Consider the following 113,936-nt stretch of genomic DNA (forward strand, 5'->3'; position numbering starts at 1 on the left):
AAGCGGCGGCGCTTCAAGGCTGGCGCGGGCGGAAAAAGTAAACTGTCCCCGGCACTTACCTCCTGGCTCGCCGTGAATTCGCGTCGGCAGAATCCGCTTTTCGCGGACCATTTTATCCCCTCCCCTTCCGCCTGCCGCATACTTGCGCCCGAAAGCCGCTCCCTGCGGGAATCTGGTGCGCACCGGGTATCAGGAGGGAGCGTCGGCGCCGGGTCGGTCGTGCAATCGGTAGCGCGGCTGGCGAGAGCTGGAGACCCGGGCCCCAGCCGCGACACCTGCGCGAATGCAGCGCTAGCGGACGGGCAAGAACGCCGGCGGGGCGCGGGTCACCGCGCCACGTATTAACTTAGAGAGGCTCGGCCCCGCGCCCCGCTTCCCGCACTTTCCTTTCAATGGCCAGACTGCGAAAGCAGGGCGTGGCGAGGATGAAGCTTGCCTGCGCCGTTCCGAACAAATCGCATTGTTGCATGGACCGGGATCGTTTTCCGGGATGACATCCGCTCCAAAGCGGATTAGGTCGGTTGCGGCTTACCTTGCCGGGAATGCCGCGCCCCCGCCACTCCAAAGCTCCGACCATGAAGCCCACCCTCGATATCGCCGACCTCAAGGAAATCGCGCGCCGCCGCGTGCCGAGAATGTTCTTCGACTATGCCGATTCCGGTGCCTGGACCGAAAGCACGTACCGGGCCAACGAGGAGGACTTCAAAAAGATAAAGTTCCGGCAGCGCGTGCTGGTCGACATGACCGGGCGCTCGCTGGAAAGCACCATGATCGGCGAGAAGGTGGCGATGCCCGTCGCACTGGCGCCCACGGGGCTGACCGGCATGCAGCATGCCGACGGCGAGATGCTGGCGGCGCAGGCGGCGGAGGAGTTCGGCGTGCCGTTCACCCTGTCGACCATGTCGATCTGCTCGATCGAGGACGTCGCCTCGGTGACCAAAAAGCCGTTCTGGTTCCAGCTCTACGTCATGCGCGACCGCGATTTCGTCATCAATCTGATCGACCGGGCCAAGGCGGCGAAATGCTCGGCGCTGGTGCTGACGCTCGACCTGCAGATTCTCGGCCAGCGCCACAAGGACCTGCGCAACGGACTGTCGGCGCCGCCCAGGATGACCCCGGCGAACATCGTCAACATGGCGTTCCGCCTGCCCTGGTGCGCGCGCATGCTGAAGACCCGGCGCCGCAGCTTCGGCAACATCGTCGGTCACGCCAAGGGCGTCGGCGACCTGTCCTCGCTCTCCTCCTGGACCAACGAGCAGTTCGATCCGCGCCTGTCGTGGAAGGACGTCGAATGGATTCGCGAGCGCTGGGGCGGCAAGCTGATCCTCAAGGGCATCCTCGATGCCGAGGACGCGAAGCTGGCGGCGGCGACCGGCGCCGACGCGATCATCGTCTCGAACCATGGCGGCCGCCAGCTCGACGGCGCGCCGTCTTCTATCTCGGTGCTGCCGGGGATCGTCGAGGCGGTCGCCGACCGCACCGAAATCCATCTCGACGGCGGCATCCGCTCCGGCCAGGACGTCTTGCGCGCACTCTGCCTCGGCGCACAGGGCACCTATATCGGCCGGCCCTTCCTCTACGGCCTCGGCGCCTTCGGCAAGCAGGGCGTGACGATGGCGCTGGAGATCATCCGCAAGGAGCTCGACGTCACGCTGGCGCTTTGCGGCAAGCGGCTGATCGGCGAGGCCGGCCCGGATCTGCTCTACAAGGAGTAGCAGTCCTTTGCGAGGTGACTGCGCCCGGCATCTGCCAGGCGCAGCCTCGGTTCCCGGTCAGCTTATCGAGGCACGCCGGCCGACCAGACGTCCCAGTCGGCGATGATCGTGTCGGTGAGCGCCGAGCCGACCCTGTAGGCGTTGGTCACCGAAGGCATGAAGCCGCCCGACTTGGCGCCGAGCGAATCGATGGCGGTCTGTCCCGGCGCCTCGCGGTCGAAGTTCGAGGCCGTCCGCAGCACCGCGATCCGGCTGAAATCCAGAAGCCCGGCATCGGCGCCGCGCTTCAGCGCCGTCAGCGTCGCATTGTCCTCCATCTGCGTGGTGCAGTAGTTCGCCTTGCCGTCGGACACCTGCGCCGTCCACCGCTCGACGGCATCGCCGATCTTCGAGCCGTGCCAGTAGGTGTCGAGCGAGACCGTGTCGCACAGCTTGACCGACGGCTTGCCGCGCGCGGCCTCCTCCTCATAACGGCTGCGATATTGGGCGGCATCGTCGCCATCAGCGAGCTCGACGGACTTCGTCAGCCCGAACGCCTTTTCGGCGAGAGCCGGGCTGAGAGCATAGACCTCGGTGCCCGCGCCCCAGCCGGCCTTCTCGCCCGGTCGCTTGGCGCCGAGCGCCACCATGCCGTCCGGCCAATCCTGCGGAATCTGCCGCGGATCGATGTCGTGGCGCAGCCCGCCGTCGACGACGTAACGCGCCCACAGCGCCGAGCCCAGCGTGCCGTCCTTGGGATCGACGCCGGCGATCCCGCCGATCAGGAAATAGGTCTGGCCGAGGTCGAACTGCTTGCCGAACACCAGCGCCGCCACCGAGCTTGCCGCATTGGAGAAGCCCATCGCCGTCGTCATCAGGCAGAGCCCCTCGGAATCGCAGGACACCTCCGGATATTCGCCGGACAGACCGGGCACCTTCACCTTGGTGTCGAGCTTCTTGCCGGCGAGCCACGGTTTTGCTTCCTCGCCGAACATGGTGATTACCAGCACCTTCGGCTTGATCGGCTCGCCGGCGCGTGCCTGAAGGCTCCAGGTGCCGGAAAGGGTGGCTGCCACGAGCCCGAAAAGGGCAGCCAACTTCAATCGTCCTTGCATCTATGTTCTCGCATGAATCGTTTCGACCTGACGCGATCACCATGCCGCCGGCGATCCGATCGGGGAAGGCGGAATCGTGCATGACAGAATTGTGAACCGACGCCCGGACTGCCGCCTTCGTCGGCGTGTCGATGCAAAGCGACGCGGCCGTTACGCATCCGGCTGTCGATTATGCGTCCGCTGATGCAGATCGCGGACGATGCGGCTGGCGGTGGTCTCGAACAGGAAGGGCAGGACGGCGTGGACCAGCGCCGCAAACGCCGCCGCGAACAGCCGCGCGGAGAATCCGGCGGCAAACGCCATGTGGCCGAAATAGGTCTCGCCGACGGAAGCGGGATGATCGTGAAACAGTCTTGCCAGCCGCGTTGTCATCTGCCGTCCTCCATTACTGCCGAACGGTGGCATGATAGGTCCGTTGCAGCGACTGCTTGTCCCAAATCGTCTCTTGAACTGGAGATTGTTTGGGACGATCATCCCAAGATGACGACTGAAATCGACATTATCGACCGCCGCATCCTGGCCGAGCTGCAGCGCGACGCCATGCTCTCGGTCGACGACGTCTCTGCGCGCGTGAACCTGTCGCGCAACGCCTGCTGGCGCCGCATACGCCGGCTGGAGGACGCCGGGGTCATCAAAGGCCGCGTCGCGCTGGTCGATCCGGAAAAGCTCGGCGTCGGCCTCTCGGTCTTCATCATGGTGCGGACCTCCAACCACGATCCCGACTGGCTGACCCGTTTCCGCGCCGCAGTCACCAGCCTGCCGGAGATCACCGGCGTCTACCGCATGTCGGGAGACCTCGACTATGTGCTGCGCGCCCGCGTCGCCGACGTGAAAGCCTATGACCGGCTCTACCAGCGGCTGATCGCCAAGGTGCCGCTGTCCGACGTCTCCGCCTCCTTCGTCATGGAGGAGATACGCGAGACGACGGTCGTACCGGTGGAGGTCAGATAGAAACTCCAGAGGTTGATTCGCTTCACGCGTTTCTGCTGGACGAGGAGGCGGCTCTTCTCGTAGTTGGGGATTCGTGAGCGGCCGCGTTGCATCGAAGAGCGCGACGGGCCAGACAGCGCCAGTTCACCACAAGGGCATCTCGATGAAACCGTCCCTCGGCGTCGTCCGCCTCCCGCATGCGCATGGCCTCGATTTGCCCGCCTATGAAAGCGTCGGCGCCGCCGGCCTGGACCTGCGCGCCGCCGTCGCCGACGACCGGCCGATCCTGATCCTGCCGGGAAGGCGCGCGCTGGTGCCGACCGGGCTCATCCTGGAAATCCCGGAAGGTTTCGAGGGGCAGGTGCGGCCGCGCTCCGGCCTTGCCCTCAAGCACGGCATCACCTGCCTCAACACGCCGGGCACGATCGACTGGGACTATCGCGGCGAGGTGAAGGTGCTGCTCGTCAATCTCGGCGACGACGATTTCACCGTCACCCGCGGCATGCGGGTGGCCCAGCTGGTGATCGCGCCGGTGGCGCGGGCCGTGATCGAGGAGCGCAGCCTGGCCGGTGGCACAGCGCGCGGCGCCGGCGGCTTCGGTTCCACCGGCACCGCCTGAGCGGGTCGCCAAGCGTCGGCCATCCCGGCGGCAGGAGCCTTCAGCAGGCGGACCTCCGCCGGCGAGAAATGGGTGCAGTTCCATCCGAGTTTTGACAAGATTGCTGCGGAGAATCCCGCGCAGCCCCGGCGACCGCGCCGGTGCAGGCAGGATCTGACGGTCACAACTCGGCTAAACAGGCAATGCCATGGACAAGGGCAGCACGTTCCGCAGCCTCCACGAGGCGCCGGGCATCTTCGTGATGCCCAATCCCTGGGATCCGGGCACGGCCAGGCTGCTGGCCTCGCTCGGCTTCAAGGCGCTCGCCACCACCAGCGCCGGTTTCGCCTTCTCGCGCGGGCTGGTCGACGGCGGCGTCGGCTTCGAGGCGATGGTCGCGCATTGCCGCGACATCGTCGCGGCCGTCGAGGTGCCGGTCTCCGCCGACCTGGAGAAGGGCAAGGGCGACAGCCCCGACAGCGCCGCCGAGACCATCTTCGCCGCCGAAGCGGCCGGCCTGGCAGGCTGCTCGATCGAGGACCACACCGGCGATCCAGACGATCCGATCTACGACTTCTCGCTCGCGGTCGAGCGGGTCGCGGCGGCGGCCGAGGCGGCCAGGGCGTTGAAGAAGGACTTCGTGTTCACGGCGCGCGCCGAGAATTTCCTGTGGGAGCGCCCCGATCTCGACGACACGATCAAGCGCCTGCAGGCATTCGCCGACGCCGGCGCCGACGTGCTCTATGCGCCGGGCATCTCCGATGTCGCCACCATCCGCGCCATCTGTTCGGCCGTGCCGCGTCCGGTCAACGTGCTGGCGGTGCCCGGCCTCAGCGTCGCCGCGTTGGCGGAGGCCGGCGCCAAGCGCATCTCGCTGGGCTCTAAGCTGACCGCCCACGCCTTCGGGGCGCTGCGGCGCGCCGCCAACGAGATGCTCGGCGCCGGCACCTTCGAATTCGCCCGCGACACCATGTCCTTCGGCGAACTCGAGGCGCTGTTTTCCGGCAAGGAGTGATGGACAGGCTTTCCCGCCCGCCAGAAAGACGATGCGGATTTCAGAGTGTCCGCACCAGCTCCTCCAACTGGTCGGTGACCTGGCTCCAGCCCTCGTGAAAACCCATCTTCTCGTGGGCGTCGCAATCTTCCTTCGACCAGTGGGTTACCCGTGCCGTGTAGCGGGTCTTGCCGCCTTCGTCGTCGAAGGTGAGGGTGAGCGTCATGAACGGCTTCTCCGACGGCTCCCAAGCCCTGACATAGGCATCGGTGACGACCAGGCGCCGGTTCTCGACGACATCGAGGTAGACGCCGTGATTCGGGAATTCGGTGCCGTCGGGACCGGCCATCACGATGAGGTTGCTGCCGCCGGGCCGCACGTCGAGCTCGGCGCGCGGCGTCGACCACGGCTTCGGCGCGAAGAATTTCGTGATGATCTCGGGATCCGTCCAGGCCCGGTAGAGCTTTTCGCGCGGTGCGTCGATGACGCGGGTGAGCAGGAGCTCGCGCTCGGAGGGGCGGGAGGTCTGGGCGGTGGGGTTCATATCCTGTCTCCACATGGCCTGTTTGTTCGGGGCCGTTGACGCGCGCCGAGCGCACGGTGCCGCTCTTATGACGTATGGCAGTATCGCATGCCGACACCACCGGGGCAAAATTCCTGCCCTTTCGATCTCGATGCCGCCGGGCTGCCTTGCGGGCGGATGCGTCGTACCAAATTTCGCCACGCTGCCGATTCATGCTTCGTTTACCAGCCGGCGTCAGGCTGGCGAGGGGGCCGGACCCCGGGGAAGACCGCATGACGTTTCTGATCGCACGGGCGGCGCGGGCCGCCGCCGTCCTTGCCGCGATGCTGGCCTTTGCCGTTCCGGCGGCGCAGCCGGCGCAGTCGGCCGAGCTCGCCAAGGATCTGTTCGGCAGTCAGCGGCTGCCGGCCGCGACCGCGGCGAAGTCCTACGGCTTCTATTCGAAGGGCTGCTTCTCCGGCGGCCTCGCCATCGCCACCGACGGACCGACCTGGCAGGCGATGCGGCTGTCGCGCAACCGCCGCTGGGGCCACCCTGTGATGATCAACCTGGTCGAGAAGCTGTCGCGCCAGGCGACCGCCGACGGCTGGCCGGGCCTGCTCGTCGGCGACATCTCGCAGCCGCGCGGCGGCCCGATGCTGACCGGCCACGCCTCGCACCAGATCGGCCTCGACGCCGACATCTGGCTGACGCCGATGCCGGACCGCCGCCTGACCGCGGAGGAGCGCGAGAACATGTCGGCGATCTCCATGATCCGCAAGGGCGGGCTCACCGTCGACGAGCGCATCTGGACCAAGGCGCATGCGCGGCTGCTGAAGCGTGCGGCGAGCTATCCGGAGGTCGAGCGCATCCTTGTCCATCCGGGCATCAAGAAGAAGCTGTGCGAGACGGTGACCGGCGACCGGTCATGGCTGCGCAAGGTTCGGCCGTTCTGGGGCCACGACTACCATTTCCACATCCGTATCGGTTGCCAGCCCGGTTCGACCGGCTGCAAGAAGCAGGCGGAGACGGTGCGCGGCGAGGGCTGCGACGAATCACTTGCCTGGTGGTTCACCGAAGAACCGTGGCGGCCCAACAAGAACCCGGACAGGCCGAAAGCGCGCGACATCATGACCATGGCGAGCCTGCCGAAGGAATGCCGTGCCGTCCTCAGCGCCCCGGAACCGGTCTCGGAAGCGGCGGTCACGGTCGGACCGGGCGCCGATGCCATGGCCGTCGCGGCGGCGGAAGCAGCGGCGCCGGCGGTGCTCGAGCCGGCGGGAAGCGCACCAGCGGTCGCCTCCACCGGCGCCATCCCGCTCAACGCGTTCGCGCCTACGCCGGAGATCGGCATTCCGCTGCCGCGTCCCAGGCCGGGGTCCTGATCCGGCGGCTTCCCCCGCGCACAGTTCCCGTCTATGAGCCTTCAATCGGTTTAACGGTGGAGGCCAGTCCATGGCATCCCGATTGCGGCTGGCGCTGATCGCGCATGACGAGAAGAAGGACGACCTGGTCGCCTTCGCGCGCGGCCATGTCGGCTTCCTCGAGATCTGCGACATCGTCGCCACGGGCACGACCGGTGCCCGCGTCCTCGACGCCTGCCCAGGCCTGCGGCTCAAGTGCCTGAAGAGCGGTCCGCTTGGCGGCGACCAGCAGATCGGCGCGCTGATCGCCGAGGGAAAGGTCGATGCCCTCATTTTCTTCGTTGATCCGCTGACGCCGATGCCGCATGACGTGGATGTGAAGGCCCTGATGCGGCTGGCGATCGTCTACGACATACCGATGGCGCTCAACCGGGCGACCGCTGAGATCATCCTTCGCGACCACGAGAACGGCGCAAGCCGCGCTTCCGCAAGGGAGGACGATGTGCATGGCTGAGGCCGAGGACGGTTTTCGCTTTCCCATCCTGATCGGCGACGTCGGCGGCACCAATGCCCGCTTCGCCGTCGTCGAATCGGCCGATGCCGAGGCTGGCGCGCCGCGCGTCGTGCGCACCGCCGATTTCCCGACGATCGACGAAGCCATCCAGGCCGCGGTCCTGGACGATGCCGCAATCCGCCCGAAATCCGCCGTCATCGCCGTGGCCGGTCCGGTGGACGGTGACGAGATTGCGCTGACCAACTGCCCCTGGGTGGTGCGGCCGAAGGGCATGTTCGGCAGCCTCGGCCTCTCCGACATCGTCGTGCTCAACGATTTCGAGGCGCAGGCGCTCGCCGTCGTGGCACTCGGCGAGGAGCATATGGAGAAGATCGGTGGCGGGGCGCCGGAGGCCGGCGCCGCCCGCGTCGTGCTCGGGCCGGGAACGGGCCTCGGCGTCGCCGGCCTCGTCCATTCGCGCGGCCTGTGGATACCGGTGCCGGGCGAGGGCGGCCACATGGACATCGGACCGCGCACGGACCGCGACCGCCAGATTTTTCCGCATCTCGAGCCGATCGAGGGGCGCATCTCCGGCGAGCAGATCCTGTGCGGCCGCGGCCTGGTCAACGCTTATCGCGCGACCGCGCTGGCCGACGGCGGAACGCCGCGCTTCACCACGCCGGCCGAGATCACCGCCGCCGCGCTCGAGCGTACCGATCCGGTGGCGGAGGAGGCCCTTGCCTTCTTCGTCACCTGCCTCGGCCGCACCGCCGGCGACCTGGCGCTGGTGTTCAAGAGCCAGGGCGGCGTGTTCCTGACCGGCGGGATTGCCCAGAAGATCGTGCCGGCGCTGCGCGAGCCGCGATTCCGGGCGGCCTTCGAGGACAAGGCGCCGCATACCGAGATGATGCGGGGCATGCCGGTCTACGTCATCACCCACACGCTGGCGGCACTCGCCGGGCTCGCCGCCTACGCCCGCGCGCCGCAGCGGTTCGGCGTCGAAACCCGCGGCCGGCGCTGGCGCAGCTGAACGGTATCTTCGACATTCAGGCAGCGGATTTTTGGGGCGAAGCACGCTTCCGTCTGGCCCGTTGCGACTTGTCGGTAGGCGTTGCCGACAGCGTCAGGCCAAGCGCGTTCAGCACGGACAGCACGGTCGCGAATTCGGGATTGCCGCTGTCGCCCAGCGCCTTGTACAGGCTTTTGGGGTTAAGCTTTGCGGCTGCAGCGATGTCGGCCATTCCTCGTGCACGAGCAACGAGTCCTATAGCGTCCCGCACTTCGGCCAGATCACCGGTTTCGAGCGCGGCTGTGATATAGGCCGCCTGAAGTTCCGGGGTATCGAGATATTCGGCCGCATCAAAGCGAGTCGTTTCCATCTCTCAGTCCTTCCAATTGTCAGCCATGTCCAAGGCTCGCTGTATGTCCGCCTGCTGCCTCCGCTTGTCCCCACCGCACAGAAGAACGACGAGAGCCGCGCCGCGCTGCATGTAGTAGACCCGATAGCCTGGCCCGTAGTCGACGCGCATCTCCATGACCGGCCCGCCGACCGGCTTGACGTCACCAGGATTGCCCCGCTCCATCCGACGGATGCGCTGCAGGATGCGGGCCGCTGCATTTGCGTCACGCAAGCCGCGCAGCCACTGCGCAAATGGCGGACTTTGGCGGACCTCGATCATGCGTCGGTAGCCTATAGGCGACCTGCGGACCGGGCAAATACTTTTCTCACGCCTTGCGGCGATGTGTCCTTCCTGGGCGGCGCGGACGTCACATGGCCGTTTGTTCGTGCGGAAGCCATAGGCAAGGCCGCCCGTTGCCGCTATGAGGAGCCGCCGGCCGCGTGCCGGCCAAAGAAACGCGAGCCGAACCGGAATTGAAAACCAAACACGACAAGAGGCGAGCCGACCCAGGTGAGGTCATCGCCATCATCCGGCGCATCCTCTCCGAGAACGGCCGTGACTATGTGCGCAGCTACGTGGCCGCTGGCCTATGCCTGCTGGCAACGGCGGCGACGACGGCCTTCGGCGCATGGATCATGCGCGACGTCATCGACCAGATTTTCTACAAGCAGCGCAGCGACCTGATCGTCCTGATCAGCGTGTCCATCTTCGCCGCCTTTCTGATCCGCGGCTTCGCCAGCTATGCCCAGTCGGTCATCCTCGCCAAGGTCGGCAACAACATGGTGGCGCGCTATCAGCAGCGCCTGTTCGACCATCTGATGCGGCTCGGCGTCGACTTCCACACGTCGATGCGCTCCGGCCAGCTGGCCGCCCAGATCAGCCAGAACGTCGGCGGCGTGCGCGACCTGCTCAGCACCACCCTGAGGGCCGTCGTTGGCGACGTCGTCACGCTGGTCGCCCTGGTCGCCGTCATGGTGATGCAGGATCCGATGCTGTCGATCTTCGCCTTCCTGATCGGACCTCCGCTCGTCTACGCCGTCAACAACCTGATGCGGCGCATGCGGCGCATCAGCCGCGAATCCGTCGAGGTCAATTCCCGCCTGCTCGGCGCCATGCAGGAATCGACCCAGGGGATCGCCGTGGTGAAGGCCTTCACCATGGAGGAGCAGCTGTCGCGGCGGATCGCCAAGCTGATCAAGGACGCGGAGTGGCGCAACAACAAGATCGCCCGCGTTTCCGAGCGCCTCACGCCGATATCGGAGATTCTCGCCGGCGCGGTCGTTGCCCTGGTGGTGGTCTATGCCGGCTACCGCTCGACGTTCAGCCAGCAGCCGCCCGGCGCGGTGTTCTCCTTCATCTCGGCGCTGCTGCTCGCCTATGACCCGGCGCGCCGGCTCGCCCGCGTCCAGGTCAGCCTCGAGCGGTCGCTGGTCAATGCGCGCATGATCTACGAGATCCTCGACCTGAAGCCCCGGCAGGGCGACGTCGCCGACGCCAGGCCTCTGGATGTGACGAAGGGCGAGGTGCGCTTCGACGACGTGCGCTTCGGCTACAACCAGGACCTGCCGGTGCTGCATGGCGTCAGCTTCGTTGCCGAGGCCGGCAAGATGACGGCGATCGTCGGGGCGTCGGGTGCCGGCAAGTCGACGCTGACGGCTCTGCTCGAGCGCTTCTATGATGTCGAAGGCGGCTCGATCCTGATCGACGGCCAGGACATCGCCAAGGTGACGAAGCGGTCGCTGCGCGAGCAGATCGCCTTCGTATCGCAGCAGCCTTATCTGTTCGAAGGCTCGATCGGCGACAACATCCGCTACGGGCGCGAGAGCGCGACGGAAGCCGAGGTGCAGCGGGCCGCGCAACTGGCGGCGGCGGACGAATTCATCCGCGAGCAGCCGCAGGGCTACGACACGCTGGTCGGCGAGAACGGCGTGACCCTGTCGGGCGGCCAGCGCCAGCGTGTCTCGATCGCCCGCGCCATCGTGCGCAATGCGCCGATCCTGCTGCTCGATGAGGCCACATCGTCGCTCGACACCGAATCGGAGGCGCGCGTTCAGGACGCGCTGGCCACCGTCATGCAGGGCCGGACCGTCATCGTGATCGCGCACCGCCTCTCGACGGTAGTGAATGCCGACAAGATCGTGGTTCTGGAGAACGGCCTCGTGGTCGAGGAAGGTACGCATCAATCGCTGCTCGCCGATCCGCACGGGGTCTATGCGCGCTTCCACCGCGTTCAGAGTTCCAAGGGCCTCGGGCTGGTGAACGACATCAAGCGCGCGGCGGATCCGGCAAAGCGCGCCAAGCGGACGGGAGCACCGGCATGAGCGAGATGGGACTCGTCGTCGTCGGCGCAGCCGGCCGCATGGGCCAGACGCTGATCCGCACGGTGCAGCAGGTTGCCGGGGTGCGCGTCGCCGGCGCCATCGAGCGCGCCGGCTCGCCGTTTCTTGGCCGCGATGCCGGGGAACTGGCCGGCGTCGGCCCGCTCGGGGTGCCGATCGTCGATGATCCGCTGCCGGTCTTCGCCAGAGCCGACGGCGTGCTCGATTTCAGCGTCCCGGCGGCGACCGTGGAGTTCGCCGGCTATGCCGCGCAGGCGCGCATCGTCCACGTCATAGGCACCACCGGCTGCTCGGCCGAGGACGACGCCAGGATCGCCGCGGCGGCTCGCCACGCCACCATCGTCAAGAGCGGCAATATGAGCCTCGGCGTGAACCTTCTCGCCGTGCTGGTGGAGCAGGCGGCCAGGGCGCTCGGCCCGGAGGATTTCGACATAGAGGTGGTGGAAATGCACCACCGCCACAAGGTGGATGCGCCGTCGGGCACCGCGCTGCTGCTCGGGCAGGCCGCGGCCGCGGGGCGGGAGATCGGGCTTGCCGACAACAGCGTGCGGGTGCGCGACGGACATACCGGCCCGCGGCCGGAGGGTGCCATCGGCTTCGCCACCTTGCGCGGCGGTTCGGTGGTCGGCGACCATTCGGTGATCCTCGCCGGTCCCGGCGAGCGCGTGGTGCTCAGCCACAACGCCGAGGACCGCGCCATCTTCGCGCGCGGCGCGGTCAGGGCGGCCCTGTGGGCGCACGGGCGCAAGCCCGGCCTCTATTCGATGCGCGACGTGCTCGGACTGGCATGAGCGCAGCAGTCAACCGCAACAAGGGGTAACGAATGTCCGGAACACTCGTGCTGGTCCGCCACGGACAGAGCGACTGGAACCTGAAGAACCTGTTCACCGGCTGGCGCGACGTCGACCTGACGGAGCAGGGCCATGCGGAGGCCAAGGCCGCCGGTGCCACGCTGGCGGCGCGCGGGCTCAAATTCGATCTCGCCTTCACCTCGGTGCTGCAACGGGCGCAGAAGACGTGCCAGCACATCCTCGACGCCGTCGGCCAGAGCGACCTCGAGACGATCCGCGACCAGGCGCTCAACGAGCGCGACTACGGCGAACTGTCCGGGCTGAACAAGGACGACGCACGCCAGAAGTGGGGCGAGGAGCAGGTGCATGTGTGGCGCCGCTCCTACGACATCGCGCCCCCCGGCGGCGAAAGCCTGAAGGACACCGGCGCCCGCGTCTGGCCCTATTACCTGCACGACATGCAGCCGCATGTGCTGCGCGGCGGCACCGTCCTGGTCGCCGCGCACGGCAATTCGCTGCGCGCCCTGATCATGGCGCTCGACGGCTTGTCGAAGGAAGAGGTGGTCAAGCTGGAACTCGGGACCGGCGTGCCGATCGTCTACCGCCTGAACGCCGATTCGACCGTGGCTTCGAAGGAGGTTCTGACGGCCTAGGGACGGAAAGGAATCCGGCCCATTGTCCGCCCGATTCGGCCGCGGCCGGTCGCGATGCGGTGGTTCGCCCGCTGGACCGACCGGATCGACTCCGGCGGAGCGGATGGCGTCTGCCGCTGGGATGGGTCATTCGGCCGCAAGAAAGTTGCGATCTGTGCTCAATTCGACACGGCGGCACCAAGCCTAACAAAAACAATGCGTTGAGAGCAGTTCGGCGACTCGCCGGAGGCTCTCGGTTAGCGAAGCGTTTACGCTGCAGTTTCAATGCTAATGATCCGACGGAGTTTGACATTGACGCTTTGGGTCCAGTCCGTCATGTCTTCGCGTGCTGCCGGACGGAGCCGCGGGGACAGAGTCGGCGAGGCAGAGGGAATTGGTTTGGCAAGTGACTGTCTGATAGAGCTTTCTTCCGCTCGCAGCGGACGCGCAGGTCTGACGGCTCGCAGGGTCGTCGTTGCCGCGTTGCTGCCGATGCTGGTCGCGGGTTGCAATGCTTTCTCCGGCGATGGCCCGATGGCCTCCTCGATCGTGTCGGCTTCCGACAACAAGGGCCAGAACCCGCGCCAGAACCCCAAGCAGCAATACGTCTTCGACGTGGTCGACATGACGCCGAATGTCGCCTCGGTCGTGGCCGCCTATCAGAGCCCGGCTTTCAACAAGACGTTCGGGCTCGGCAAGGGCGGCGTCAATCCGACGATCGGCGTCGGCGACGTGCTGCAGATCACCATCTTCGAGGCGGGGCCGGACGGCTTGTTCTCGACCCAGGACAACAAGGCGACGTCGGTCACCGTCACCGTGCAGCCCGACGGGCGGGCGCCGGTGCCCTATATCGGTGCCGTGCAGTTCGCTGGCAACACGCTGGAAGCGGCCCGCAACTCGATCGTCCAGTCGCTGAAGACGCGGGCCGTCGAGCCGGACGTGATCGTCGGGCTTGCCGAAAACGCATCGCGCACCATCGCCGTCAACGGCGTGGTGGGCAAGCCGTCGGTCGTCCCGCTCGGCCTGTCCAGCGAGCGGCTCACCGACGTCATCGCCAAGGCCGGCGGACCGACCAACCCGCCCTACGACACCTTCGTGACGCTGACGCGCGGCGGCAGGACCGGCAAGGCGCTGCTGCAGACGCTGATCGACCGGCCGTCGGAGAACATCTTTGCACGGCCGGGCGACCAGCTCTTCCTGACGCACGATCCGCAGACCTTCTCGGTCCTCGGGTCGACGGGCAAGACGGCGAAGATCCCGCTCGGCGCCGCCAGCATCAGCGTGATCGAGGCGGCCGCACTGGCCGGCGGCGCCAATGCGTCGCGGGCGAATCCGCGGGGCCTGTTCATCTTCCGCTACGAATATGCGCCGGTGCTGCGGTCGATCCTCGGCGAGCAGCGCTTCCAGGTGCTTGCCTCCAAGGGCATGCATCCGAACGCGGCGGACATGTATCCGATTGTCTACCGCATCGATCTGTCCAAGCCTGACGCCTATCTGGTCGGCCAGAACTTCCCGATGCGCAACAAGGACGTGCTCTATCTGGCGCAGCATCCGTCGGTGGAAATCTTCCGCTTCATGAGCGCCGTGGCGCAGACCTTCGTGATTGCCCGCGCCGTCAGCTCGTTCTGACGCGCGGCGCCGTCAACGTCACCCATGACCGACCGATCAGTGACGCGGCTATAGTCACGCCGCGACTATTGAGATGCCATGGCCGAGATCGTCTCGGCCGCATTCCGCTCTGCCGTTCATCTTGACCGTTTGCGCCGCCCCTCACCTGCCAGCCTAATGGTTGCGCTCTCCCCACTAGAACGGGAGGGGTCGCCTGCCGCGGCTTCTTCGCAAGTCTCCAGCGGTGCCGATTGGCGGGTTCGGCAGCCACAGCGTCCTTTCCGTCCTGAGCTAGTCGAAGGAATCCGGGGAGAAGTGCCTAATTTTAGCAGGGCGATGAGGGACGGCGCGAACGCTCAACACAAGCTGTGGGTACGAGCGGGCGCCGATCGATCCACAGCCATTCGATCCCGATCGGGCGACGCGCTCGCCTCGGGCATCACCTGGTGCAGATGCGCAGACGCGGTCGCGGAATGTCTCGGCCCCAGACATGCCGGAATGCCCTTCCCGGATAGTCCCTGACGACCGCGGGCTCCGGCATGGTCGAGGGCGCGCCAACGCCCGCCCCGAGGGGACCCGGGCCGCTACTGCTCCAGCATGCCCTTGGCGAAGGAATCGGTCAGCGGCTTCACCAGGTACTGGACGAGCGTGCGCTCGCCGCCGCTGACGATGATTTCCGCCGGCATGCCCGCCTGCAGGCGGCCGCGGATCGTGTCCGGGATGTCCTTCTCCGCCACACTGATGCGGGCGTTGTAGTAGGGCTCGATCTGCGGGTTCTCCGGCATGATGATGTCAGGCGACAGCACCTGCACCGATCCGAAGATCACCGGGGTCAGCCGGCTGGAGAAGCCGGGGAAACGCACCTCGGCCTTGCCGCCGATCATCACCTCGTCGACGTCCATCGGACGCACCCGCGCGTTGATGATGAATTCGTCGTTGATCGGGACGATCTCCATCATCGCTTCGGCCGGACGGACGACGCCCGTCTTGGTGTGGATCTTTATATCCTGCACCATCCCCCTGACCGGAGCGCGGATGACGGTGCGATCGAGGATGTCCTGCGCCTGCTTGACGCGCTCGGACACTTCGGCGACCTGGTCGCGGACCTCGCGCAGCTCCGTGCTGGCGCGTTCGACGAATTCCTGGTTGAGCTGCAGCGCCCGCAGCTTCGTCTCGGCGATCGCTTCGTTGGCCTTGGCCATGTCGGCGATGAGGCGGCCGAGATTGCCTTCCAGTTCCATGCGGCCGCGCATCAGCTGCGCCACATGGTTGGTCGACACATAGCCCTTGCGCTGGCCCTCCTCCATGCGCTCGATCTGCTCGACCAGCGAGCCGCGCTGGTCTTCGATCGACTTGCGCTGCGATGTCAGTCCGCGCGATTCCTCCTCCAGCTGCGTGGCGCGGGCATTGAGAATGCTCGTCTGTCCGTCCCTGGTCGCCTTGCGGTCGCGGAAGAGCGTGCGGTGCAGCTTGATGTAGGCGGGCTCTTCCGTGCTCTGGGGGTCGAAGATGTCCGGCGGGAAGGTGATGTCGTCCGCATTGATGCTCTCGGCCTCCAGCCGCGCTTCGGCGGCGCGCAAGAGGGCGAGGCGTTCGCTGAGCACGGTGAAATTGCCGACCGCCTGCGTCGGATCGAGGCGGACAAGCACGTCGCCGGCCTCGACGACGTCGCCGTCCTTGACGGTGATTTCGGAAACGATGCCGCCTTCCAGGTGCTGGATGACCTTGCGATTGGTAGAGACGACAACGACACCATGCGCCACCACGCCGCTGGACAGCGGCGCCGTCGCCGCCCAGGTTCCGAACACGCCGAAGGCGAGCGCGATCGTCGCATAGCCGGCGACCACGTAGGGGGCCGGAGAGAAGCTCTTCTCGGGCGTCTTCTTGGGCATCATCGTCCTATCCTGCCATCTCGCCGGCGCGATGCCGCCTGCCGCGCATTCGCGATCTCCGTTCGTGCCTCGTCAGTTGACGACCAGCCGGGTGCGGGAGCCCGGCTGCTCCTCGACCGCCGGCAGCGGCGCCACCGCCTTCGGCTGCAGCACGTCCTTCGTCGGCCCGAATGCGCGCATCCGGCCTTCCGCCAGGATCAGCGACTTGTCGCTGAGCGCCAGCAGCCCGATCTTGTGGCTGACGAAGATGACGGTGCGCTTGCGGTCGCGCAGATCCTTCAGCGCCCGCAGCAGGGCTTCTTCGCCCTCCATGTCGAGATTTGCGTTCGGCTCGTCGAGGATGACGACGGCCGGATCGTTGAACAGGGCACGCGCCAGGCCGATGCGCTGCCGCTGGCCGCCGGAAAGCTGCCGGCCGCCGACGCCGATCTGCGTCTCGTAGCCGTCGGGCAGGTTCTGGATCATCTCATGCACGCCGGCACGCTGCGCGGCGAGAATGACGTCCTCCGCCTCGGCATCCTTGAACCGCGCGATGTTCTCCGCGATCGTTCCGCCAAAGAGCTCAACCGTCTGCGGCAGATAGCCGAGATAGTCGCCGAGTTCGTCCTTGTTCCAGTGCGAAAGCTCCGACCCGTCCAGGCGCACCGCGCCTGCGAGCGGTGTCCAGACGCCCACCAGTGCCCTGGCAAGGCTGGACTTACCGGCGCCGCTCGGGCCGACCAGCGCCATGGTTTCTCCCGGCTGGAGCGAGAAGGTGACGCCGCTGACGATCGGCATGCGCGACCCCGGGGGCGCCACGATGATCTGCTCGGCGGCGAGGCCTCCCTGCGGCCGCGGCAGCTTGGTCCGTTCGGGTTCATCGGGAATGCGCGCGAACAGGTCCCGCAGCCGGCCATAGGCCTGCCTGGCGCCGATGAACTGCTTCCATTGACCGACCACCTGGTCGACCGGGGCGAGCGCCCGCCCCATCATGATCGAGGCGGCGATCATCATGCCGGGAGTGATCTTGTTTTCCAGCGCGAGATAGGCACCCAGGCCGAGGATCGCCACCTGAAGCGCCATCCGCACGAATTTCGACGTCGACAGCAGGACTCCGGCCCGATCGCTGGCGCCCGCCTGCAACTCGAGCATGCGCCGGTGCATACCTGACCACCGGTCGCGCAGGTTCTGCTCCATGCCCAGCGCTCGGATCACCTCGACGTTCTGCAGCGTCGTCGTGGCGAAATGCTGGGCGGTCTGCGAGCTTGTGCTCGCATCGTTGAGGGTCTTCTTCGTCAGCACCTCGTTGAGCAGCGTCAGCACGAAGATGAGGGCCGCGCCGCCGGTCGCCAGCCAGCCGATCCAGGGATGGAACATGAAGCAGACGACCAGGAAGACCGGTACCCACGGCACGTCGCAGATGGCGATCAGCCCCGTTCCGGTCAGGAATTCGCGCAACCGGTCGACGTCCATGAGCGCGAATTCGGACTTTGTACCCGGCTGCGTCAGGCTGGCCGAAACGACGCGGGAGAACAGCGGGCCTGAAACCGTGTTGTCGAAGCGCAGCCCCGCCCGCACCAGCACGCGCGAGCGTATCCATTCGAGCACGCCGTATAGCGCAAGCATGGCCACGGCGATGCCGGTCAGCACCAGTAGCGTCATCTCGCTGCGGCTCTGCAGCACCCTGTCGTAGACCTGCAGCATGTAGAGGGGGCCGACGAACATCAGAATGTTGATCGCCGCGCTGAACACCACCACCGACCCGAGGACGGATCGATAGGACCGCAGCCCATCGTTGAAGATATTCTTCGGCTTCATTGAAGGCCCGCAAGACGACAAAATTTTAACAAAGAGTTTCGCGCGGGCGGCTGTTTTGCCCCGAACGACACCCAAGCTCAGCTCCCGGTTATACTGCCGAACCGCTCACCCTACAATGCCGCCGGGCGCCAAGTGTGTAACCAATCGGCGATTTGGTAAAGCGCGAGCTATCCCTTCTCCCGCCGGCCAAAGGCTCGGGTAGCCATGAGTTGACGGCCCGTCGCTCGACTTGGCGGCTTGACTTGAGACATCACGGACAGCGGCGGCAAAGACTTTACCGCGGGCAGTGCGCTGCCCGCGGCTCATCCTCCCACTCGTGGGTGACGATCGCCATGAAATGCTCCTGGCCACCGCCGGAACTGGGGCGCGCCGCGACTAGACACCGCGCTTCCATCGGTTGTACTCATAGGTCATCATTGTTGACCAAATGATGTCACCAGCGATTGGCGAGCGGCATGGCCGCATGACGGGACGCTACGGGCTGCCTGAGCAGACCGGACGGGGAACGATCGACGTGCGCCTGCCTCTCCGTAAGGCAGTGCCGGTTTTGCAGAGTGCCCGCCCTCCGGCGGCTGATACGGAGTCTCGATAGCCGGACTGGACGGTTCCATCTGCAGGATTGAGTTTTCGACCCCGGCCGGGGTCGAACAGACATGGTGAAGCTCATGCGAAGAAGGGAACGGACTGTGATGGACGCTGACAAGGGTATCACGCACTACGCGCAGGAACCGAGCCTGCAATCCGTGCAGCCCCTCGCCTCCCGTTCGCTCTTCTGGAAGGCACGATATGTGCGCGCCTCCAGGCTCTTGCCCAACATTCCCGCCCTGTTCTGGCTGACCGAGGTCGTGCGGCCGACCGTCTTCCTGGCTCCCGAGATCGGCGACGGCGTCGCCTATTTCGCGGTGTGCCAGTCGGTCGAGCGGAACGGATTGGAAACCAGGTGCTTCGCCTCCGCTGTCGCGGGGATTGCCGAGGACCAGCGGCGCTACAACGACGAGAACTATTCGGACTTTTCATTCATCCTCCCCCGCAAGGGCTGGGAGGGCCGCAGCCGCATAGCGGGCATCGACCTGCTCTACGTATCGCAGGCGTTGCTGGACGAGGAGCAGCACAGCCTCCTCCGGGCGCTGAAGTCGCAGTTGTCCGAGCGGTGCGTGGTCATCTTCGAGGGCCTGGATCATGTGGACGAGCAGGTCGGCAAAGACTGCATAGACGCTCTCGCCCTGGAATCCGCGACCAGGATCGGGTTCGAGCAGGGCCCTGGGCTGACGGTTTTCTTCCGCGAGGCACTGCAGAACGAACGGCTGCAGCAACTGGCCAAGCTGACGCTGGGCGGCCACGGCTACGGGGCCGTCCAGACCATCTTCACGCGGCTCGGGCAGGCGCATGCGGCCGAGCAGGCGATGCATGCGCTCGAAGCAAGGCAGGCGGATTCGAGCGCGGCGCTGGCCATGCATGTCGAGCAGGCGGAAAGGCTGCAGTCGGAGGTCACCGAACTGCGCGGAAAGCTCGAGGAGAGCGGGCGCGCCTACGACGCCCGCAGCCGCCAGATCGCATCGTTCCAGTCCACGATCTTCGATCTCACCTCCAGACTGGATACCGGCGAAGCGCAAAGGTCGGCGGAATTGGCCGAGGCGAAAGGGCGCATCGCCCGGTTGCAGGACGCATGGGCCGAATCGGAGAGCGCAAGGGCCGCCAATCAAGCGACTTTTGACGAGATGGCGGCCCGGCTTGCCGCGCGCGACGAGGAACTGGCCGCAGTCCGGGTCGGGGCGGAGCAACTTGCCGGCGAAATCGGTCGGCGGGAGACGGTCGAGCGCGATCTGAACGCGGCACTGGCCGCCCAGGAAGAAGCGCTGAGGGAACTGGTCTGGGAGCGTGACGAGGCGAGAGCCGCGCAGGCGGAAGCGGCTGCCGGTTACCGGCGCGCCGAGGAGGAGTTGGCACGGCGAGGCACGCTGGAGGACGAACTCCGGGCGCAGCTTGCCGAACGGGCCGGTCTGGAGCAGGGCCTGAACGCCAAGGACGCCGAAATCGCATCGCTGGCCGGAGAGCTCGAACGGCAGAGGGCGGCGGAGGCCGAGCGGAGCCTGCAAGCCGCCGCCCGAGACGACGAACTGGCGCGTCTGCGCGGGCTGCTGACCAAGCTGGAGACGGAGCACGGCGCCGAGCGGGAAGCGTGGCACGACGAAATCGGCCGGCGCGACGCCGAGCTGTCGCAACTGCGCGCCGAACGCCAGGAAGAGGAAGCGCGGCATGAACGCGACCGCCAGCGGCTGGAGGGCGAGGCCGCGCAGCACCGGTCCGACGCCGTGGCGCTGCGCGACGAGATCGAGGAGCTGAAGCAGGCCCGGTCGGCCACTGAAAGCGAGGTGCAGCACCTCAACCGGGAGCTCGCGAAGAACAAAGTCGTGGAGGCGGACGTCAGGGTAGAGCTGCATCAGGCGCAGTCCGCTCTTGCGCTCCGTTTCGACGAGCTTGCGCGCATGACCGAGCTTTGCGAGCAGCGCGGCGCCGAACTGGCGGCCGTTAGCGCCTCGCTGACGCGGTTGCAGTCCGAGCACGATCTGCTCGTTGCAAACCATGGCGAGGCCGTCGAAGCGCTCAAGGAGGCGCGCCAGGAGTCCGGCACGGAAGCACGCCGCCTGCAGCGCGAACTGAAGGCCAGCCGCGCCGCAGAAGAGACTTTGAAGGCGGAACTGGCAAGCGCCAACGCCGCGCTGTCGAAGCTGCGAGCCGACCGGGACCGGATGGAGAAGAGTCGCGACGAGGCCTCTCAGGCGCTCGATGAGGCCAGGAAGGAAGCTGCGGCGGAAGCGCGCCGCCTGCAGCGTGAGCTGGAGGCCAGCAGCGTCGCGGAAGAGACTTTGAAGGCCGAGTTCGAGGAGGCGCGCAGCAATCTAGCACGGAGATTCGAGGAGATTGCCCGCATCACCAGCATCGCTGATGAGCGCGATGCCGCCCGCAACGCGCTGGAGCGCGAAATTTCTGCACTTCGTGATGCCAATGAGCAGCTGCTCACTGAGAAGCAAATTCAAAACGAGATCAGGGCATCTGCACTAAAAAGCGGCAAGATAAGCCTTAATCGTGGGCTGACAAGTAGATTCCTCACCAAGCAAAGTCGTGAGGCTCTGGACGTTATACGTGCATCTGAGTTCTTCGACAGCAGATGGTACTTGGAGACTTATAGCGATATTGCCGAAGTGGGTCTTGACGCAGCGCAGCATTATCTTTTTTATGGTGCATACGAAGGACGAAACCCAGGTCCTCGCTTCGATACCATGGCTTATTACGGAGCCAACCGGGACGTGTCCAGGTCCGGGGAGAATGCGCTCGTCCATTATGAACTTCACGGTAGGGCCAAGAGCAGGCCGTTGACGGAGAAGCAGAGACGAAAGGCTTGAGGATGGAGCTTCAGGAGCAACTGCGGCATCTAAGGAACTCCGGTCAGCTTCATTCGAAGTGGTATCGCGACCAGTATCCCGACGTAGGCATCCTCGGGATGGACCCCGCAGAGCACTATCTGAAGTACGGCGCGCGCCTCGGCCGCAACCCCGGCAAGAACTTCGACACCAGATATTACGTGGAGCGCTATCCCGACGTCGAGGATTCCGGCCTGAATCCCGTCGTGCATTATGTGCTGCACGGGCAGACGCAAGGGCGGGCCTACAGGGTCGATACGAGCGACGTGGACGTTGTGCGCCGGCTGTACCGCAAGCTGTGGGCGGGCCTGGGTGAGAGTGCTGCCGTGGAGCTCGAGGAAATCGCCCAGGCGGAAGGCTATTCCAACAAGGCTAGACGGGTCGCGGCCGTGACGGTCGCTACCTGGCTGGACTATAGGGGCGATTCCTTCAAGGCGCTCGGTATATTGCTCAAGGCCGCATATTCGTCGTCGCACGCCGGTTCGTCGAAGGATGTGCAGATGCGGCTTGGCTTTCTCCGCCTTAATTTCGGAGATGCTAAGGGCGCCGGTGCTTCGTTCGCAAAGATCCGCCAGCAGCAGGTCGATTCCGACGTCTATCTGGCGCTGGCCAATGTGCAGGACGACGACGAAGCGCGTCTGGCACAGATAAACAAGACGTTCCACAGAAATGACCTGGCCGAAATCCGGCTGCGAAAGACCGGCGAGCCGCTTGCCCTGTCCAACATAGAAGGAGTGCCGACGCCCTGCGCGCAGGCCGATGTAGGCAAGGTGTCCGTGATCATGCCGGCCTATAGCGCAGCGCGCTTCATCGATGTCGCTCTCCGCTCGCTTTGTAAGCAAACGTACCAGAACCTCGAAATCATCGTGGTCGACGATTGCAGCCCCGACGACACCTATGACGTCGTGTGCCGGCTGGCCGCTTCGGACAGCCGGATCGTGCCGGTACGGCAGGAGCGCAACCAGGGCGCCTACCCCGCCCGCAATCGTGGGCTGGAGGTGGCTTCAGGCGATTTCATCACAACTCACGATGCGGATGACTGGTCGCATCCGCAAAAGATCGAGCGGCAGATCGGGGCTCTCGTCCAGAATCCGGATCTCATGGGGGTCCTGACCCACTGGGCGCGGGTCCATCACGATCTGCGCTTCACCACCAACTGGCGGCTCTCCGATCAGGTCATTCACTGGAGCCACTCGTCTTTCCTGTTTCGACGCGCGGTGCTCGATCGGCTCGGCGGCTGGGACAATGTGCGCGTGTCCGCCGACACAGAATATATCTGGCGGGTGGAGAATGCTTTCGGCGAGGCGGCGGTGAAAAAGCTGCTGCGCGAAACCCCGATGGCCTTCGCTCTGGACGATGAAAGCTCCCTCACACGCACCAAGCTTACGCACGTAAGCACGACATATTACGGGCTGCGGCATTATTACCGAGAAATTTGCAGGTACTGGCATGAAAGCGTGGGCGGGCGCCTGACACCGGAACAGGAAGAGATGAAGCGGCGAATGATACCGCGTCAGATGTTCACCCGGGACGAGTCCGCGATCGTGGTCGACGAGCATCTGCTGGGCGATTGTTCCGACCCGGCGGTTGTGCGCCAGATGACGGCGGCGGCCCGGGACGGCACGATGCGCTACGGGATCACGCACGTGATGGACCCGAAGAACGATATCGAGTGGCCCATGTATGCCCAGCGCTTCTGCGACGAATTCTTCGAACTCCTGGCAAAGGAGAACACAGCCGTCATCGTTCCTGGGGCTGCCTGCGAAGCCGCTAAGACGAGCAACTTCACCTAAGCAGTTGACGATCCGACGGCGCTCCTGCCGTGTTATCCAACAACGGGATTTCAGATCAGGCGAATTGGAGAAAGAAGTGGACGCAATAGTTTTAAGCCCTTCGCAAATCAAGATGAAGTGCCCGATCTGCGCGGGAAGCACATTTTATGACTTCAGAGGTCGCCTGAATAGCCGTTGCTCGACCTGTCATTCGGTCGAGCGGACGCGCGTCGCAAAGCTGTTTATCGACAAGATCGTCAAATTGAAGCCTGGCGCAAGAATTCTCCACTTTGCTCCGGAGCCGGGATTGTCGAAGTTTTTCCAGTCGCTGTCACTCTCGGCATATGAGCCCTGCGACCTGGATCCCGAGCGTTACGACATCGGGATGCCGATCAGGAAGTTTGACCTTTGCAGTGACCTGGGTTCGCTGAAAGAAAGCCACTACGATCTGATCGTGCACAATCATGTGCTCGAGCATCTTCCATGCAATTACGCGGTGGTCCTCCAGAAGCTGCAACAAGCGGTCAAGCCTGGCGGCTACCAGCTTTTTTCAATCCCGATGCAGGTAGGCGGCTACTATCGCGAAGACCTGGATCGCAAGCTGAGCAGCAAGGAAAGGGCTGAGAAGTTCAAGCAATTCGACCATTTCCGCATGTTCGGAAGCCTTGATTTCGACCGAACCGTCGGCATGGTGCTGGGCATCGACAAGGACTACGACCTTCGGGACTATTTTTCGGAAAATGATCTCCTCGCCGCCAATATTCCTAAGCGGTGGTGGCGTCTGTGCGGCGCTTCCGTTTTCCCGGTCAAACGGATCTAGTGGATGGTCTCCTTGAAGGCATTCGGCGCCAGCCGGCCATGCCGGCATATCCCGGACGTGCCGGATCTCGCGGATGTCGCGGTCGGCGCGTGCGGAAAACGTGATCATCTGTTTTTCCGCAACAACCCGGACCATTCTCGCATCTTCGTGTTTTTCAACGGAGAGATTCCGGCTCATCTCCTGGGCCAGGGACCGACGTTTCAGCGATGGACTTGGGCTAGCGATTTTTCCAATCCCGTCCTGTGCGTCAGCGATGCATCGGTAGACGGCCGCGATGACCTGCAAATCGGCTGGTATGTCGCGGACCGGGATGGCGGGACCTTCGACGACTTGATGGATCTGGTCGAGGACGTCTGCACCAGGACAGTCGGGAAAAATGCCGAGATCGTGTGCGTTGGGTCATCGGCAGGCGGTTTCGCCGCCCTTATGGCGGCCTGCCGGAACCGGTGCGACGGCGCGGTCGTTTTCAACCCTCAGGTCGACATCATGCGTTACCGCGAGCGGGCCATCTCGCGTTTCATGGCGCGCTTTTGTCCGGATATGGGCGATTCTTCGGGCCAATGGGGAGATCGAACATCGCTTATAGAGAGTATCCCACGCTATAGCGCACGCGCGAAGATCGTCTACTGGCAGAATACCGACGATCACTTTCACTTCCGAAATCATTGTAAGAATTTTAGGGATGCAGTGGCGCGCCTGCCGGCGGAGATCCAAAAGAATGTCTCTTTTAATTTTTACACCGATCCAGTCGCCGGGCACAATCCGCCTACGAAAGAGCGTTTTTTGGCGGCGATAGAACGCGCTTATCCAGGCGCGACGAACGGAAGGCCACAGACATCGGTTGGAGTTCGGTTCGCCAGGCTCGTTCGGCAACTCCTTCGATCGCCTGTTGCCGACCGGCTTTCCGCCGAGCGCGCAATGCTGTCCCCCAGCGATCTCGAGATATCCTGAGGATCTCCAATGGATCATATAGGAACTCCGGCTCTCAGGGAGTCGCCCTACAGCACCCAGGATTACTGGCGTAAACGCAGCGACATGCTTTATTACCGGTACATCGACTATATGGTGCGCACGGTCGGCGTCTCGGCGAAAAGCATGCTCGACGTCGGCTCCGGCAACTGTCCTTATCTCGATTGGTTCGACTGGATTCCCGAGCGCGTTTCCGTCGACATCCGTGTGCCCTATCAATCGGCCAATGTGAGGCCGGTCAAAGGGGACATCTTCAAGCTCGACTTCGGCAAGAAGTTCGATCTTTGTTCCTGCCTGCAAGTTCTCGAGCACGTGCCCGACGCGAAGCGCTTCGCCCGAAGACTTCTGGAACTAAGCGATCTCGTGATCATCTCCGTGCCCTACAATTGGAGCGGTCGCCCTACCCGCGGCCACGTGCACGATCCCGTCGACTACGAAAAGGTGTCGGACTGGATGGGGCGGCAAGCCAACTACAAGATTGTGGTCGAGGAGCCGTTTCAGGGTTCGAAGCACAAGCGACTGATCTGCGTCTACGACGTCGATCCGGACCGCAAATTCGGTCGCGAGATGGCCGAGAAGAGAATCGCCCGCTCGTGACAAGGGAAGATGCACGACGTGCTTGATTTTCGTAGAAGAGGCGGAGAAATGAGTAAGAATTTCCCCGGATCGGATAAGGCAATTCGGCTGCAAGAACTTGATTTCGATCAGCTGAAAGAAATGAAGAAGGTAGACGATGACGCGAAGGCGCTCGCCTTCTACTACTTTCATCTGGCGATGATCTACGAAGCTCGCGCCCGCAAGCTGCGAGGGTCGGCCCAGTGGCGGGCCAGGATCGCGCTGAGCCGGCTGGCCGGCGGCATGTTCCCGCGCTGGCTGCATCCGCTGTACAGCGCCGAGGAATACATCAAGACCGCCCGCCAGCGCGCCGGGAAGCTGGCGCGCAAGGACAGGAACGCCGAGATCGACGCGATCCCGGCTCCACCCGTCTTCGACGAGATCGAATATGCGCTGGTCAACGGCTCGGTGGCCGGCGGGGGCGATTCCACGATCTTCCGCGATCTGTGCGGGAAATCCATGTCCGACATATTCCGGACGGTCAAAAGCTACGTCACCCGCGACGACATCGTCTTTGTCACCCGCTTCCGACGATGGTTGCGCGCCAATCCGGAAGCGGCTGGCGACAAGGTCGTTTCGGTGCTGGATCTGGCCGATATCATCGTCGACAACCGCAACGGCCTGTACTCCCTGCAGACGCGGAAATGCGCCGCCTTCCTCGAAAAATACGGGGCGCAGCCATTCGTCCTGGCCTCGATGTGGCAGGAATTCTTCGACATCTATGCCAATGCGTTAGCCCGTGTGGGAAAGGCGGGCGAGGCGATCGACGTCCTGAATCGCGGATCGAGCCGGCTGGGTGAGCCGCCCGCCCTGCTGCGCAAGAAGGCGTCGATCCATGCCTGGGCGGGCGATGCGAAATCGGCTCTCAAGGAGTTGGGCCGGCTGGAGGCAGACCTGCTGACCTTCTCGCCGCGCGATCAGATACTCAAGGCCTTCCTGCTCGAGACGCAGGGCGACCACGAGCTCGCCCGCTTCGAACTGGAGCGGGCGCTGCGGCGTCCCAACTGCCCGTCGGACGCGCATCTGATGATCTCCAACATCGCGTTGAAGCAGGGCGATCTGGCGTTGAGCAAGATGTCGATCGACAAGTGTTTTGCCTCCTACGCGCTGCGCGGCATCGCTTTCGCAAATGCGGACAGGCCGCTCGCCCTTCCCAACATCGTCAACATCCGCCCACCCCGCAACAATTGGGGGCCGCTGGTCACGGTGATCATGACGGCATACCAAGCGGAAGCGACCATAGGCTTCGCCGTCGAGAGCGTTCTCGCGCAATCCCATTCCAACCTGCAGCTCGTCGTGGTCGAGGACTGCGGCGACGACTCCACCCTGAATATCCTGAAGAAACTGGCCAGGGCGGACGACCGTATGACCGTGGTCGCCAACAAGGCGAATGTCGGTACCTACCGGTCTAAGAATAGCGTCCTGGCCAGCGCCAGGGGAAGCTACGTGACGTTCCATGATTCCGACGACTGGTGGCACCCGGATCATATCCAGGAACACCTGAAGTTCATGTCCTTGCGGACGGAACTGGTCGCGTCGACGTCGCGATGGGCGCGGATCGACGAGGAGGGACGCTTTCTTCTCAGCCGCTCCGGACTCATCCTCCACCACAACCCGGCGTCGATGTTCGTGCAGAAGAGCGTCTTCGACGAAATCGGCGGCTTCGATGCGAACACGACCGGCGCCGACAGCGAGTTCCTGCAGCGGATGCGGACCGTTTTCGGGCCGAATGCGGTCGGCGTGCTTCACAAGCCGCTGGCCTTCGGCCTGCACCGTGCCGATTCCCTTACCCAGTCGGGCACCGCGGCCTATGACGAGAACCGCTATTCGCCGGTCCGGGAGGCATACAGGGCGCAATGGCTCGAATGGCAGCGTCAAAGCGCCGGCGGTCGCAAGAAACTCCATATCTCGTTCGAGGAGCATGTCTCCCGGTTTTCCGAAGCGGAGACGGCATGATCTCGGGCTGCGGGTTGCATCGCATCGGGCAATCCCGCCAAGATTCCGGCTCGCGGCAGCCGCGCCTTATCGGGCGGCCTGCGTTGACCGACAGGGCGAACGGGCTCAGATCCCTCTCTGGCGTTGTTTGTGAGGCTTCATGGACGAGAAATACACGCTGACCATGCCCGAGGCGGAGGCCGACTGCGTGCGGGCGGCCTACGAAGCGGCACGGGTCATCCTTGAATACGGGTCGGGCGGCTCGACCGTCATGGCCTCCAAAAGGCCGGGCAAGCTCATCTTCAGCGTCGAAAGCGATCGCGACTGGGCGATGGGGCTCCAACTCCATATCGACGAGGCGGACCTCCCCTCGCCGGCCATGCTCTATCATGTGGACATCGGCCCGACAGGCACGTGGGGCCGCCCTCGGGACAGCCGCTCATGGCAACTGTTCCATCGCTATCCGCTGGCGATATGGGACGAGCCGTTCTTCCGCCAACCGGACGTCGTGTTGATCGACGGCCGTTTCCGTCCCGCCTGCCTGGCAGCCGTCTGCATGATGGTCGATCGTCCGGTCACTGTCCTGTTCGACGACTATGTCGACAGGGAAGCGTATCATCAGGTCGAGGAGTTCGTGAAGCCGACCAGGACCATCGGCCGCATGGCGGAGTTCCATGTCGAGCCGGGATTGGTGGAGCGGAACAATGTTGCCCGGCTCATCGCCGCATATGCGGAGGTCACCTATGCAAAGGGAAAAAGATACCAAGTATACAATGAGTAGCGTCTCTTTCCTTGTGTCAAGTTTGTGCTGGCCTTTTCTTTGCGAAACGGACATAATGAATGGTTTCGCTCAATTACACCTTCCTAGACAGCACAAAATTCGTAAATATAGCGAATATCCGCAAAAGTTCTTGACTAATAGACAAACCAAGACCCTAATGCCTTCAGGGAGGGTCTTCCGTGGCATAACCACAAAAGGGGACCTGTTGTGAGAATCGCGGTAATCGGCGCCGGCTATGTCGGCCTTGTCTCTGGAGCCTGCTTCTCGGATTTCGGCTTTGAAGTCGTCATCGTAGACAAGGACAAGAGCCGCATCGCCCGGCTGGAAGCCGGGAAAATTCCGATCTATGAACCGGGCCTGGAAGATCTGGTGGCGCGCAATCGCGATGCGGGCCGTCTGTCGTTCACGGCGAGCCTGCCCGCCGCCATGAAGCGTGCGGATGCCGTGTTCATCGCCGTCGGCACGCCGACCCGCCGCGGCGACGGCTTTGCCGACCTGACCTATGTCTATGCGGCCGCCGACGAGATCGCGCGCTGCCTCGCGGGCCCTTGCGTCGTCGTCTGCAAGTCGACCGTGCCGATCGGCACCAACCGCGAGGTGTTGCGCCGCATCAAGGCGATCCGCCCGGATGCCGCCGTGGACGTCGCCTCCAACCCGGAGTTCCTGCGCGAAGGCTCGGCGATCGAGGACTTCAAGCGCCCGGACCGCGTGGTGGTCGGGGCTGAGTCCGAGCAGGCCCGCGCCGTCATGCAGAGCCTCTACCGGCCGCTCTCTCTCAACGAGACGCCGATCCTGTTCACGGGCCTGGAAACGGCGGAGCTCATCAAATACGCGGCGAACGCCTTCCTGGCCACGAAGATCACCTTCATCAACGAGGTCGCCGACCTGTGCGAGCGCGTCGGCGCCAATGTGCAGGAGGTGGCGCGCGGCATCGGCCTCGACCGGCGCATCGGCCCGAAATTCCTGCATGCCGGTCCGGGCTATGGCGGATCGTGCTTTCCCAAGGACACGCTTGCCCTGGTCAGCACCGCCCGCTCCGCCGGCGCGCCGATCCGCATCGTCGAGGCCGTCGTCGACGTGAACGAGGCGCGCAAGCGGGCAATGGCCGAACGCGTGCTGGCCGCCCTGGACGGCGATCTCAGCGGCAAGACCGTCGCCGTGCTCGGCCTGACCTTCAAGCCGAACACCGACGACATGCGCGAGGCGCCGTCGCTGGTGATCGTGCCTGCCCTGCAGGCCGCCGGCGCGCGCATCCGCGCGCATGATCCCGAAGGCATGGCCGAGGCTGCCAAGCTGCTCGACGATGTCGAATGGTGCGACGGCCCCTACCATGCGGCGGAGGGCTCGGACGCCATCGTCGTCATAACCGAATGGGACGCCTATCGCGCGCTGGATGTGGTTCGGCTGAAGCGGCTGATGAAGGGCGACGCCTTCTTCGACCTGCGCAACATCTACAAGACGGCCGAGATGGCAGACCGGGGTTTTCGGCATTTCGGCATCGGCATCGGCCAGCCTGGCATCGCCGAAAAGGTTGCCGAGCCGCTGAAGAGCGTCGCCGTCTGACCGTTGCCGGCCGGCGACGTGCCGCGCGGTCCTCCGTCTTGCCTCGATTGGCGCTTCGGCAACCGGCCAGCCCGGCGCTCGAACCGCTTTCCAAGACAGCAGCCCCGCAATCGTTGCAGTGCAGCAAAGTTGTTGCAACGCAACGAAAACGCCGTACTATCGGCTGACTGTCCGACGCAAGCGTGAAGGAAAAATAGCAGCTGCGGCTTCAAGCAAAGATGCGTGACGCGATCCAGCGGGAAATCTATAGACCATATATCTACATCCGCTCTGCAATCGCGGATGGCATGTATGCTCAAAAAATAATCGGATTGTCCAAGAATCTTCCTGACAATGGGCGAAAAACCGCCGTTCTTGTCGGGTTTTCGAAGTGGAAGTCGTTCATGGTCGATTTTCTTCCCGACCATAACGTCATCTTCCTCGGTCACAGCCCCCGCGTCGGTCCGCGCACGCTGGAGACGATCTTCACGATGCCGCGACCGGAGATCTTTGCCTGGAGCTACAAGTTTCCGAGCGGATTGCGCGGCCTGTGCGAGCGCGAGGGGATTCCGCTGGTCGTGGTCGAGGACGGCTTCCTTCGCTCCCTCGGACTGGGTGTGAACAGGACAAAGCCGCTCAGCCTGGTGTTCGACCGCAAAGCCATGCATTTCGACTACAGGAATCCGTCGGAACTCGAGACCATCCTCGCATCCCATGATTTCGCCGCCGATGCGCGGCTGATGCGCCGGGCCGACGCTCTCCTCGACACCCTGACCAATTCGGGTCTCACCAAATACAACTTCTGGAGCGATCACGGCCGGATCGGGGATCTCGGCCTGCGCCGGAACAGCCGGAAGATCCTCGTCATCGGACAGGTGGAGGCCGACCTTTCCATCCGCTACGGCGCGGCGAAGCCGATGACCAATGACGAACTTCTGCAGATCGCGCTCGACGAGAACCCCAACGACGAGGTTCTCTTCCGGCCCCATCCCGAGAGCGTGGCGATGCAGCGCCGCGGCGCCACGCCGGCGCTGGCCGGCAACGGCAGCAGGTATAACGTGCTCGGCCCCCACTATTCCCTCGCCGAATGCCTGGAGGCGGCGGACCGCGTCTATTGCATCACCTCGCTGGCCGGCTTCGAGGCCGCCTTGCGCGGCAAGAGCGTGACGCTTTTCGGCGCGCCCTTCTATTCCGGCTGGGGGTTCACCGACGACCGGCATCCGGTGGCGCGCCGCAAGCGCCGGCTATCGCCACGCGAGGTGCTGGCCGCGGCGTATTGTCTTTACCCGCGCTACTTCCATCCTCTGTCGAACGCGCCGATCTCCTGCGAGGACGCGGTCTCCTGGCTCAAATCCGAGCAGCGCGTGCGGCGGCAGGTCGCGCGCTACGCATGAAGGCAACCGCTTGCGCGACCGCGCCGGCGCAACAAGTCCGGCGCGGAGGGCGCCGACACCAACAATCGGGAAAAACTGCGTTGACACGCGCGCCGCGCCCGCTTACATCGGCGGCGCTGCCCAGATGGCGGAATTGGTAGACGCGCACGGTTCAGGTCCGTGTTCCGCAAGGAGTGGAGGTTCGAGTCCTCTTCTGGGCACCATTCCATTGTTTTTGCTCATGTTTCTGGCTTTTCGACCCCAACTGGTACACAGGGCTGGGTCACATGGGCTTTGCGAATGCCGTCGCCGACGAGGTGGGGCGGTACCGGGCAATTCTGGTTCCGGCGACGCGTTCCTGCGGACATTCCGTTATCAGCGTGTGGATGTCGGCGGTTATCGGGCGTCCAGCAGTCTGCGCACGACAGAGATGCCGCCACCGTCAAAATGAACGGTGAGATCAAATTCCCGCTGCGTACCCGCGATCCAGCCGTCGCGACCGATCTCGTGCCGACAAAAGATCAAATAGGTCCGCTTGGACGGCGCGTTCTCGGCATAGTTCCGGCGTCGCCGAACAGGCTTTGGAACAGTGGTTGATGCCAAAGCTTACCTGAAACCGGGTCTTATCCGCGGAAAACCGCAGTTCTTGTGATAAATTCGCCCGTTTGCGCTTGTGAACGGGCACCAGGCTACGCAAAAACCATCCGCTCCCGCTCAAACAGCAGCACCGTCTCCTCTCCGAGACGCGCCTCCACCGGATCGCGGAACCCGCACTTCTGCGCGACCCGGAGCGAGGCATGGTTCTTCGGATCGATGATGCAGACCTGCCGCCGGCCGCGCAGCTCGCGGTCGCCCCAGGCCACCACCGCGCCGACGACTTCCGTCGCAATGCCGCGTCCATGCGCTTCCGGGACCAGCGACCATCCGGCCTCGGCAAACCCTTCGATCGAAGGCGTCAGGTCGCGCCTGAGTTCGTGAAAACCGGCTTCGCCGAGAAGGCGCCCGCTTTCCTTCTCCTCGATCGCCCAGAAGCCGAAGCCCGTCATCGCCCACATGCCGGCATGGCGCAGGAAGCGGATCCAGCTCTCCTCGCGGCTCCGTGCCCTCCCGCCGATGAAGCGCGTCACCGCCGGCACGGTCCACATCCTTGCATAGGCGTCGAAATCGCCAGGCTGGTGTGCCCGCAGGACCGTCCGCGCGGTCTCGAGCGAGGGAATGCGGACGAGCGTGGCTTCCGGCATGGGTCGCGGTTCCTGCACAAGGTCCGGCACGATAGACGGAGCGGACGGGAGCCGATGGAGCCAACATTGCGGTGGCCGGCAGGCCAGCAGGAACCTGTCGATCCGCGAGTGGTTGGCGCAACGTCTTCGCCAAACGAAAACCCCCGGCGGTGCCGGGGGTTTGCAGGCAGGATTTCGATGTCGGGTGGTCAGGCGACGGCGCCGTTGATCCAGTGCGACAGCGCCGTCTTGGGCAGCGCCCCGACCTTCATGTCCGCCACTTCGCCATCCTTGAAGATCATCAGCGTCGGGATCGAGCGCACGCCGAACTGCGCGGCAAGCTCCGGGTTCTCATCGATGTTGAGCTTGGCGATCTTCACCTTGCCGGCGAGTTCGGTCGCGATCTCTTCGAGCGACGGGCCGATCATCTTGCAGGGACCGCACCACTCGGCCCAGAAATCGACGACGACCGGCGCCTCGGCGTCGAGGACGTCGGCCTTGAAATTGTTCTTGTCGACCTTGACGGTGGCCATGCGGGAAATCCTTTCCGGTTCGAATTCGTACAAGATGTAGTGGCGCGGGCAATCGCCTTCAAGCAGTTGTTGTTTCACGCCATGGTGAGTCGGACAAGGGCCTCGTCCATCGCCGCGGCCGGCAGCACGATCAGCCGCGGCGCCTCGGTGAACAGCAGCGCGGCCGACACGGTGCGGCCGGGATAGATCGGCCGCAGCAGCGATCGGTAGAGCGCCAGCTGCGTGACATAGGCCGGCGGCACCTGTTCGAGCCCGGACGGCGCCGGGCGGTTGGTCTTGTAGTCGACGATCCGCACCTCGCGCGCCGTCACCGCCAGCCGGTCGATCTTGCCGGAGATGGCGCGCTCCTCGCCGCGCACGGCGACGCGACCCATCACCGCCACCTCGGCGCGCGAGCCATGGGCAAACAGCGGCCGGAAGTCTTCCGCCCGCAGGATGCCGAAGACGGAGGCCAGCGCCCGCTCGCGCTCGTGCTCCGGCCAGTGCGCGGCGGCGCGGCCGAGATAGCGGCGGGCCGCCGGCTCGCGGTCCTCCTCCGCCAGATCGGGCAGTACCTGCAGCAGCTTGTGCAGCACGGTACCGCGCTCGATGGCGAAGGCCGGCTCGGCCTCCGGGTCGAGCACCGGCGAGCGGCCGGACACCACCGCCTCGCCCGGCTCGACCACCAGGGACGCCGCGCCGGAGGGTGCGAGCGGCCGCGGCAGCGCGCGCGACGGCGGCAGGGGCCGCAGCAGGCTTTCCGGCAGGGATTGCGCTGCTGCCGGCGCCTCATCGGATTCGGCAACCGCCGCCGCTGGGCTGACCGCACCGTTGACGCGAAAGCGATGGACGGCTCCCGCCACGGGGTGATCGATCTCGATGCAGCGCGGATCGCCGGTCAGGGCCGCCCGGACCAGCGAATGCCACGTGGTAGAGGCCGGCGGCCGGCGGCCGTGGAAGCCGCAGACGATCAGCCGGTCCTCGGCGCGCGTCATGCCGACATAGAGCAGGCGGCGGTATTCGTCGTCGGCGCGCTGGCCGATCTCGGCCTCGAGCTGCCGCATAAAACCGTTGGACGTCTCGCCGGGCGCGCGCCACAGATACCCCTTCGCTCCCGCCAGCCCACCCTTCGGCGCGAACGGCACCAGCCGCGGCAGGTGCTGCGCGCTGAACGGCTGCGAGCCGCCGTCGGCCAGGAACACCACCGGCGCCTCCAGGCCCTTGGCGGCATGCGCCGTCATGATGCGGACCTCGTTGCGTGTCTGGTCCATCTCGCGCTTGATCTCGGGCGCGGCCTGCTCCAGCGTCGCCAAAAAGGTTTCCAGGCCGGGCTGCCCGGCGCGCTCCTGCGCCAGCGCGAAATTCAGGAATTCGTCGAGGATGTCGCCCGCCTCCTGGCCGAGCCGCGCGATCATCCTGGCGCGCACGCCATCCCGGCCCAGTACCCCGGCATAGAACTCGAACGGCCTGCGGAACGCCGCCTCGTTGGCCCAGCGCTCCAGCCGCCCGGCCGCCTCGGCGCAGTCCGGGTCGGACGCGGCGCGAGCCCGCAGCGCCTCGCCGAGCGAGCCCGGCCGGCTTGCCGCCAGCCTGAACAGCGCCTCCTCGTCGAAACCGAAGACGGGGCTCTTCAGCAACGCCGCCAGCGACAAATCGTCCTCCGGCTGCAGCAGATAGCGGCCGAGCGCGATCATGTCCTTGACGGCGATGTGGGCGGGCAGGCTCAGCCGGTCGGCGCCGGCGACCGGGATGTGCCTGTCCTTCAGCGCCTTGGCGAGCGCATTGACGAAGCTGCCGCGCTTGCGCACCAGCACCAGCACGTCGCCGGGCGTCAGCCGCTTGCCGGTGCCCTCGATCACCTCGCCGGATTTCAGCCAGTGCGCGACGGTGCGGGCGATGGTCTCGGCCAGCCGCACCGCCGGCGCGGTCGCATGGTCGATGGCGATCGTCCAATCGTCCGGTTCCTCGACCGTATCGGCCCCGACCGACGGCCAGACCTCGACATAGCCCGGCGCGCCGGCACGGATGGCGTTGTGCTCGACCGGATCGCCGGCGAAGGTGAGGCCGCGGCGAGCCTGCTCGGCCGAAAACACGCGGTCGACGGCACCGAGCACGTCGTCGGTAGAGCGGAAGGAGAGCGTCAGCCTCACATTCTCGAAGTTGCCGGAGACGCCGCGCACCTTCTGCGAAAAAGCATGGCCGCTGGCGGCGAAGGCTTCGGGCGCCGCGCCCTGGAAGGAATAGATCGACTGCTTCTCGTCGCCCACGGCGAACACGGTGCGCTGCACATCGTCGCGTGCGCCCTTGCCGGCGAAGAATTCCTCGGCGATGCGGCCGACCACGCTCCACTGGTCCGGGCTGGTGTCCTGGGCCTCGTCGATCAGGATGTGGTCGATGCCCTTGTCGAGCTTGTAGAGCACCCACGGGCCGGCGTCCTGGCGCGAGAGCAGCCGGACGGTGCGGGTTATCAGGTCGTTGAAGTCGAGGAAGCCGCGGCCGGTCTTCAGCCGCTCGTAGCGGCCGATCAGCCAGTCGGCGATAGTCAGCGCGGCGCGGGTGTTCTCCAGCATGGCAAGCAGCGCCAGCCGGTCGCCGGTGCGGATGATGGCCTGACAGGCCGCCTCGTACCGCTCCGGCAGGTCTGGCAGGCGGCCCAGCAACGCCTTGCTGAACAGCCAGGTGGGTTTGTACGGCTCGCCCTTGGCGCTGAGAAATGCCTCGGCGAGCAGCGGCAGCCGCCTTTCCGGATCGGACTCGGCAAGCGCGCGCGCGGCTGCCGGCAGGACGATGTCAAGCACGCGGCCGGCGCCGGTCTGCTGCGCCGCCGCGGCGAAGGCGTTGAAGAAGGCGGGCGGGAAGCCGGGTAGCGGCCAGGCCGCCGCTGAGACCTGCGCCCGGGTCACGTCCGACGCGAAGCCGAACTCCTCGAGCAGGGCGGCATAAGGTGGATCGTCGCCGGCGACCGTGTCGATGAAGGCGCGCAGGCCGTCGCGGTTCCTTAGGATTTCGGCGAGCAGCGCGTCGAGCCCGGCCTCGCCGCCGCGCTCCAGCACCGCGGCGAAGGCGGCGGCAAGATCCGGCGCGTCGGCGCCCACCGCGCCGGTCAGCAGCTCGCGACGTGCCTCGGCATAGAGCGCCTCCTCCATCAGCGGGTCGAGCATCTCGAAATGCGCGGCGATGTTGGCCTCCAGCGGGAACTGGTGCAGCACCGCTTCGCAGAAGGCGTGGATGGTCTGTATCTTCAATCCGCCCGGTGTCTCCAGCGCGCGGGCGAAGAGCTGGCGGGCGCGCTTCAGCTTGGTGCGGCCCGGCCTCCTGCCCTCCATCGCCTCGATGCGCTCGGCCAGCGCCTCGTCGGACAGCATCGTCCACTCCGACAAGGTGGTGAAGACGCGGTTCGACATGTTGGCGGCCGCCGCCCGCGTATAGGTCAGGCAGAGGATGCGCGCCGGGTCGGTGTCCTCCAGCAGCAGGCGGATGACGCGCTGCGACAGGACATGCGTCTTGCCGGATCCGGCATTGGCCGACACCCAGGCGGAATTGGCCGGGTCCGACGCCCTGGCCTGGGCGTCGCGGGTGGCTTCGGGGACTGGGTAGGTGCGCTTCATGACGGCACGACCCCGGAGGTCCCGCCTTCGCGCGTCATCGTACCCCCACCCCTAACCCCTCCCCTCAAGGGGGAGGGGGACTTTGCGGCCGCTATGCCATGCGAAATCGTTGGCAATTGGCGCCTGGCGGAGACGCAAGCCAGTTCCCCTCCCCCTTGAGGGGAGGGGTTAGGGGTGGGGGTAAGGCCGCATGCGACATCTCCTGCCTTGTGGGGGAGATGTCCGGCCCATCCGACAGGCTCAGGACGGAAGGGGCGGGCGTCGGGCGTCAGGATGTCAGACATCGCCGCCCTCCGTCTCGTCCCCGCCGGCGGACCATTCCAGCACGCGGGCGAGGTGGTCGTAGTCGCCGTCGACGTCGCCCTCGCGGAAGGGCAGCGCCCGCGACAGGTAGCCGGTCGAGGGCAGCGCGTAGTGGTCGAGCAGCTTTTCCAGCCGCGCCCAGGCCTCCTCGCCGAGGTCGCCGGCCGTGCGGATGCTGCCTTTGATCTCCAGAATGGATTCCGGCACCACCTCGCCATTGGCCTTCAGCCGGACGTGGGCGAGGTCGGCGGGCTCGCAGTGGCCGATGTCGGCAAAGGCGCCGCGCCTCAGGAGCGCGGCCTCCAGCGCCAGTTGCGGCGCGATCAGCCGGTGCGCCTGCACCTTGGACGGCGACGAGCCGGTCTTGTAGTCGAGGATGTCGGCCATCTCCGCCGGCAGCAGATCAATCCGGTCGGCGCGGCCGGAGAGCGTCACGCCGCTGCGGCCGACCGGCGTCTTCGCGGCACTCGCCTCCGGCACGCGTGCCCGCACGACGCGGCCCGCTTCCCAGGCGATGACGTTCGCCGCCAGCTTGGCGAAGCGCGGCCACCAGACCGCATGGACGTCCGCCGGCAGGGCGAAGGCGGCAAAGCACGCGCGGCCGGCCTCGAGCAGCACCTCGAGCGCCTGCGGCGCGGCGGGGTCGACGCCGGATGCGGAGAAATCGTGCAGAATCTCGTGAAACAGCGTGCCGCGCTCGGCAGCACCCGGATCGCGCACCAGCGCTTCGAGCGGCATGAGCTCCAGGATGCGCCGGGCGTAGATCGCATAGGGGTCGCGGCGCAGCGTCTCGATCTCGGTGACGGAGAAATGCCGCGGCCGCATCTCCAGCGGCGGCTTGGGATTGGGTCGCGGAGCCAGCATCTCCTCGCCGCGCACATCCAGCGCCCGCGCCCAGGCGAGGTAGTCGGCGCCGCGCCGGCGCATCCGCCCGGCCTCTTCCGGTCCGACGAAGGTGAGGATGCGCTGCAGCCAACGCGAGGCGACGGCGGGGGATTCGCCCGATCGCGCGGCACGCGTCAGCAAGAGCTGCTCGACCCCCATCGCCATCTCGAAATCATGGGCGGACTGGCCGATGCGGCGCTCCGGCGGCTCCAGGTCGATGCCGATCTTCATCACCCGCGACAGGAACCGGTCCGACACCGCCTTGCGCGGCCACACGCCTTCGTTCAGGCCTCCGACGACCAGCGTATGCGGCGACAGCAGCCGCGCCTCCAGCGCGCCCCAGATGGCGACGCGGCTGTCGGAACCCTGTGCCGGCTTCACCACCTCCGGAGCTATCAGCGCGTCGAACACGTCCGGCCATTCGCGCGGCGCGAAGTCGTACGCGGCTTCCGCAGCCACCAGCCCGCGCAGGAAGGAGGCGAGCTTGTCGCCGGCGTCGCCGGCATAGAGTGCGTCGAGCCCGCCATCCTCGCCGCGCCCCAGCGCCTCCAGCGTCACGACCGAGACGCGGGCAATCTCGGCAAGCTGCACCTCGCCGGCCGTTGCGATGGCGGTAAGCGGCGCCAGCGCTTCGTCGAGCGCCGCGAGCACGGTTCGCGCCTCGCGGAGATCGTCCATGGATAGACTGGTCAGCCAGAACGGCCTGCGAGGCGCGCCGGCGAGCGCCTCCAGGCGCTGCTCGAACAGCTTTGCCAGCGCCGAAACGTCGGGCCTGCCATAGCCGCCGCGCAGCGCGACGAGCTCGATCGCCTCCACGGCGCGGCGCACGGTGGTGCGTCCGAGGCCGAGCGACAGCAGTGGATGCTTCAGCAGCGCCAGCACCGGAACCGGATCGCCGGGCTGGAAGACGGCACGCAGCATCAGCGTGAGCAGTGCCGCCGGCGGCGTGCCGGAAAGCGGCGTGCCGCCCGAATCGTCGGCGCGGATGCCGAAGCGCAGCAGCTCGGCCGAAACGCGGCGGGCGAGGCCGCGGTCGCCGGTAACCAGTGCCGCGGTGCGGCCTGGCGTCTCCACGGCGCGCCTGAGCGCAATGGCGATCGCCGCCGCCTCGTCGCGCTCGTTGGCTGCATCCACCAGCGCCACGCCGGAGAAGGCGGCGGCCACGTCTTCCGCGCTGAAGTCGGCGCGACGTGCGACCCAGGTGTCGGTAGTGCCCGCCGGACGAAACGCCTCGCCCACCAGCCGGCCCCGCCTCGCCAGCGCGGGCGCAGGCGACGCGATCTCGTCCACCTCCTCTCGCGGCACGCCGATGCGCCGCAGCAGCTTCGCCAGGCCGAACTGCGGATGGCCGAGGATGGCCGGCTCCGGCTCGAGGTCGTTCAATGCTGCCCAAGATATTTCGTCCATATCGGCGTCAAGGCCGGGCAGCACCAGCGCGCCGCGTGGCAACCGGGCGATGACGGCGAGCAACTCCGCGGTGGCGGGAATGGAGCCGGTCGAGCCGGCGGCGATCACCGGGCCGGCCGGCGGGCGCGCCTTCAGCCGTGCGGCTTCCGCCAGGATCAGCGCGTTGCGATGCGCCGCCGGATTGGAGCGCCGGCGGGCCGCCAGGAGCTCTGGCCAGTGTTTTGTGACGATGGCGAGGAAATCGAGCGTCACCTGCCACCAGCCGGCGAGGTCGCCGGCCACCAGCTCGCCGAGCTTCGTCCAGCCGGTGCCTTCCGTCTCGACCTCGTCGATCAGCGCGGCCAGATCGCGGGCGAGCCAGACGGCGTCGGCGGCGGAGGCCGGAACAACCACCTCCTCGGCGAATTTTGCCGCCACATGGGCGGGCAGCCGCTGCTTCCACAACCGCACCATCGGTGCCAGGAGCAGCAGCCGGTCGATCGCGGCGAGCGGCGGATCCAGTTCCAGCGCAGCCTCGCTCCCGGCCTCAAAGGCAGCTCCGTCCTCGTCGAATTCGCCGAGCGGGCGGATCGTCGGCAGGATCACCGGCCGGCCGGCCGCGCGCTCGACGAATTCGCTGCGCAGCTCGCGCGCGGCGCGGCGCGTCGGCACGTAGACGGTGACCTCGGCCAGCGCCAGCGGATCGCCGTCCGCCCGGAAGTCCGGCACCAGCCGGCCGTCGGCCAGCGCCTGCGCCAGCGTCGGCAGGAAGGGCAGGCCGGACGGGATGGTCAGCACGCGCGGCTGCGGCCGGGTCGTCATGTGGATGATTTCGAACCTCGCTCGCGGAAACCTGCCCTATCTGCACGCAGACGGCAGATTCGGACAAGGGCCGCGTCACGCGAACGCGGACGCACGGTTTCGCGACAAGCAACACGGAGTCTCGACGGTCGGGCCTGTGCTCAGGCCTCGGTGCGCCGGGTGAACTGTCCGGCCGGGCGGTAGCGCCAGAGATAGGAGGGCAGGATCGTGGCGATGGTCTGCGGCTGCAGGCCGATGGTCGCGAAGGTGCGGCCTTCCCGCTCCGCCGCCTCCGACACCACGTTGTCGGTCCTGAGCAATGTCACCTGGTCGGAGGTCAGCAGCGGCTTGGGCAGCATCCCCAGGATCGCGCCCTGCAGCGAGGCGATCGACCACGGCACCGACACCAGCAGCCGCTTGCGCTCGATGATATCCAGCATCTCCTCCATGCACTGCCGGAAGGTGAGAACCTGCGGGCCGCCGAGTTCGTAGATTTTCCCGCCCTCGACCTTGGCGTCGACCGAGCGGGCGATGGCTTCGGCGACGTCGCCGACGAAAACCGGCTGGAATTTCGTGGTACCGCCGCCGATCAGCGGCAGCACCGGCGAGAAGCGGGCCATGTTGGCGAAACGGTTGAAGAACTGGTCCTCGGGCCCGAACACGATCGACGGACGGTATATGACGGCGTTCGGCACCGTCTCCAGCACGGCCTCCTCGCCCTTGGCCTTGGTGCGGGCATAGACAGACTGCGAGCGGGCGTCGGCGCCGAGCGCCGAGCCATGGGTGAGGCCGGCGCCGACCGCACGCGCGGCTTCCGCCACCGCGCGGGCGCCGACTTCCTGCACGGCGGCGAAGCGCTGCTTGCCGCCCTCGTAGAGGATGCCGACGAGGTTGATGACGTGGTCGGCGTCCTGCACGGCGCGGTCGACCGACCAGCGCACGCGCAGATTGGCCTGCACTGCCTGGATCTGGCCGACATTGCCGAGCGGCTGCAAATGGCCGGCGAGGTCGGGCCGGCGGGTGGCGACGCGCACCTGGTAGCCGCGCTTGGCCAGCGCCCGCACGACATGCCGGCCGACGAAGCCGGACCCGCCAAAGACCGTCACGAGTTTCGGGGTCTGGAGAATCTCGGTCATCTGTTGGCTCCGGGCAGGCCTTTGGCTGTCGCCCGTCTCATAATCGGTTTCGCCGAAAAGGCAAAGCGCCCGCGGATGCGGCGGAAATCACGTAAAACGCCGGCGGCAGACGCGCGCGTTCCCTGAAAAGAACGCGCTCCGCCTTGCGCATCCGCGCCTTGGCCCCAGCCGGCCACCGTTCAGGGCCTTGCGCGAATCCGGTTGGGAAGACTAATCCAGTTGGGTCAGGAGGAATGCGAATGGACAAGGGCAAGGTTCTGCTGTCGGTCAGCGGGTTCAACCCGCAGCGTTGGCACGAGCTTCTGGCTGCCGGCCGCGAGGTGGTGACGAAGCCGGACGGGCCGGGCGACCCGTCGATCGCTTATGCGGTGGTGTGGAAGCAGCCGCCCAGCATCCTCGCCGGGCTGCCCAATCTCAAGGCGATCTTCTCGATCGGCGCCGGCGTCGATCATATCCTGGCCGACCCGACGGTGCCCGACGTGCCGATCGTGCGCGTGGTGGCCGACAACCTCGCCCGGCACATGACCGAATATGTGGTGTGGCGGGTGCTCGACCATCACCGCTTCGGCCCGTCCTACCAGGCCCAGCAGAAGCGCAAGATCTGGCGCGAGCTGCCGCAGCGCACGGCGAGCGACGTCTCCGTCGGCGTCATGGGACTGGGCAGCCTCGGCCGCGACGCCGCCCGCGCCCTGCTGTCGCTCGGCTTCCGCGTCAATGGCTGGAGCCGCTCCGAGCGCCGGGTCGAAGGCGTGACCACCTTCGCCGGCGACGCCGGCCTGCGGCCCTTCCTCAACGCCACCGACATTCTGGTCGTGCTGCTGCCGCTGACGGAGGCGACGCGCGGCATCGTCGACTACGGCCTGCTCAAGGAACTCCGGAAGCGCAACGGCCTCGGCGGCGCGGTGCTGATCAATGCAGGCCGCGGCCGGCTGCAGAAGGACGACGACATTTTGCGGGCGCTGGACGACGGCACGCTGAAGGAGGCGAGCCTCGACGTGTTCGAGGTCGAGCCGCTGCCGAAGACCAGCCCGCTATGGACCCATCCGCGCGTCTTCGTCACGCCGCACGCCGCCGCCACCTCCGACCCTGACCATCTGGTCGCGCCGATGCTGGCGCAGATGGAGGCGCATGACCGCGGCGAGCCGCTGCGCGACCTCGTCGACCGGCAGGCGGGGTATTGAGGCGGCGCGTCCGCGGCTCATGCCAGCATGCGCAAGCGCGACGCGCCCCGGCGCATGGCTGCCGGACCAAAGTTTACGCCCCCTTAAATCGCCGCATTTAGTCTCCAACCGGTTGCCGCTCGGCAAAAACGGGGACAGCGACGCAGGCAATGGCAAGACGCAACGGCACGCGCATCGAGCCGACATTCGACGGGCCGTCCCGGCGTCCGGCGTCCGACGACTTCGCGCTCGACGAGGACGACCGCGTGCTGCCGTCGCAGCGCAAGCGCGCGCCAGCCGCACGCAAGGCCGGCAAGGCGCGGCGGGAGCAGCGCCGCGCCGCGCCGCGGCGCCGCCGCCTCGGCCTGGGGCGGCTGTTCTACTGGTGCTGCGTGCTCATGCTGTGGGCCGGCATCGGGCTTGCCGGCATCGTCGCCTGGTATGGCGCGCAACTGCCCAGCGTCGCCAACTGGTCGATCCCCGACCGGCCGCCCAACGTCAAGATCGTCGCCGTCGACGGCGCCCAGATCGCCAATCGCGGCATGACCGGCGGCGAGGCGATCGGCCTGCACGAGATGTCGCCCTACATCCCCCAGGCGGTGATGGCGATCGAGGACCGCCGCTTCTATTCGCATTTCGGCGTCGACCCGATCGGCCTCGCCCGCGCCATGCTGCATAACGTCCTCGACGGCAGCTTCAGCCAGGGCGGCTCGACGCTCACCCAGCAGCTCGCCAAGAACCTGTTCCTGCAGCCGGACCGCACCATCGAGCGCAAGGTGCAGGAGGTGCTGCTGGCGCTGTGGCTGGAGCACGAGCACAGCAAGGACCAGATCCTGGAAATGTACCTGAACCGGGTCTATTTCGGCTCGGGCGCCTACGGCGTGGAGGCGGCGTCGCGCCGCTATTTCGGCAAGTCCGCGCGCGATGTGACGCTCTCCGAGGCTGCGCTGCTCGCCGGTCTGCTCAAGGCGCCGTCGCGGCTGTCGCCGGCGCGCGACCCGCAGGCGGCGGAGCGGCGGGCGCAGCTCGTGCTCGCCGCCATGCGCGACGAGGGCCTGATCGGCGAGAACGAGCTGACGACGGCGATGAGCGCGCCCGCCACCCGCGCCGCCGCCTTCTGGACCGGCTCGGAGAACTATGTCGCCGACCGGGTGATGGGCGAGCTGCCGGCGCTCATCGGCGACGTGCGCGCCGACATCGTCGTCGACACCACCATCGACCTCGACCTGCAGCAATTCGCCGAAAAGTCGATCCGCCGGCTGATCGACGAGAACCGCGACAAGCTCGACGTCAGCCAGGGCGCGCTGGTGTCGATCGACAGTTCCGGCGCGGTGCGCGCCATGGTCGGCGGCTACGACTACGCCAACAGCCAGTTCGACCGCGCCTCCGAGGCGCGCCGGCAGCCAGGCTCGGCGTTCAAGCCCTTCGTCTTCCTGGCCGCAATGGAGCAGGGCGTGCGGCCGGACAGCATGCGCAACGACGCGCCGATCCGCATCGGCAAATGGTCGCCGCAGAACTACAACGGCAAATATTACGGCCAGGTCACGCTGGCCACCGCGCTCGCAAAATCGCTGAACTCGGTGGCTGCGCAGCTGGTGATGGAGGTCGGCGCCGGCTCGGTGGTGGAGGCCGCCCAGCGCATGGGCATCCAGTCCGAGCTGCAGGCCAACAACGCGATCGCGCTCGGCACGTCGGAGGTGACGCCGCTGGAGCTCACCGCCGCCTACGTGCCGTTCGCCAATGGCGGCTATCGGCCCGACCTGCATTTCGTGCGCCGCGTCACCACCGCCGAAGGCAAGGTGCTGTACGAGCACCCGTCCGGCGCGTCGCCGCGCGTCATCAGCCCCGAGATCGTCGGCATGATGAACGCCATGATGAAGGAGACGCTGTCCGACGGCACGGCGCGCAAGGCCCGCTTCGGCTGGCCGGCAGCGGGCAAGACCGGCACCAGCCAGAAGTCGCGAGACGCCTGGTTCGTCGGCTACACCGCCAATCTCACCACCGGCGTGTGGTTCGGCAACGACGACGGCCGGCCCATGAAGAAGGTGACCGGCGGCGCCCTGCCGACGCTCGCCTGGCACGAGTTCATGGCCGCCGCGCACCAGGGCGTGCCGGTGGCCGAGCTGCCCGGCCGCTGGGAGCCGGTGCCGGACCTGATCGACGAGAGCGTGCCGGACGCGGCCGTCGCCGGCGATGTCGGCGGCCAGACGGCCGAACCGGTCGCCGGACTGCCGCAAGACCCGGCCGTGGATCCCGTAGCCTACCCGACGGCCGACGACCCCACCGCCTCGATCCGTCACCCGGTGCCCAGCGCCGACGTCGGGGGCCCGGCGGTGCGGCGGCAGAACTCCATCCTCGACATTATTCTTGGCAACGGCGGGTGATGTGGATTGTCTCAGGACCGCGCTGCAGGCGGCCCTCTCCCCGTTCTTCACGGCTGTCGGATTCTAACATCTTCCATCGTTGGCGCATCATGTTGATATGCGCTGCTTTATGAGTGCTTCATTCTGCTCTGTCGGGCGTGTCGCTGCCGCCACGGCATGGATCCTATGGTCTCCGCGACGGCCTTCGGCCTGCTCCGCCATAGGATGACGAACGGCGGAATGGTTCGGCTACTCGCCAGCGGCCCGTGAGCGTTTGACGTGATTAGCCAGCAACATCAAGGGTTTCGTCATCCTAGGGCGGAGCCGGAGCGCAGCGGAGGCGAAGACCCTAGGATCCATGCCGTACCGGTTGTGAAGTGCTCCGGCGCCGACGGCATCCTATCAGATGTGTGAACGCGGTAGCCGTTCTTCACGGGGAGAGGATGCCGGCAGGTGAGGGGCTGCACCGACCGGTCAAATAAACAACCGCTGATATTATTATCCGACGAAGGCCCGCTCGACGACAAAGTCGCCGGGATGGCTGACGGAGCCTTCCTTGAAGCCGAGGCTCTCGGCAAGCTCCTTGACGTCCTTCAGCATGTGCATGGAGCCGCAGATCATGATGCGGTCGACCGCCGGATCGAGTTTTTCGATGCCTACATCGCTGTAGAACTTGCCGGATTCGATCAGTGCGGTGATGCGGCCCATGAAGGGCGACTCCTCGCGCGTCGTCGTCGAATAGAGCGTGACGCGGCCGTTGGTGAACTCGCCGATCAGCGGATCGTCGGCGAGGCCGGCGACCAGCTCCTGGCCGTAGACCAGCTCGGCCCTGTCGCGGCAGGTGTGGGTAACGATCACCTGCTCGAACTTCTCATAAGTGTCGGGGTCGCGCAGCAGGCTGGCGAAGGGGGCAATGCCCGTGCCGGTCGAGACCATCAGCAGGCGTCTGGCCGGCGTCAGCGCGTCGACCACCAGCGTGCCGGTCGCCTTATGGCGCATCAGGATCGGATCGCCCGGCTGGATCTTCTGCAGCTCCGAGGTGAGCGGCCCGTCCGGCACCTTGATGGAGAAGAATTCGAGCTCCTCGTCCCAGGCCGGGCTCGCCACCGAATAGGCGCGGAACACCGGCTTCTCCGCATTGGGCAGGCCGATCATGACGAACTCGCCAGAACGGAAGCGCAGCGACTGCGGCCGGGTGACGCGGAAGGCGAACAGCCGGTCGGTGTAGTGCTTGACCGACACCACCGTCTCGACATGCACGTTGGCCGGAATGGGGAATGGCAGCGGGCGCGCGTCGCGCGTCTCAAGCAGCAAGGGAGAATTCATCGGCGCCGCGCCTTTTCGTCTTTATTTTCGCGCACAGACGCCCTTAGCGCGGCGGGCGCTTCGGCCCCGCCGTCGAGTGACGCATGCCCGGAAGCTAAGCTCTTGTGTCGTGAGTTTATTAGTATACAAACAAGTTTTAGGTCAAGCTGCGGGCGGAAAACAGCTTTCCAAACTGTCTGCGCCCGGTAGTCCGGGCGTTTCGGATAGGTCGAATGCGAGAGAATATTTCCGCGAAGGCCGGAAGCGTCGTCGCCGGCATAGACGTCGGCGGAACCTTCACCGATCTCATCCTGATCGACGGCCGCGGCGGTCAGGTGCGCATCGCCAAGACGCCGACCACGGTGCGGAACCAGGCCTTCGGCGTCGTCTCGGCACTGTCCGAGGCGGATTTCCCGGTCAGCGGCATCGACCTCATCGTCCACGGCACGACCACAACGACCAATGCCGTGCTGGAACGCCGGCTCGCCCGCACCGGGATGATCACGACGCGCGGTTTCCGCGACGTGATCGAGCTCGGCCGGCGCACGCGGCCACAGCCCTATGGCATGACCGGCAGCTTCGTGCCCGTCATCCCCCGCGATCTCCGGCTGGACGTGTCCGAGCGGGTAGAGGCCTCGGGCGCGGTGCGGGTGCCGCTCGACGAGCAGGAGGTGCGCGAGGCGGTCCGAAATCTGCTCGCCGCCGGCTGCGAGTCGCTCGTCATCCATTTCCTGCACGCCTATGCCAATCCGGCGCATGAGCGGCGCGCCGCCGAGATCGCCGCGGAGCTCTGGCCGAACGGCTACATCACCACCGGGCATTCGCTGCTGTCGGAGGCACGCGAGTTCGAGCGCGGCGTCACCGCGGCGGTCAACGCCAGCGTCCAGCCGATCCTCGAGCGCTACGTGGCGCGGCTGCGCGCCGAGCTGGAGGCGCGCGGCTATGCCCGCGACTTCCTGATCATGAACGGCAATGGCGGCATGATCTCGGCCCGCAACGTCACCCGCGAGGCGGCCAAGACGGTGATGTCCGGTCCGGCTTCCGGCGTCATCGCCGCCGCCTATACCGGCCGGCGCGCCGGCTTCGCCTCGCTCGTCACCTACGACATGGGCGGCACCTCGACCGACGTCGCGCTGATCCGCGACGCCCAGCCTGCCGTCTCCAACGAGATCGAGATCGAATATGCGATGCCGATCCACGTGCCGATGGTGGCCGTGCACACGGTCGGCGCCGGCGGCGGCTCGATTGCCCGCGTCGACGCCTCGGGCCTCATCCAGGTCGGGCCGCAGAGCGCCGGCGCCGACCCCGGCCCGATCTGCTACGGCCGCGGTGGCACCGAGCCGACCATCACCGACGCCAATCTCGTGCTGGGCCGGCTCAACCCGAAGAAGCTGCTCGCCGTCGAGCACCCCGTCACCGTCGAGGACGTGACGAAAGTCTTCGAGAACAGGATCGGCCGACCGACCGGCCTCGACGGTTTCGCCGCCGCCGGCGCGGTGCTGCGGCTGGGCAACATCAAGATGGCCGGCGCCGTCCGCATGGTCTCGGTGGCGCGCGGCCACGACCCGCGCGACTTCGCCCTGTTTGCCTTCGGCGGCGCCGGCCCGCTGCACGCGTCGGCGCTGGCGCGCGAACTCGGCCTGCCGCGCGTGCTGGTGCCGGCCCGGCCGGGCATCACCAACGCGCTGGGCTGCGTGGTGGCCGACATGCGCCACGACTTCGTCAACACCGTCAACCGGCCGGTCGCCACCCTCGATGAGGCGGAGATGCGCTTGATCCTGGAGCGCCAGCGCGCGCAGGGCGTGGCGCTGATCGAAGAAGAGGCGGTGAAACCGGAGACGATCCGCTTCAGCCATTCCGCCGACATGCAGTTCGTCGGCCAGACCCACATCATCACCGTGCCGCTACCCTCTGCCGCGGTGTCGCGGGCCGAATTGCAGGCGCTGTTCGAAAAAGCCTATTTCGCGCGCTTCCGCGTCGAGCTGCCGGAAATCCGCGCCAATCTGGTCAATCTCAATACCTCCGTCACCGGCATGCGGCCGCCGCTCGACCTGTCGCGGCTGATCGATCCGGCCGGCCGCGCCGCGACTCTTGCCGAGGCGCTGACCGAGACGCGCCCCGTCTGGTTCGACGGCGTATGGCACGACACGCCGGTCTATGCGCGCGAAAAACTGCCGCTCGACGCGGAAACAGCCGGCCCGGCGATCCTCGAGCAGATGGACTGCACCACCGTACTGGAGCCAGGCGACCGCGCACGCTCCGACGCGGACGGCAACCTGATCGTGGAGGTGGGCGGATGAACACGGCGCCGACGTCCCCCTCTAGGGCAGGGCGACCGCATATGGAAGTTCTAGAGGTGTCGCCTGGCCGGTTACCCCCACCCCTAACCCCTCCCCTCAAGGGGGAGGGGGACTTTGCGGCCGCAATGCCGCACGAAACGGTCCACTATTGGTGCCTGGCGAAGACGCCAGCCGGTCCCCCTCCCCCCTGTGGGGAGGGGTTAGGGGTGGGGGTAACTCCATATGCGGCCGCCCTGCTCCTCTCACGGGGAGGGGGGAGTGCAGAGCCATGACCCTCGACGCCATCACCCTCTCCGTCATCCAGGCAGCGCTCCAGCAGGCCTGCGACGAGATGGACCTCGCCTTCTCCCGCGCCGCCTTCTCGCCGGTGATCGCCGAGGCGAACGATCGTTCCGACGGCATCTACTCGGCAGTGGACGGCTCGCTGATCGCCCAGGGCAGCGAGGGCCTGCCGGTCTTCGTCGGCGTCATGCAGCATTCGACCAGGACCATCATCGAGATGATCGCCGCCGGCCGCTGCCTACCGCCGCAGGAAGGCGACATCTACATCGTCAACGACCCCTATCTCGGCGGCACGCATCTGATGGACGTGCGCTTCGCCATGCCGGTCTATCGGGGCGGGAAAATCTTCTGCTGGCTCTCCAACACCGGCCACTGGCCGGACATCGGCGGCGCGGTGCCCGGCGGCTTTTCGGCCTCGGCCACCGCGGTCGAGCAGGAGGGGCTGCGGCTGCCGCCGGTAAAGCTGTTCAAGAAGGGCGCGCTCGACCCAGAGATCTATGCCATCATTACCTCCAACATCCGCGTCGCCGACCAGCGCATCGGCGACATCAAGGCGCAGGCGGCAGCACTGCATGTCGGCCGCGAGCGGCTCTTCCAGATTCTCGATCGCTACGGCGACGACACCGTCGGCGAGGCGATCGCCGAGCTGCGCCGCCGCGCCGCCGAGCAGATGCGGGCGCATATCGCCAAGATTGCCGACGGCACCTATCGCTCCACCGCCTATGTCGATTCCGACGGCGTGGTCGACCAGCCGCTCACCATCGCCCTTGCTGTCGAGAAGGCTGGCGACACGCTCATCTTCGACTTTGCCGGGTCAAGCGCGCCCTGCGCCGGGCCGATGAACAGCGTGCTGGCGACGACGCTGTCGGCGGTCTACCTCGCCATGCGCCACATCTTCCCCGACGTGCCGATCAGCGCCGGTGCTTTCGAGCCGCTGGTGGTGAAGCGGCCGGAAGGCACCTTCCTCGATGCGAAGTATCCGCGCCCAGTCTCCGGCTGCGCGGCGGAGGTGTCGCAGCGCATCGCCGAGGCCGTGTTCGCCGCGATGGTGCAGGCGCTGCCCGACAAGGTGACCGCCGCGCCCGCCGGCTCCAGCGGCAATTTCGCGCTGGGCGGCTCCGATCCGGCACGCGGCCGCGACTATGTCATGTACCAGATCTCCGGCGGCGGTTATGGCGGCCATGCCGGCGGCGACGGGCTGACCAATGGCTGCTCGACCATCGGCATCTCCAAATCGCCGCCGGTCGAGATCATGGAACAGGCCTTTCCGGTGCTCTACCGCCACTACAGGCTGCGCGAAGGCTCCGGCGGCGCCGGCAAGCAGCGCGGCGGCTTCGGGCTGGCCTATGAGGTCGAGCTGCTGCGCGGCGAGGCACGCGCCTCCTTCGTCATGGACCACGGCCGCGTCGGCCCGCAAGGCGTGCTCGGCGGCAGCGACGGCGCGGTCAACAAGGTCACGGTTTGGCGCGACGGCGTCGCCCATGTGCCGCCGCATCTGTCGAAGGAGCAGGACATCCCGCTCCAGGCCGGCGACCGCGTCAGCGTGGAAACCCCCGGCGGCGGCGGCTTCGGCGACCCGCGCCAGCGCGACCCGGAGCTGGTGCGGCGCGACGTGGCGATGGGGTACTATACGCCGGAGCAGGCGGCGGAGATGTTCGGGGTGAGGGTTGCCTCGGAGAGGCCTCCACGGCAACCGTTGAAAACCAACTGAATTGATGGCATAAAGTGCCATCATGGCGGCAAGGTTGATCGTCCGGGAACGCGTGGTCTATCCCGACGGCGACATTGTCGAGATGGTTGTCTGGATGCTGCCGGAGCCGGTGCCTCCGACGACGCATGGCTTCAAGTACCGGCTCGTCTATATCCGCGAGGGCCAGCGCGTCCTGGCCTGCGACAACGAGCGCGGCAAAGGCGATCATCGCCATTTTCGCGGCGAAGAATCGGCCATCCGGTTCCTTTCGATCGAGGCCTTGCTCGAAGCGTTCGTCGCGGAAGTCGAACAGATGAGAGGCGACAGATGAGAAAACAGATCATCGTCGGCGGCAATCTGGCAGATGCAGCGAAGCGGGTGGCCGACGCGTGGCATCGGGCCGAGCGGGGCGAGGTTTTCGAGCCCGAGGACAACGTCACCTTCGTCTCCTGGGCTGGCTTGTCCGCCGCACTGACGGAAAAGCGCTATGAGTTGCTCAAGGCGCTGCATCGCAGGCCTGCCGCCAGCATCAGGGAGCTGTCGCGCACTCTCGGCCGGGACTTCAAGCGCGTGCATGAGGACGTGTCGGCGCTGAGAGAGATCGGGCTGATCGAAGTCGGCCCGGACGGAACGCTGACGGCCAGCTATTCCGAGATCCGGGCGGTGATCACCATGGGAGACGCAGCGTAGCCGCTCTGCACAAGGTCGAGTCTCCTCGGCAGGAGCGTCCATTGAAAGCGACCGTTTTGCGCACCCAACTACGCTTTCTCGATCTTGCCGGAGGTGATCAGGAGTTGGGCTTGTTTTCCGGCGACATCGCTTGCCTCATCGTGTCCCGATCCACGGACGAGTTCCCCGCGATGCATTCGCTGATCCGCAGGCTATTGGTATCCGGCTGCAAGTATTTCCTGTCGTGGGGAGAGATCGCCAATTGGGTTGAAGACGAGGTGGATGCCTTTGTCGAATCGGACCAGCGGTATCTCGACGTGCTGACGACATCCCATCAAGAGGAGCCTGCCGACGACGTAGCTTCCTTCTTCGTCCATGCGACTTTTCCCACGTCGCTGGAAAAGACACTGTACGTCATCCACTGCGGAGACTTTCCAGCTATGGCTCAGTTGAAGCGCGAGCTTCTTGCCCTCACGCGATCTTCGCCAGCAGCCTGACCAGCGTATCCACTTCCCTGGACGTCAGCGGCGACAGCGTCTCGGCGGTGATCTTCTCGGCCAGCGGGACCAGCTCTTCCACCGCGCGGCGGCCGGCGTCGGTGAGCCGCACCATGATCAGGCGCTTGTCGCCGTCGTTGCGGCCGAGCTCGACCATGCCGCGCGCCTTGAGCCGGTCGATCACGCCCTTGATGGTGGCCGCGTCCATGGCGACGAGCTGGCCGAGCTGGTTCTGCGACGTCTCGCCGATGTCGCGCAGCTTGGCGAGCGCGGCGAACTGCGGCGGCGTCAGGTCGGCGATGTGGGCGGCGAACAGCGCGACATGGCGCTGGTGGGCGCGCCGCAGGATGAAGCCGATCTGGTCGTCGAGCCGATACTCCCCGGCGGCCGGCTCGCCGGCCTCGACCAGCTTCAAGATATTCTCCTCGCCGCTCACCTCAGCCCGTCCCACAGCTTGATGTCGGCGGCCGCCAGTCCGCCCATGCGGTCGTGGACCCTTCCGCCGACCGCCATGGCCAGCAGGAAGACGATTTCGTCCGGCCGGGGGCCGTCGGCAGCGCCCACCTCCATCGCGTCGAAATGACTGCGCACATAGGCGGCGTTGATGTGCCCGAGCGGCACGTCGAGCTTCGCGCCGAAGCCGCCGACCTTCATCGCCGACGGCACGATCGCCTTGGCGCCGCCGAGCCGCTCTCGCATGGCGTAGCCGCCCGGCACGTGCCACAGCGCCCCATGCTCGACTTCGCCATCCGTGCCGACGATGGCGCCCTTGCCGTAGCCGTCGATCGCGTTCGGGTCGCCGCCCAGCGCGGCGATCAGCCGGTCCGTCAGCATCAGGCCGAGCGGCTTCAGGTCCTCCATCGCCGGCTGCAGATCCTCGACATAGCGGCCGACGAAGGGGTTCTTCACCACCGCGAGGGCGGCCGCGCGCCGCCGCGGGTTTTTGGCTGACGGCCCGCCGTCGTGAAAGATTTCTTCGGTGATGACCGCAACCTTGCGGATGGGGAATTCAGGCATGCGTGCAGTCCTTGGATTGTCTTGGCCGTTGGTTCGGAAATGCGGCTGCTAAGCCCCTGGGCAGGATTCGCTCCACGTCGCTCGCTCTGTCCTCCCGCAAGGCGGGCGGCGATGCGGCAGGCTTAGCTCCGGCAGGGAGGGCAAGAGCGCCGCAAACCCTCGCCTCTGCGGCCAGGAACAGGGCCGCCGCGTCGATCAGGCCGCTCAAGCGCAAGGCCTCGGCAACCGCCAGCCCGCGCGCCAGCGCCTCGTCGATCTCGGCAGCCGTCAGCGCGCCCACGCCGACCGTCACCGGCCGCGCCCCCAGGTCGCTGTCGGGCGCAAGCTCCACTGCCGGCCGGCGCGAAACGGCCGGATGTTTTGGCAGGTCGACGGCATTGGCGATCACCGTCGCGGCGGCGTCGGCCTCGGCGCCGGTGCGCGCCAGAACGGTGACCGCATCGGCGATGCCGAGCGAGAAGCTGCGGCCGCGCCAGCCCGAGGTGGCGATGCCACGCACCGGCTCGGCGGCGCGGATCGTGATCCTGTCATCAAAGCCGTGGCCGGTGCCGGCGATCGCCAGCGAAATTTCCTGTCCCGGCGCAAGGTGCAGGGCGATGTCGCCGCCATTGTTCACATAGGCCCGCTCCAGCGTCCGGCCTGCCAGCATGGCAGCCAGCATCTCGTCTGCCACCGAGCCGGCCACCGCCGCCATCGGCGTGATGAATTCTTCCGCCAGCGGCTCGACCGCGGCTTCCATGCGCCGCGCCGTGGAGGCTATGAAGGCACGCGGCGCACCGAGACGCGCCACCCGCCTCAACTCCGGCAGCTCCGCCACCAGCTCGGCCAGCACCGAGCGGAAACGCGCCGCCGCCTGCGCATAGGCCGCATGCACCTCCTCCGCCGTCCCGAACGCCTCGACGATCAGGTCGATCGGCCCGTGGTTGAGGTGCAGCCGCCTTCCGTCCGGCAGCCAGCTGGCCCGCGGCTCGTGCATCATCTCGTCCGCCGGAGCTGCTGCAGCGGCGGCCACGGATTTTCGCGGGCGGCGATCGCGGCGCGACGCTCGTTCAGATATTCGCCGCCCTTGGCCAAGACGTCGTCGACCGTCCGGATCTCGGCCTCGTAGCCGCCCAGCCGCACATAGTCGTCGCGCCGCAGCGTGAACTCGATCGGCGCCACCAGCGCCGGCGTCGGCACAGAGCCGAAGGCGCCTTCCGGCACGCGGGTGACGTCGACCATCAGCGTAATGCCGCCGCCCGGCCACACATAGACCGGAGCGCCACCGACCGTGACATAGGTCTCAAAACCCTGCACCGAGCGGGTGAGATTGACCGGGTTCTCCGTGACCCCGGCGCGCAGGCTTCCGCCGGCGCCGCCGACGAACAGCACGGTGCACAGCGCCGGCTCGCAATTCTCCTCGATCAGCCGCACCGATTTCCTGAGCCGCTCCGGAAACGGCTTTTCCACCGGCTTCAGATCCTCGTCGAGCTCGTAATAGGCGAACTGCTCGCCGGTGGTCGACACCATCAAGAGCGACAGGCCGGGCCGCGCGCCCTTCCTGGCGTTCCACTCGCCGAGGATCGACAGCGGGTCGGAGATGGTCGTGCCGCCCCAGCCCAGTCCCGGCTCGGACACCTTGAAGTAGCGCCCCGGCGTCGAGCGCCGCCCGACGATTTTTATCCCCGTATCCTCCCAGCCCAAGACCTTGCCGGCCTGGTGCTCCGAGATCACGCCGGTGATGTGGTCGTCGACCACCACCACCTCATCGACAAGCCCGCGCCACTGGGTGGCAAACATGCCGATGGTGGCCGAGCCGCAGCCGACGCGCATGCGGTGCTCGACCTTGCCGTCGATCACCGGCGCCTTGCCGGCCTCGACCACCACTGTCGCGCCGCCGTCGATGGCGAGTTCCACCGGCTTGCGGTTGCATAGGTCGAGCATCGCATCGCAGGTGGCGCGGCCTTCCTGCTTGGAGCCGCCGGTGAGATGGTGCACGCCGCCCAGCGACAGCATCTGCGAGCCGTATTCGCCGGTGGTCACATGGCCGACCGCCTCACCCTGGGCCCGCACGATCGCCGTCTCAGATCCGATATGGCGGTCGGTATCGATCTTTATCTTGACCCCGCAATAGGAGAAGATGCCTTCCGTCACCACGGTGACGAGGTCGACACCCTCAACCTCCTGACTGACGATGAAGGGCGCCGGCTTGTAGTCGGGATAGGTGGTGCCGGCGCCGATCGCGGTTACGAAGCGCCGCCCCGTATTGACCAGTTCGCCGTTCCACGCCTCGCCCTCCGCCCCGAAGGGCACCATCGCGCCGCCGCCTCCGACCGCATGCTCGAGGATAGTGAGCGGATCGCAGCGCACGATTTTCCCCCCGGCATTGCCGTAGCGGTCGCATGCGCCGGTGCGGCCCTCGGCGATGTAGCACATCACCGGGCAGGCATCGCAGCGGATCTTCTCCGCCACCTGCTTCGCGCCGGGGTCGTGCGTGTCGAAGCGTTCGGCGAGCTCGCTCATGGGTGCCGCTCGACCGCTGAAACCGCCGCGACGATTTTCTGATACCCCGTGCAGCGGCACGGGAAGGGGCGCGCGCCGGGAGCCGCGCAAAAATCCGTTCGGCCCGCGAGGATCCGCCACCGCCGCTCGCTCAGGAGAGCGAGGGCTTCGCCGACCGTTTTCGGTTTCGCGTAGCGGATCACGCAATGCCTTTCCGACGGAAGAAACCGGCGAAATTCATTCGTATGCAAATGATATCAGCGGCCGGCAGATTGTCAAAGCCGCACGCCGTGGCCGCCGCGCGGAAATCCGGTCGGGGAGGGGTGCCGGAATCCTCGTATGCGGGGTTGACGCCGACCCCGCTTGCGTTGACTTTCGCAAGCCGCTGCAGCGCGGCGGTTTTCGAAATGGGAGAGCATATGAGCGAGGAAGCGCTCGTCGTCATCGACGTCCAGAACGATTTCTGCCCTGGCGGCGCGCTCGCTGTCGCAGACGGCGATGCGATCGTGCCGGTGATCAACGGCCTGATCGCCGACTACGACCACGTCGTGCTGACTCAGGACTGGCACCCCGATCTGCATTCAAGCTTCGCTTCCTTCCATGCCGGCCGGCAGCCCTTCGAGACCATCACCATGCCCTATGGCGAGCAGACGCTGTGGCCGGATCACTGCATCCAGGGCTCGCCGGGCGCCGCCTTCCATCCCGGCCTGCAATGGGCCAAGGCCGAGCTGATCGTGCGAAAAGGCTTTCGCCCGGCGATCGACAGCTACTCCGCCTTCTTCGAGAACGACCACACCACGCCGACCGGTCTCGCCGGCTACCTGCGCGAGCGCGGCATCGGCCAGCTCACGCTGGTCGGGCTGGCGACCGACTTCTGCGTCGCCTTTTCCGCCCTCGACGCGGCGCGGCTGGGCTTCGATGTGACGGTGCGGCTCGACGCCTGCCGCGGCATTGATCTCGGCGGCTCGCTGGAGGCGAGACTGGGCGAGATGCGCGACGCCGGCGTCGTGCTGGCGTGAGGAGGGTGCGTCCTTCGATGCTCGCCCGCCAACGGTCGGACTCGGTTCGCCCGCACCGCATCGACGATTGAGGCAAACTGGTCAGCGGGCGTGCCTCGAAGGACGTACCGCCATTCGATGAAGGACTTCATGCGTTCGGTTTTTTGCGCGGCCCTGCTGCCGGCTCTGCTTCTGTGTCCCACGACCGCCTTTGCCGCCGAGGGCCATGGACTGCCTGGCGACTCCATGTCGCTTTTCTGGGCGCTGCCCTTCGTCGGCCTGCTGCTGTCGATCGCCACCGGGCCGCTGCTCTATCCGCATGTCTGGGAGCACCATTACGGCAAGATCACCGCCGCCTGGGCGGCGCTGGTGGTGCTGCCGATGCTGGTCCTGCACGGCTGGGCGGTCTCGGCCGAGGCGCTGCTGCATACGCTGCTGCTGGAATACATGTCCTTCATCATCCTACTGTTCGCTCTGTTCACCATCGCCGGCGGCATATTGGTGGCGGGCAACATCCACGGCACGCCGCTGACCAATGCCGCGCTTCTGTTGATCGGTGCGCTGCTCGCCTCGGTCGTCGGCACCACAGGCGCCTCGATGATCATGATCCGGCCGGTCATCCGCGCCAACGACAACCGCCCGTTCAACGCGCATGTCGTGGTCTTCTTCATCTTCCTCGTGTCCAACATCGGCGGCGCGCTTACGCCGCTCGGCGACCCGCCGCTGTTCGTCGGTTTCCTGCGCGGCGTCGACTTCTTCTGGACGGCCGCGCATCTGTGGAAGGAGACGCTGTTCGTCGGCGTCGTCGTGCTCGCCGTCTTCCTCGCCCTGGATTACTGGTTCCACCACCGCGAGGCCGGTCTGCCTAAGATCAAGGACCCGACGCCGGACAGCAGGGTGCGGGTGCGCGGCCTCGCCAACCTGCCGCTGCTTGCCGGCGTCATCGCCGCCATCCTGCTGTCGGCCAGCTGGAAGCCGGGCATCGCCTTTACCATTGCCGGCGTGGCGCTGGAGCTGCAGAACATCGTGCGCGACCTGATCATCCTGGCGCTCGCCCTGACCTCGTTGAAGGTGACGCGGGCGGAATACCGCCGGGCGAACGGTTTCGCCTGGGGGCCGATCGCCGAGGTGGCAAAGCTGTTCGCCGGCATCTTCATCTGCATCGTGCCGGTTATCGCCATCCTGAGGGCCGGCGCAGCCGGCGCGCTCGCCCCGCTGGTCGCGCTGGTGTCGACCGAGAGCGGCCTGCCCAACGACCTCGCCTATTTCTGGCTGACCGGCGGGCTCTCCTCCTTCCTCGACAACGCGCCGACCTATCTCGTCTTCTTCGAGCTCGCCGGCGGCGATCCGCAGATGCTGATGACGACGCTCGCCACGACGCTCGCGGCGATTTCCACCGGCGCGGTGTTCATGGGCGCCAACACCTATATCGGCAATGCGCCCAACTTCATGGTCTACGCGATCGCCCGGCACCGCGGGGTGAAGATGCCGAGCTTCTTCGGCTACATGCTTTGGTCGGGCGCGGTGCTGATCCCGATCTTCCTGGTCGCGGGCTGGGTGTTTTTCGGATGAGCGTCTCTTCCGCCGCCTGCCGGCGAAGTGTCCCATGGAGGATGGCGCAGGATCGCCACGCTGCCTTGTCGCAGGGCGGCGCGGCCTTTTCAGGCTCGATCTGATCGCTCGCCCAGGACCTGCATGCCACGGCCGTGACGCGATCGGTCAGGCGGCCGCCTTGGCGCAATTGGCGCAGGTGCCGCGGAACTCGATGACGGCCCTGTTGGCCGCAAAGCCGTTGGCGCCGACCCAGGCGTCGAGGCGGCGGCCGATCTCCTCGTCGGAGAACTCGGCGACGTGACCGCACTTGTCGCAGATGGCGAAGGCGATCATGCGGTGGTTGTGGTCGTGCGGCTCGCAGCAGGCGACGAAAGCGTTCATGCTTTCCAGCCGGTGCACGAAGCCGGCGTCGATCAGGCCGTCGAGCGCCCGGTAGACCTGCAGCGGGGCACGAAAACCGTCGGGGCGCAACTGGTCGAGCAGCGTATAGGCGCTGAGCGGCGCCGAAGCCGCTTCGAGCCGGTCCAGCACCTTGGCCTGGTTCTTCGTCAGGGATGCCCGCGTCGCCATCTTGCCTTCGCTACCGCTAGCCTGGCCGCAACGGCGCGACCAGTCCGTCATAGGTAGCGGTTCGCGGCGTATTTTTCCACTCCCGCGCGCTGGGGAAGGCGGCCGAAGGCCGAAAGGGTGTGAAGCGGTCAGCCATGCCGGCCTACAAGGTCGCGCCGAGATGCCAGGGCACGAACTCGTTGTCGCCGTAGCCGAACAGCTCGCTCTTGGTCTTCTTGCCCGATGCCGTGTCGACGATCAGCTCGAACAGCTCGCGGCCCATCTGCGGGATCGTTTTCTCGCCCGTGGCGATGACCCCGCAATTGACGTCCATGTCCTCTTCCATGGAATTGTAGAGCGCGTTGTTGGTGGCGACCTTGATCGACGGCGTCGGATGGCTGCCGAAACAGGAGCCGCGGCCAGTGGTGAAGACGATGACGTTGGCGCCGCCCGCTACCTGGCCCGTGGCCGAGACGGGATCGTAGCCGGGCGTGTCCATGAAGACGAGGCCGCTGCCGGCGACCTTCTCGGCATAACCGAACACGCCGTTGAGCGGCGTCTGCCCGCCCTTGGCGACCGCACCGAGCGACTTTTCCAGGATCGTGGTGAGGCCGCCGCGCTTGTTGCCGGGCGACGGGTTGTTGTCGATCGAGGCGCCGTGCTTGGCGGTATGATCCTCCCACCATTTGATGTAGCCGTCGAGCTTCTGGGCGATCTCCGGTGAGGCGGCGCGGTAGGCGAGCAGGTGCTCGGCGCCGTAGATCTCGGTGGTTTCGGACAGAATGCCGATGCCGCCGACGCCGGCCAGGATGTCGACCGCCGCCCCCAAGGCGGGATTGGCGGTGATGCCCGACATGCCGTCCGAGCCGCCGCATTGCAGGCCGACGACGATCTCCGAGACGGGGATCGGCTCGCGCTGGAGATTGCCGACCTCCTCGCAGATCTCGGCCAGCACGCCCATCGCCTTCTCGACCGATTTGCGCGAGCCTCCGGCGTCCTGGATGTTGAAATGGCGTTTTCCCGCCGCCACGCCCTTCTGGCCGTAGAGGGTGAGCTGGTTGACCTCGCAGCCGAGCCCGACCATCAGCACGCCGCCGAAATTCGGGTGGCGAGCATAGCCGGCGAGCGTGCGGTGCAGCACCATCATGCCGTCGCCGGTGGCGCTCATGCCGCAGCCCTGGCCGTGAACGATCGGCACGAAGCCGTCGATGCCGGGATAGAGCGGCAGCAACCGCCGGTTGGCCTCGTCGGCAATGGCGTGGCAGACGGTCGCCGAGCAGTTCACGCTGGCGACGATGCCGACGAAGTTGCGCGTGCCGGCGCGCCCGTCGGCGCGGCGGTAGCCCATGAAGGTGCGCGCCTTGTCCGCCTCGGTCGCCTCGACTGGCGCCGACGGCGGTACGACCGGCATGCGGCCGGATTCGAAGATGAGGTTGTGCGAATGCACATGCGCGCCGGCGGCTATGTCCTCTGTCGCCCGGCCGATGGCCTGCGCGTATTTGATCACCGCCTCGCCTTTCGCGATCGGCCGAATCGCCACCTTGTGGCCGGGTTCGATGACCGTCAGCGCCACCGCGCCGCCCGGAAGCGCCTCACCCGCCTCGATGCGGCCGTTGGCGACCACCACGTTGTCGGCTTCGGACAGAAGAATGCATTTCGCGACGGTCACGGCAGTGGTTCCTGGCTGGGGTCGACATTGGCTAGGGGCGGTGGATCGAGCGCCGGCGGGATCGATTGGGCAAGGTCGGATTATCCGCAGTTGACAGTGGCGGATAGCATTGTCTTTTATGTTAAAAAAACATTTTGACGTCAATTGCTTTTTAGCCTCGCTGTCGCGAGGATCCGGGTAAGCGGGCGGGCCGGATGTCCAAGACCAGCATCGTATTCAAGCAGACCTACAACCGCTGTTTGCACCTTCTCGAGGGCTGCGAGAGTCTGCCTTCCGAGCCGGAGCTCGGCCTGACGCTCGGCGTCAGCCGCACCACCGTCCGCGCCGTGCTGACGCAGTTGGAGGGGACGAGGCTGATCTCCTGGAACAAGCGCAGCAAGGTGCGGCTGCGTGAGCCTTGCATTGCCGATTTCTATCCGGCGGAGGAAACGGATTCTCCCGCCGATATCGTCGAGCGCGGCTTCATGCGGCGCCTGCTGGCGCAGGGCGTGGAGCCGGGAACGCAGCTCACCGAGGCGGAGTTGGCGCGCGACATGGGCGTCGGCGCCAGCAGCGTGCGCGAATTCCTTATCCGCTTCAGCCGCTTCGGACTGATCGAGAAACGGCCGAAGAGCCGCTGGAGGTTCAAGGGCTTCACCCGCGACTTCGCGCTCGAGCTCATCGAGATCCGCGAGATGTTCGAGCTGCGCTCGGCTTTTGCCTTCACGACGCTGGCCGAGGAAAATCCGGCCTGGGCGGCGTTGGACCGCATCGAGGCCGAGCACCACGCGCTGGCGGCGTCGATGGCGACGCGCTACGGCGACTTCTCGGAACTCGACGAGCGCTTCCACCGGCTCATCCACAACGCGTCGCGCAACCGCTTCATCATCGATTTCTACGACGTCATCGCGATGATCTTCCACTACCACTACCAGTGGAACAAGGTCGGCGAGCGGGAGCGCAACGCCTCGGCCGTCGCCGAGCACCTCGCCTATGCGGAGGCGCTGCGTTCACGCGACCGCGGCCGCGTGCAGGCTGCCTGCGGCGCGCATCTGACATCGGCGCGCAACACGCTTCTCGATTCCGTGCCGAGCCGCGTCTGAGCGGTCGTCGGGCACCTCCCGGCGCGTCAATTTTTTCTGATGGCCGATGGAACCATTTAGCATGGGGCGCGTTGATGCCTGCTTACCCCAAATCCGTGGGAGGAGATGGAATGGACACCAAGCCTTTCCGCGCGCCTGTGTGGCTGCGTGTCGAGGACTCCGTGACTGAAATAGAGACCCTGCACGAGGCCGTCGCCTTTCTCGCCGACTGGCCGCGTGGCCGCCAGGGACCCGTCTATGCCTGCGCCAAAAGGAGCTGCGAAGCGGCGCTTGCCGGAACCATGAAGGTGGACGATGCACGCAAGGCCTTCGAGAGCTTTGCAAGGATCACCGGCATTCTGGCGCGGCGCCAGTTCAAGCCGGATCCGACAGCCAAACCGCGGCCGCCCATCGTCTCGGGAATGCATCGCTGACATGCGCGCCGGATCAGCCCGGCGCGCCGGCGACCGACCCGCGTACCACCAGATCGACCGGCCAGACCTCGCCGCGCGCCCCGTCCTCGACACCGGAGATGCGGGCGGCGAGGCGTTCGGCGAGGCGCGCGCCGGCCGCCCGGATTGAGGACCGCGTCGTCGACAGCGGAACCGGAAAATTCTCCGGCCTGAGCCAGGGAAAGACGTCGTCATGGGCGACCAGCGAGACGTCCTGCGGAACCGCCAGGTTCCGTTCGCGCAACGCGCGGACCACCCCCAGGGCCATGATCAGGCTGGAGCAGACGATCGCCGTGGGCGCCCCCGCCTGGTCGAGCAGGCTGAGCGTCGCCCGATAGCCGTTCTCCTCCGTCATCTGCACCGAGCGGACCATCGCTGGCGCGAGATCGAACCCGCCCGCCGCCAGCGCCCGCCGCAGGCCGCGCTCGCGGAAGATGGCGAAGGTCTGCGTGTCGTCGCCATTGATCAGCGCGATGCGGCGATGACCGAGCTGCACGAGCAGCCGCCCCGCCTCGTGAAAGGCGCCTTCATTGTCGATGTCGACATGCGCATAGGGGAAGTCGAGCCCCTCGGAGCGGCCATGCACGAGATAGGGCAGGCCGAGCTGCTGCAGCAGCATGATGCGGCGGTCGCGGGGACGCGGTGCCGAGACGTAGACGGCGTCGACCTGCTTGTTGGCGGCAACGCGGCGATAGGTGGTCTCCTCGTCGCCGGCCTCCGCCGGACTGAGCACGAGATCGAGATCGTGCGAGCGCGCATAGTCGCCGAGGCCGGAGAGGAACTCGACGAAATGCGGGTCGATGTCGACGCTGGCGCCGGTCGGCAGCACGTGGCCGATCATGCCGGCCTTGCCGGTGGCGAGCCGCCTGGCGCTCGGGTTGGGCCGGTAGCCGTGCCGCTTGGCGGCATCCATGACCCGCCGGCGCGTCTCCTCGCTGACTTCGGGATAGCCGTTCAGCGCACGGCTGACCGTCGTCTGCGAAAGGTCCAGCATCGTTGCGAGCTGCTTGAGGTTCATCAGCGCGCCGCCATCCCAAAGCGCTTTCAAATTTCAAACGACCGGCGGGGCTCGAGAAGCGCCTGCCGAGTGACCAAATTAGGCCGCTTGGCCACCGCTTTGAAGCAAAATTTGTAATGCAACGCCGAAAAGGCATGCTGCACTGCAATGATGCCGGCAACCTAAATCGATTTATTATTGTCTGCTCTTGACATTCCGGATGCGCCGGAGTGAAGATGAAAATCAGCCAAAGCGCTTTGGAACTCGCCGGAAAGCCGCGCGCCACGGGAACATCTGTGGACATGCCGGCGGGACGGGTTCAGGGTAGCGCCGGCCGGACGGAAGGGAGGTTCCGTCCGCTACCAAATCGGCAGGGAGGAAATCCGATGAGGAAAAGCTTGTTTGTTGGCGTCGCGCTGGCGGCGCTGGCGCTCGGCGGTCCGGCTTCGGCGGAGTTGAAGTTCGCACCGGGCGAGGATGCGCGCTTCACCTGGTCGAACTACGATGACCTGAAGAAGGTCGATCTCAAGGGCGAGACGTTGTCGATCTTCGGGCCGTGGCGCGGCGAGGACGAAGCGCTGGTGCGCAGCGTGCTCAACTATTTCTCCGAGGCCACGGGCGCGGCCATCAACTATTCATCGTCCGAGAATTACGAGCAGCAGATCGTCATCGACACGCAGGCCGGCAGCCCGCCCAACATCGCCATCCTGCCGCAGCCCGGCCTGCTGCAGGATCTGGCGTCCAAGGGCCTGCTGGTGCCGCTCGGCGAGGACGTCGCCACCTTCGTCAAGGACAATTACGGCGCCGGCCAGTCCTGGGTCGACCTCGGCACCTACAAGGACAAGGACGGCACGGCGAAGTTCTTCGCCTTCCCCTACAAGGCCGACCTGAAGTCGCTCGTCTGGTACGTACCGGAGAATTTCGAGGAAGCCGGCTACGAGGTACCCAAGACCTGGGAGGAGCTGCAGGCGCTGACCGACCAGATCGTCGAGGACGGCGGCGTGCCGTGGTGCATCGGGCTGGGCTCGGGCGGCGCCACGGGTTGGCCGGCGACCGACTGGGTCGAGGACATCATGCTGCGCACCGCCTCCCCGGACGTCTACGACAAGTGGACGAGGAACGAGATCCCGTTCAACGACCCGGCCGTGGTCAACGCGCTGCAGATCTTCGCCGACATCGCCACCAACGACAAATATGTCGACGGCGGCAAGGCGGCGGTTGCCGCCACCGACTTCCGCGACAGCCCAAAAGGCCTCTTCGGCATCCCGCCGAAGTGCTATCTGCATCGGCAGGCCTCGTTCATCTCCTCCTTCTTCCCCGAGGGCACCAAGCTCGGCGAGGATGCGGATTTCTTCTACCTGCCGCCGATGGCCTCCAAGCCGGACCTCGGCAACCCGGTGCTCGGCGCCGGCACGCTGGTCGCCATCACCAAGGATTCCAAGGCGGCGCGCGAGTTCATCAAGTTCCTCGAAATGCCGCTCGCGCATGAGATCTGGATGGCGCAGTCCGGCCTGCTGACGGCGCTGAAGACCGCCAACACCGAGGCTTATGCCAACGACCAGCTGAAGAAGCAGGGCGAAATCCTGGTCAACGCCTCGACCTTCCGCTTCGACGGTTCCGACCTGATGCCCGGCAAGATCGGCGCCGGCGCCTTCTGGACCGGCATGATCGACCTGGTCGGCGGCAAGCCGGCGGCGGATGTGGCGGGCGACATCCAGAAGAGCTGGGACGCGATCAAGTAAGGGCTCTCGGATTGAAGGGGTCAGCTTCGCCCGAGGTGTAAGGCGCTGCCCTTCCGGCATCCTCTCCCCGCAAGCAGGGAGAGGGACGAAGCTGGGCCGGTTTCGCCACCCCGTGACGTCGGAGGTTGGCGAAAGGGCCGATGAGGCGTCCCTCTCCTCGCCTGCGGGGAGAGGATGGCGGCAGCCAGGTGAGGGCCGGCGCCAACCAGTATCGGTAGTTCCAGCGTTTGAACGGTCTCTTGAACACGCGAGCAGAGCAAAGACATCGGTCCTCATAGAGGGGAGGAACCCATGGCTGGTCAGATATTCTCGGCCATTCTCGTCATCATCGTCGGCGTTGGCGGCTGCGTTGCCTATTTCTGGGGCGCCAACAAGACGCTCGACCTGGTCTTCCCGTCGCGCGGGGTGAGCGGCGGCACGGCGGTCGACAATCTGCGCCGGCAGGCGATGATCCGGCCCTGGCTGTTCATCGGCCCGGCCATGATCATCCTGATCGTCTACCTGATCTATCCGGTCGTGCAGACGCTCTATCTCTCCTTCCACGACCGGGCGGGGGAGAGCTTCGTCGGCCTCGGCAACTATGCCTGGGCTTTCGGTGATCGCGAGTTCCGCAATTCGATCCTCAACAACCTCTTGTGGCTGCTGGTGGTGCCGGCGGCCTGCACCTTCCTCGGCCTGATCATCGCGGTGCTGACCGACCGCATCTGGTGGGGCACCATCGCCAAGAGCCTGATCTTCCTGCCGCTCGCCATCTCCTTCGTCGGCGCCAGCGTCATCTGGAAGTTCATCTACGAGTTCCGTGGCGCGGACCAGGTGCAGATCGGCCTGCTCAACGCCGTCGTGCGGTTCTTCGGCGGCGATCCGCAGGTGTGGATATCGCTGCCCTTCTGGAACAACTTCTTCCTGATGGCCATCCTGATCTGGATTCAGACCGGCTTCGCCATGGTGATCCTGTCGGCGGCATTGCGCGGCATTCCCGACGAGACCATCGAGGCGGCGGTGATCGACGGCGCCTCGCCGTTCCAGATATTCTGGAAGATCATGGTGCCGCAGATCTGGGGCACGATCGCGGTGGTGTGGACCACCATCACCATCCTGGTGCTTAAGGTGTTCGACATCGTGCTGACCATGACCAACGGCCAGTGGAACAGCCAGGTGCTGGCCAATCTCATGTTCGACTGGATGTTCCGCGGCGGCGGCGATTTCGGCCGTGGCGCCACGATCGCCATCATCATCATGCTGGCGGTGCTGCCGATCATGGTCTGGAACATCCGCCAGGCCAACAAGGAAACGGGAGGACACTGAGATGGCGAAGGCCAGCGGAAAGTCCTTCCTCGGCCGCTTCGGCGTCCATATCGCGGTGCTGTTCTTCGTCGTGCTGTGGACGATCCCGACGCTCGGCATCCTGGTGTCGTCCCTGCGCGACAAGGACCAGATCATCGCCTCGGGATGGTGGAACTCGTTTGCCGGCTCGGTGCAGACGGAGAACGGCCGCCTGCCGCCGGCCTCGGCCCAGCAGGAGAAGGACGGCAAGTTCGTCATCGAGGGCAATCTGTTCGAGCAGCCCGGCGCCCGCGAGATCCGCGCCTTCGGAACGCGCGCCGTGGCTCCGACCGAATTCGAGGCCGGCACCGTCGCGGAGCTGAAGGACGGCGCGACGCTGCAGATCAATGCCGATGGCAGCTTCGTGCTCGCCTCGCCCACCGCCTTCGAGGGCGAGCGCGGCCAGCGCGTCTACTTCGCCGCCTCGGCGCCGGCACGCTTCACCACCGAGAATTACGAGGCGGTGCTGTTTTCGGAAGGCATTGGCCGCTCCTTCATCAACTCGTTGACGGTGACGATCCCGGCGACCGTCATCCCGATCATGATCGCCGCCTTCGCCGCCTATGCGCTCGCCTGGATGCGCTTCCCCGGCCGGGCGCTGATCATCGCCACCATCATCGGCCTGCTGGTGGTGCCGCTGCAGATGGCGCTGATCCCGCTGCTGCAGCTCTACAACGGCGTCGCCCTGTTCTTCGGCGTGCCGTCGAAAACCTATCTCGGCATTTGGCTGGCGCATACGGGCTTCGGCCTGCCCTTCGCCATCTACCTGCTCAGGAGCTACATGGCCGGCCTGCCCCGCGAGCTGATGGAATCGGCGCGTATCGACGGCGCCAGCGATTTCGAGATATTCGTCAAGATCGTGCTGCCGCTGTCCTTCCCGGTGCTCGCGTCCTTCGCCATCTTCCAGTTCCTGTGGGTATGGAACGATCTGCTGGTGGCGATGGTTTTCCTCGGCTCGGGCGCCGACCAGCTGGTGCTCACCGGCAAGCTCAATGCGCTGCTCGGCTCACGTGGCGGCGACTGGGAGATCCTCACGACCTCGGCCTTCGTCACAATCATCGTGCCGCTGATCGTGTTCTTCTCGCTGCAGCGCTACTTCGTCCGCGGCCTGCTCGCGGGCTCCGTCAAAGGAGGTTGATCTGATGCAATCGGCGGCACGCAGGATGGCAGTTCCGGAACCGGCGCCCGATCGCGACTGGTGGCGCGGCGCGGTAATCTACCAGATCTATCCGCGCAGCTACCAGGATTCGAACGGCGACGGCATTGGCGACCTCAAGGGTATCATCAAGCGCCTGCCCTACATCGCCGGGCTCGGCGCCGACGCGATCTGGATCTCGCCCTTCTGCAAGTCGCCGATGAAGGATTTCGGCTACGACGTCTCCGACTACCGGGACGTCGACCCGATGTTCGGCACGCTTGCGGATTTCGATGCGCTGGTCGCCGAGGCGCACCGGCTCGGCCTCAAGGTGATGATGGACGAGGTGATCTCGCACACCTCCGACGAGCATCCCTGGTTCAAGGAGAGCCGGTCGAGCCGCACCAATCCCAAGGCCGACTGGTATGTCTGGGCCGACGCAAAACCGGACGGCACGCCGCCCACCAACTGGCTGTCGATCTTCGGCGGCTCGGCCTGGCAGTGGGACACCCGCCGCCAGCAGTATTTCCTGCACAACTTCCTGGCCGAGCAGCCGGATCTCAACTTCCACAACCGGGCGGTCCAGGACGAGCTGCTCGACATCACCCGCTTCTGGCTGGAGCGGGGGGTCGACGGGTTCCGCCTCGACACCATCAATTTCTACTTCCACAGCCAGGGGCTGGAGGACAACCCGCCGCTGGCGCCGGAGCTGCGCAACGACCAGACCGCGCCGGCCGTCAACCCCTACAACTATCAGGACCACATCTACGACAAGAGCCGGCCGGAGAATGTCGAGTTCCTGCGCCGCTTCCGCGCCCTGCTCGACGAGTATCCGGCGGCCGCCGCGGTCGGGGAGGTCGGCGATTCGCAGCGCGGCCTGCAGGTGGTGGCCGACTACACCGGCGGCGGCGATCGCGTGCAGATGTGCTACGCCTTCGATTTCCTGGCGCCGGAGAAGATCAGTGCCGCCAAGGTGAAGACCGTGCTGGAGGATTTCGGCCGGGTCGCCACCGACGGCTGGTCCTGCTGGGCGTTCTCCAACCACGACGTGAAGCGCCATGCCTCGCGCTGGGGCGAGGGCGAGGCCGACCGCGCCGCCTATCTCAAGGTGATCTCGGCGCTGCTGATGTCGCTGCGCGGCTCGGTGTGCATCTACCAGGGAGAGGAGCTGGGGCTGACCGAGGCGGATCTTGCCTTCGAGGACCTGCAGGATCCCTACGGCATCCGCTTCTGGCCGGAATTCAAGGGCCGCGACGGCTGCCGCACGCCGATGGTGTGGGAATCGAAGGCCGCCAGTGGCGGGTTCTCGACCGCAAAACCCTGGCTGCCGGTGCCGGCCGAGCATCTTAGGCTCGCCGTCGACAGCCAGGAAGGCGATGCCTCGTCGCTGCTCGAGCACTACCGCCGATTCCTCGCCTTCCGCAAGAACCATGCGGCCTTCGCCAAGGGCGAGATCGCCTTCCTCGCCGCCGAGGGCGACGCGGTCGCCTTCACCCGCCGCTACGGCAACGAGGAGATCGTCTGCGCCTTCAATCTCGGATCGAAGCCGGCGACGATCGAGCTCGGGCAACGCGCGGCGCATGCGCTGACGGGACACGGTTTTTCGGGAACGCTCGACGGCGGCACGATCCGCCTCGGCAGCTATCAAGCATGGTTCGGCCGCATGGCCTGACACGCTGCGACAAAGGGAGGACAACAATGGCCGATCTCACCCTCAGGAACGTCAAGAAGGCGTATGGCAGCCTGTACACGCTGCACGGCATCGACCTCGACATCCAGTCGGGCGAGTTCATCGTCTTCGTCGGGCCTTCGGGCTGCGGAAAATCGACGCTGCTGCGCACCATCGCCGGTCTGGAGGAGATCACCTCCGGTGAACTGCAGATCGCCGGCGAGGTGGTCAACGACGTGCCGCCGTCCAAGCGCGGCATCGCCATGGTGTTCCAGTCCTATGCGCTCTATCCGCATATGACGGTCTACGACAACATGGCCTTCTCCATGCGCATCGCCCGCGAGAGCAAGGAGGAGATCGACAAGCGCGTGAAGAACGCCGCCGAGATCCTGCAGCTGACCAAGCTGCTAGACCGCCTGCCCAAGGCGATGTCGGGCGGCCAGCGCCAGCGCGTCGCCATCGGCCGCGCCATCGTGCGCAATCCGAAGGTGTTTTTGTTCGACGAGCCGCTATCGAACCTCGACGCCGCCCTGCGTGTCGCCACCCGCATCGAGATCGCCAAGCTCAAGGAATCGATGCCCAACACCACCATGATCTACGTCACCCACGACCAGGTCGAGGCGATGACGCTGGCCGACCGTATCGTCGTGCTCAAGGACGGCCGCATCGAGCAGGTCGGCACGCCAATGGAGCTCTACAAGCATCCAGGCAATCTGTTCGTCGCCCAGTTCATCGGCTCGCCGGCCATGAACATCCTGCCGGGCACGATCGACAGGCCGGGCATGCGGACCGAGGTCGACGTGTCCGGCCGCAAGATCGCGGTGCCGGTCTCCACGTCGGGTGCCTCCGCCGGCAGCGCCATCAGCTTCGGCGTGCGGCCGGAAGACCTCTCCGTCGCGACCGGCGACAACGTCCTGTTCGAGGGTGCGGTCGACTATGTCGAGCAGCTCGGCGAGGTGCAGCTGGTCTATGTCGACGTCGGCCGCTCGAACCAGCCGGTCGTGGCGAAGCTGCCGGGCAACGCCGGCATCCAGCGCGGCTCGACGATCCGGCTTGCCGCCGATCCGGGCGACCTGCATATCTTCGACGACAACGGCCTTTCGTTCGCGCGACCGCGCGAGGAGGCGAAGGCAGCCTGACCCCTCCTCCCGTCTGGCGCCTTTGTGCGGCGGGCTCCCGAGAGGGGGCCCGCCTGCTTTATGCGGCGCTCGCCTCGGCCTGCATGGCGGAGGCGGAGATCCCGTCGACCAGGAAGACCTCGGTAGCGCCGCCCCGTCCACGCAGCTTGTGCCTGCCGGCGGGGACCGTCTCGAAACGTTCGTCGAGGCGGGCGGCGGTTTCCGCGGAAATGAGGATGGCGGTGGCGGCGTCGGGAGCGAGCGTCTTGCCCAGCTCCTGCAGCCTCTGGCTGACATTCACCGTGTCGCCGACGATCGTGTAGTTGACGCGGTCGGACGCGCCGATGTTGCCGACGATGACAGGCCCGCTGTGGATGCCGATGCGCACCCGGAGCGTCGGCCGGCCGGCATCGGCGGCGGCCAGGTTGTCGGCGTCCAGCTCCTCGCGGATCCTGACGGCCGCGCGAACCGCGGCGGCGGCATGGCCCTTCAGGTGATCCGGCGCGCCGAAGAAGGCCATCATGCCGTCGCCGAGGAACTTGTCGACCGTGCCGCCCTCGGCATCGACCACGCGGCACAGGATGGCGAAGTGATGGTTGAGCAGCCGCGCGGCGTCGGCCGCTCCCATCTGCTCCGACAGGGCGGTGAAGCCGGATATGTCGGTGAACATGACCGTGACGATCGCCTCGCGCGATTCGGCGACGCCGATCTCGCCGGTGCGCACCAGCTTCGCCACCAGCGAGCGCGGGATATAGGTCGAAAAGGCGCGCAGCCCGATCAGCATGGCGTTGAAGGCGGAAGCCTGGTCGTCGAGCTCGAGCACGCGGCTGCGCGGCAGCGGGGTCACGCCGTCGAGCTCGAAGTCGGCGACGCGCTGCGCCTGGCTGGCGATCGCCTGGACCGGGCGGGACAGGCGCCTGCCGAGCAGGATGGCGACGATGACCGCGGCGGCCATCGCCGCGAGGCCGAGCAGGGCCGACATGAAGACGCGTTCGATCTCGTCGGCGATGTCGCCGCTGGCGAAATAGGCGCCGATCGTCCAGGGCCGGTCGCCGTAGCCGGCGATCTTGCGGGTGATGGTGATGTAGGTCGCCTGGTCCTCCCACCAGTGCGACGAGCCGCTTGCGCCGCCGATATTGACCTCGGCAAGCTCGACGTCGCGGGTGCGCCGGGCATCGAACTGATCCTCCACCTTGCGCGTGGCATAGGCGGCGAGCACCGGATCGCCGAAGGCGGCAAGCGGCGTGAGCGGGGCGATGCCGCTCTTCAGCGCATCGGGATCGGCAAGGCGCTCGTCGGCAAGCACGCGGTCGTCGCCGTCGAGAATGAAGGCGTGGGTGCCGAAGCGCGTCGAGAGCTGCCGCGTGATCTCGGACAGCTTGTGCAGTTCCACCGCCGCGATCGCCCAGCCTTGCGTCGCCCCGCCCCGCTTCAACGGGGCCGAGACCTGGGCGAACAGGCCGTGCTCGTTGGTCACGAACGCGCCCCATCGGCGGCCATCGACCCGGCGCCGCTGTTCCAGGACCGCCATGGTCTGCGGCAGCTTTTCCGCCTCGACGGGCAGCCGGCGAATCGCGTGGGAGCCCTCGTCCCGGGTGCGCGCGACGCCGCGGCAGACCATGTCGGGCGTGCAGATGAGCATGGCGGTCGCTTCGCTGGTGGCCGAAAGAGCCCCGGCCAGTGCCGACGACATGGCGTCGGCGTCGTCGATCTGGAATTCGCCCTGCGCATACAGCCCGGCGATGCCGTCGACCGCGCGCTCGGCCTGCTGCATCTGCGCACGCAGCGAATCCTCCATCGCGTCGACCAGCAGCGTCGACTGCGCGCCCAGCAGATCGAAGGTGTTGCGGAAGTTGGCGCCTACGGACAGCGCCAGCACGCCGCCGACCGACAGCAAAACCAGCGTTCCGAAGCTGAGCGCCATGATGACGGCGATCGGAACGCGCCGCCGCTTCTCGACGGGGCGCGGCAGGCGCGCCGGCTCTCTCGACGAATCCATGCCCGTCAATGTGGCCAACGGCCGGTAAAATGCAAGCGGGGCGCGTCGCCGCTCAGGCGGGAGGCTCGGCGGCAAGCCGCCGCTCGGCGCGTGCGATGCGCAGGCGCGACCACAGGAACGCCGCCAGGAAGCCGATGGACATCAACAGCACGATGGTGGGCGCCGGCGCGGAGTTGAGGAAGAAGCTGAGATAGACGCCGAAGAACGAGGCCACCACCCCGACCGCCACCGACACAGCCAGCATGCGCTCGAAGCGGGTCGTCAGCAGGAAGGCGATGGCACCCGGTGCGATCAGCATGGCGATGGCGAGGATGATGCCCACCGCCTTGAGCGCGCCGACGATGGTGAGCGACAGCACCGACAGCAGCCCGTAATGCAGCAGCCGCACCGGCAGGCCGATGGCGCGCGCATGCTGCGGGTCGAAGGCGTTGAGCAGGAGATCGCGGCGGAATACCAGCACCAGCCCGGCCGACACCGCGGCGATCACGCCGCTTTCCAGCACGTCGCCCCAGGACACGCCGAGCATGTCGCCGAACAGGATGTGGTCGAGATGCACGGACGACTGGATCTTGGTGTAGAGCACGATGCCCAGCCCGAACATGCCGGAGAACACGATGCCCATGACCGTGTCCTCCTTGACCCGGCTGTTCTCCTTGAGGAAGCCGGTGGCGAGCGCGCAGACCATGCCGGCGGCGAAAGCGCCGATGGCGAGCGGGATACCGGCGATGTAGGCGAGCACGACGCCGGGCAGTACCGCGTGGCTGATGGCGTCGCCCATCAGCGACCAGCCCTTGAGCACGAGGAAGCAGGACAGCAGCGCCATGGGTATGGCGACCAGCAGGGCGATGATGAAAGCCTGCTGCATGAAGCCGAAGGCGAAAGGCTGGAGGAGGAGATCGGTCATGCCGCGTCCTCCTTCAGCGCTTCCCGTGCCCGCCGGCGGGCCGCCAGCATGCCGTGCTTGGGTGCGAGGAAGAAGGCGGCGAGGAAGATCAGCGTCTGCGCCACCACGATGATGCCGCCGGTGGCGCCGTCGAGGAAATAGCTGGCATAGGCGCCGAAGAAGCTGGTGCCGGCGCCGATGGCGACGCTGAGCGCGATGAGCCGCGGAAAGCGGTCGGTCAAGAGATAGGCGGTGGCGCCGGGCGTCACCACCATGGCGATCACCAGGAAGGCGCCGACCGTCTGCAGGGCGGCGACCGTGCAGGCCGACAGCAGCGTGAAGAACACGATCTTCAGCAGGTCGGGGTTGAGACCGACCGAGCGCGCATGGTTCTCGTCGAAGAAAACGACCATGAGATCCTTCCATTTGGCGAGCAGCACGGCGAGCGAGATGCCGCCGATCAGCACGAGCTGCAGCGTGTCGGCCGGCGTCACGGCGAGGATGTTGCCGAGCACGATGGTCTGGATGTTCACCGAGGTCGGCGACAGCGACACCATGAACAGGCCGAGGCCGAAGAAGGAGGTGAAGATCAGGCCGATGATGGCGTCTTCCTTGAGCTTTGTGCGCTGGTTGAGGAAGAGCATCGCCCCCGCCGCAAGCCCGCCCGACAGGAAGGCGCCGAGCGAGAACGGCAGGCCGAGCATGTAGGCGCCGGCCACTCCCGGCACGATCGAATGCGAGAGCGCGTCGCCGATCAGCGACCAGCCCTTCAGCATCAGATAGGCGGAGAGAAAGGCGCAGACGCCGCCGACCAGAGCCGACACCCACATGGCGTTGACCATGTAGCCATAGGCGAACGGCTCCAGGAGCGTGGCGATCACCGGCCGGACTCCCCGGCGTCCGGCTCGTCACGCGGATCGGCGCCGCGGTCGTAGATGACGAAGGGACGCTCGTCGTCGGTGAGCACGGTGACCGTGCGCGGGTCGGCGTCGTCGTGCAGTTCGGCGCCGCCCAGCGTGAACTGCCGCAGCACGCCGCCGAAGGCCTTTTCGAGGTTGGCGTGGGTGAACACCTCCGCGGTCGGCCCGTAGCATAGCACGGTGCGGTTGATCAGCACGGCGCGGTCGCAGAAGCGCGGTACGCTGCCGAGATTGTGGGTAGAGACCAGCATCACCCGGCCCTCGTCGCGAAGCGACTGCAGGAGCGCGATGATCGCCTCCTCGGTGCGCACGTCGACGCCGGTGAACGGCTCGTCGAGCAGGATGATCTTTCCGTCCTGCGCCAGGGCGCGGGCGAGGAAGACGCGCTTCTTCTGGCCGCCGGACAGCTCACCGATCTGCCGCTTGCGGAAATCCGCCATGCCGACGCGCTTCAGGGCGGCGTCCACCGCCTCATGGTCGGCGGGGCGCGGCATGCGCAGGAAATTCATGTGGCCGTAGCGGCCCATCATGACGACGTCCTCGACAAGAACCGGGAAGTTCCAGTCGACGTCCTCGCTCTGCGGCACATAGGCGACGGCGTTCTTGCGCAATGCCTCGGCCGCCGGCTCGCCGAGGATCGTCACCCGTCCCGCCGCCAGCGGAACGAACCCCATGATCGACTTGAACAGCGTCGACTTGCCGCTGCCGTTGATTCCGACCATGGCGGTGATGGTTCCGCGCGGTATCGCGAAACTCGCATTGCGTATCGCGGTGTGGCCGTTGCGGTAGGTGACGGTGACGTTCTCGACCGAGAGGCCGTCGGCGTCGGTGGCTGGCGCGCGCCGCGCGCTGGCTAGGGGAGCATTCATTGCGACAAGGCTTTGGCGATGGTTTCCGTGGTGACGCGCATCATGTCGAGATAGGTCGGCACCGGCCCGTCGGCCTCGCTCAGGGAATCGACATAGAGCACGCCGCCATATTTTGCACCGGTCTCGCGCGCCACCTGCTCGGCCGGGTCGGGCGACACGGTGCTTTCGGAGAACACCGCCGGGATGTGGTTTGCCCTGACCGCGTCGATGACCTTGCGCACCTGCTGCGGCGTGCCCTGCTGGTCGGCGTTGATCGGCCAGAGGTATAGCTCCTTCAGGCCGAAGTCGCGCGCCAGATAGGAGAAGGCGCCCTCGCTGGTGACCAGCCAGCGCCGCTCCTCGGGCACCGCGGCCAGTGCCGTGCGGGCCGGCTCGACCGTCGCCCTGATCTTATCGACATAGGCCTTGGCGTTGGCCGCATAGACGTCGGCGTTTTCCGGATCGCGCTCGGCGAAGGCCTTCCGTATGTTCTCGACATAGATCACCGCGCCTTCCGGCGACATCCAGGCATGCGGGTTGGGCTTGCCCGTGTACGGCCCCTCGGCGATGCTCATAGGTTCGATGCCCTCGGTCAGCACCGCGCTCGGCACGTCGTCCAGATTGCCGAAGAACTTTTCGAACCAGAGTTCGAGGTTGAGGCCGTTCCACAGGATAAGGTCGGCCTTCTGCGCGGCGATGAGGTCGCCAGGGGTCGGCTGATAGTTGTGGATCTCGGCGCCCGGCTTGGTGATCGAGACGACCTCGGCGGCATCGCCCGCGACGTTGCGCGCGATGTCGGCGATGACGGTGAACGTCGTGGCCACCAGCATCTTCTCGCCGCGGCTCTCCGCCTTGCCCTCGTCGGCTGGGGAGCAGGCGGCGAGCGCCGGCAAGGCGAGGAAAGCGGCAAGCAGCGTACGGCGGCGCATGGAATCTCCTTCGGTGACGCGGCCTGTGCCGCCCTCCCTGCATAGCTAGCGACCCGCTGGCGCCATGTCAATGCAATTGCAAATCGTTTGCAAAAGGAGAGATAGGAAAGCGGGCGGGCGGGGTTGCAGCGACATGCCAAGCTTGACAATCCCGAGCCGCTTTTGTCTTCTTTCGGGGCGCTGCGGCAGGGCGCATCGGCTTCAGCCGGCTGGGCAATGCCCGCCTCCGAGTGACCGGAGGATTTCATGCCGAATCTCGAGAATCTCAGAAAACAGGCCAAGCAGTATGTGCGCTGGCATCGGGACCGCTATTTTCCCGTCGCCGCGACAATCAGCCATTGGCTGCCGCGTTTCGCCGGGCTGGGCGACCGCGCGGTGCTCGATGCCGAGTTCAAGCTCGCCGACGCGCAGGAACTGGTGGCGCGCAAGCAAGGCTTCGAGAGCTGGGCGGCACTGAAAGAAGGAGCCGCCATCACGGACGCGCGGGCAATGGAGCCAGGATCGCGGCCGGTGCTGCTGGCCGCCGAGCCGCAGCTTTTCACGTCGGATATGGAAGCTGCCATCGGCTTCTACGTCCAGAAACTCGGCTTCGAGGTCGCTTTCTCCTACGGCAACCCGCCCTTCTATGCGCAGGTGTTCCGCGATGGGGCGCGGCTCAACCTGCGGCGTGTTCGAGGGCGGGTGTTCGACGAGAGCCTTCGCGACCGCGAGGCCGACGCCCTGTCCGCGACCATCGCGGTGGATGACGCCAAGGCGCTGTTCCTCGAATACCAGGACGCCGGCGTCCGCCTCCACCAGGCGCTCCGGAAGGAGCCGTGGGGAGCTTCGACGTTCATCGTCGCCGACCTGGACGGAAACCTCGTCTGCTTCGCGGGGTAGCGCGGCGCGGCACCCTGTTCGCCGCTTGCGAAAATCGCCCATGGCGACGCCGGCGACCTGTGGCTTTCGGACCGTTTTCTTTGCAACTGGTTGTCATCTGGCGCATAGTCGCGGCATGGTGAAGCACAAGACGATCAAGCCGGACTACGAGAAGGCGCTGCGCAAGGCGGGCGTGCGGATCACACGGCCGCGCAAGGTGATTCTCGGCATCCTGTCGGCGACGGACGACCACCCCGACGCGCTGGAGATCTTTCGGCGCTCCGTCGCGATCGACCCGGGCATCTCGCTGTCGACGGTCTACCGGACGATGAAGCTGCTGGAGGAGATGGGAGCGATCCATCGCCACGCCTTCGAGGGCGGCCCGTCGCGCTTCGAGCGGGCCGGCGGCGAGCATCACGACCATCTCATCGACATCGAGACCGGCGACGTCATCGAGTTCACGTCCGACCGCATCGAGCAATTGCAGGACGAGATCGCCAAGAAGCTCGGCTACGACATCGTCCATCATCGCTTCGAGCTGTACGGCCGCAAGCGGCGGGCGTGACGCGGCCGACATCTGCGAACCGCCGACTCAGCGACTCGACCCGCCGCTGAAGGCCATGCGGAGCCCGAGCAGGATGACGAAACCGCCGGCGATCCGCTGCTGCCACAGTCCCACGCGGGGCCGCCGCATGATCCATGCGCCGAGCGTGCCGGCGGCAATGGCGTAGCTTCCAAGAACCAGCAGGCCGGTGACCTTCTGGGTGACGCCGAGCAGCAGCAATTGCAGCGTGACGGAGCCGCGGGCGGGATCGACGAACTGGGGGAGAAAGGCGATCATGAAGGTGATCGGCCACGGGTTCACCAGATTGGCGATCATGCCTTCACGGGCGGCGGCAAGCGGCTTTGCGACAGGGCGTGCCGGCGCTGCGTCCGGAGGCGGCGACAGCAGCAGCCGCGTGCCGAGCCAGACGAGATAGAGCGCTCCGGCCGATTGCAGCAGGCCCAGCATCCATGGATACGCCCGCACCAGCGACGCCACGCCGAGCGCGACAAGCGGCAACTGGACCATGCCGGCGCCCACGGTCATCCCGAGCACCGTGAACAAGGCGATCCTGCGTCCCTGCCCGATGCCCCGCGCCATGACCAGCATGCTGTCGGGACCGGGCGGCAATTGCAGCAGAATGACGGTTCCGCAAAACGCCGCCCACAAAGCCGGATTCATGGAACGCTCCTTTCGGAACAGCGCTCCAGGTGACGGTGCGCCCGGATACGTCAGGTAGAATTCGGGCCTGACATGTCAACGCCGGGCGCCGCCGCTCGCCTCGAATACGTTCGCCGGTTGACGAAGCCGCCGCCCGGCGCCAAAACAGCGCCGCGGCGAGAGGCCGATGGATGAAGCAGCGGGAAAGACGATGGAAAAAGCCGAAATCGGCCTGATCGGCCTTGGCGTGATGGGATCGAACCTGGCGCTGAACATCGCCGAGAAGGGCCACCGCATCGCCGTCTTCAACCGCACCACCGCGCGCCCCCATGAATTCGCCGCCGAGGCCGGCCCGCTGTCGGACATGATCGTGCCCTGCGACAGCATAGAGGCGCTGGCCGAGGCGATCCAGCCGCCGCGCCCGGTGATCATCATGACGCAGGCCGGCAAGCCGGTCGACGAGCAGATCGCGCTGCTGCGCGGCGTCCTGTCGGAGAACGACATCGTCATCGACGCCGGCAACGCCAATTTCCACGATACGATGCGCCGCTTCCACGAGCTGGAGGGCACCGGCCTGACCTTCATCGGCATGGGCGTCTCCGGCGGCGAGGAGGGCGCACGCCACGGCCCGTCGATCATGGTCGGCGGCACCGAGGACTCCTACAAGCGCATCGAGAAGGTGCTGCTCGACATCTCGGCGAAGTATCAGGACGAGCCCTGCGCCGCCTGGCTCGGTCCGAACGGCGCCGGGCATTTCGTCAAGACCGTCCATAACGGCATCGAATATGCCGACATGCAGATGATCGCCGAGATCTACGGCGCGCTGCGCGACGGCCTCGGCATGGCGCCGAAGGAGATCGGCAAGATTTTTGCCGGATGGAATGAAGGCCGGCTGAACTCCTACCTGATCGAGATCACCGCGGCGGTGCTCGCCGCCGACGACGAGAAGACCGGCAAGCCGATCGTCGAGGTGATCCTCGACCGCGCCGGCCAGAAGGGCACCGGAAAATGGTCGGTGATCGAGGCGCAGACGCTCGGCGTGCCGGCCACCGCCATCGAGGCCGCGGTGGCGGCGCGTGTGCTCTCCTCCTTGAAGGACGAGCGGCTGGCGGCGGAGGACGTCTACGGCGCCCGGCCGGCCGGGGGGTTCGGCGGCGACCGGGAGAAATTGCTCGCCGACCTGGAGCTGGCGCTGTTTGCCGGCAAGATCGCCGCCTATGCGCAGGGATTTGCGGTGATGGACGCCGCCTCGCGCGAATTCTCCTGGAACATCCCGCTGCCGATGGTGGCAAAGATCTGGCGGGCCGGCTGCATCATCCGCTCGCAGTTCCTGGGCACGCTGGCCGAGGCGTTTTCGGCCGGCAAGGTCGCCAACCTGCTGATGGCGCCGGCCTTCGTGACGATGATGCGGGAGGCGCATCCCGCGCTGCGCCGCATCGTCGCCCAGGCGGCGGAAGCCGGCCTGCCGGTCCCGGCCCTGTCGTCCGCGCTTGCCTATTTCGACAGCTACCGGCAGGGCCGCGGCACCTCCAACCTGATCCAGGCGCAGCGCGACTTCTTCGGCGCGCACGGCTTCGAGCGGATCGACGAGCCCGGTGCGCATCACGGCCCGTGGGGGCTGTGAAGCCTTTCTCGTTCCAGGCTCGATATACGGCACCCAGCCCTGGGGAGGCGGGCGGCATGCATCGGAACCGGAAATTCCCTGGTACGGTCCGCGGCGATGGCGCTGCTTCAGCGGGAGGCACCCGCGATCCGCTCGTAGATCGGCCGGGACACGGTCATGCCGTCGCGCTCCGCGGCCTGCCGCGCCCGCGCCTTGGCCGGACCGGGGATGTGGACGCCGTAGTCGGCGGACAGACGGTCGAGCTGCGCGGCAAGCCGCCGGGAAAAATCCGGATCGAGCAAGGCCGGAGCGATCGCCAGCACGAACAAGCCGCTTCCGGGATTTTCGCTGCCCTCCGAGATCGAGTGCGCATCGAGCGACCAGTTTGCGCCCGACAGGCCGGCCGCCAGCACCTCCACCATCAGCGCGATGTTGGCGCCGCGCACCCCGCCGAAGGCGAGCAGCGCGCCCTTCATCGCCTCGTTCGGGTCGGTCGTCGGACTGCCCTCGGCGTCCACGGCCCAGCCCTCGGGAATCGGGCGCCCTTCGCGTGCGGCCTGGCGGATGTTGACGAAGGCGGTGGCGCTGGAGGACTGGTCGATCAGCAGCGGCGGGCCGTCCTCGACCGGCGCGGCGAAGGCCAGCGGATTGGTGCAATAGACCGGCTTCGTGCCGCCGGAGCCGGCGATCAGCGCCGGGCCGTTGGTGGCGGCAAGGCCGACGAGGCCGGCTTCCGCCAGACGCGCCGCGAACTGGCCGAGCGCGCCGCAGGTGTAGGCGTTTTTCTGCACGAACAGCGCCAACCCGAAATTGCGGGCGGTGGCGACGAGGTCGTCGAAGGCGCGGTCGAAGCCGGGATGCGCCGCGCCGCCTCGGGCGTCGGACAGGATGAGTGCCGGGGCCGGCCGGGTGATCGCGGGTTCCGCCCGGCCGTCGATGCGGCCGTCGCGCAGTGAATCGAGATAATCGATGTAATGCGCGAGACCGACCGCCGGCTGCCCCTCCGCCTCGGCGCGCACCGCGGCTTCGGCGATCGAGCGGGCCAACTCGGCACTTGCGCCGAGACGCGTGGCTGCCGTCTCGCACAGTGAGAGGGCGTCGCCGAGGGGGAGGGTAACAGTGTCGCTCATGGTGTCGTTATCCCGGGCGCGCCGGAATCCGCGCCTCCAGTTTTCGGAACAGGAAGACCAGAATGGCCGTGATCGTCATGTAGACCAGCGCCAGCAGCAGCAGGGGCTCGTAGACGATGAAGGTTTCCTGCCGCACCCGCGAACTGACCGAAAAGATGTCGACCATCGTGATGGTCGCGACCAGCGGCGTGGCCTTCAGTTGCAGCACGGTCTCGCCGGCGAGCGTCGGCAGCGCGCGATAGGTAGCCTGCGGCAGCCAAACGCGGCGCAGAATCTTCCAGCGGCTCATGCCGAAGGCGCGCGCCGCCTCGAGCTGTCCACGCGGCACGCCGGCGAAGGCACCGCGCATCACCTCGCCCTCGTAGCCGGCATAGGACAGCGTGAGAGCGAGAACGCCGTATGGCCATGCCTGGCGCAGATACGGCCAGAGGAAGGATTCGCGGATCCAGGGAAATTGCGGGAACAGCGCACCGAGGCCGAAATAAAGCAGCCAGAGCTGCAGCAGCAACGGCGTGCCGCGGATGATCGTGCAGAAGGTTCTTGCCGGCACCGCCAGCCAGATCGGGCCGGTGACCTGCACCAGCCCCAGCGGCACCGCGAGCATGAAGCCGAGAACGACGCTGACGACCAGCAGCCAGATCGTGCGCCATATGCCCTGGACGGCGAGCCAGGCATAGTTCGGTATCCAGTCCCAGCGCATGAAGACGGCCGCGCAGACGACGATCGCCAGGGCGATGGCGATCAGCACGATGCGGTGCGGCTGCAGCCAGCCGAGCACCCGCTGGCGGGTGGTGACGTTGACGACGAGCGCGCTCACCGGCCGCTCCCCGCGAAGGACGGCATGCCGCGGCGCGTCCGGCGTTCGGCGCGGGCGAGGATGACCTGGGAAAGCAGGGTCACGACCAGGTAGATGCCGCCGGCGGCCAGGAAGAAGGTGAAATAGGCTTTCGTGGCGCCCGCCGCCTGCCGCGTCGCCTGGGTCAGCTCGCTAAAACCGACGATGGCGAGCAGCGCCGTGTCCTTAGTGGCGATCAGCCAGAGATTGGCCAGGCCGGGGATGGCGAAGGGCACCATGGCGGGCAGGGTGATGCGCCTCATCAGCGTCCAGGGCGACATGCCGTAGGCGCGCCCGGCCTCAATCTGGCCCTGCGGAATGGCAAGGATGGCGCCGCGCAGCACCTCGGTCGAATAGGCTCCCTGCACGATGGCGAGCACGCCGATGCCGGCGGCCAGGCCGCTTATGTCGACCGGCGGATAGCCAAGCATGTCCATCAGCCGGTTGATCAGGTCGGTGCCGGCGTAATAGAGCAGCAGGATCAGCACCAGTTCCGGCACGGCGCGCACCAGCGTGGTGTAGACCTCGAGCAGGTCGCGCGTGACCGGGCCGCCATATAGCTTGCCGAAGGCGCCGGCGATGCCGATCAGCAGGCCGATGCCGAAGGCGCCTGCGGCGATGATCAGCGAGTTGACGAGGCCGCGCAGCAGCACCGCGCCCCAGCCGGGCGGACTGTACGACAGCAGCTCGAGGGAACTCGCTCCGAAAAGGTGCAGCAGGTCTATGGGCCCGTCCCCCGCATGACACTGTCAAAAACGGCGAGCCGGCTCGCCGCCCAGGCACTCCGCCCTGCCCATAAGGGATGGGCAGGGCGGAGTTCGATCAGTTCGTCTGGCCTTCGGCGCCGTAGACGTCGAAGTCGAAATACTTCTTGGTGATCTCGGCATATTTGCCGTTGTCGCGGATCGCCTTGATGCCGGCGTTGAGCTTGTCCTTGAGTGCGGCATCGTCCTTGCGCACGCCGGCGCCGACGCCGGGGCCGAGCACCTCGTCGTCCGGCGCGACATAGCCCTTCATGTCGCAGCAGGCCTTGCCGGCATCCGACTTGAGAAACGCGTCGAGGGCGATCGAATCGGCCTGGGTCGCGTCGATGCGGCCGGCGGTGAGATCCTGGTTGGCCTCGTCCTGGGTCTGGTATTCCTTGATCTCGGCGGCCTCGGTGAAGTGCTTCTTGGCGTAGGCGGCGTGAACGGTGGACACCTGCACGCCGATGATCTTGCCCTTGAGGCCTTCCGGCGTCGCATCGAACTTCGCGTCCTTCGAGCCGATGACGGCCGTCGGCGTGTTGTAGTACTTGTCCGAGAAGTCGATCGTCTTCTTGCGCTCGTCGGTGATCGACATCGAGTTCATGATCGCGTCGATCTTCTTGGTGCCGAGCGCCGGGATGAGGCCGTCCCACGGGATCGGCGTCAGCACGCAGTCGAGCTTCTGCTCGGCGCAGATGGCGTTGATGATCTCGACCTCCCAGCCGCCCCAGCTGCCGGAGGCATCCTGCGACCAGAACGGCGGATAGGCTTCGGGCGAGAAGCCGATCTTGACCTGCTCGGCCTGGGCGGCACCTGCGCCGAGCGCGAGGCCGACGGCCACGGCAAGACCTGCCAACAGTTTCTTCATGACGATATCTCCCATTCTTGTTTTCTCTGACCCCCTTCTCCGCGGCTCAATGGATGTTGCGGAGAAACTGCTTCAGGCGCTCGGACTTCGGCGCGCCGAAAATCTGCTCGGGCGGACCTTCCTCCTCGACCAGCCCGTTATAGAGATAGACCACGTGGGTCGCCACGCGACGCGCGAACTTCATCTCGTGGGTGACCAGCACCATGGTGCGGCCCTCCTGCGCCAGGTCGGCGATGACCTTCAGGACCTCGCCGACGAGCTCGGGATCGAGCGCCGAGGTCGGCTCGTCGAACAGCATGACGCGCGGCTGGATGGCGAGCGCGCGGGCGATGGCGCCACGCTGCTGCTGGCCACCCGACATGAAGGCCGGATAGACGTTGCGTTTGTCCGCCAGACCGACGCGTTCCAGCAGCTTTTCGGCAACCGCGACCGCTTCGTCGCGCCCGACGCCGAGAACGTGGATCGGCACTTCGATCACGTTCTCCAGCAGGGTCATATGGCTCCACAGGTTGAAGCTCTGGAACACCATGCCGAGGCGCGAGCGGATTCTTTCGATCTGCCGCCGGTCGGCGGGCACCGAGCCGCCATGGCCGTCGGGCTTCAGCCTGATCTCCTCGCCGTTGACGCGGATCAGGCCGCTGCTCGGATTCTCCAGGCAGTTGATGCATCTGAGCAGCGTCGACTTGCCCGAGCCGCTGCCGCCGATGATGGCGACCACCTCGCCGTCGCGCGCCGACAGCGAGACGCCCTTCAGCACGTGAAGGTTGCCAAAACTCTTGTGCAGGTTCTCGATGTGGATGGCTTCGGCGGCAGCCTTGCCGCCGGTTTCGATCGACGCGTCGCTCTTCGTCGCGGTCATGAACGACCGCCCCCATACGCTACCATCAAACGCCGGTGCACTTTTACGCAACCTCGGCCTTGTTCCCCGCCGCAGAATGGACTTTCCGCATCGCCTGCGTCAACCCGCCATCGCCGAGCGGTGAACCGGCGTGTCGAGCCTCGCCACGCTGCCTTGCGGCCCTGGCCACTGAAGAAGTCGGGAAGACGGGCGGCCGCGGGGTCGCTCATCTAAATTTTATATGCGACCTTTCGGCCGCCCGTCCGGTGCTTCTTCGCCGCTTCATTTCCGGGTCATGGGATCGTACTCGCTACTCCGGCTTAAGTGACGCCGGCGATATCCCGCTCATGACGGCTCCTGAGGCCATACCGGAGCCCCGTCCCGCTCAAAGGCGGGATCGTTGGAAACTCTGAAGCAGCGCCGGCTCTCGCGGCCACGTTAGCCGCTACCTTCCGGACACCGGCCCCTCCCCGCAGACCACCGTCATGATCGGCGTTCCCGCAGGAGGGACTGGGTGAAACCATAAAGGAGGCGGAGGGGATGGGGATAAAGTGGAGCGGGATTTCCGTGACGAAGGCGATAATCCATTGGAAAGTCTGGGCAATATATCTGACTGCGCGATTTTTCATCCCCCTCGGTGCGCCTGGACGGCCATCGAGCAGGTGCCAGGCGCCGTCGAGGATCCAGCCGCAACGCCGGGCGCCCCGCGGTCAACAGGGTTGCATATGCAGAAAACCGCCCCGTTTGGCCGATTTCGCCCTGGGAGCGCATGGTCAGGCTCCATCTTGCAATCGCGGATGCCGCGAACGCCAAGGCGAATGCCGGTGCTGGCCCTTGCGGCCCGTGTTCGCGCGTGGATACTGGCCGGTAAGGACAGAACCGGAGGGGAACCGCGTGGATACTGCAGTGGCGACGGCCTTCGGATCGCAGTCGATGGCGGCGCCACTCAGACGGGTGCTGATGCGCCGCGCCGCTTCGGCCATGCGCGGCGCCGACGCGAAACACTGGCACTACGGGCCTGGCTTCGACGCCGGCCGGGCGGCGGCGCAGCATGAGGCGCTGGCGGAGCTGGTGGCGGCGTCGGGCGCCGAGATCACCTGGCTCGACGACAAGGAGGACGGGCTGGCCGATTCCGTCTTCACCCATGATCCGTCGCTGGTGACCGACCATGGCGCCGTCATCCTGTCGATGGGCAAGGTTTTACGCGAGCCGGAACCGGCGCTGCATGAAGCCGCCTATCGCCGCCTCGGCATTCCCATCCTCGGCAGGATCGAGGCCCCCGGCCAGGTCGAGGGCGGCGACTGCGTCTGGGTCGACCGCACCACGCTCGCCATCGGCCGCGGCGTACGCAGCAACCAGGCCGGCATCCAGCAGATGGCCAATCTGCTGACGCCGCACGGCATCTCCGTCTACGGCTTCGATCTGCCGCTGTGGCACGGCGAAGAAGCCTGCCTGCACCTGATGTCGGTGATCAGCCCGCTCGCCGACGATCTGGCGCTGGTCCATGCGCCGCTGCTGCCGGCGCCCTTCTACCAGATGCTGAAAACCAAGGGCATCCGGCTGGTCGAAGGCGACGCCGACGAGTTTTCTGCTTCCAACGGGCTCAGCCTCAACGTGCTGCCGACCGCCCCCTACGAGGTGATCGCCGTGGCAGGATTTCCGAAGACGGCGGCGGCGATGGAGGCGGCGGGATGCACGGTGAAAACCTTCGCGGCGGATGCGTTGTGCATCGCCTGCGAAGGCGGGCCGACCTGCCTGACGCGGCCGGTGCTGAGGGGATGAGCGCGCTGCGCCAGCTATCCCTCCCCCTTGAGGGGAGGGTGGCCGCGAAGCGGCCGGGTGGGGTCGCCGCGGCAGTGCTCTACGTTCTTTCCGCGTCGAGGCAGTTCAGGTTACCCCACCCGCCTCGCTTCGCTCGGCACCCTCCCCTCAAGGGGGAGGGAAGCCGATGAGCACCGTCGGCGAAGCTCTCATCAGCCTGCTCGAACGCCATGGCGTCGACACCGTGTTCGGCATTCCCGGCGTGCACACGGTCGAGCTCTATCGCGGGCTGGCCGGCTCGAAGATCCGCCACGTCACGCCGCGCCACGAGCAGGGCGCCGGCTTCATGGCCGACGGCTACGCGCGCGCCAGCGGCAGGCCGGGCGTCGCCTTCGTCATCACCGGCCCGGGGCTGACCAACGCCCTCACCGCCATGGCGCAGGCACGCGCCGACTCGATCCCGATGCTGGTGATCTCGGGCGTGAACGCCTCGAAGACGCTCGGCAAGGGTCTTGGCTATCTGCACGAGCTGCCCGACCAGCGCGGGCTGGCCGCCAAGGTGGCGCTGTCGTCGACCCGGGTGGAGGACGCGGCCGGCCTGCAGCCGGCGATCGACCGCGCCTTCGCGCAGTTCAGGACCGGCCGGCCGGGGCCCGTGCATGTCGAGATCCCGCTCGACGTGATGGGCAGGCCCGCCGTGCCCCTCAAACCCATAGAGACGGCCGAGCCGCCCCTGCCGGATCATGCGGCGGTCGTTGCCGCGGCGCGCCTGCTGGCGCAGGCGGCGCGGCCGACGATTCTTGCCGGCGGCGGCGGCCGGCATGCCGAGGCACAGCTTGTCGCCATGGCCGGACGCCTGGACGCGCCGGTGGTGCTGACGGTGAATGCGCGCGGCCTTCTGCATGGCCATCCGCTGGCGGTGCCCGCCAGCCCCAGCCTGAAGCCGGTGCGCAGTTTGATCGACAGCGCCGATCTGGTGCTGGCGGTGGGCACCGAATTCGGGCCGACGGACTACGACATGTACGCCGACGGCGGCTTTTCTTTGCCGGCTAATCTTGTTCGGGTCGACATCGACGCCGAGCAGTTGGACCGGCATCCGGCTGACGTCAAGGTGGAGGCCGACAGCGCCGCCGGGCTGGAGGCGATCCTCACGGCCCTTTCGGACCGCGCCCGTCCCTCCGGCACGTCGAACGGAGGCGACCGCGCCGAAAAATGCCGCCGCGCCGCGCGCGCCGAACTGGCGCGGCTGGGGCCGGGGCTGCCGGCGCAACTGGAGGCGGTGGAGGCCATCCGCGACGCGCTGCCGGGCGCGCTGATCGTCGGCGATTCGACGCAGCCGGTCTATGCCGGCAACCTCTATTACGACCACGACCGGCCGGGCGGCTGGTTCAACGCCGCGACCGGCTATGGCGCTCTGGGCTACGGACCGCCCGCGGCGATCGGCGCGGCGCTTGCCCGGCCCGACCTGCCGGTCGTATGCCTCGCCGGCGACGGCGGCTTCCAGTTCACGCTGCCGGAGATCGCCGAGGCGGTCGAAAGCAGTGCGGGTGTCGTCTTCGTCATCTGGAACAATCGCGGTTATCGCGAGATCGAGGTGTCGATGCGCGACGCCGGCGTCGAGCCGGTCGGCGTGTCGCCGGCACCGCCGGATTTCAAGAAGATCGCGGCGGCCTATCGCCTGCCCTATGCAAGGGTGACCAACGCTGCCGATCTCGCCTCGGCGCTTCGCGCGGCGTCCCCGCTGCCCGCGATGATCGAATATTTCGTGCCCTGACCGCCTGCGAGGACGCTCCCTTGCACGCAAGAAACCCGCCGGGTCGCCCCGGCGGGCTGGCACTGGATCGGAATGAGCTTCAGTGTCTGGAGAGCCAGCCGTCGATGTCGCGTTCGACATCGTCCTGCGCCTTGCCGTAGCGCTCCTGAAGCCGGCCGGCCAGCTGCTTGCGGTTGCCCTTGATCACGTCGAGGTCGTCATTGGTGAGCTTGCCCCACTGCTCCTGCAGCTTGCCCTTGAACTGCTCCCAATTGCCTTCAACCTGATTCCAATTCATGTCGCATCTCCTGGTTGTTCTTCCAGCGCTTGCCGCGCCGGTCGGACGATCAACGAACCAGGCGAAGGGAGGTTCCCGGCGATCCCGGCAACGAAAAACCCCGCCGGATCGCTCCGGCGGGGCCTTTTTTCGCTTGATGCCGCGGCCGGACCGGCCGCGATACATTAGAGCAGGATGAGTTGGACGGAGTCCTTCATCCTGCTCCAACTCCTTGTCCTACCGCATGATCTTATCCGAAAAGTCTGCAACTTTTCGGGATCAATGCTCTAGTTGCCGCGGTTCTTGAGCGCGGCACCCAGGATGTCGCCGAGCGAGGCGCCGGAGTCGGTCGAGCCGTACTGGGCGACCGCCTCCTTCTCCTCGGCGATCTCCAGCGCCTTGATCGAGACCTGAACCTTGCGGGTCTTCTTGTCCCAGGCGATGACGCGGGCGTCGAGCTTCTGGCCGACCGAGAAGCGCTCGGGGCGCTGCTCGTCGCGGTCGCGCGACAGGTCGGCGCGGCGGATGAAGCTGTCCAGGCCGCTCTCGACCAGGCGAACCTCGAGACCGCCGTCCTTGACGCCGGTGACCTCACAGGTGACGACCGCGTTCTTGCGCAGGTCGCCCGCCGCCTCGCCGGCATTGGAGGCGCTGCGCTGCAGCTGCTTGATGCCCAGCGAGATGCGCTCCTTGTCGATGTCGACGTCGAGCACCTGCGCCTTCACCATCTGGCCGCGCTGGTACTCCTCGATGACCTGCTCGCCCGGACGCGACCAGTCGAGGTCGGAGAGGTGGACCATGCCGTCGACGTCGCCGTCGAGGCCGATGAACAGGCCGAACTCGGTCTTGTTCTTGACCTCGCCCTCGACCTCGGAGCCGACCGGATGGTTGCGGGCGAAGGCCTGCCACGGATTCTCCAGCGTCTGCTTGAGGCCGAGCGAGATGCGGCGCTTGGCCGGATCGACCTCGAGCACCACAACGTCGACCTGCTGCGAGGTCGACAGGATCTTGCCCGGATGCACGTTCTTCTTCGTCCACGACATTTCCGAGACGTGGATGAGGCCCTCGATGCCCGGCTCCAGCTCGACGAACGCGCCGTAGTCGGTGATGTTGGTGACCGTGCCGGTGATCTTCTTGCCGATCGGGAACTTGGTGCCGATGTCGGACCACGGATCGCTCTCGAGCTGCTTCATGCCGAGCGAGATGCGGTGCGTCTCTTGGTTGATGCGGATGATCTGCACCTTGACCGTCTGGCCGATGTTGAGGATCTCGGTCGGATGGTTGACGCGGCGCCATGCCATGTCGGTGACATGCAGCAGGCCGTCGATGCCGCCGAGGTCGACGAACGCACCGTAGTCGGTGATGTTCTTGACGACACCCTCGACCACCTGGCCCTCTTCGAGGTTCTGCACGATCTCCGAGCGCTGCTCGGCGCGGCTCTCCTCGAGCACGGTGCGGCGCGACACGACGATGTTGCCGCGGCGGCGATCCATCTTGAGGATCTCGAAGGGCTGCGGGTTGTGCATCAGCGGCGTGACGTCGCGGATCGGACGGATGTCGACCTGCGAACGCGGCAGGAAGGCCACGGCGCCGTCGAGATCGACGGTGAAGCCGCCCTTGACCTGGTTGAAGATGACGCCTTCGACGCGCTCGCCCTTGTTGAACTTCTCTTCGAGCTTGACCCAGCTCTCTTCGCGGCGGGCCTTGTCGCGCGACAGCATGGCTTCGCCCAGCGCGTTCTCGATGCGCTCGACATAGACCTCGACGCGGTCGCCGACCTTCATCTGGCCGTCCTTGGCCTTGGCGCCGAATTCCTTCAGCGGCACGCGGCCCTCGACCTTCAGGCCGACGTCGATGATGGCCATGTCCTTTTCGATGGCCGTGATGACGCCGCGGACGACCTGGCCTTCACCGGAATGGCCGCTGGAAAACGACTCGTCGAGTAGGGCGGCGAAATCGTCGCGGGTGGGATTGGATTGGGACATTGTTTCTCCTGGATGGCCTCGCGTCTGTCGCGAGGCGGCGCCGTCGGTTGGTGTTGCGTTGGCCTGCCGGCTTTCCCGGGTTTCGAAACCCTGGGCCGCTCGCAAGCGGCCGGACCGGCGCATGGGAATGCTGGCAGGCTGGTTCATGCCCGAGGCGGGATCGGCGAGAAATCTCCGGAAGGAGACCGGCCGTGCCCGTCAGGCTCTGTCTCTCTTGGCAAGGACGTCGTCCACGATCGCCCGCGCCGCCTGAAACGCGGCTTCTATAGACATTTCGGACGTGTCGAGCAAGTGCGCGTCGGCGGCGGGCCGCAGCGGCGAGTCGGAGCGCCCCATGTCGCGCTCGTCGCGGCGCCTTATGTCGTCGAGGATTTCGGCGAGCGCGGCGGTGCCGCCGCGCGCCTCGATGTCGCGCAGCCGGCGCGCCGCGCGCACCTCGGCGCTGGCGGTGACGTAGAGCTTCACCGCGGCGTCGGGGCACACGACCGTGCCGATATCGCGGCCGTCGAGCACCGCGCCGCCGTCGCGCGCGGCGAAGGCGCGCTGCTTTTCGACGAGGATTTTGCGCACGTCCGGGATCACCGCAACCTTCGACGCCGCGTCGGCCACCGCATGGGCCGACAGCGCATGCTTGTCGAGATTGCCGAGATCGACCTGTCTTGCCGCCTCGACGGCATGCGCCGCGTCGTCGAGCGGCCAGCCTTTCTCCAGCATCCTGTGCGCCACGGCGCGGTAGGTAAGCCCGGTGTCGAGATGGCCGAGGTGGAAATAGTCGGCGATGCGGCGGGCCAGCGTACCCTTGCCGGAGGCGGCGGGGCCGTCGATGGCGATGGTGAGAATCTGGGTCATGGCGGCGCTTGAAGCGGAGATGCGCCGAAAAGGCAAGAGCCCGACATTCCCTAACGGCAAGGGCACTGGACACGTCGCGGGATGCCGATATTGTTGGCCTCGAGGACGGAGCCATGCGTTGTGGCGACGGCAGCTGCCAGATGGCCTGCCGCGTCAGCAATGTACGGTCAATATGGGAGGAAGCTTGATGAGACTTGGAGCCTTTCTGGCCGGGGTTTCGGCCTTTTGCGCGGCTGCCGGCGTGCCGGCATTCGCGCAGGACAAGCCGTTTGCCGGCGTTACCGTGAACGTCATCACCCAGACCGGGGCGATCCAGGAGCCGCTGCAGCGGCGCGCGCCCGACTTCGAGGCGCTCACCGGCGCCAAGGTCAACGTCATCGCCGTGCCGTTCTCGGATCTGTACCAGAAGATCCTCACCGACTGGGCGAGCGGCACCAATTCGGTCGACGCCGCCGTGTTCGCGCCGCAATGGATGGTCGACTACATCGCCGGCGGCTATCTCGAGGACCTGACGGCGCGCATCGAGGCCGACAAGGACATCAAGGAGGACGATGTCGGCGCGTTCTTCCGCGACTTCTCGCAGAAGTACAGCGGCAAGACCTACATGATCACCCTCGATGGTGATTTCCACATGATGTATTACCGCAAGGACGTGCTCGACGCCGCCGGGCAGAAGGTGCCGACCACCTGGGACGAGTATCTCGCGGTCGCCAAGGCCGTCCACGGCCAGGACATGAACGGCGACGGCAATCCGGACTTCGGCTCGTGCATCGCCAAGAAGCGTAACGCCCAGAGCTACTGGTTCGTCACCGACGTGGTCGGCTCGATGACGCAGTCCAAGGGCACCAGCCAGGGCACGTTCTTCAACACCAAGGACATGACGCCGCTGGTCAACAACGACGCCTTCCGCAAGGCGCTCGACTTCCTGTCCGAATCGACGAAATACGGGCCGCCGGACGAGCTCAACCTCGACGTCTCCGACACCCGCCCGCTGTTCGCGTCGGGCCGCTGCGCGCTCAACCTCGACTGGGGCGACGTCGGCACCATCTCCATCGATCCCAAGCAGTCGAAGGTTCAGGGCAAGTGGGGCGCCGCCATCATGCCGGGCGCCAGGGAGGTGCTCAACTGGGATACCGGCAAGCTCGAGGCCTGCACGCCGGAAATCTGCCCGCATGCCGTCGACGGCGTGAACCACGCCCCGTTCGCGGCCTTCGGCGGCTGGGGCGGCGGCATCAACGCGGCGGCCGATCCCAAGGTGAAGGATGCCGCCTACGCCTACTTCTCCTTCATGACCCAGCCGGCCCAGTCCAACGCCGACGTCACCGTCGGCGGCACCGGCTTCAACCCCTACCGGACCTCGCAGCTCAGCTACAGCGACCTGTGGAAGGGCGCCGGCATGACGGAAGAGGAAGCCAAGGTCTATCTCGGCGCCATCAACCAGAGCATGAGCAGCCCGAACATGATCCTCGACCTGCGCATCCCGCAGAACCAGAAGTACCAGCAGGTGGTGCTGGACGAGGCGGTGTCGCGCTTCCTAGCCGGCGAGATCGACAAGGAAGCGACGGTCAAGGCCGTCGAGGACGGCTGGAACGAGCTGAACGACGAGATCGGCAAGGACGAGCAGCTCGAACTCTACAAGGCGACGATCGGAGCCAAGTAGGGCATGATCCCGAAAAGTGCAGACTTTTCGGACAAGATCATGCGCAAAACAAGGAGATAGGGCGGAATGCCGATTCATCTTGATCGCATTCCGCTCTGTACGTCCGCAGCGAACGACCCGGCACGGTGCGAGCCGCGCCGGGTTCCCCCGCCCTCCGCATACGGCCGCTGATGACCGCAACCGCCGGCACCATGACCCAACCTCCCCACCGGCTCGGCTGGGCGGAGTGGCTCGATCGGCATTCCGGGCGCATCATGGTGATGCCGGCAGTGGTCGTGCTGCTGTGCTTCGCGATCTTTCCGCTGATCATCTCGGCCTATCTGTCGCTGTCGCGTTTCGCGCTGGCGCCCGGCGGCTTCACGCTGCGCTTCATCGGCTTCGCCAATTTCCGCAAGCTGCTGACCGGATCGCAGCAATACCACCTGCTGGGCGCGTTCGGCACGCTGGGCATTGTCCAATGGATCATCCTGGCCGCGACCGCCGCCGGGCTGCTCTTCCTGCTGGTCCGTTATTTCAGCGGCAGCCCGACCGTGGTGGGGACGCTCGGGCGCCTGGTGTCGGCCGCCATGGCGATGGCCCTCATCACGCTGGCCGCCCTCACTTTCGCACAGGGCGGCGTCCCCGGAACCGTGGTCACCACGCTGCTTTACGTATTCGTCGGCGTCGCCGTGCAGTTCGCGCTCGGGCTCGGCCTGGCGCTGCTCTGCGGCCAGGCGACGCGCGGCCGCAACTTCTTCCGCGTGCTGTTCTTCATTCCGCTGATGGTGACGCCGGTCGGCATCGCCTACACCTTCCGCATGCTGGCCGACATGCAGAAGGGCCCGTTCGCGCCGCTGCTCCAGGCCTTCGGGATCGGCGAGTGGTCCTGGGCGACGGAAGCATGGTCGGCGCGTCTGATGGTGCTGGTCGGCGACACCTGGCAGTGGACGCCCTTCATGTTCATCGTGCTGCTGGCGGCGGTGGAGAACCAGCCGCGCGACCAGGTCGAGGCGGCGCGGCTCGACGGTGCCAACGGTTTCCAGATTTTTCGCGACATCACCTGGCCGGCCATCGCCCCGATCGCGGCGACGGTGGTGCTGATCCGGCTGATCGAGGCGTTCAAGATCATCGACCTGCCCAACGTGCTGACCGGCGGCGGCCCCGGCCTGGCGACCGAATCGATGACGCTGCACTCATTCATCGCCTGGCGCACGCAGGACCTCGGCGGGTCCGCGGCCGTCGGCTACATGCTCCTGTTCATCTCCACGGTGGTCTGCGTGTCTTTCTTCAACTTCGCGGTGCGGCCGGCGCGCCGGTTCGAGTCATGAGCCCCGAGAAGCGCCCGCTGCTGCGCCGGCTGTTCGAGCCGGCCTCGATCGACAGCCAGGCGCCTGCTGCGAAATTCATCACCTATGCCTTGCTGATCCTGTGGTCGCTGGTGGTTCTGGTGCCGCTCTACTGGGTGCTGATCACCTCCTTCAAGGGCCCGGGCGAGGTCGACAACGGACCCTTCTACATCCCCTTCGTCGACTTCCAACCCTCGCTCGCGGCGTGGGATTTCATGCTGCTGCAGAACTACACGCTCGGCCCCTACCTCAATTCGGTGATGGTGGCGCTGGTCAGCACGATGCTTGCCGTGCTGATCGGCTCGCTTGCCGCCTATGCGCTGGTGCGCATCCGCTTCCGGGTGAAGCTGGCAGGCGTCGCCGTCTTCCTGATCCTGCTCGTCGCGGTCATCGTCGCAGTCGCAACCTTCGGGGTGCCCTGGGAGATAGCCGTCGCCGTCGCCGCCGCGCTGTTCCTGATCGCGCTCTTCACCTTCGTCGCGCGCACCAGGCTGGCGCTCGGCAACAACGACATCGAGTTCTGGATCATCTCCAACCGCATCATGCCGCCGATCGTCGCCGTGCTGCCGATCTATGTGATGTTCCAGCAGCTCAGGATGCTCGATACCCAGGCCGCGCTGATCGCCACCTACACCGCCGTCAACTTGCCGATCGTGGTGTGGCTGACGCGCGACTTCTTCGCCGGCATTCCGCTCGACCTCGAGGAGAGCGCCGAGATCGACGGCGCCTCGAAGTTCCGCGTGTTCTTCACCATCGCGCTGCCGCTGGTGCGGTCCGGACTCGTCGCCACGTTCCTGCTGGTGCTGATCCTCGCCTGGAACGAATACCTGCTGGCGCTCTTCCTCTCCAATGCCAACGCCCAGACCATGCCGGTGCTGGTGTCGGCGCAGAACACTACCCGCGGCCCGCAATGGTGGAACATGTCGGTGCTGATCGTCGTGATGATCGCGCCGGTCGTGGTCATCGCCAGCGTGCTGCAGAAGCACATAGCCCGGGGTCTGCTGGTCGGGGCGATAAAGGGCTAGGCGATGCAGGTCACACTTTCGGACATCCACAAGTCGTTCGGCGCCGTGCAGGTGGTCAAGGGGCTCGACCTGACCATCGAGGACGGCGAGTTCCTGGTGCTGCTCGGCCCGTCGGGTTGCGGCAAGACGACAGCGCTGCGCATGGTTGCCGGGCTGGAATCGGCGACGTCCGGCCAAATCCTGATCGGCGCGCGCGACGTCACCAACGTGCTGCCGAAGTACCGCGACGTGGCGATGGTCTTCCAGTCCTACGCGCTCTATCCGCACATGACGGTGGCGCAGAATATCGGCTATCCCCTGAAGCTGCGGAAGGTGCCGCAGGCGGAGCGCGACGCGGCGGTGCGCAACGCCGCCGTCAAGGTGGATCTGGAGGAATACCTCGACCGCTATCCGCGCCAGTTGTCGGGCGGGCAGCGGCAGCGCATCGCGCTTGCCCGCGCCATGGTGCGGCGGCCGAGCGTGTTCCTGATGGACGAGCCGCTGTCCAATCTCGACGCCAAGCTGCGCGGCCACATGCGCGCGGAGCTGAAGCGCCTGCAGGCCGAGCTCGGGGTGACGACGATCTACGTCACGCATGACCAGGTCGAAGCCATGACCCTGGCGCACCGGGTGGCGATCATGAACAAGGGCGTCGTCCAGCAGGTCGCGAGCCCGCGCACGATCTACGAGGATCCCGCAAACCTGTTCGTGGCGGGCTTCATCGGCGCGCCGCCGATGAACTTCCTGCGGGGCGATCTCGCGGACCGCCACTTCGCCTTCCCGGAAGGGCGCTTCGCCGTTACCGTCAACGAAACCAGGAGCAACGTGACCGCCGGGATCAGGCCGGAAGACTGTACCGTGACCAGCCCGTCGGGAGGCAGGATATCTGCGCGGGTGTACTCGCTGGAGCTCATGGGCGACCACACGCTGGTGACGTGCCGGCTGGGCGACGATTATGTGACCGTGAAGGCCGACAAGCTGGCGCAATACGCCATGGACGAGCCGATCGGCATCGCCTTCAAGGACGAGGCGCTGTTCCTGTTCGATACCGAGACAGGGGAGAGGATCCGCAGCCGCGCCGCGGTGGCGCCGGCGGCGTGATGCCCAAGGCCTGAACGACCGGAGTGCCGGCGCCGGTCGCGCCGGCAGTCGATGGATCCATCGCCGGAACACGACGGCTGGACGACAGTTCGTCCGTCGAGGAGGCTGTCATGGACATGGAAAGCAGGGAGCGCCGCTTCCCGGTTTCGGCCGGCATATTGTTCGGGCTCGGTCTCGGCGGCTTCTTCGATGGCATCGTGCTGCACCAATTGCTGCAATGGCATCACATGGCGACGTCGGCCGGCTATCCCGCCGACAGCGTGGAGAATCTCGAGTTCAACACGCTGCTCGACGGGCTCTTCCACGCCGGCACCTACATCTTCGTGGTGCTGGGGCTGGCCATGCTCTGGCACACCGCGCGCAAGGCGCATCTTTGGTGGTCCGGCAAGCTGCTGGCCGGGTCGATGCTGATGGGTTTCGGCCTCTTCAACCTGGTCGAAGGCACCGTTAACCACCAGCTGCTCGGGCTGCACCACGTCAACGAGACGGTGCCGCGCGAGCAGTGGATCTATTGGGACGTCGGCTTCCTGCTGTGGGGCGCCGCCATGCTCGGCGGCGGGTGGTTTCTGTATCGCTCCGGCCTGCGCCAGTCGCCCGGCGAGCGGGGCTGACGCTGGAGCGGAGCGGAATCCGATGAAGGTGGACCGGAATTCCGCTCTATCTCCTTGTTTGTCGCATGATCCTTGTCCGAAAAGTCTGCAACTTTTCGGGATCGTGCGCTATTCGGCGAAGAAGGCGAAGCGCAGCACGAACAGCGCCGCCACGATCCAGGTGGCCGGGTGGACCTCGCGCGGCCGGCCGGTCAGCGTCTTCAGCACGGCATAGCTGATGAAGCCGAAGGCGAGGCCGTTGGCGATCGAATAGGTGAAGGGCATCATCAGCGCCGTCAGCGCCGCAGGTGCTGCCTCGGTCACGTCTACCCAGTCCACCTCGAGCAGCTCGCGCATCATCAGGCAGGCGACGTAGAGCAGCGCCGGCGCGGTCGCGTAGGCCGGCACCGAGCCGGCCAGCGGCGAGAAGAACAGCGCCAGCAGGAACAGGCCGGCGACCACCAGCGCGGTCAGCCCGGTGCGGCCGCCCGCCTGCACGCCCGACGCGCTCTCGACATAGGCGGTGGTGCTCGACGTGCCGAGGGCCGAGCCGGCGACGATCGCCGTGCTGTCGGCGAGCAGCGCGCGGCCGAGCCGGCTCGGCTTGCCCTTCTCGATCAACCCGGCGCGCTTGGCGACGCCGATCAGCGTGCCGGTGGCGTCGAACACCTCGACCAGCACGAACACCAGGATGACGTGCAGCAGGCCGGCATGCAGCGCGCCAAAAATATCGAGCTGCAGGAAGGTCGGGGCGAGGCTGGGCGGTGCGGAAACCACGCCGTTGAACGGGCTGGCGCCGAGCGCCATGGAGAGCAGCGTCACCACCAGGATGCCGATCAGGATGGCGCCGCGTACCTTGAGCGCGTCGAGCGCGGCGATGATGAAGAAGCCGAGGATGGCGAGCAGCGGCCCCGTCTGCTTGAGGTCGCCCAGCGTGATGAAGGTGGCGGGGCTGGCGGCGACGATGCCGGAATTCTTCAGCGCGATGATGGCCAGGAACAGGCCGATGCCGGCGGCGATCGCGCTGCGCATCGAATATGGTATGCCGGCGATCAGCCAGCTGCGTATGCCGCTGACGGTGAGCAGCAGGAAGATCACGCCGGAGATGAACACGGCGCCCAGCGCCTGCTGCCAGGTGAAGCCCATGGCGCCGACCACGGTGAAGGCGAAGAAGGCGTTGAGCCCCATGCCGGGCGCCATGGCGACCGGCCAGTTGGCGACGAGCGCCATGACCAGCGAGCCGAGCGCCGCGGCCAGGCAGGTCGCCACGAACACGGCGTGGCGGTCCATGCCCGTCGACGACAGGATCTCGGGATTGACGAAGATGATGTAGGACATGGTCAGGAAGGTGGTGATGCCGGCGATCACCTCGGTCCGCACCGACGTCCCGCTCTCCTTCAGATTGAACAGTCTTTCCAGCACGCTTTCCTCCCAGGCGACGTCCAGGCGCCCGCCACGGGACCGCAGCGCGAGCGAGCGCTGGTCCATTCCCGGCTGCGGCTGGTCCTCCTCTCGACGCGGGATGTCGCCGCCCGCGCCGGACGCCGGAACAATCCGCCGATTGCTTCGCCGGCACAAGAGCCGGACTATGGCGTTCTGGGACGAAGCTGTTTCGAGATTTCCTTGATCCAACCGCGCTCATCGCCCGGCCGGACAGACGCGGATTGCCCGCAGGGCCTGGGCCGAAGCGCCGGCCGCGTTGGAGCTGATCGCCGCTCTGGTCGCCAGCCCGGGTTCAACTCCCCGCGGTATAGGCGGCGATCGCCGCCATGTTGACGATGTCGGAATCCTTGGCGTTCAGCGACACGATCTGAACCGGCTTGTTCAAGCCCACCAGCAGCGGGCCGATGACGGTCGAGCCGCCGAGCTCCTGCAGCATCTTGGTCGAGATCGAGGCCGAGTGGAAGGCCGGCATGACCAGCACGTTGGCCGCTCCCGACAGGCGGCAGAACGGGTACTGCTGCTGCATCAGCCGGTAGTCGAGCGCTATGTCGGCGGCCATCTCGCCGTCATACTCGAAGTCGACCCGCCGCCGGTCGAGGATGCGGACCGCCTCCTGCACACGCTCGGAGCGCTCGCCGGGCGGATGGCCGAAGCTCGAATAGGCGAGCATCGCCACCCGCGGCTCGTAGCCCATGCGGCGCGCGAAACCGGCCGTCTCCTCGGCGATGTCGGCGATCTGCTCGGCATTGGGCATGTCGTGCACGGCGGTGTCGGCGACGATGACGGTGCGTCCTCGGGAGAGCACGATCGAGGCGCCTATGACGCGGTGACCGGGTTTCGCGTCGATGACGCGGCGGACGTCGTCCAGCACCGTCGAATAGTTGCGGGTGAGGCCGGTGACCAGCCCGTCGGCATCGCCCAGCGCCAGCATGCAGGCGCCGAAATGGTTGCGGTCGTTGTTGATCAGCCGCTGGCAGTCGCGGAACAGAAAACCCTTGCGCTGCATGCGCTCGTAGAGATGGTCGGCATACAGGGCGTTGCGGCGCGACAGCCGCGCGTTGATGATCTCGATGCCGGCCTTGTTCAAGTCGATGCCGGCGGTGCGGGCATTCTCCTTGATGACCTCGTCGCGGCCGATCAGGATGGCGGTGCCAAGCTTCTGGTTCACATAGGCGACGGCGGCGCGCATCACCTGCACCTCCTCGCCCTCGGCGAAGACGATGCGCTTGGGCTGGCGGCGCACGCGGTCGTAGATGCGCTGCAGCGTCGAGGCGATCGGGTCGCGGCGGGCCGACAGCTCCTGCGCGTAGCGGGCGAGGTCGAGGACCGGCTTGCGCGCCACGCCCGTCTCCATGGCGGCATGCGCCACGGCGATCGGGATCGCCGAGATCAGGCGCGGATCGAACGGCACGGGGATGATGTAGTTCGGGCCGAATTTCGGCCGCATGCCCTGATAGGCGGCCGCGACGTCGTCCGGCACGTCCTCGCGGGCGAGCGCGGCGAGCGCCCGCGCCGCCGCCACCTTCATCTCGTCGTTGATGGTCGTCGCCCGCACGTCGAGGGCGCCGCGGAAGATGTAGGGGAAGCCGAGCACGTTGTTGACCTGGTTCGGATAGTCCGAGCGGCCGGTGGCCATGATGGCGTCGGTGCGGATCTCGGCGACCTCCTCCGGCGTGATCTCCGGGTCGGGATTGGCCATGGCGAAGATGATCGGGTTCTTGGCCATCGACTGCACCATGGCCGGCGTCAGCGCGCCCTTGGCGGAGAGCCCGAAGAAGACGTCGGCGCCGTCAAGCGCCTCGGCCAGCGTGCGCGCCTCGGTCTTGACGGTATGCGCCGACTTCCACTGGTTCATGCCCTCGGTGCGGCCCTGGTAGACGACGCCCTTGGTGTCGCACAGAATGATGTTCTCCGGCGAGAAACCCATCGCCTTGATCAGCTCGATGCAGGCGATGCCGGCGGCACCCGCGCCGTTGCAGACGAGCTTCGTCGTCTTCATGTCGCGGCCGGTGATCTCCAGCGCGTTGATCAGCCCGGCGGCGGCGATGATTGCGGTGCCGTGCTGGTCGTCGTGGAAGACGGGGATGTCCATCACCTCGCGCAGCTTCTGCTCGATGATGAAGCAGTCCGGCGCCTTGATGTCCTCGAGGTTGATGCCACCGAAGGAGGGGCCGAGATAGCGCACCGCGTTGATGAAGGTGTCCGGGTCCTCGGTATCGACCTCGAGATCGATCGAATCGACGTCGGCGAAGCGCTTGAACAGCACCGCCTTGCCTTCCATCACCGGCTTGGAGGCGAGCGCGCCGAGATTGCCGAGGCCGAGGATGGCGGTGCCGTTGGAGATGACGGCGACGAGATTGCCGCGGGTGGTGTAGTCGAAGGCCCGCGACGGATCCTCGGCGATCGCCTTCACCGGGACGGCGACGCCGGGCGAATAGGCAAGCGACAGGTCGCGCTGGGTGGCCATCGGCTTGGTCGGATTGATCTCCAGCTTGCCCGGCCGCCCCATGGCATGGAAATCCAGCGCTTCCTGGGCGCTGACCGACGGTCCCGCATTCTCCGGTTTCTTCGATGCCGCCATGATGCCGCGCGTTCCTTCCCTAGCCGCTTCTTTTTGTGGAGTGTTCGGGATTAAGGCTACACTCCGAGCGAGTAAAGCGCCAAGCAGGAAGGAAGTGTCCTGCGCCCGCGCTGCGAGTCCCCCTCCCCTCGAGGGGAGGGGTTAGGGGTGGGGGTTCACAAGCATGGTGGCATGGAAATGAACTTGGAGGGCGGCGTGCGTCATACCCCCACCCCTATCCCCTCCCCTCAAGGGGGAGGGGTGCTCGCAGCGCTTCCCGCCGCGACGCCGATGATGGAGCAGTACATCGAGATCAAGGCGGCGAATCCCGATTCGCTGCTATTCTACCGCATGGGCGATTTCTACGAGCTGTTCTTCGACGACGCCGAGGTGGCATCGCGGGCGCTCGGCATCGTGCTCACCAAGCGGGGCAAGCACCAGGGTTCTGACATCCCCATGTGCGGCGTGCCGATCCACGCCGCCGACGACTATTTGCAGAAGCTGATCGGGCTCGGCCACCGCGTCGCCGTGTGCGAGCAGATCGAGGACCCCGCGGAGGCCAAGAAGCGCGGCTCGAAATCGGTGGTGCGCCGCGACGTGGTGCGGCTGGTGACCCCCGGCACCATCACCGAGGACAGACTGCTTTCGCCGGCCGAATCCAACTTCCTGATGGCGCTCGGCCGGGTCAAGGGCGGCGGCTTCGCGCTCGCCTGGCTGGAGCTGTCGACCGGCCTTTTCCGGGTGACGGAGACCACCGCCGACCGGCTGGTCGCCGACGTCTTCCGCATCGACCCGCGCGAGCTGATCGTCGCCGAGCCGGTGTTCTTCGATCCCGAGCTGAAGCCGGTGTTCGATCTGCTCGGCCGCGTCGCCAGCCCGCAGCCGCCGAGCCTGTTCGATTCGGCTTCCGCCGCCGACCGCATCGCCCGCTTCTACCGCGTCGCCACGCCGGACGGCTTCGCCAGCTTCGGCCGGGCGGAGCTGTCGGCGATCTCCGGCATCATCGCTTTCGTCGAGAAGACGCAGAAGGCCGAGCGCCCGCCGCTCGGCGTGCCCGAGCGCGAGGCGGCCGGCTCGACGCTGTTCATCGACGCCGCGACGCGCGCCAATCTGGAGCTGGTGCGCACGCTGTCGGGCAGCCGCGACGGTTCGCTGCTCTATGCGATCGACCGCACCGTGACCGGCGCCGGGGCGCGCCTGCTGGCCGAGCGGCTGACCTCGCCGCTGACGGCGCCGGCCGCGGTCAATGCCCGGCTCGATTCGGTTTCCTGGCTGGTCGAGGAGACCGACCTGCGCGAGGGACTGCGCGCGCTGCTCAAGGGCCTCGCCGACATGCCGCGGGCGCTGACCCGGCTGGCGCTCAATCGCGGCGGCCCGCGCGACCTCGGCGCGCTTGCCGCCGGTCTCGACGCCGCCGCGCAGGTTCGCCACCTGCTGGCGGCTGCCTCGCCTCCCGCCGAGATCGCATCGGCGCTGACGGCCATCGCCGACCTGCCCGTCTCCTTCGCCGAGCGGCTGGCGCGGGCGCTCGCCGACGAGACGCCGCTGCTCAAGCGCGACGGCGGCTTCGTGCGGCCGGGCTGGAACGCCGAGCTCGACGAGATGCGGGCCTTGCGCGACGAATCGCGAAAAGTCATCGCCGGCATGGAGCGCGACCTCATTGAGGAGACGGGCGTCCGTTCGCTGAAGATCCGCCACAACAACGTGCTCGGCTACTACATCGAGGTGACGGCAAACCATCAGGCGGCGTTGAGCGGGACCGACGCGCTGCGCGCCCGCTTCATCCATCGCCAGACCATGGCGAGCGCCATGCGCTTCACCACGACCGGGCTTGCCGATCTCGAGACCAGGATCGTCAATGCCGCCGACCGGGCGCTGGCGATCGAGCTCGGCGTGTTCGACGAACTGGTCGCCGAAGCCGTCGGCCATGCCGAGACCATTCGCGCCGGAGCGGCGGCGCTCGCCGTCCTCGACGTTTCGGCGGCGCTGGCGGCGCTCGCCGCCGACGAGCGCTGGACGCGGCCGATTGTCGACGACAGCCTGACCTTGGAGATCGAGGGCGGCCGTCACCCCGTGGTCGAACAGTCGCTGCGCCGCATCTCCGGCCAACCCTTCGTCGCCAACGACTGCGACCTGTCGCCGGCCGAAACGGGCAAGTTCGGCGCCATCTGGCTGCTTACCGGACCCAATATGGGCGGCAAGTCGACCTTCCTGCGGCAGAACGCGCTGATCGCCATCCTGGCGCAGGCCGGCTGCTTCGTGCCGGCGGCACGCGCGCATATCGGTGCGGTCGACCGGCTGTTCTCGCGCGTCGGCGCTTCGGACGACCTGGCGCGCGGCCGCTCCACCTTCATGGTCGAGATGGTCGAGACGGCGGCCATCCTCAACCAGGCCGGCGAGCGCTCGCTGGTCATCCTCGACGAGATCGGCCGCGGCACCGCCACCTTCGACGGCCTCTCCATCGCCTGGGCGGCGGTGGAATATCTGCACGAGAAGAACCGTTGCCGGGCGCTGTTCGCCACGCATTTCCACGAGATGACGGCGCTGGCCGAGAAGCTGCCGCGGCTCCACAACGCCACCATGCGGGTGAAGGAGTGGGAGGGCGAGGTGATCTTCCTGCACGAGGTCGGCAAGGGCGCGGCCGACCGCTCCTACGGCATCCAGGTGGCGCGGCTGGCCGGCCTGCCGGCAGCCGTGGTCGAGCGCGCGCGCGAGGTGCTGCACCGGCTGGAGAGCGGCGAAACTTCCGGCAAGGCCGACCGGCTGGTCGACGACCTGCCGCTGTTTTCCGTGGCGGCGCGGCGCGAGGCGCCGAAGCCGGACAAGCCCGACCTGCTGCGCGAGGCGGTGGCCGCGCTCAACCCGGACGAGATGACGCCGCGCGAGGCGCTGGAGGCGCTGTACAGGCTGAAGGGGAAGGCGGGCGGATAGGTGCAGGTGCCTGGCCGGTGGCTCCTTGACAGGTGACGGGAAAGATGCCACATAATCTGTCACATGGAAGTGTAGAAAGATGTGGCAATGATGACCTCAAGGGATCATCCCGGCGGTTTTGAAGAAAGCGCCACTCCCTATCTCGCACCGACTCCCGTCCATCTGCCGGCAGGCCGGGCTGCGAGCCTCTTCGGCACGGACGGAATGGTCGACATAGATCATGTGGTGGAGCGCTTCGGCATGTCGAAGGGGCAGTTCGCAGAGACCATCGGACTGGCGCCGGAAACGCTGCGCCGGACCAGCCGCCTGACGGCGGCGAAGACTCAGTCGAGGATCACGGAGATGCTGGAGATCATTGCACGGGTGACCGGATGGGCCGGGGGCGAGAAGCAGGCGATGGCGTGGTATCGCGCCGAGCCGATCCCGGCCTTCGGCGGCCGCACGGCGGAAAGCCTCGTCAAGGACGGCAAGGCAAATGCCGTGCGTGACTATCTCGATCATGTCGCCATGGGCGGCTTTGCTTGAGGTTTGTCGGCGACTGCTACCGGGCGCATCATCCGAAATGGTCGTTCTCGCCGCTGTCCGGCGGTGGGGCCAAAGTCCATGGCGGGCGCTTCAATCCGAAGGGAACCGCAGCGCTCTATCTCGGCCTGACGATCGAAGGCGCGGTGATCGAAGCGGCGCAAGGCTTTGCCGCGAAGCTCGAACCGCTGACCGTCTGCCTCTACGAAATCGATTGCGACGACATCCTCGATCTCACAACCCCCGAAGCGCAAGCAGCGGCCGGCGTCGCGCCGGGCGACTTGGCCTGTGCATGGGCGCTCGACGTCGCGGAGGGGCGCCAGCCCGCGTCATGGAACCTGGCCAGGCGCCTGATCGGGCGCAGCTGTGCCGGCATCCTGGTGCCCTCCTTCGCGCGCGGCGCCCGCGCGGACATGCGCAATCTCGTCCTGTGGAAATGGCGACCGGAACTGCCGTGGCGCGTCATGGTCCACGATCCGTCCGGACGGCTGCCCAAGAATCTGCTGTCGTGGGAGATGCAGGGCCGCTGACGATGATCGGTCCGGGTCTTGCTAGCCGCTGCCGAGCCTTCGCACCAGCCCGGCCGGCAGCTTCTTCGCAAAATCCCGGGCCAGCGGGCGGGCGCGCTTCAGCACCGCCTCGCAATACAGCCGGCCGCGGGGGGTGAACACGTAAGCTAGATCCTGGACGCCGGTCTCGCCGTCGGCGTGGCGCAGCTTGTAGGGATCGGCGGGCGCCAGCATGTCGAAGGTGGCCGAGCCGCGCTGCCGGGCCGTCGCGAAGACGTGATGGATGAGGATGCTGCCGATGCCCTCGCGCTCGCAGTCGGGATCGGATGCGATGACATGGCCGAAGCTGCTGCCCTTGCAGTCGAAGGACAGATCGATGCCGATCGGCCGGCCGTCGCGCTCGATGGTGGAGATGCGCAGCGCCGAGTCCGGATCGGCGGCGCAGTCCTCGAAAAAGGCGACGAAGCGCGGGTCGGACATGGTCGGCGACAGGATCGCATTGCGCTTCAGCCAATCGCGCTTGAAGGCGACGGCCTGCCGCGCCAGCCCGGCCGCCTCGCCCGGCGGCAGGCTGCGCAGGGCAATCTCTCCCAATTCGGCGAGACGGCGCAGCCGGCGGCGATAGGCGGAGCGTTCCCGCGCCGGATAGGCGGTACCCGGCCCGTCGGAGCCGACGCGCCCGGCAAGGTCTGCGAACGGCGCCTGGCTCTGGCTCAGGAGGACGGGACGGCGGGGTGCCTGTATGCCGAGCAACGCCGAATCGGCGCGTATCTTCTGGGCAAGGAAGAGATCGGCGCCGGAGCGGTCCAGCGCCGACCACGCAGCCGCCACCACCTCCGCGTCGATCCCAGGCTCGGCCAAGACATCGCCGAACTGCGCCACCGGAGCGCCCATGACCTGCAGCACGCAAACGCCGAAGCGCCGCCGCAGGACCAGCGGCCAGAGCATGACGATGCGGCCGTCCCGCCGCGCGACCACCACATGCGGCGTCATGCCCGGCTCGAGATAGTGCCGGGCCCAGTGCGTCAGGAAGGCGTGGCTCTGGAACACCTGCTGCGGCAGGCCGGCGCGCGCGAAAAATGCGTCCCATTCGGGCCGCAGGGCTGCGAGACCGGCGGTCGTGGCGACGACCTCGATCCCCTGCCCGACAGCCGGCGCGACCGGCCGGGCCGTCGCGACGGAGACCGATCCCGCCGTCAGGATGCCGGGATCGCTCATCCGCCGCCACGCATATAGGCGAGCAGCCGCTTCGGCCCGGCCAGCGGGAAGCGCAGCAGGTACGGTCCGAGCAGCAGCGGATGGCGCGCCGCGAAGGGTGCGTCCTGCTCGACGAGGTGGCGGATGGCGAGCACCGGCAACGGCGCCCTGAGCGGCCTGAACTCGGGGTTCCACAGGCCCGGTGCGTCATTGGTGGCGTGCATGAAGCCGATCATGCGGAAGCGGGCGAGCGAATAGAACTTGTGGCGGCGCTGCACCGCCTGCAGCATGGCGATGCCCTCGGGCGAGGCGCAGTTCGGAAAGCCGACGATGACGGTGCGGAAATGGCGCATGGACGGCTTGCAGGGGATCGCCTCCAGATCGGAAAACCCCTGGCGGATCAGCCGAAAGGCCTCTTCCTCATCGCCGGGTCCGGCCGGGGAGATGGCGAGGCGGACCGTATCCAGCTTGGCTGCCTGCCTGGTGAACGGGCAAACGGCGCCGGTGCGGCCGAGATCGGCATGGCCGCGCATCAGATAGGCCTCGACCCAGCCGCGCAGCGTCGCCAGCGCGTCGTCGCCGGTCTCCGCGGCACGCGCTTCCTGCATGGTCAGCAAAGCTGTGCCGACAGCCGGCCTGGCAACCCTGTCAAGCATGACATCCACTCTTCCTCGACGTTGCATGGAAGACTAGCGCTTGTCGCTTGCCGAATGATTGAGCGGCTGCCGCGAAGCAGGCTCTTGCGAGATCATGGTTTCCGGATGGTTTCCAGGCGTTGCAAAAATCATGCTTTTCGGGGTCCGGCGACCGACGTGCCGGCCGGATGGCGCTGCCTTTCACCCAAGATCGACAGGGCCAGCGGCCGCCATCGATCATGCCTCGGCAGCGAATCCCGGTGCTTTTCGTTGACTTGGCGGCGGCGAGGCCGCACTGACTCCTCTATCGTAACCGCATGAATCAGTTCGCATGAACCTGCCGACCGATCCCGCCGAAAACCTCGCTTCGCTGATCCGCTGCCCGTCGGTCACGCCGGCCGAGGGCGGCGCGCTGGCGGCGCTGGCGGCGATGCTCGAGCCGATGGGCTTTGCCGTCGACCGTCCGGTGTTTTCCGAGGAGGGCACGCCCGACATCGAGAACCTCTATGCGCGGCTCTCCGGCAACGGCCCGCATCTGATGTTCGCCGGCCACACCGACGTCGTGCCGGTCGGCGATGCCGACGCGTGGACGCACCCGCCCTTCGCCGCGGACATCCGCAACGGCGAGATGATCGGCCGGGGTGCCGTCGACATGAAGGGCGGCATCGCCTGCTTCGTCGCGGCCTTGGCGCGGCACCTGGCCGACGGCACCCGCCCGCGCGGGTCGGTGTCGCTGCTGATCACCGGCGACGAGGAAGGGCCGGCGATCAACGGCACGACGAAGCTGCTCGACTGGGCGGCGGCGCGCGGCGAGACATGGGACGCGGCGATCGTCGGCGAGCCGACCAATCCGGACGCGATCGGCGACATGATCAAGATCGGCCGGCGCGGCTCGCTGTCGGGGGAGGTCACGGTCCACGGACGTCAGGGCCATGTCGCCTATCCGCATCTGGCCGACAATCCGGTGCGCGGGCTGCTCTCGCTGGTGGATGCGCTGCTCGAACCCTCCTTCGACGGCGGCACGAAGGATTTCCAGCCCACCAATCTGGAGATCACTTCCATCGACGTCGGCAACCCGGCGGTGAACGTCATTCCGGCGCGGGCGAAGGCGACTTTCAACATCCGCTTCAACGACAGCTGGGAGGCCGAGACGATCCAGGCCGAGATCCACAACCGCCTCGATACGGCTGCCGGCCGGCGCAAATACCGCAAGGGCCGCACGGACAGAATCGACTTCGATCTCGTCTGGCGCGACCGTCCGAGCCATGTGTTCCTGACCCGCGACGAACGCCTCGTCGAGACCCTGTCGGCCTCCGTCGCGGCGGTGACCGGGCGCACGCCCGCGCTCTCCACGTCGGGGGGCACGTCGGATGCGCGCTTCATCAAGGATTTCTGCCCGGTGGTCGAGTTCGGCCTGGTCGGCAAGACCATGCACATGGTGGACGAGCGCGTCGCCCTTTCCGACCTGGAAACGCTGACCCGAATCTACCAGCGTTTCCTGCAGGACTGGTTCGGGTGACGCCATGCTGGCCGGCGCCGAGATCCAGAGCGGACTGTCGGGAGCCTGGCGCATGATGGCCGGCCGCGCCGACGGGTTGCGGCTGCTCGATCTGTCGGCGGACGGTTTCTGGAACTCCTTCTTCGCTATCCTCGTCGCCGCGCCGGCCATGGCGCTCGGCTGGGTCATGCTCGCGGACCAGGTCTCCGACGTCCAGATGGCCTCGCGCGGCGGCCTCGTCGTCCGCTATGCGCTGCGCGATCTCGGCACGTGGGTGCTGCCGCTGATCGGCTTCGCGCTAGCGGCGAAGCCGGCCGGCCTTGCCGACCGCTTCGTCCCTTATGTGGTCGCCTCCAACTGGGGCTCGGCGCTGCTGGTCTGGCTGACCCTGCCGCCGACCATCCTCGCGATGCTGGCGCCCGGCGCCACCGACTTCGTCACGCTGCTGTCGCTGCTCTTCTACGGCGCCTCGCTGTTTCTCGGATGGCGGCTGACCAATGCCGCGATCGGACGCGGCCCGGCCATGGCGAGCGCCGTCTTCGCCGCCATGTTCGTTGCGTCGCTGATGGTGCTGCTGGCGCTTCAGGCGTTGCTCGGCCTGTCCGCCCCGTAGTCGACCCCGACCAGATAGAGGCCGTCGGGCGGCGCCACCTGGCCGCAGGCGGCGCGGTCGCGCGCGGCGAGCGCCGCCGCCAGGTCGGCTGCGTTCCAGACACCCTCGCCGACCCGCTTCAGCGAGCCGACCATGGAGCGCACCTGGTTGTGCAGGAAGGAGCGGGCGGCGGCGCGCACCTCGATGAGGTCGCCGGTGCGGCTGACATCGAGCCGGTCGAGCGTGCGCAGCGGGCTGTCGGCCTGGCACTGGGCGGAGCGGAAGGTGGTGAAGTCGTGCCGGCCGACCAGTTCCTGCGCCGCTTCCTGCATGGCCCCGGCGTCCAGCGGCTTCGGCACCCACCAGGCGCGGCCCTTCTCCAGCGCCGTCGGGCTGCGGCGGTTGAGGATGCGGTAGAGATAGCGGCGGCCGGTCGCCGAAAATCGCGCGTCGAAGTCCGGGCCGACCATCGAAGCGGCGAGGATGACGACGCTGTCCCCGGCCGATTGCAGGTGCGCATTGACCGCGTCGCGCACCGTGTCGGCCGGCCAGTCGCGAACGAGATCGACATGGGCGACCTGGGCGGTGGCGTGGACGCCGGCGTCGGTTCGGCCGGCGGCGCGCAGGGAGACGGTCTCGCCGCAAAAACCCTTGACCGCGCGCTCGACCGCCTCCTGCACCGAGCGCGGCCCGTCCTGCCGCTGCCAGCCCGCATAGGGCCGTCCGTCATATTCGATGTCGAGGCGGTAGCGCGGCATGGCGTTCACAGGTCCGCGAAGGCGGCGGCGTAGACGAGCCGCCCGGTGGCGGGCGCCGCGCCCCAGGCGAGCGCCTGCAGTGCGTCGCCCTGGTAATCGCTGGCGAAAAGCCGGGCGCGCTCGTGCCGATAGCCGAAACGGCCGTAATAAGCAGGGTCGCCGAGCACCACGGAGAGCTCTTCTCCGGCCGCCGCGAGGCGGCGATGCGCCTCCTCGACCAGCGCGCTTCCGATGCCGGCACGCTGAAGAGCCGGATCGACGGCGAGCGGCGCAAGCGCCACCGCCGGGAACAGCATGCCGTCGCCGTCGACCAGAAGCCGCGAGAACAGGACGTGGCCGACGATGCGACCGTCCGTCTCGGCAACCAGTTCGAGCACGGCATCGCCGTCCGCCGCCAGCCGATCGACGAGGTCGGCTTCCAGCGGCTGCCCGAACGCCCGCTCGACCAGCGCATGGATGGCGGCGCGATCACCGGCACTGGCTGGCCTGATCATCGGGGTCATGGCAGATGGTCTCCACGCGCCAGCTTGGCGCCGCGCAGGAACTCGACGGCTTCGACCGGCCGGCCGCCGGCACGCTGCACCTCGACCAGCCGCACGGCGCCGCCGCCGCAGGCGACGGTCAGCCCGTCGTCGAGAACAGTGCCGGGCTCGCCCTTCCCTTCGCCCATGGTGGACCGCAGCAGCTTCAGCCGCTCGCGCCGTCCGCCCGCCTCGAACTCGCACCAGGCGCCGGGAAAAGGCGACAGGCCGCGAATACGATTGTGCACCTCGGTCGCCGGCAGCGACCAGTCGATGCGCGTCTCGGCCTTGTCGATCTTGCTGGCGTAGGTGACACCGGCATCGGCCTGCGGCGCCAGCGCCAGCCGGCCCGCTTCGAGCGCCGCCATGGCCTCGACCATCAGCGCCGCGCCTGCCGTGCTCAGCCGGTCATGCAGTTCGCCCGTCGTCTCGTCCGGACCGATCGGCAGCCGCGCCGTCATCGCGACGGGCCCGGTGTCGAGGCCTTCTTCCATCTTCATCACCATCATGCCGGTCGCGGCGTCGCCGGCCATGATGGCGCGGTGGATGGGGGCCGCGCCCCGCCAGCGCGGCAGCAGCGAGGCGTGGCCGTTGAAGCAGCCGAGCCGCGGCGCCTCCAGCACGGCGCGCGGCAGCAGCAGTCCATAGGCGACGACGACCGCGACGTCGGCGCCGAGCGCGGCGAATGCCTCCTGACCGGCCTTGTCTTTCAATGTTGTCGGGCAGCGCACGGGAACGCCCAGCCGCTCCGCCTCCCGCTGCACCGGAGACGGCGTGAGGTCGAGCCCGCGCCGGCCGGCCGGCCGCGGCGGCTGCGTGTAGACGGCGGCAAGCTCGTGGCCGGCCTCGGCCAGCGCCGCCAGCGTCGGCACGGAAAATTCCGGCGTGCCCATGAAGATGATGCGAAGCGGCATGGCTCTTCCGCGTTTTTCGTGTCGCGGCACATAAGCGCCTCACCCGGCTATGTCGAGGGGCAGTCGCTTCGGCCGCTTCGGGCTGCGCCTCTTGCAAGGCGCCGCCGCCGCGCCGGTACTCGTCCAGGCAGGCGGCAAACCGGCAGCTCGGCTGCTCCCGGAACCGTGACGGCACGAAACTCCCCGACCGTTCGCGGCGGGGTTGCCTTGCGGGCGCGGACGCGTCATTCAGGGCAGCCAACGACACGAGGGAAATTGCCTTGACGGATCGCCAAGCCCGCCCAGTCTCGATTTTCCGCGAATTCCTCGACAGCGAGGCGTCGGGCGGCATCATCCTGATGGGCGCGGCGGTGCTGGCGCTGATCGTCGCCAACTCGCCGCTGTCGGACGCCTATTTCGGCGCGCTCAAGACCTATCTCGGTCCGCTCAATGTCGAGCACTGGATCAATGACGGGTTGATGGCCGCGTTCTTCCTGCTGGTCGGGCTGGAGATCAAGCGCGAGATGCTCGACGGCCAGCTCTCCACCTGGCCACGCCGCGCTTTGCCAGGCATCGCGGCTGTCGGCGGCATGGTGGTGCCGGCGCTGATCTATGTGGCGATCAATTCCGACAACCCGCAGGCGCTGCCCGGCTGGGCGATCCCGACCGCCACCGACATCGCCTTCGCGCTCGGCGTGCTGTCGCTGCTCGGCAACCGCGTTCCCGCCTCGCTGAAGGTTTTTCTCACCGCGCTCGCCATCATCGACGATCTCGGCGCGGTGATCATCATCGCGCTGTTCTATACCAGCGGCCTGGCGCTGCCTTACCTCGCCGGGGCCGCCGCCGTGCTGGCCCTGCTGATCGTGCTCAACCGCATGGGCGTGCTCAACCTGATCCCCTATGTCGTGCTGGGCGTCGCGCTGTGGGTGTTGGTGCTGAAGTCCGGCGTGCATGCAACGCTGGCCGGTGTGGCGCTGGCGCTGACCGTCCCGCTGCGCACCTCGCCCGGCATCGCGCGCGATCTGGAGCACTCGCCCCTGCACCGCATGGAGCACGCGCTGCACAAGGTCGTGCCTTTCGTGGTCATCCCGATCTTCGGCTTCGCCAATGCCGGCGTGTCGTTTGCCGGCATGAGCCTCGCCTCGCTGGCAGAGCCGCTGACGCTGGGCGTCGTCGCCGGCCTGGTCGTCGGCAAGCTGGTCGGCGTGCTCGCCACCTCGGCCATCGCGATCAGGCTCGGTCTCGCCGACCTACCGATGCGGGCCGGCTGGTCGCATATGACCGGCGTGGCCCTTTTGTGCGGCATCGGCTTCACCATGAGCCTGTTCATCGGCCTGCTCGCCTTCGCCTACGACCCCGCCATGCAGCAGGCGGTGAAGCTCGGCATCCTCGCCGGCTCGCTGCTCGCCGCGCTGCTCGGCACGGCGGTGCTGCTGATGTCCCCCCGGCCGACCGTCGAGGACGACGACGAGTGATTGCCCATCCGGCGCCGGCGTGACATAGGTCCGGCCGGCCCGACGCAAGCAGGACGAACAATTGCCCGACAACGAGACCGGCCGGCCCGCGCCGGAGCGCAGGATGATGAAGGTGCTCGGCGGCGAGGCGGCCTCGCCGCCGCCGATCTGGATGATGCGTCAGGCCGGCCGCTACCTTCCCGAATACCGCGAGGCGCGCCAGCGGGCCGGCTCCTTCCTCGACCTCTGCTACAATCCGGATTTCGCCGTCGAGGTGACGCTGCAGCCGATCCGCCGTTTCGGCTTCGATGCCTCGATCCTGTTCTCCGACATACTGGTGGTGCCGCACGCGCTCGGCCGCGACTTGAGCTTCGTCGAGGGCGAGGGGCCGCGTCTCGTTCCGATCGAGACGGCCGAGATCGCCCGGCTCGGCGAGGGCGGCGATTTCCACGCCAGGTTGGCACCTGTCTACGAGACGGTTTCCCGCCTGCGCCGCGAGCTTCCCGCGGAGACGACGCTGATCGGCTTCTGCGGCGCGCCGTGGACGGTGGCGACCTACATGATCGCCGGCCGCGGCACGCCCGACCAGGCGCCGGCGCGGCTGCTCGGCTTCCGCGAGCCCGAAGCCATGGCGCGGCTGCTCGGCAGGCTGGCCGAGGTCTCGGCCGAGTATCTGATCCGCCAGATCGACGCCGGCGCCGATGTCGTGCAGATTTTCGACTCCTGGGCGGGCGTGCTGGACGAGGCAAGCTTTCAGGCCTGGTGCGTAGAGCCGGTCGCGGAGATCGTCCGGCGGGTGCGCGAAAAACATCCGGCGACGCCGATCATCGGTTTTCCGCGCGGCGCTGGCGCGCTCTATGCCGGCTATCGCGAAAAGACCGGCGTCACCGCGCTCGGCCTCGACTGGTCGGTGCCGCTCACCCAGGCCCGCGCCCTGCAGGCCGGCGGCGCCGTGCAGGGCAATCTCGACCCGCTGCGGCTGGTCGCCGGCGGCCGCGCGCTGGACGAAGGCGTGGACGCGATCCTCGAAGCCCTCGGCGGCGCTCCGCTGATCTTCAATCTCGGCCACGGCATCACGCCGGAGACGCCCATCGCCCATGTGGAGCGCATGGTGAAGCGGGTGCGGGAGCGGGGGTGATCCCTTCTCCCCGCTCGCGGAGAGAGCAGAAGGTCCAATGCGGCACCACCCACTCATCGAGGCTCGCGCCGCCCCTCATCTGCCTTCCGGCATCTTCTCCTGGTAAACGGCAGGACTATCGCATGTGGAGTTACCCCCACCCCTAACCCCTCCCCACAAGGGGGAGGGGGACCGGCTGGCGTCTCCGCCGAGCACTAATCGTCAACGGTTATGCGTTGCGGCCGCAAAGTCCCCCTTGTGGGGAGGGGTTAGGGGTGGGGGTACACGGCCGGGCAGCAGTACCTGAAATCCCATATGCATTGCCCTGCGATAAACAGGGGAGAAGAGAGCTATTTCACGGCCGCCCGCCAGCGCTCCGCATAGGTCGACCACGCCGGTTCCGGAGCTATGACCGTGTCGCCTGTGGCCAGCCCCGACGGCGTCTCCCGCGCGCAGAGCAGCGCCGCGCCGATGCTGGTGCCGGTGCTGCCCTTCGAGACCACGACCGGGCGGCCGCTCGCCGTCGCCAGCATCCTCGCAAAGCAGCGGTTCTGACCGAAAGGTCCCTCGACGACCGTGTCGCCCTGCGCGCCGATCAGGTCGAGGCAGGTGGCGGTCATCATGGCGAGGTAGAAGGAGACGGCGGCGAAGCGTTCCCCGGGCTCCGTCGCCTCGGCCGGGAGCCATTCCGCCGTGCGGTGCTGGAACGGGCCGGAACCCTGGTCGGTCGACGGCGTGAGCAGCATCGGCGTGTCCAGCACCCTGGCGATGTCGGCCTCGTCCGGCGTGACCGGCTTGTCGCCGAGCAGCAGCGAGAACTCGCGCCCGCCCATGAAGCGGGCCGACGGCACCGGATCGCGAAAAGCGTTGACGTTGATCAGCGTGTCACGCGCCGGGTCGAGCACTTTCGTCTCGCCGCCCACCGCCATGACGATCACCCAGGTGCCGGTCGAGACCACAGTGAACGGCGCCGGCCGGGCGAGCAGGTGGGGGTAGAGCGAGGCGTTGGAATCGTGGATGCCGCAGAACACCGGCGTATCCTCGGGAAAGCCGATCCTCTCGGCGATCCCGGATCTGAGCATCCCCAGGCGGTCGCCGGCCTTGCGCACCGGCGCCATCAGCTTCCGCCAGCCGAGCCGGTCGACCATGCTGGAGAAGTCGCGCCTGTGCGGGTCCCACAGGTCGGTATGCGCGCCGAGCGACGTCGCCTCGTTGGCGGCGACCCCGCACAGCCGGAAGGCCCAGTATTGCGGATACATCAGGATGGTCGAGACGCGGGCGAAGGCATCCGGGAAGGCACGGCTCTGCCAGAAGAACTGCGCGCCGACATTGAGGCCGCCCGGCAGGCGCGGCGAGCCGGCCTCGGCGAAGGCGGGGCGCAGCGCATCATATTCCGCGGCTACCGTTTCGGGACCGGAATATTCGTAGTCGAGCATCGGCAAGGCGAGCGTGCCGTCGGCGGCGAGCAAAATGCCGGAGCCGCCATGCGCGGTGACGACGATGGCGTCCGGCATTGCCAGATGGCGCGCTCGCGTCAGGCCGTCGAGGATGAAGGACCAAAGCCTTTCCGTGTCGAAATGCGGATAGGGGCCGGATTCGACCACGCCGTTCGCGGTGCGGGCGACCACCGTCTCCCCGAGCGAGGCCAGGTCGACCAGCGCCACCTTGGCGTTGCTCTTGCCGATGTCGACGACGGCGACGGTTCGCACGGTTTCCGGCATGCCGCTCACTCCATCCGAAAAACCGTCTCGAGCGGCACGGCGACCGGCTCGTTGTCGGCCCTGGTCTCCATGATGTCGGCCATGTGCGCCCACCAGCGCTGCATCACCGGATGGTTCGGCAGCTCGGCCATGGCGTGGTCGTCGCGGCGCCAGAGCACGCCGAACAGAAGATTGTGCTCCTCGTCGAGATGGATGGAATAGTCGGAGACGCCGGCTTGGCGCAGCAGCGCCACCAGCTCCGGCCAGATCGCGTCGTGGCGCCTGATGTATTCGGCTTTCATGCCGGGATTGAGCCGCATGCGGAAGGCGTATTTCTCCATCGCGTCACCTGCCGGTCCGGAAGCCGAGCTTGTCGACGA

97 protein-coding genes and 1 tRNA gene (1 of these 98 running past the window's edge) are annotated in these 113,936 nt (G+C 66.8%); 54 read left to right on the forward strand and 44 right to left on the reverse strand.

The window, feature by feature from the left end; translation table 11 throughout:
* Positions 1-575: 575 nt before the first annotated feature.
* Entirely contained in the window at positions 576-1,715 is a 1,140-nt protein-coding gene (locus tag C7I84_RS20165; RefSeq protein WP_106774021.1) for an alpha-hydroxy acid oxidase, read from the forward strand.
* Positions 1,716-1,777: 62 nt separating this feature from the next.
* Here C7I84_RS20165 and C7I84_RS20170 read toward each other — a convergent pair whose 3' ends face one another.
* Positions 1,778-2,791: a purine-nucleoside phosphorylase gene (locus C7I84_RS20170; protein WP_245428515.1), complete on the reverse strand. Its 1,014-nt coding sequence runs from the start codon at positions 2,789-2,791 to the stop codon at positions 1,778-1,780.
* 168 nt (positions 2,792-2,959) lie between these two features.
* Positions 2,960-3,181 (reverse strand): DUF6356 family protein, encoded by a 222-nt coding sequence (locus C7I84_RS20175; RefSeq protein ID WP_106774023.1) that lies wholly within the window; start codon positions 3,179-3,181, stop codon positions 2,960-2,962.
* Between the two features lie 108 nt (positions 3,182-3,289).
* On the opposite strand from C7I84_RS20175, the gene C7I84_RS20180 reads away from it, so the two are divergent.
* From C7I84_RS20180 to C7I84_RS20190, 3 genes are all read left to right on the forward strand, one after another.
* Complete coding sequence (locus tag C7I84_RS20180; RefSeq protein WP_106774024.1) at positions 3,290-3,760, forward strand: Lrp/AsnC family transcriptional regulator; 471 nt, start codon at positions 3,290-3,292, stop codon at positions 3,758-3,760.
* A gap of 142 nt (positions 3,761-3,902) precedes the next feature.
* Positions 3,903-4,358 (forward strand): dUTP diphosphatase, encoded by a 456-nt coding sequence (dut, locus tag C7I84_RS20185; RefSeq protein ID WP_106774025.1) that lies wholly within the window; start codon positions 3,903-3,905, stop codon positions 4,356-4,358.
* A 187-nt stretch (positions 4,359-4,545) separates the two neighbouring features.
* Positions 4,546-5,352, forward strand: a complete 807-nt coding sequence (locus tag C7I84_RS20190) for an isocitrate lyase/PEP mutase family protein (RefSeq protein WP_106774026.1) — start codon at positions 4,546-4,548, stop codon at positions 5,350-5,352.
* Between the two features lie 40 nt (positions 5,353-5,392).
* Here C7I84_RS20190 and C7I84_RS20195 read toward each other — a convergent pair whose 3' ends face one another.
* Positions 5,393-5,875 (reverse strand): SRPBCC family protein, encoded by a 483-nt coding sequence (locus C7I84_RS20195; RefSeq protein WP_106774027.1) that lies wholly within the window; start codon positions 5,873-5,875, stop codon positions 5,393-5,395.
* Between the two features lie 251 nt (positions 5,876-6,126).
* On the opposite strand from C7I84_RS20195, the gene mepA reads away from it, so the two are divergent.
* From mepA to C7I84_RS20210, 3 genes are all read left to right on the forward strand, one after another.
* Positions 6,127-7,218: a penicillin-insensitive murein endopeptidase gene (gene mepA, locus C7I84_RS20200; protein WP_106774028.1), complete on the forward strand. Its 1,092-nt coding sequence runs from the start codon at positions 6,127-6,129 to the stop codon at positions 7,216-7,218.
* Between the two features lie 70 nt (positions 7,219-7,288).
* Positions 7,289-7,711 (forward strand): methylglyoxal synthase, encoded by a 423-nt coding sequence (locus C7I84_RS20205; protein WP_106774029.1) that lies wholly within the window; start codon positions 7,289-7,291, stop codon positions 7,709-7,711.
* Complete coding sequence (locus C7I84_RS20210) at positions 7,698-8,720, forward strand: glucokinase (RefSeq protein ID WP_106774030.1); 1,023 nt, start codon at positions 7,698-7,700, stop codon at positions 8,718-8,720. The genes C7I84_RS20205 and C7I84_RS20210 overlap by 14 nt, the downstream gene beginning before the upstream one ends.
* A gap of 16 nt (positions 8,721-8,736) precedes the next feature.
* On the opposite strand, the gene C7I84_RS20215 is transcribed toward C7I84_RS20210, so the two are convergent.
* Together C7I84_RS20215 and C7I84_RS20220 are read right to left on the reverse strand one after the other, a co-directional pair.
* Positions 8,737-9,069, reverse strand: coding sequence for an addiction module antidote protein (locus C7I84_RS20215; protein WP_106774031.1), 333 nt, complete (start codon positions 9,067-9,069; stop codon positions 8,737-8,739).
* Positions 9,070-9,072: 3 nt separating this feature from the next.
* Positions 9,073-9,369, reverse strand: a complete 297-nt coding sequence (locus tag C7I84_RS20220; protein WP_106774032.1) for a type II toxin-antitoxin system RelE/ParE family toxin — start codon at positions 9,367-9,369, stop codon at positions 9,073-9,075.
* Positions 9,370-9,563: 194 nt separating this feature from the next.
* Here C7I84_RS20220 and C7I84_RS20225 point away from each other — a divergent pair, with 194 nt between their 5' ends.
* From C7I84_RS20225 to C7I84_RS20240, 4 genes are all read left to right on the forward strand, one after another.
* On the forward strand, positions 9,564-11,411 hold the full coding sequence (locus C7I84_RS20225) for an ABC transporter ATP-binding protein (RefSeq protein ID WP_245428516.1): 1,848 nt from the start codon (positions 9,564-9,566) through the stop codon (positions 11,409-11,411).
* A 5-nt stretch (positions 11,412-11,416) separates the two neighbouring features.
* On the forward strand, positions 11,417-12,220 hold the full coding sequence (gene dapB, locus C7I84_RS20230) for a 4-hydroxy-tetrahydrodipicolinate reductase (protein WP_165816158.1): 804 nt from the start codon (positions 11,417-11,419) through the stop codon (positions 12,218-12,220).
* Between the two features lie 32 nt (positions 12,221-12,252).
* Positions 12,253-12,873, forward strand: a complete 621-nt coding sequence (locus C7I84_RS20235) for a 2,3-bisphosphoglycerate-dependent phosphoglycerate mutase (protein WP_106774034.1) — start codon at positions 12,253-12,255, stop codon at positions 12,871-12,873.
* Positions 12,874-13,386: 513 nt separating this feature from the next.
* Positions 13,387-14,481, forward strand: coding sequence for a polysaccharide biosynthesis/export family protein (locus tag C7I84_RS20240; RefSeq protein WP_165816152.1), 1,095 nt, complete (start codon positions 13,387-13,389; stop codon positions 14,479-14,481).
* Positions 14,482-15,044: 563 nt separating this feature from the next.
* On the opposite strand, the gene C7I84_RS20245 is transcribed toward C7I84_RS20240, so the two are convergent.
* Together C7I84_RS20245 and C7I84_RS20250 are read right to left on the reverse strand one after the other, a co-directional pair.
* Positions 15,045-16,355: an HlyD family type I secretion periplasmic adaptor subunit gene (locus tag C7I84_RS20245; protein WP_106774036.1), complete on the reverse strand. Its 1,311-nt coding sequence runs from the start codon at positions 16,353-16,355 to the stop codon at positions 15,045-15,047.
* Between the two features lie 69 nt (positions 16,356-16,424).
* The gene (locus tag C7I84_RS20250) at positions 16,425-18,149 is read right to left on the reverse strand and encodes a type I secretion system permease/ATPase (RefSeq protein WP_106774037.1); all 1,725 of its coding nucleotides are present in this window, start codon (positions 18,147-18,149) and stop codon (positions 16,425-16,427) included.
* Between the two features lie 689 nt (positions 18,150-18,838).
* Here C7I84_RS20250 and C7I84_RS20255 point away from each other — a divergent pair.
* From C7I84_RS20255 to C7I84_RS20300, 10 genes are all read left to right on the forward strand, one after another.
* Positions 18,839-21,553, forward strand: a complete 2,715-nt coding sequence (locus C7I84_RS20255) for a coiled-coil domain-containing protein (protein ID WP_133170125.1) — start codon at positions 18,839-18,841, stop codon at positions 21,551-21,553.
* A gap of 2 nt (positions 21,554-21,555) precedes the next feature.
* The gene (locus C7I84_RS20260; RefSeq protein WP_106774039.1) at positions 21,556-23,364 is read left to right on the forward strand and encodes a glycosyltransferase family 2 protein; all 1,809 of its coding nucleotides are present in this window, start codon (positions 21,556-21,558) and stop codon (positions 23,362-23,364) included.
* Positions 23,365-23,440: 76 nt separating this feature from the next.
* Positions 23,441-24,163: a methyltransferase domain-containing protein gene (locus C7I84_RS20265; RefSeq protein WP_165816153.1), complete on the forward strand. Its 723-nt coding sequence runs from the start codon at positions 23,441-23,443 to the stop codon at positions 24,161-24,163.
* Between the two features lie 12 nt (positions 24,164-24,175).
* Positions 24,176-25,114, forward strand: coding sequence for a prolyl oligopeptidase family serine peptidase (locus C7I84_RS20270; protein ID WP_165816154.1), 939 nt, complete (start codon positions 24,176-24,178; stop codon positions 25,112-25,114).
* 9 nt (positions 25,115-25,123) lie between these two features.
* Entirely contained in the window at positions 25,124-25,729 is a 606-nt protein-coding gene (locus C7I84_RS20275; RefSeq protein ID WP_106774041.1) for a class I SAM-dependent methyltransferase, read from the forward strand.
* A gap of 9 nt (positions 25,730-25,738) precedes the next feature.
* On the forward strand, positions 25,739-27,703 hold the full coding sequence (locus C7I84_RS20280) for a glycosyltransferase family A protein (protein WP_106774042.1): 1,965 nt from the start codon (positions 25,739-25,741) through the stop codon (positions 27,701-27,703).
* A gap of 139 nt (positions 27,704-27,842) precedes the next feature.
* Positions 27,843-28,463, forward strand: a complete 621-nt coding sequence (locus C7I84_RS20285; RefSeq protein WP_106774043.1) for a hypothetical protein — start codon at positions 27,843-27,845, stop codon at positions 28,461-28,463.
* 207 nt (positions 28,464-28,670) lie between these two features.
* Positions 28,671-30,026: a UDP-glucose dehydrogenase family protein gene (locus C7I84_RS20290; RefSeq protein ID WP_106774044.1), complete on the forward strand. Its 1,356-nt coding sequence runs from the start codon at positions 28,671-28,673 to the stop codon at positions 30,024-30,026.
* 383 nt (positions 30,027-30,409) lie between these two features.
* Positions 30,410-31,399, forward strand: coding sequence for a capsular polysaccharide export protein, LipB/KpsS family (locus C7I84_RS20295; RefSeq protein WP_165816156.1), 990 nt, complete (start codon positions 30,410-30,412; stop codon positions 31,397-31,399).
* A gap of 118 nt (positions 31,400-31,517) precedes the next feature.
* A tRNA-Leu gene (locus C7I84_RS20300) sits at positions 31,518-31,602 on the forward strand.
* Between the two features lie 465 nt (positions 31,603-32,067).
* Here C7I84_RS20300 and C7I84_RS20305 read toward each other — a convergent pair.
* The 5 genes from C7I84_RS20305 to C7I84_RS20325 form a co-directional block, all read right to left on the reverse strand.
* Positions 32,068-32,619 carry a GNAT family N-acetyltransferase gene (locus C7I84_RS20305; protein ID WP_106774046.1) on the reverse strand — a complete coding sequence of 184 codons (552 nt, stop codon included), beginning with the start codon at positions 32,617-32,619 and terminating at the stop codon, positions 32,068-32,070.
* 188 nt (positions 32,620-32,807) lie between these two features.
* Entirely contained in the window at positions 32,808-33,131 is a 324-nt protein-coding gene (trxA, locus tag C7I84_RS20310) for a thioredoxin (RefSeq protein ID WP_106774047.1), read from the reverse strand.
* A 74-nt stretch (positions 33,132-33,205) separates the two neighbouring features.
* On the reverse strand, positions 33,206-36,718 hold the full coding sequence (addA, locus tag C7I84_RS20315; RefSeq protein WP_106774048.1) for a double-strand break repair helicase AddA: 3,513 nt from the start codon (positions 36,716-36,718) through the stop codon (positions 33,206-33,208).
* Between the two features lie 276 nt (positions 36,719-36,994).
* Positions 36,995-40,114 carry a double-strand break repair protein AddB gene (addB, locus tag C7I84_RS20320; RefSeq protein ID WP_106774049.1) on the reverse strand — a complete coding sequence of 1,040 codons (3,120 nt, stop codon included), beginning with the start codon at positions 40,112-40,114 and terminating at the stop codon, positions 36,995-36,997.
* A 140-nt stretch (positions 40,115-40,254) separates the two neighbouring features.
* Positions 40,255-41,229 (reverse strand): complex I NDUFA9 subunit family protein, encoded by a 975-nt coding sequence (locus C7I84_RS20325; RefSeq protein ID WP_106774050.1) that lies wholly within the window; start codon positions 41,227-41,229, stop codon positions 40,255-40,257.
* A gap of 239 nt (positions 41,230-41,468) precedes the next feature.
* On the opposite strand from C7I84_RS20325, the gene C7I84_RS20330 reads away from it, so the two are divergent.
* Both C7I84_RS20330 and C7I84_RS20335 read left to right on the forward strand, forming a co-directional pair.
* Positions 41,469-42,410 carry a 2-hydroxyacid dehydrogenase gene (locus tag C7I84_RS20330; RefSeq protein WP_106774051.1) on the forward strand — a complete coding sequence of 314 codons (942 nt, stop codon included), beginning with the start codon at positions 41,469-41,471 and terminating at the stop codon, positions 42,408-42,410.
* Positions 42,411-42,559: 149 nt separating this feature from the next.
* Positions 42,560-44,773, forward strand: a complete 2,214-nt coding sequence (locus C7I84_RS20335; RefSeq protein WP_106774052.1) for a transglycosylase domain-containing protein — start codon at positions 42,560-42,562, stop codon at positions 44,771-44,773.
* Between the two features lie 477 nt (positions 44,774-45,250).
* On the opposite strand, the gene C7I84_RS20340 is transcribed toward C7I84_RS20335, so the two are convergent.
* A complete protein-coding gene (locus C7I84_RS20340; protein ID WP_106774053.1) occupies positions 45,251-46,078 on the reverse strand; it encodes a ferredoxin--NADP reductase in 828 nt (275 codons plus the stop codon).
* 212 nt (positions 46,079-46,290) lie between these two features.
* Here C7I84_RS20340 and C7I84_RS20345 point away from each other — a divergent pair, with 212 nt between their 5' ends.
* From C7I84_RS20345 to C7I84_RS20365, 5 genes are all read left to right on the forward strand, one after another.
* Positions 46,291-48,357 (forward strand): hydantoinase/oxoprolinase family protein, encoded by a 2,067-nt coding sequence (locus C7I84_RS20345; RefSeq protein WP_106774054.1) that lies wholly within the window; start codon positions 46,291-46,293, stop codon positions 48,355-48,357.
* 268 nt (positions 48,358-48,625) lie between these two features.
* Positions 48,626-50,350 (forward strand): hydantoinase B/oxoprolinase family protein, encoded by a 1,725-nt coding sequence (locus C7I84_RS20350; RefSeq protein ID WP_106774055.1) that lies wholly within the window; start codon positions 48,626-48,628, stop codon positions 50,348-50,350.
* Positions 50,351-50,372: 22 nt separating this feature from the next.
* On the forward strand, positions 50,373-50,660 hold the full coding sequence (locus C7I84_RS20355; protein WP_106774056.1) for a toxin-antitoxin system TumE family protein: 288 nt from the start codon (positions 50,373-50,375) through the stop codon (positions 50,658-50,660).
* Entirely contained in the window at positions 50,657-51,019 is a 363-nt protein-coding gene (locus C7I84_RS20360) for an HVO_A0114 family putative DNA-binding protein (protein WP_106774057.1), read from the forward strand. Before C7I84_RS20355 ends, C7I84_RS20360 begins: the two co-directional genes overlap by 4 nt.
* 41 nt (positions 51,020-51,060) lie before the next feature.
* Positions 51,061-51,495, forward strand: coding sequence for a DUF7684 family protein (locus tag C7I84_RS20365; RefSeq protein ID WP_106774058.1), 435 nt, complete (start codon positions 51,061-51,063; stop codon positions 51,493-51,495).
* Here the strand turns inward: C7I84_RS20365 and C7I84_RS20370 are convergent.
* Genes C7I84_RS20370 through C7I84_RS20385 form a run of 4 tightly spaced genes read right to left on the reverse strand, consistent with a single transcriptional unit; the run spans position 51,470 to position 55,014 of the window.
* The gene (locus C7I84_RS20370; RefSeq protein ID WP_106774059.1) at positions 51,470-51,931 is read right to left on the reverse strand and encodes a MarR family winged helix-turn-helix transcriptional regulator; all 462 of its coding nucleotides are present in this window, start codon (positions 51,929-51,931) and stop codon (positions 51,470-51,472) included. The two genes, C7I84_RS20365 and C7I84_RS20370, sit on opposite strands and share 26 nt — an antisense overlap.
* On the reverse strand, positions 51,928-52,512 hold the full coding sequence (locus tag C7I84_RS20375) for an amino acid synthesis family protein (protein WP_106774060.1): 585 nt from the start codon (positions 52,510-52,512) through the stop codon (positions 51,928-51,930). Before C7I84_RS20375 ends, C7I84_RS20370 begins: the two co-directional genes overlap by 4 nt.
* Positions 52,505-53,488, reverse strand: coding sequence for a UPF0280 family protein (locus C7I84_RS20380; RefSeq protein WP_106774111.1), 984 nt, complete (start codon positions 53,486-53,488; stop codon positions 52,505-52,507). The genes C7I84_RS20375 and C7I84_RS20380 overlap by 8 nt, the downstream gene beginning before the upstream one ends.
* Entirely contained in the window at positions 53,488-55,014 is a 1,527-nt protein-coding gene (locus tag C7I84_RS20385) for a 6-hydroxynicotinate reductase (RefSeq protein ID WP_106774061.1), read from the reverse strand. The genes C7I84_RS20380 and C7I84_RS20385 overlap by 1 nt, the downstream gene beginning before the upstream one ends.
* A 398-nt stretch (positions 55,015-55,412) precedes the next feature.
* Between C7I84_RS20385 and pncA the strand changes: the two genes are divergently transcribed.
* On the forward strand, positions 55,413-56,012 hold the full coding sequence (pncA, locus tag C7I84_RS20395) for a bifunctional nicotinamidase/pyrazinamidase (protein ID WP_106774062.1): 600 nt from the start codon (positions 55,413-55,415) through the stop codon (positions 56,010-56,012).
* A gap of 129 nt (positions 56,013-56,141) precedes the next feature.
* A complete protein-coding gene (locus C7I84_RS20400) occupies positions 56,142-57,563 on the forward strand; it encodes a sodium:proton antiporter (protein WP_106774112.1) in 1,422 nt (473 codons plus the stop codon).
* 147 nt (positions 57,564-57,710) lie between these two features.
* On the opposite strand, the gene C7I84_RS20405 is transcribed toward C7I84_RS20400, so the two are convergent.
* Together C7I84_RS20405 and C7I84_RS20410 are read right to left on the reverse strand one after the other, a co-directional pair.
* Positions 57,711-58,115: a Fur family transcriptional regulator gene (locus tag C7I84_RS20405; protein ID WP_106774063.1), complete on the reverse strand. Its 405-nt coding sequence runs from the start codon at positions 58,113-58,115 to the stop codon at positions 57,711-57,713.
* A gap of 142 nt (positions 58,116-58,257) precedes the next feature.
* The gene (locus tag C7I84_RS20410) at positions 58,258-59,763 is read right to left on the reverse strand and encodes a UxaA family hydrolase (protein WP_106774064.1); all 1,506 of its coding nucleotides are present in this window, start codon (positions 59,761-59,763) and stop codon (positions 58,258-58,260) included.
* A 194-nt stretch (positions 59,764-59,957) separates the two neighbouring features.
* On the opposite strand from C7I84_RS20410, the gene C7I84_RS20415 reads away from it, so the two are divergent.
* Positions 59,958-60,845: a GntR family transcriptional regulator gene (locus tag C7I84_RS20415; RefSeq protein WP_106774065.1), complete on the forward strand. Its 888-nt coding sequence runs from the start codon at positions 59,958-59,960 to the stop codon at positions 60,843-60,845.
* A 110-nt stretch (positions 60,846-60,955) separates the two neighbouring features.
* The gene (locus tag C7I84_RS20420) at positions 60,956-61,258 is read left to right on the forward strand and encodes a DUF982 domain-containing protein (protein WP_106774066.1); all 303 of its coding nucleotides are present in this window, start codon (positions 60,956-60,958) and stop codon (positions 61,256-61,258) included.
* 13 nt (positions 61,259-61,271) lie between these two features.
* Here C7I84_RS20420 and C7I84_RS20425 read toward each other — a convergent pair whose 3' ends face one another.
* Positions 61,272-62,294 carry a LacI family DNA-binding transcriptional regulator gene (locus tag C7I84_RS20425; RefSeq protein WP_106774113.1) on the reverse strand — a complete coding sequence of 341 codons (1,023 nt, stop codon included), beginning with the start codon at positions 62,292-62,294 and terminating at the stop codon, positions 61,272-61,274.
* 365 nt (positions 62,295-62,659) lie between these two features.
* Between C7I84_RS20425 and C7I84_RS20430 the strand changes: the two genes are divergently transcribed.
* The 5 genes from C7I84_RS20430 (at position 62,660) to C7I84_RS20450 (ending at position 69,281) form a co-directional block, all read left to right on the forward strand.
* Positions 62,660-64,015 carry an ABC transporter substrate-binding protein gene (locus tag C7I84_RS20430; protein WP_106774067.1) on the forward strand — a complete coding sequence of 452 codons (1,356 nt, stop codon included), beginning with the start codon at positions 62,660-62,662 and terminating at the stop codon, positions 64,013-64,015.
* A 291-nt stretch (positions 64,016-64,306) separates the two neighbouring features.
* Positions 64,307-65,320: a carbohydrate ABC transporter permease gene (locus C7I84_RS20435; RefSeq protein WP_106774068.1), complete on the forward strand. Its 1,014-nt coding sequence runs from the start codon at positions 64,307-64,309 to the stop codon at positions 65,318-65,320.
* Between the two features lies 1 nt (position 65,321).
* Complete coding sequence (locus tag C7I84_RS20440; protein WP_106774069.1) at positions 65,322-66,476, forward strand: carbohydrate ABC transporter permease; 1,155 nt, start codon at positions 65,322-65,324, stop codon at positions 66,474-66,476.
* Positions 66,477-66,501: 25 nt separating this feature from the next.
* Positions 66,502-68,145: a beta-galactosidase BglA gene (gene bglA, locus C7I84_RS20445; protein ID WP_425351368.1), complete on the forward strand. Its 1,644-nt coding sequence runs from the start codon at positions 66,502-66,504 to the stop codon at positions 68,143-68,145.
* Positions 68,146-68,171: 26 nt separating this feature from the next.
* The gene (locus C7I84_RS20450) at positions 68,172-69,281 is read left to right on the forward strand and encodes an ABC transporter ATP-binding protein (RefSeq protein WP_106774071.1); all 1,110 of its coding nucleotides are present in this window, start codon (positions 68,172-68,174) and stop codon (positions 69,279-69,281) included.
* A gap of 58 nt (positions 69,282-69,339) precedes the next feature.
* Here C7I84_RS20450 and C7I84_RS20455 read toward each other — a convergent pair whose 3' ends face one another.
* From C7I84_RS20455 to C7I84_RS20475, 5 genes are read right to left on the reverse strand one after another with little or no spacing between them, the layout of a single operon-like run.
* Positions 69,340-71,259 (reverse strand): adenylate/guanylate cyclase domain-containing protein, encoded by a 1,920-nt coding sequence (locus C7I84_RS20455; RefSeq protein ID WP_245428518.1) that lies wholly within the window; start codon positions 71,257-71,259, stop codon positions 69,340-69,342.
* Positions 71,260-71,311: 52 nt separating this feature from the next.
* Entirely contained in the window at positions 71,312-72,163 is an 852-nt protein-coding gene (locus tag C7I84_RS20460) for a metal ABC transporter permease (RefSeq protein WP_106774073.1), read from the reverse strand.
* The gene (locus C7I84_RS20465) at positions 72,160-73,023 is read right to left on the reverse strand and encodes a metal ABC transporter permease (protein ID WP_106774074.1); all 864 of its coding nucleotides are present in this window, start codon (positions 73,021-73,023) and stop codon (positions 72,160-72,162) included. Before C7I84_RS20465 ends, C7I84_RS20460 begins: the two co-directional genes overlap by 4 nt.
* The gene (locus tag C7I84_RS20470; RefSeq protein WP_106774075.1) at positions 73,020-73,931 is read right to left on the reverse strand and encodes a manganese/iron ABC transporter ATP-binding protein; all 912 of its coding nucleotides are present in this window, start codon (positions 73,929-73,931) and stop codon (positions 73,020-73,022) included. The genes C7I84_RS20465 and C7I84_RS20470 overlap by 4 nt, the downstream gene beginning before the upstream one ends.
* Positions 73,928-74,839 (reverse strand): metal ABC transporter substrate-binding protein, encoded by a 912-nt coding sequence (locus C7I84_RS20475; RefSeq protein ID WP_106774076.1) that lies wholly within the window; start codon positions 74,837-74,839, stop codon positions 73,928-73,930. The genes C7I84_RS20470 and C7I84_RS20475 overlap by 4 nt, the downstream gene beginning before the upstream one ends.
* Before the next feature lie 246 nt (positions 74,840-75,085).
* Between C7I84_RS20475 and C7I84_RS20480 the strand changes: the two genes are divergently transcribed.
* Both C7I84_RS20480 and C7I84_RS20485 read left to right on the forward strand, forming a co-directional pair.
* Entirely contained in the window at positions 75,086-75,718 is a 633-nt protein-coding gene (locus C7I84_RS20480; protein WP_106774077.1) for a bleomycin resistance protein, read from the forward strand.
* Between the two features lie 115 nt (positions 75,719-75,833).
* On the forward strand, positions 75,834-76,262 hold the full coding sequence (locus C7I84_RS20485; protein WP_106774078.1) for a Fur family transcriptional regulator: 429 nt from the start codon (positions 75,834-75,836) through the stop codon (positions 76,260-76,262).
* Positions 76,263-76,289: 27 nt separating this feature from the next.
* Here C7I84_RS20485 and C7I84_RS20490 read toward each other — a convergent pair whose 3' ends face one another.
* Entirely contained in the window at positions 76,290-76,922 is a 633-nt protein-coding gene (locus C7I84_RS20490) for a LysE family translocator (protein WP_106774079.1), read from the reverse strand.
* A 190-nt stretch (positions 76,923-77,112) separates the two neighbouring features.
* Between C7I84_RS20490 and gndA the strand changes: the two genes are divergently transcribed.
* Entirely contained in the window at positions 77,113-78,525 is a 1,413-nt protein-coding gene (gene gndA / locus C7I84_RS20495; protein WP_106774080.1) for an NADP-dependent phosphogluconate dehydrogenase, read from the forward strand.
* Positions 78,526-78,632: 107 nt separating this feature from the next.
* Here the strand turns inward: gndA and C7I84_RS20500 are convergent, their stop codons facing one another.
* The 5 genes from C7I84_RS20500 to C7I84_RS20520 all read right to left on the reverse strand — a co-directional run bounded on the left by C7I84_RS20500 (position 78,633) and on the right by C7I84_RS20520 (position 82,942).
* Complete coding sequence (locus tag C7I84_RS20500) at positions 78,633-79,634, reverse strand: Ldh family oxidoreductase (protein WP_106774081.1); 1,002 nt, start codon at positions 79,632-79,634, stop codon at positions 78,633-78,635.
* Between the two features lie 7 nt (positions 79,635-79,641).
* Positions 79,642-80,451, reverse strand: a complete 810-nt coding sequence (locus C7I84_RS20505; RefSeq protein ID WP_106774082.1) for an ABC transporter permease — start codon at positions 80,449-80,451, stop codon at positions 79,642-79,644.
* Positions 80,448-81,116 (reverse strand): ABC transporter permease, encoded by a 669-nt coding sequence (locus C7I84_RS20510; RefSeq protein WP_106774114.1) that lies wholly within the window; start codon positions 81,114-81,116, stop codon positions 80,448-80,450. Before C7I84_RS20510 ends, C7I84_RS20505 begins: the two co-directional genes overlap by 4 nt.
* Before the next feature lie 175 nt (positions 81,117-81,291).
* Positions 81,292-82,083, reverse strand: coding sequence for a transporter substrate-binding domain-containing protein (locus C7I84_RS20515; protein WP_106774115.1), 792 nt, complete (start codon positions 82,081-82,083; stop codon positions 81,292-81,294).
* A 46-nt stretch (positions 82,084-82,129) separates the two neighbouring features.
* Positions 82,130-82,942 (reverse strand): ABC transporter ATP-binding protein, encoded by an 813-nt coding sequence (locus C7I84_RS20520; RefSeq protein WP_106774083.1) that lies wholly within the window; start codon positions 82,940-82,942, stop codon positions 82,130-82,132.
* Between the two features lie 912 nt (positions 82,943-83,854).
* Here C7I84_RS20520 and C7I84_RS20525 point away from each other — a divergent pair.
* Together C7I84_RS20525 and C7I84_RS20530 are read left to right on the forward strand one after the other, a co-directional pair.
* Positions 83,855-84,703, forward strand: a complete 849-nt coding sequence (locus C7I84_RS20525) for a dimethylarginine dimethylaminohydrolase family protein (protein ID WP_106774116.1) — start codon at positions 83,855-83,857, stop codon at positions 84,701-84,703.
* 166 nt (positions 84,704-84,869) lie between these two features.
* The gene (locus C7I84_RS20530; protein ID WP_106774084.1) at positions 84,870-86,456 is read left to right on the forward strand and encodes a 5-guanidino-2-oxopentanoate decarboxylase; all 1,587 of its coding nucleotides are present in this window, start codon (positions 84,870-84,872) and stop codon (positions 86,454-86,456) included.
* A gap of 79 nt (positions 86,457-86,535) precedes the next feature.
* Here C7I84_RS20530 and C7I84_RS20535 read toward each other — a convergent pair whose 3' ends face one another.
* From C7I84_RS20535 to cmk, 3 genes are all read right to left on the reverse strand, one after another.
* The gene (locus C7I84_RS20535) at positions 86,536-86,733 is read right to left on the reverse strand and encodes a CsbD family protein (protein ID WP_106774085.1); all 198 of its coding nucleotides are present in this window, start codon (positions 86,731-86,733) and stop codon (positions 86,536-86,538) included.
* Between the two features lie 266 nt (positions 86,734-86,999).
* Positions 87,000-88,697 (reverse strand): 30S ribosomal protein S1, encoded by a 1,698-nt coding sequence (rpsA, locus tag C7I84_RS20540; RefSeq protein ID WP_106774086.1) that lies wholly within the window; start codon positions 88,695-88,697, stop codon positions 87,000-87,002.
* A 198-nt stretch (positions 88,698-88,895) separates the two neighbouring features.
* Entirely contained in the window at positions 88,896-89,546 is a 651-nt protein-coding gene (gene cmk, locus C7I84_RS20545; RefSeq protein ID WP_106774087.1) for a (d)CMP kinase, read from the reverse strand.
* A 187-nt stretch (positions 89,547-89,733) separates the two neighbouring features.
* On the opposite strand from cmk, the gene C7I84_RS20550 reads away from it, so the two are divergent.
* The 5 genes from C7I84_RS20550 to C7I84_RS20570 all read left to right on the forward strand — a co-directional run bounded on the left by C7I84_RS20550 (position 89,734) and on the right by C7I84_RS20570 (position 95,247).
* Positions 89,734-91,206: an ABC transporter substrate-binding protein gene (locus C7I84_RS20550; RefSeq protein WP_106774088.1), complete on the forward strand. Its 1,473-nt coding sequence runs from the start codon at positions 89,734-89,736 to the stop codon at positions 91,204-91,206.
* A gap of 170 nt (positions 91,207-91,376) precedes the next feature.
* The gene (locus tag C7I84_RS20555) at positions 91,377-92,513 is read left to right on the forward strand and encodes a carbohydrate ABC transporter permease (RefSeq protein ID WP_106774089.1); all 1,137 of its coding nucleotides are present in this window, start codon (positions 91,377-91,379) and stop codon (positions 92,511-92,513) included.
* Positions 92,510-93,556: a carbohydrate ABC transporter permease gene (locus tag C7I84_RS20560; RefSeq protein ID WP_106774090.1), complete on the forward strand. Its 1,047-nt coding sequence runs from the start codon at positions 92,510-92,512 to the stop codon at positions 93,554-93,556. The genes C7I84_RS20555 and C7I84_RS20560 overlap by 4 nt, the downstream gene beginning before the upstream one ends.
* A gap of 3 nt (positions 93,557-93,559) precedes the next feature.
* Complete coding sequence (locus C7I84_RS20565) at positions 93,560-94,636, forward strand: ABC transporter ATP-binding protein (RefSeq protein WP_106774091.1); 1,077 nt, start codon at positions 93,560-93,562, stop codon at positions 94,634-94,636.
* Positions 94,637-94,746: 110 nt separating this feature from the next.
* Positions 94,747-95,247, forward strand: coding sequence for a DUF2243 domain-containing protein (locus C7I84_RS20570; RefSeq protein WP_106774092.1), 501 nt, complete (start codon positions 94,747-94,749; stop codon positions 95,245-95,247).
* 108 nt (positions 95,248-95,355) lie between these two features.
* Here the strand turns inward: C7I84_RS20570 and C7I84_RS20575 are convergent, their stop codons facing one another.
* Together C7I84_RS20575 and C7I84_RS20580 are read right to left on the reverse strand one after the other, a co-directional pair.
* Complete coding sequence (locus C7I84_RS20575) at positions 95,356-96,648, reverse strand: NCS2 family permease (protein WP_106774117.1); 1,293 nt, start codon at positions 96,646-96,648, stop codon at positions 95,356-95,358.
* A gap of 313 nt (positions 96,649-96,961) precedes the next feature.
* A complete protein-coding gene (locus C7I84_RS20580) occupies positions 96,962-99,250 on the reverse strand; it encodes an NADP-dependent malic enzyme (protein WP_106774093.1) in 2,289 nt (762 codons plus the stop codon).
* Positions 99,251-99,520: 270 nt separating this feature from the next.
* Between C7I84_RS20580 and mutS the strand changes: the two genes are divergently transcribed.
* The 3 genes from mutS to C7I84_RS20595 all read left to right on the forward strand — a co-directional run bounded on the left by mutS (position 99,521) and on the right by C7I84_RS20595 (position 103,212).
* Entirely contained in the window at positions 99,521-102,160 is a 2,640-nt protein-coding gene (mutS, locus tag C7I84_RS20585; protein WP_245428525.1) for a DNA mismatch repair protein MutS, read from the forward strand.
* An 87-nt stretch (positions 102,161-102,247) separates the two neighbouring features.
* Entirely contained in the window at positions 102,248-102,685 is a 438-nt protein-coding gene (locus C7I84_RS20590) for an MbcA/ParS/Xre antitoxin family protein (protein ID WP_245428519.1), read from the forward strand.
* On the forward strand, positions 102,682-103,212 hold the full coding sequence (locus C7I84_RS20595) for an RES family NAD+ phosphorylase (RefSeq protein ID WP_106774094.1): 531 nt from the start codon (positions 102,682-102,684) through the stop codon (positions 103,210-103,212). The genes C7I84_RS20590 and C7I84_RS20595 overlap by 4 nt, the downstream gene beginning before the upstream one ends.
* Before the next feature lie 21 nt (positions 103,213-103,233).
* Here C7I84_RS20595 and C7I84_RS20600 read toward each other — a convergent pair whose 3' ends face one another.
* Positions 103,234-104,409, reverse strand: a complete 1,176-nt coding sequence (locus C7I84_RS20600) for a GNAT family N-acetyltransferase (RefSeq protein WP_106774095.1) — start codon at positions 104,407-104,409, stop codon at positions 103,234-103,236.
* Entirely contained in the window at positions 104,406-105,044 is a 639-nt protein-coding gene (locus C7I84_RS20605; protein ID WP_106774096.1) for a DUF6875 domain-containing protein, read from the reverse strand. The genes C7I84_RS20600 and C7I84_RS20605 overlap by 4 nt, the downstream gene beginning before the upstream one ends.
* A 310-nt stretch (positions 105,045-105,354) precedes the next feature.
* Here C7I84_RS20605 and dapE point away from each other — a divergent pair, with 310 nt between their 5' ends.
* Together dapE and C7I84_RS20615 are read left to right on the forward strand one after the other, a co-directional pair.
* Positions 105,355-106,542 (forward strand): succinyl-diaminopimelate desuccinylase, encoded by a 1,188-nt coding sequence (gene dapE / locus C7I84_RS20610; protein WP_106774097.1) that lies wholly within the window; start codon positions 105,355-105,357, stop codon positions 106,540-106,542.
* A gap of 4 nt (positions 106,543-106,546) precedes the next feature.
* Positions 106,547-107,134, forward strand: coding sequence for a transporter (locus C7I84_RS20615; RefSeq protein ID WP_106774098.1), 588 nt, complete (start codon positions 106,547-106,549; stop codon positions 107,132-107,134).
* Here C7I84_RS20615 and truA read toward each other — a convergent pair.
* Genes truA through fmt form a run of 3 tightly spaced genes read right to left on the reverse strand, consistent with a single transcriptional unit; the run spans position 107,104 to position 109,306 of the window.
* Entirely contained in the window at positions 107,104-107,871 is a 768-nt protein-coding gene (truA, locus tag C7I84_RS20620; RefSeq protein ID WP_106774120.1) for a tRNA pseudouridine(38-40) synthase TruA, read from the reverse strand. The genes C7I84_RS20615 and truA overlap by 31 nt on opposite strands.
* Before the next feature lie 5 nt (positions 107,872-107,876).
* The gene (locus C7I84_RS20625) at positions 107,877-108,374 is read right to left on the reverse strand and encodes a GNAT family N-acetyltransferase (protein WP_106774099.1); all 498 of its coding nucleotides are present in this window, start codon (positions 108,372-108,374) and stop codon (positions 107,877-107,879) included.
* Positions 108,371-109,306 carry a methionyl-tRNA formyltransferase gene (gene fmt, locus C7I84_RS20630; protein ID WP_106774100.1) on the reverse strand — a complete coding sequence of 312 codons (936 nt, stop codon included), beginning with the start codon at positions 109,304-109,306 and terminating at the stop codon, positions 108,371-108,373. The genes C7I84_RS20625 and fmt overlap by 4 nt, the downstream gene beginning before the upstream one ends.
* 254 nt (positions 109,307-109,560) lie before the next feature.
* Here fmt and nhaA point away from each other — a divergent pair, with 254 nt between their 5' ends.
* Positions 109,561-110,760 carry a Na+/H+ antiporter NhaA gene (nhaA, locus tag C7I84_RS20635; protein WP_425351369.1) on the forward strand — a complete coding sequence of 400 codons (1,200 nt, stop codon included), beginning with the start codon at positions 109,561-109,563 and terminating at the stop codon, positions 110,758-110,760.
* Between the two features lie 103 nt (positions 110,761-110,863).
* Complete coding sequence (gene hemE / locus C7I84_RS20640; protein ID WP_106774121.1) at positions 110,864-111,877, forward strand: uroporphyrinogen decarboxylase; 1,014 nt, start codon at positions 110,864-110,866, stop codon at positions 111,875-111,877.
* A gap of 329 nt (positions 111,878-112,206) precedes the next feature.
* On the opposite strand, the gene C7I84_RS20645 is transcribed toward hemE, so the two are convergent.
* The 3 genes in view from C7I84_RS20645 to C7I84_RS20655 are tightly spaced (at most 5 nt apart) and all read right to left on the reverse strand, a layout consistent with a single transcriptional unit that may run on beyond the window.
* Positions 112,207-113,577, reverse strand: a complete 1,371-nt coding sequence (locus C7I84_RS20645) for an FGGY-family carbohydrate kinase (protein WP_106774122.1) — start codon at positions 113,575-113,577, stop codon at positions 112,207-112,209.
* Between the two features lie 5 nt (positions 113,578-113,582).
* Positions 113,583-113,897 (reverse strand): L-rhamnose mutarotase, encoded by a 315-nt coding sequence (gene rhaM / locus C7I84_RS20650; RefSeq protein WP_106774102.1) that lies wholly within the window; start codon positions 113,895-113,897, stop codon positions 113,583-113,585.
* Between the two features lie 4 nt (positions 113,898-113,901).
* Positions 113,902-113,936: the final stretch of an ABC transporter permease gene (locus C7I84_RS20655; protein ID WP_106774123.1), read on the reverse strand. It continues 1,003 nt past the right edge of the window; the window shows 35 of its 1,038 coding nt (coding positions 1,004-1,038); its start codon lies off the right edge, out of view — the gene reads right to left on this strand; it ends in the stop codon at positions 113,902-113,904.

Origin of the sequence: Kumtagia ephedrae (assembly GCF_003012745.1) — a bacterium.
Taxonomy (GTDB): domain Bacteria; phylum Pseudomonadota; class Alphaproteobacteria; order Rhizobiales; family Rhizobiaceae; genus Kumtagia; species Kumtagia ephedrae.

What these genes read in the sequence shown, in the direction of transcription:
- truA (WP_106774120.1), bottom strand. Translation starts at nt 107,871, where the DNA reads ATGCCGCGCTACCGCCTCGACATCGAATATGACGGACGGCCCTATGCG.
- C7I84_RS20255 (WP_133170125.1), top strand. Translation starts at nt 18,839, where the DNA reads ATGGACGCTGACAAGGGTATCACGCACTACGCGCAGGAACCGAGCCTG.
- C7I84_RS20415 (WP_106774065.1), top strand. Translation starts at nt 59,958, where the DNA reads ATGTCCAAGACCAGCATCGTATTCAAGCAGACCTACAACCGCTGTTTG.
- C7I84_RS20215 (WP_106774031.1), bottom strand. Translation starts at nt 9,069, where the DNA reads ATGGAAACGACTCGCTTTGATGCGGCCGAATATCTCGATACCCCGGAA.
- C7I84_RS20405 (WP_106774063.1), bottom strand. Translation starts at nt 58,115, where the DNA reads ATGGCGACGCGGGCATCCCTGACGAAGAACCAGGCCAAGGTGCTGGAC.
- C7I84_RS20455 (WP_245428518.1), bottom strand. Translation starts at nt 71,259, where the DNA reads ATGGATTCGTCGAGAGAGCCGGCGCGCCTGCCGCGCCCCGTCGAGAAG.
- C7I84_RS20205 (WP_106774029.1), top strand. Translation starts at nt 7,289, where the DNA reads ATGGCATCCCGATTGCGGCTGGCGCTGATCGCGCATGACGAGAAGAAG.
- C7I84_RS20295 (WP_165816156.1), top strand. Translation starts at nt 30,410, where the DNA reads ATGGTCGATTTTCTTCCCGACCATAACGTCATCTTCCTCGGTCACAGC.
- C7I84_RS20520 (WP_106774083.1), bottom strand. Translation starts at nt 82,942, where the DNA reads ATGACCGCGACGAAGAGCGACGCGTCGATCGAAACCGGCGGCAAGGCT.
- C7I84_RS20420 (WP_106774066.1), top strand. Translation starts at nt 60,956, where the DNA reads ATGGACACCAAGCCTTTCCGCGCGCCTGTGTGGCTGCGTGTCGAGGAC.
- pncA (WP_106774062.1), top strand. Translation starts at nt 55,413, where the DNA reads ATGAGCGAGGAAGCGCTCGTCGTCATCGACGTCCAGAACGATTTCTGC.
- C7I84_RS20210 (WP_106774030.1), top strand. Translation starts at nt 7,698, where the DNA reads ATGTGCATGGCTGAGGCCGAGGACGGTTTTCGCTTTCCCATCCTGATC.
- C7I84_RS20590 (WP_245428519.1), top strand. Translation starts at nt 102,248, where the DNA reads ATGATGACCTCAAGGGATCATCCCGGCGGTTTTGAAGAAAGCGCCACT.
- C7I84_RS20345 (WP_106774054.1), top strand. Translation starts at nt 46,291, where the DNA reads ATGCGAGAGAATATTTCCGCGAAGGCCGGAAGCGTCGTCGCCGGCATA.
- C7I84_RS20500 (WP_106774081.1), bottom strand. Translation starts at nt 79,634, where the DNA reads ATGAGCGACACTGTTACCCTCCCCCTCGGCGACGCCCTCTCACTGTGC.
- C7I84_RS20580 (WP_106774093.1), bottom strand. Translation starts at nt 99,250, where the DNA reads ATGGCGGCATCGAAGAAACCGGAGAATGCGGGACCGTCGGTCAGCGCC.
- C7I84_RS20360 (WP_106774057.1), top strand. Translation starts at nt 50,657, where the DNA reads ATGAGAAAACAGATCATCGTCGGCGGCAATCTGGCAGATGCAGCGAAG.
- hemE (WP_106774121.1), top strand. Translation starts at nt 110,864, where the DNA reads ATGATGAAGGTGCTCGGCGGCGAGGCGGCCTCGCCGCCGCCGATCTGG.
- C7I84_RS20450 (WP_106774071.1), top strand. Translation starts at nt 68,172, where the DNA reads ATGGCCGATCTCACCCTCAGGAACGTCAAGAAGGCGTATGGCAGCCTG.
- cmk (WP_106774087.1), bottom strand. Translation starts at nt 89,546, where the DNA reads ATGACCCAGATTCTCACCATCGCCATCGACGGCCCCGCCGCCTCCGGC.
- C7I84_RS20375 (WP_106774060.1), bottom strand. Translation starts at nt 52,512, where the DNA reads ATGCCTGAATTCCCCATCCGCAAGGTTGCGGTCATCACCGAAGAAATC.
- C7I84_RS20305 (WP_106774046.1), bottom strand. Translation starts at nt 32,619, where the DNA reads ATGCCGGAAGCCACGCTCGTCCGCATTCCCTCGCTCGAGACCGCGCGG.
- C7I84_RS20565 (WP_106774091.1), top strand. Translation starts at nt 93,560, where the DNA reads ATGCAGGTCACACTTTCGGACATCCACAAGTCGTTCGGCGCCGTGCAG.
- C7I84_RS20335 (WP_106774052.1), top strand. Translation starts at nt 42,560, where the DNA reads ATGGCAAGACGCAACGGCACGCGCATCGAGCCGACATTCGACGGGCCG.
- C7I84_RS20440 (WP_106774069.1), top strand. Translation starts at nt 65,322, where the DNA reads ATGGCGAAGGCCAGCGGAAAGTCCTTCCTCGGCCGCTTCGGCGTCCAT.
- C7I84_RS20430 (WP_106774067.1), top strand. Translation starts at nt 62,660, where the DNA reads ATGAGGAAAAGCTTGTTTGTTGGCGTCGCGCTGGCGGCGCTGGCGCTC.
- C7I84_RS20645 (WP_106774122.1), bottom strand. Translation starts at nt 113,577, where the DNA reads ATGCCGGAAACCGTGCGAACCGTCGCCGTCGTCGACATCGGCAAGAGC.
- C7I84_RS20525 (WP_106774116.1), top strand. Translation starts at nt 83,855, where the DNA reads ATGGCGGCGCCACTCAGACGGGTGCTGATGCGCCGCGCCGCTTCGGCC.
- C7I84_RS20400 (WP_106774112.1), top strand. Translation starts at nt 56,142, where the DNA reads ATGCGTTCGGTTTTTTGCGCGGCCCTGCTGCCGGCTCTGCTTCTGTGT.
- addB (WP_106774049.1), bottom strand. Translation starts at nt 40,114, where the DNA reads ATGACGACCCGGCCGCAGCCGCGCGTGCTGACCATCCCGTCCGGCCTG.
- C7I84_RS20550 (WP_106774088.1), top strand. Translation starts at nt 89,734, where the DNA reads ATGAGACTTGGAGCCTTTCTGGCCGGGGTTTCGGCCTTTTGCGCGGCT.
- C7I84_RS20560 (WP_106774090.1), top strand. Translation starts at nt 92,510, where the DNA reads ATGAGCCCCGAGAAGCGCCCGCTGCTGCGCCGGCTGTTCGAGCCGGCC.
- C7I84_RS20190 (WP_106774026.1), top strand. Translation starts at nt 4,546, where the DNA reads ATGGACAAGGGCAGCACGTTCCGCAGCCTCCACGAGGCGCCGGGCATC.
- C7I84_RS20280 (WP_106774042.1), top strand. Translation starts at nt 25,739, where the DNA reads ATGCACGACGTGCTTGATTTTCGTAGAAGAGGCGGAGAAATGAGTAAG.
- gndA (WP_106774080.1), top strand. Translation starts at nt 77,113, where the DNA reads ATGGAAAAAGCCGAAATCGGCCTGATCGGCCTTGGCGTGATGGGATCG.
- C7I84_RS20485 (WP_106774078.1), top strand. Translation starts at nt 75,834, where the DNA reads ATGGTGAAGCACAAGACGATCAAGCCGGACTACGAGAAGGCGCTGCGC.
- dapE (WP_106774097.1), top strand. Translation starts at nt 105,355, where the DNA reads ATGAACCTGCCGACCGATCCCGCCGAAAACCTCGCTTCGCTGATCCGC.
- C7I84_RS20260 (WP_106774039.1), top strand. Translation starts at nt 21,556, where the DNA reads ATGGAGCTTCAGGAGCAACTGCGGCATCTAAGGAACTCCGGTCAGCTT.
- C7I84_RS20530 (WP_106774084.1), top strand. Translation starts at nt 84,870, where the DNA reads ATGAGCACCGTCGGCGAAGCTCTCATCAGCCTGCTCGAACGCCATGGC.
- C7I84_RS20460 (WP_106774073.1), bottom strand. Translation starts at nt 72,163, where the DNA reads ATGACCGATCTCCTCCTCCAGCCTTTCGCCTTCGGCTTCATGCAGCAG.
- dapB (WP_165816158.1), top strand. Translation starts at nt 11,417, where the DNA reads ATGGGACTCGTCGTCGTCGGCGCAGCCGGCCGCATGGGCCAGACGCTG.
- C7I84_RS20380 (WP_106774111.1), bottom strand. Translation starts at nt 53,488, where the DNA reads ATGCACGAGCCGCGGGCCAGCTGGCTGCCGGACGGAAGGCGGCTGCAC.
- C7I84_RS20570 (WP_106774092.1), top strand. Translation starts at nt 94,747, where the DNA reads ATGGACATGGAAAGCAGGGAGCGCCGCTTCCCGGTTTCGGCCGGCATA.
- C7I84_RS20435 (WP_106774068.1), top strand. Translation starts at nt 64,307, where the DNA reads ATGGCTGGTCAGATATTCTCGGCCATTCTCGTCATCATCGTCGGCGTT.
- C7I84_RS20180 (WP_106774024.1), top strand. Translation starts at nt 3,290, where the DNA reads ATGACGACTGAAATCGACATTATCGACCGCCGCATCCTGGCCGAGCTG.
- C7I84_RS20555 (WP_106774089.1), top strand. Translation starts at nt 91,377, where the DNA reads ATGACCGCAACCGCCGGCACCATGACCCAACCTCCCCACCGGCTCGGC.
- mutS (WP_245428525.1), top strand. Translation starts at nt 99,521, where the DNA reads ATGATGGAGCAGTACATCGAGATCAAGGCGGCGAATCCCGATTCGCTG.
- C7I84_RS20340 (WP_106774053.1), bottom strand. Translation starts at nt 46,078, where the DNA reads ATGAATTCTCCCTTGCTGCTTGAGACGCGCGACGCGCGCCCGCTGCCA.
- C7I84_RS20515 (WP_106774115.1), bottom strand. Translation starts at nt 82,083, where the DNA reads ATGAAGAAACTGTTGGCAGGTCTTGCCGTGGCCGTCGGCCTCGCGCTC.
- C7I84_RS20240 (WP_165816152.1), top strand. Translation starts at nt 13,387, where the DNA reads ATGGCCTCCTCGATCGTGTCGGCTTCCGACAACAAGGGCCAGAACCCG.
- C7I84_RS20325 (WP_106774050.1), bottom strand. Translation starts at nt 41,229, where the DNA reads ATGACCGAGATTCTCCAGACCCCGAAACTCGTGACGGTCTTTGGCGGG.
- trxA (WP_106774047.1), bottom strand. Translation starts at nt 33,131, where the DNA reads ATGGCCACCGTCAAGGTCGACAAGAACAATTTCAAGGCCGACGTCCTC.
- C7I84_RS20385 (WP_106774061.1), bottom strand. Translation starts at nt 55,014, where the DNA reads ATGAGCGAGCTCGCCGAACGCTTCGACACGCACGACCCCGGCGCGAAG.
- C7I84_RS20605 (WP_106774096.1), bottom strand. Translation starts at nt 105,044, where the DNA reads ATGCTTGACAGGGTTGCCAGGCCGGCTGTCGGCACAGCTTTGCTGACC.
- C7I84_RS20425 (WP_106774113.1), bottom strand. Translation starts at nt 62,294, where the DNA reads ATGAACCTCAAGCAGCTCGCAACGATGCTGGACCTTTCGCAGACGACG.
- C7I84_RS20250 (WP_106774037.1), bottom strand. Translation starts at nt 18,149, where the DNA reads ATGAAGCCGAAGAATATCTTCAACGATGGGCTGCGGTCCTATCGATCC.
- dut (WP_106774025.1), top strand. Translation starts at nt 3,903, where the DNA reads ATGAAACCGTCCCTCGGCGTCGTCCGCCTCCCGCATGCGCATGGCCTC.
- mepA (WP_106774028.1), top strand. Translation starts at nt 6,127, where the DNA reads ATGACGTTTCTGATCGCACGGGCGGCGCGGGCCGCCGCCGTCCTTGCC.
- addA (WP_106774048.1), bottom strand. Translation starts at nt 36,718, where the DNA reads ATGAAGCGCACCTACCCAGTCCCCGAAGCCACCCGCGACGCCCAGGCC.
- C7I84_RS20600 (WP_106774095.1), bottom strand. Translation starts at nt 104,409, where the DNA reads ATGAGCGATCCCGGCATCCTGACGGCGGGATCGGTCTCCGTCGCGACG.
- C7I84_RS20625 (WP_106774099.1), bottom strand. Translation starts at nt 108,374, where the DNA reads ATGACCCCGATGATCAGGCCAGCCAGTGCCGGTGATCGCGCCGCCATC.
- C7I84_RS20165 (WP_106774021.1), top strand. Translation starts at nt 576, where the DNA reads ATGAAGCCCACCCTCGATATCGCCGACCTCAAGGAAATCGCGCGCCGC.
- C7I84_RS20355 (WP_106774056.1), top strand. Translation starts at nt 50,373, where the DNA reads ATGGCGGCAAGGTTGATCGTCCGGGAACGCGTGGTCTATCCCGACGGC.
- C7I84_RS20275 (WP_106774041.1), top strand. Translation starts at nt 25,124, where the DNA reads ATGGATCATATAGGAACTCCGGCTCTCAGGGAGTCGCCCTACAGCACC.
- C7I84_RS20475 (WP_106774076.1), bottom strand. Translation starts at nt 74,839, where the DNA reads ATGCGCCGCCGTACGCTGCTTGCCGCTTTCCTCGCCTTGCCGGCGCTC.
- C7I84_RS20220 (WP_106774032.1), bottom strand. Translation starts at nt 9,369, where the DNA reads ATGATCGAGGTCCGCCAAAGTCCGCCATTTGCGCAGTGGCTGCGCGGC.
- C7I84_RS20490 (WP_106774079.1), bottom strand. Translation starts at nt 76,922, where the DNA reads ATGAATCCGGCTTTGTGGGCGGCGTTTTGCGGAACCGTCATTCTGCTG.
- C7I84_RS20245 (WP_106774036.1), bottom strand. Translation starts at nt 16,355, where the DNA reads ATGATGCCCAAGAAGACGCCCGAGAAGAGCTTCTCTCCGGCCCCCTAC.
- C7I84_RS20350 (WP_106774055.1), top strand. Translation starts at nt 48,626, where the DNA reads ATGACCCTCGACGCCATCACCCTCTCCGTCATCCAGGCAGCGCTCCAG.
- C7I84_RS20615 (WP_106774098.1), top strand. Translation starts at nt 106,547, where the DNA reads ATGCTGGCCGGCGCCGAGATCCAGAGCGGACTGTCGGGAGCCTGGCGC.
- rpsA (WP_106774086.1), bottom strand. Translation starts at nt 88,697, where the DNA reads ATGTCCCAATCCAATCCCACCCGCGACGATTTCGCCGCCCTACTCGAC.
- C7I84_RS20535 (WP_106774085.1), bottom strand. Translation starts at nt 86,733, where the DNA reads ATGAATTGGAATCAGGTTGAAGGCAATTGGGAGCAGTTCAAGGGCAAG.
- bglA (WP_425351368.1), top strand. Translation starts at nt 66,502, where the DNA reads ATGGCAGTTCCGGAACCGGCGCCCGATCGCGACTGGTGGCGCGGCGCG.
- C7I84_RS20330 (WP_106774051.1), top strand. Translation starts at nt 41,469, where the DNA reads ATGGACAAGGGCAAGGTTCTGCTGTCGGTCAGCGGGTTCAACCCGCAG.
- C7I84_RS20195 (WP_106774027.1), bottom strand. Translation starts at nt 5,875, where the DNA reads ATGAACCCCACCGCCCAGACCTCCCGCCCCTCCGAGCGCGAGCTCCTG.
- fmt (WP_106774100.1), bottom strand. Translation starts at nt 109,306, where the DNA reads ATGCCGCTTCGCATCATCTTCATGGGCACGCCGGAATTTTCCGTGCCG.
- rhaM (WP_106774102.1), bottom strand. Translation starts at nt 113,897, where the DNA reads ATGGAGAAATACGCCTTCCGCATGCGGCTCAATCCCGGCATGAAAGCC.
- C7I84_RS20285 (WP_106774043.1), top strand. Translation starts at nt 27,843, where the DNA reads ATGGACGAGAAATACACGCTGACCATGCCCGAGGCGGAGGCCGACTGC.
- C7I84_RS20470 (WP_106774075.1), bottom strand. Translation starts at nt 73,931, where the DNA reads ATGAATGCTCCCCTAGCCAGCGCGCGGCGCGCGCCAGCCACCGACGCC.
- C7I84_RS20480 (WP_106774077.1), top strand. Translation starts at nt 75,086, where the DNA reads ATGCCGAATCTCGAGAATCTCAGAAAACAGGCCAAGCAGTATGTGCGC.
- C7I84_RS20235 (WP_106774034.1), top strand. Translation starts at nt 12,253, where the DNA reads ATGTCCGGAACACTCGTGCTGGTCCGCCACGGACAGAGCGACTGGAAC.
- C7I84_RS20175 (WP_106774023.1), bottom strand. Translation starts at nt 3,181, where the DNA reads ATGACAACGCGGCTGGCAAGACTGTTTCACGATCATCCCGCTTCCGTC.